The organism is Dyadobacter sp. 3J3 (assembly GCF_009801115.1).
Lineage (GTDB): Bacteria > Bacteroidota > Bacteroidia > Cytophagales > Spirosomataceae > Dyadobacter.
In genome coordinates this window covers 1-115343 of record NZ_VTOL01000014.1, presented here as the reverse complement: position 1 = coordinate 115343, position 115343 = coordinate 1, and the positions used below count along the sequence as shown (strand labels likewise).

The 115343-nt window shown below is 40.1% G+C and carries 103 protein-coding genes (1 of these 103 running past the window's edge); 67 read left to right on the top strand and 36 right to left on the bottom strand.

Annotation, left to right across the window (positions count from 1 at the left end; genetic code table 11):
- Nucleotides 1-499: the end of a type IX secretion system membrane protein PorP/SprF gene (locus FZF08_RS25530; RefSeq protein WP_159475494.1), read on the top strand. Its footprint begins 530 nt before the window's first position; the window shows 499 of its 1029 coding nt (coding positions 531-1029); its start codon lies off the left edge, out of view; it ends in the stop codon at nucleotides 497-499.
- A gap of 130 nt (nucleotides 500-629) precedes the next feature.
- Nucleotides 630-1418, top strand: a complete 789-nt coding sequence (locus tag FZF08_RS25525) for an NIPSNAP family protein (protein ID WP_159475491.1) — start codon at nucleotides 630-632, stop codon at nucleotides 1416-1418.
- 185 nt (nucleotides 1419-1603) lie between these two features.
- Here the strand turns inward: FZF08_RS25525 and murQ are convergent, their stop codons facing one another.
- Nucleotides 1604-2407, bottom strand: coding sequence for an N-acetylmuramic acid 6-phosphate etherase (murQ, locus tag FZF08_RS25520; protein ID WP_159475488.1), 804 nt, complete (start codon nucleotides 2405-2407; stop codon nucleotides 1604-1606).
- A gap of 335 nt (nucleotides 2408-2742) precedes the next feature.
- Here murQ and ilvD point away from each other — a divergent pair, with 335 nt between their 5' ends.
- The 6 genes from ilvD to ilvN are packed head-to-tail and all read left to right on the top strand — an operon-like array spanning nucleotide 2743 to nucleotide 7639.
- On the top strand, nucleotides 2743-4428 hold the full coding sequence (gene ilvD / locus FZF08_RS25515) for a dihydroxy-acid dehydratase (protein WP_159475485.1): 1686 nt from the start codon (nucleotides 2743-2745) through the stop codon (nucleotides 4426-4428).
- Nucleotides 4429-4462: 34 nt separating this feature from the next.
- The gene (locus FZF08_RS25510) at nucleotides 4463-4699 is read left to right on the top strand and encodes a CopG family transcriptional regulator (RefSeq protein WP_159475482.1); all 237 of its coding nucleotides are present in this window, start codon (nucleotides 4463-4465) and stop codon (nucleotides 4697-4699) included.
- The gene (locus FZF08_RS25505; protein WP_159475479.1) at nucleotides 4696-5028 is read left to right on the top strand and encodes a type II toxin-antitoxin system PemK/MazF family toxin; all 333 of its coding nucleotides are present in this window, start codon (nucleotides 4696-4698) and stop codon (nucleotides 5026-5028) included. Before FZF08_RS25510 ends, FZF08_RS25505 begins: the two co-directional genes overlap by 4 nt.
- A gap of 6 nt (nucleotides 5029-5034) precedes the next feature.
- On the top strand, nucleotides 5035-5247 hold the full coding sequence (locus FZF08_RS25500) for a hypothetical protein (protein WP_159475476.1): 213 nt from the start codon (nucleotides 5035-5037) through the stop codon (nucleotides 5245-5247).
- A 43-nt stretch (nucleotides 5248-5290) separates the two neighbouring features.
- Nucleotides 5291-7051, top strand: coding sequence for a biosynthetic-type acetolactate synthase large subunit (gene ilvB / locus FZF08_RS25495; protein WP_159475473.1), 1761 nt, complete (start codon nucleotides 5291-5293; stop codon nucleotides 7049-7051).
- 54 nt (nucleotides 7052-7105) lie between these two features.
- Complete coding sequence (gene ilvN / locus FZF08_RS25490) at nucleotides 7106-7639, top strand: acetolactate synthase small subunit (RefSeq protein ID WP_159475470.1); 534 nt, start codon at nucleotides 7106-7108, stop codon at nucleotides 7637-7639.
- Nucleotides 7640-7745: 106 nt separating this feature from the next.
- On the opposite strand, the gene FZF08_RS32115 is transcribed toward ilvN, so the two are convergent.
- On the bottom strand, nucleotides 7746-7877 hold the full coding sequence (locus tag FZF08_RS32115) for a hypothetical protein (RefSeq protein ID WP_255463704.1): 132 nt from the start codon (nucleotides 7875-7877) through the stop codon (nucleotides 7746-7748).
- An 88-nt stretch (nucleotides 7878-7965) separates the two neighbouring features.
- Between FZF08_RS32115 and ilvC the strand changes: the two genes are divergently transcribed.
- From ilvC to FZF08_RS25420, 14 genes are all read left to right on the top strand, one after another.
- On the top strand, nucleotides 7966-9012 hold the full coding sequence (ilvC, locus tag FZF08_RS25485; RefSeq protein ID WP_159475467.1) for a ketol-acid reductoisomerase: 1047 nt from the start codon (nucleotides 7966-7968) through the stop codon (nucleotides 9010-9012).
- Nucleotides 9013-9236: 224 nt separating this feature from the next.
- Nucleotides 9237-9407, top strand: coding sequence for a 2-oxoisovalerate dehydrogenase (locus FZF08_RS25480; RefSeq protein ID WP_159475464.1), 171 nt, complete (start codon nucleotides 9237-9239; stop codon nucleotides 9405-9407).
- Nucleotides 9408-9544: 137 nt separating this feature from the next.
- On the top strand, nucleotides 9545-10804 hold the full coding sequence (gene ilvA, locus FZF08_RS25475; protein WP_159475461.1) for a threonine ammonia-lyase IlvA: 1260 nt from the start codon (nucleotides 9545-9547) through the stop codon (nucleotides 10802-10804).
- A gap of 62 nt (nucleotides 10805-10866) precedes the next feature.
- Complete coding sequence (locus FZF08_RS25470) at nucleotides 10867-11175, top strand: nucleotidyltransferase family protein (RefSeq protein WP_159475458.1); 309 nt, start codon at nucleotides 10867-10869, stop codon at nucleotides 11173-11175.
- Nucleotides 11156-11497, top strand: coding sequence for a DUF86 domain-containing protein (locus tag FZF08_RS25465; RefSeq protein ID WP_159475455.1), 342 nt, complete (start codon nucleotides 11156-11158; stop codon nucleotides 11495-11497). Before FZF08_RS25470 ends, FZF08_RS25465 begins: the two co-directional genes overlap by 20 nt.
- Nucleotides 11498-11507: 10 nt before the next feature.
- Nucleotides 11508-12356, top strand: a complete 849-nt coding sequence (locus FZF08_RS25460; RefSeq protein WP_159475452.1) for a helix-turn-helix transcriptional regulator — start codon at nucleotides 11508-11510, stop codon at nucleotides 12354-12356.
- 73 nt (nucleotides 12357-12429) lie between these two features.
- Nucleotides 12430-12636: a DUF2683 family protein gene (locus FZF08_RS25455; protein WP_159475449.1), complete on the top strand. Its 207-nt coding sequence runs from the start codon at nucleotides 12430-12432 to the stop codon at nucleotides 12634-12636.
- Nucleotides 12633-12923 (top strand): type II toxin-antitoxin system RelE/ParE family toxin, encoded by a 291-nt coding sequence (locus FZF08_RS25450; protein WP_159475446.1) that lies wholly within the window; start codon nucleotides 12633-12635, stop codon nucleotides 12921-12923. Before FZF08_RS25455 ends, FZF08_RS25450 begins: the two co-directional genes overlap by 4 nt.
- Nucleotides 12924-13175: 252 nt before the next feature.
- Nucleotides 13176-14579 carry a 3-isopropylmalate dehydratase large subunit gene (gene leuC, locus FZF08_RS25445; protein WP_159475443.1) on the top strand — a complete coding sequence of 468 codons (1404 nt, stop codon included), beginning with the start codon at nucleotides 13176-13178 and terminating at the stop codon, nucleotides 14577-14579.
- A 143-nt stretch (nucleotides 14580-14722) separates the two neighbouring features.
- Nucleotides 14723-15025: a GxxExxY protein gene (locus FZF08_RS25440; RefSeq protein ID WP_310590615.1), complete on the top strand. Its 303-nt coding sequence runs from the start codon at nucleotides 14723-14725 to the stop codon at nucleotides 15023-15025.
- Nucleotides 15026-15219: 194 nt separating this feature from the next.
- Nucleotides 15220-15816 (top strand): 3-isopropylmalate dehydratase small subunit, encoded by a 597-nt coding sequence (leuD, locus tag FZF08_RS25435; protein ID WP_159475440.1) that lies wholly within the window; start codon nucleotides 15220-15222, stop codon nucleotides 15814-15816.
- Nucleotides 15817-15896: 80 nt separating this feature from the next.
- The gene (locus FZF08_RS25430) at nucleotides 15897-17471 is read left to right on the top strand and encodes an alpha-isopropylmalate synthase regulatory domain-containing protein (RefSeq protein WP_159475437.1); all 1575 of its coding nucleotides are present in this window, start codon (nucleotides 15897-15899) and stop codon (nucleotides 17469-17471) included.
- A gap of 368 nt (nucleotides 17472-17839) precedes the next feature.
- A complete protein-coding gene (gene leuB, locus FZF08_RS25425) occupies nucleotides 17840-18910 on the top strand; it encodes a 3-isopropylmalate dehydrogenase (protein ID WP_159475434.1) in 1071 nt (356 codons plus the stop codon).
- Between the two features lie 301 nt (nucleotides 18911-19211).
- Nucleotides 19212-20366 (top strand): 2-isopropylmalate synthase, encoded by a 1155-nt coding sequence (locus FZF08_RS25420; protein WP_159475431.1) that lies wholly within the window; start codon nucleotides 19212-19214, stop codon nucleotides 20364-20366.
- 139 nt (nucleotides 20367-20505) lie between these two features.
- Here the strand turns inward: FZF08_RS25420 and purU are convergent, their stop codons facing one another.
- The gene (gene purU, locus FZF08_RS25415; RefSeq protein ID WP_159475428.1) at nucleotides 20506-21339 is read right to left on the bottom strand and encodes a formyltetrahydrofolate deformylase; all 834 of its coding nucleotides are present in this window, start codon (nucleotides 21337-21339) and stop codon (nucleotides 20506-20508) included.
- Nucleotides 21340-21473: 134 nt separating this feature from the next.
- On the opposite strand from purU, the gene FZF08_RS25410 reads away from it, so the two are divergent.
- Nucleotides 21474-21959 (top strand): GAF domain-containing protein, encoded by a 486-nt coding sequence (locus FZF08_RS25410; RefSeq protein ID WP_159475425.1) that lies wholly within the window; start codon nucleotides 21474-21476, stop codon nucleotides 21957-21959.
- Here FZF08_RS25410 and FZF08_RS25405 read toward each other — a convergent pair whose 3' ends face one another.
- From FZF08_RS25405 to FZF08_RS25375, 7 genes are all read right to left on the bottom strand, one after another.
- Nucleotides 21960-22883, bottom strand: coding sequence for a sugar phosphate isomerase/epimerase (locus tag FZF08_RS25405; RefSeq protein ID WP_159475422.1), 924 nt, complete (start codon nucleotides 22881-22883; stop codon nucleotides 21960-21962).
- 162 nt (nucleotides 22884-23045) lie between these two features.
- A complete protein-coding gene (locus FZF08_RS25400) occupies nucleotides 23046-24527 on the bottom strand; it encodes a c-type cytochrome domain-containing protein (RefSeq protein ID WP_159475419.1) in 1482 nt (493 codons plus the stop codon).
- Between the two features lie 25 nt (nucleotides 24528-24552).
- A complete protein-coding gene (locus FZF08_RS25395; protein WP_159475416.1) occupies nucleotides 24553-24873 on the bottom strand; it encodes an L-rhamnose mutarotase in 321 nt (106 codons plus the stop codon).
- A 53-nt stretch (nucleotides 24874-24926) separates the two neighbouring features.
- Complete coding sequence (locus tag FZF08_RS25390) at nucleotides 24927-26402, bottom strand: DUF1501 domain-containing protein (RefSeq protein ID WP_159475413.1); 1476 nt, start codon at nucleotides 26400-26402, stop codon at nucleotides 24927-24929.
- A 38-nt stretch (nucleotides 26403-26440) separates the two neighbouring features.
- Nucleotides 26441-29194 (bottom strand): DUF1553 domain-containing protein, encoded by a 2754-nt coding sequence (locus tag FZF08_RS25385; protein WP_159475410.1) that lies wholly within the window; start codon nucleotides 29192-29194, stop codon nucleotides 26441-26443.
- A gap of 154 nt (nucleotides 29195-29348) precedes the next feature.
- Entirely contained in the window at nucleotides 29349-31637 is a 2289-nt protein-coding gene (locus tag FZF08_RS25380; protein ID WP_159475407.1) for a glycosyl hydrolase family 95 catalytic domain-containing protein, read from the bottom strand.
- A gap of 330 nt (nucleotides 31638-31967) precedes the next feature.
- Complete coding sequence (locus FZF08_RS25375) at nucleotides 31968-32324, bottom strand: YraN family protein (protein WP_159475404.1); 357 nt, start codon at nucleotides 32322-32324, stop codon at nucleotides 31968-31970.
- Nucleotides 32325-32516: 192 nt separating this feature from the next.
- Here FZF08_RS25375 and lipB point away from each other — a divergent pair, with 192 nt between their 5' ends.
- From lipB to FZF08_RS25325, 10 genes are all read left to right on the top strand, one after another.
- Nucleotides 32517-33269: a lipoyl(octanoyl) transferase LipB gene (lipB, locus tag FZF08_RS25370; protein WP_159475401.1), complete on the top strand. Its 753-nt coding sequence runs from the start codon at nucleotides 32517-32519 to the stop codon at nucleotides 33267-33269.
- 15 nt (nucleotides 33270-33284) lie between these two features.
- Nucleotides 33285-33698 (top strand): hypothetical protein, encoded by a 414-nt coding sequence (locus FZF08_RS25365; protein ID WP_159475398.1) that lies wholly within the window; start codon nucleotides 33285-33287, stop codon nucleotides 33696-33698.
- A 21-nt stretch (nucleotides 33699-33719) separates the two neighbouring features.
- Entirely contained in the window at nucleotides 33720-34454 is a 735-nt protein-coding gene (locus FZF08_RS25360) for a 3'-5' exonuclease (RefSeq protein WP_159475395.1), read from the top strand.
- Between the two features lie 63 nt (nucleotides 34455-34517).
- Nucleotides 34518-36905 (top strand): ribonuclease R, encoded by a 2388-nt coding sequence (gene rnr / locus FZF08_RS25355; protein WP_159475392.1) that lies wholly within the window; start codon nucleotides 34518-34520, stop codon nucleotides 36903-36905.
- Between the two features lie 60 nt (nucleotides 36906-36965).
- Nucleotides 36966-37337 (top strand): GxxExxY protein, encoded by a 372-nt coding sequence (locus tag FZF08_RS25350; RefSeq protein WP_159475389.1) that lies wholly within the window; start codon nucleotides 36966-36968, stop codon nucleotides 37335-37337.
- Nucleotides 37338-39196: 1859 nt separating this feature from the next.
- Nucleotides 39197-40090 (top strand): DUF1080 domain-containing protein, encoded by an 894-nt coding sequence (locus FZF08_RS25345; RefSeq protein ID WP_159475386.1) that lies wholly within the window; start codon nucleotides 39197-39199, stop codon nucleotides 40088-40090.
- A gap of 64 nt (nucleotides 40091-40154) precedes the next feature.
- Nucleotides 40155-41807 (top strand): gliding motility-associated ABC transporter substrate-binding protein GldG, encoded by a 1653-nt coding sequence (gene gldG, locus FZF08_RS25340; protein ID WP_159475383.1) that lies wholly within the window; start codon nucleotides 40155-40157, stop codon nucleotides 41805-41807.
- A gap of 110 nt (nucleotides 41808-41917) precedes the next feature.
- The gene (gene dnaN, locus FZF08_RS25335) at nucleotides 41918-43042 is read left to right on the top strand and encodes a DNA polymerase III subunit beta (protein ID WP_137341177.1); all 1125 of its coding nucleotides are present in this window, start codon (nucleotides 41918-41920) and stop codon (nucleotides 43040-43042) included.
- A 272-nt stretch (nucleotides 43043-43314) separates the two neighbouring features.
- Nucleotides 43315-43689 carry a BlaI/MecI/CopY family transcriptional regulator gene (locus FZF08_RS25330; RefSeq protein ID WP_159475380.1) on the top strand — a complete coding sequence of 125 codons (375 nt, stop codon included), beginning with the start codon at nucleotides 43315-43317 and terminating at the stop codon, nucleotides 43687-43689.
- Nucleotides 43690-43691: 2 nt separating this feature from the next.
- The gene (locus FZF08_RS25325; RefSeq protein WP_159475377.1) at nucleotides 43692-45521 is read left to right on the top strand and encodes a M56 family metallopeptidase; all 1830 of its coding nucleotides are present in this window, start codon (nucleotides 43692-43694) and stop codon (nucleotides 45519-45521) included.
- Between the two features lie 70 nt (nucleotides 45522-45591).
- On the opposite strand, the gene FZF08_RS25320 is transcribed toward FZF08_RS25325, so the two are convergent.
- The 6 genes from FZF08_RS25320 to FZF08_RS25295 all read right to left on the bottom strand — a co-directional run bounded on the left by FZF08_RS25320 (nucleotide 45592) and on the right by FZF08_RS25295 (nucleotide 52887).
- Nucleotides 45592-46614 carry an LLM class flavin-dependent oxidoreductase gene (locus FZF08_RS25320; RefSeq protein ID WP_159475374.1) on the bottom strand — a complete coding sequence of 341 codons (1023 nt, stop codon included), beginning with the start codon at nucleotides 46612-46614 and terminating at the stop codon, nucleotides 45592-45594.
- Between the two features lie 135 nt (nucleotides 46615-46749).
- Nucleotides 46750-47817, bottom strand: coding sequence for a ferredoxin--NADP reductase (locus FZF08_RS25315; protein WP_159475371.1), 1068 nt, complete (start codon nucleotides 47815-47817; stop codon nucleotides 46750-46752).
- A 169-nt stretch (nucleotides 47818-47986) separates the two neighbouring features.
- Entirely contained in the window at nucleotides 47987-49204 is a 1218-nt protein-coding gene (locus FZF08_RS25310) for a pyridoxal phosphate-dependent aminotransferase (RefSeq protein ID WP_159475368.1), read from the bottom strand.
- A gap of 210 nt (nucleotides 49205-49414) precedes the next feature.
- Nucleotides 49415-50200 (bottom strand): ATP/GTP-binding protein, encoded by a 786-nt coding sequence (locus FZF08_RS25305; protein ID WP_159475365.1) that lies wholly within the window; start codon nucleotides 50198-50200, stop codon nucleotides 49415-49417.
- 47 nt (nucleotides 50201-50247) lie between these two features.
- A complete protein-coding gene (locus FZF08_RS25300) occupies nucleotides 50248-51498 on the bottom strand; it encodes a hypothetical protein (protein WP_159475362.1) in 1251 nt (416 codons plus the stop codon).
- 177 nt (nucleotides 51499-51675) lie between these two features.
- On the bottom strand, nucleotides 51676-52887 hold the full coding sequence (locus FZF08_RS25295; protein WP_159475359.1) for an NADP-dependent isocitrate dehydrogenase: 1212 nt from the start codon (nucleotides 52885-52887) through the stop codon (nucleotides 51676-51678).
- 271 nt (nucleotides 52888-53158) lie between these two features.
- On the opposite strand from FZF08_RS25295, the gene FZF08_RS25290 reads away from it, so the two are divergent.
- Nucleotides 53159-53734, top strand: coding sequence for a 5-formyltetrahydrofolate cyclo-ligase (locus tag FZF08_RS25290; RefSeq protein WP_159475356.1), 576 nt, complete (start codon nucleotides 53159-53161; stop codon nucleotides 53732-53734).
- A 524-nt stretch (nucleotides 53735-54258) separates the two neighbouring features.
- Nucleotides 54259-55269: an aspartate-semialdehyde dehydrogenase gene (locus tag FZF08_RS25285; RefSeq protein ID WP_159475353.1), complete on the top strand. Its 1011-nt coding sequence runs from the start codon at nucleotides 54259-54261 to the stop codon at nucleotides 55267-55269.
- A gap of 287 nt (nucleotides 55270-55556) precedes the next feature.
- On the opposite strand, the gene FZF08_RS25280 is transcribed toward FZF08_RS25285, so the two are convergent.
- Nucleotides 55557-56774 carry an NADH-quinone oxidoreductase subunit D gene (locus tag FZF08_RS25280; RefSeq protein ID WP_159475350.1) on the bottom strand — a complete coding sequence of 406 codons (1218 nt, stop codon included), beginning with the start codon at nucleotides 56772-56774 and terminating at the stop codon, nucleotides 55557-55559.
- A gap of 87 nt (nucleotides 56775-56861) precedes the next feature.
- Entirely contained in the window at nucleotides 56862-58430 is a 1569-nt protein-coding gene (locus FZF08_RS25275) for a glycoside hydrolase family 10 protein (protein ID WP_229216694.1), read from the bottom strand.
- 227 nt (nucleotides 58431-58657) lie between these two features.
- Between FZF08_RS25275 and FZF08_RS25270 the strand changes: the two genes are divergently transcribed.
- The 7 genes from FZF08_RS25270 (at nucleotide 58658) to FZF08_RS25240 (ending at nucleotide 69251) form a co-directional block, all read left to right on the top strand.
- Nucleotides 58658-60472, top strand: a complete 1815-nt coding sequence (locus FZF08_RS25270; protein WP_159475619.1) for a glycosyltransferase — start codon at nucleotides 58658-58660, stop codon at nucleotides 60470-60472.
- Between the two features lie 130 nt (nucleotides 60473-60602).
- Nucleotides 60603-60899, top strand: a complete 297-nt coding sequence (locus FZF08_RS25265; RefSeq protein ID WP_159475347.1) for a nucleotidyltransferase family protein — start codon at nucleotides 60603-60605, stop codon at nucleotides 60897-60899.
- Nucleotides 60889-61239, top strand: a complete 351-nt coding sequence (locus tag FZF08_RS25260) for a DUF86 domain-containing protein (protein WP_159475344.1) — start codon at nucleotides 60889-60891, stop codon at nucleotides 61237-61239. The genes FZF08_RS25265 and FZF08_RS25260 overlap by 11 nt, the downstream gene beginning before the upstream one ends.
- Nucleotides 61240-61346: 107 nt before the next feature.
- A complete protein-coding gene (prmA, locus tag FZF08_RS25255; RefSeq protein ID WP_159475341.1) occupies nucleotides 61347-62183 on the top strand; it encodes a 50S ribosomal protein L11 methyltransferase in 837 nt (278 codons plus the stop codon).
- An 88-nt stretch (nucleotides 62184-62271) separates the two neighbouring features.
- Complete coding sequence (locus FZF08_RS25250; RefSeq protein WP_159475338.1) at nucleotides 62272-66939, top strand: hypothetical protein; 4668 nt, start codon at nucleotides 62272-62274, stop codon at nucleotides 66937-66939.
- A gap of 153 nt (nucleotides 66940-67092) precedes the next feature.
- Nucleotides 67093-67749, top strand: a complete 657-nt coding sequence (gene plsY, locus FZF08_RS25245) for a glycerol-3-phosphate 1-O-acyltransferase PlsY (RefSeq protein WP_159475335.1) — start codon at nucleotides 67093-67095, stop codon at nucleotides 67747-67749.
- A 134-nt stretch (nucleotides 67750-67883) separates the two neighbouring features.
- On the top strand, nucleotides 67884-69251 hold the full coding sequence (locus FZF08_RS25240; RefSeq protein WP_159475332.1) for a dipeptidase: 1368 nt from the start codon (nucleotides 67884-67886) through the stop codon (nucleotides 69249-69251).
- An 80-nt stretch (nucleotides 69252-69331) separates the two neighbouring features.
- On the opposite strand, the gene FZF08_RS25235 is transcribed toward FZF08_RS25240, so the two are convergent.
- A complete protein-coding gene (locus FZF08_RS25235; protein ID WP_159475328.1) occupies nucleotides 69332-70564 on the bottom strand; it encodes a tol-pal system YbgF family protein in 1233 nt (410 codons plus the stop codon).
- Between the two features lie 109 nt (nucleotides 70565-70673).
- On the opposite strand from FZF08_RS25235, the gene hpt reads away from it, so the two are divergent.
- Nucleotides 70674-71204, top strand: a complete 531-nt coding sequence (gene hpt / locus FZF08_RS25230) for a hypoxanthine phosphoribosyltransferase (RefSeq protein WP_159475325.1) — start codon at nucleotides 70674-70676, stop codon at nucleotides 71202-71204.
- A gap of 115 nt (nucleotides 71205-71319) precedes the next feature.
- Nucleotides 71320-72717 (top strand): MBL fold metallo-hydrolase RNA specificity domain-containing protein, encoded by a 1398-nt coding sequence (locus FZF08_RS25225; RefSeq protein WP_159475322.1) that lies wholly within the window; start codon nucleotides 71320-71322, stop codon nucleotides 72715-72717.
- Nucleotides 72718-72786: 69 nt separating this feature from the next.
- Here FZF08_RS25225 and FZF08_RS25220 read toward each other — a convergent pair whose 3' ends face one another.
- Both FZF08_RS25220 and FZF08_RS25215 read right to left on the bottom strand, forming a co-directional pair.
- Nucleotides 72787-72981: a hypothetical protein gene (locus FZF08_RS25220; protein ID WP_159475319.1), complete on the bottom strand. Its 195-nt coding sequence runs from the start codon at nucleotides 72979-72981 to the stop codon at nucleotides 72787-72789.
- Nucleotides 72982-73110: 129 nt separating this feature from the next.
- Complete coding sequence (locus FZF08_RS25215; RefSeq protein ID WP_159475316.1) at nucleotides 73111-73656, bottom strand: CopD family protein; 546 nt, start codon at nucleotides 73654-73656, stop codon at nucleotides 73111-73113.
- A gap of 277 nt (nucleotides 73657-73933) precedes the next feature.
- Between FZF08_RS25215 and msrA the strand changes: the two genes are divergently transcribed.
- Nucleotides 73934-74608 carry a peptide-methionine (S)-S-oxide reductase MsrA gene (gene msrA, locus FZF08_RS25210; protein WP_159475313.1) on the top strand — a complete coding sequence of 225 codons (675 nt, stop codon included), beginning with the start codon at nucleotides 73934-73936 and terminating at the stop codon, nucleotides 74606-74608.
- 140 nt (nucleotides 74609-74748) lie between these two features.
- Nucleotides 74749-75279: a hypothetical protein gene (locus FZF08_RS25205; RefSeq protein ID WP_159475310.1), complete on the top strand. Its 531-nt coding sequence runs from the start codon at nucleotides 74749-74751 to the stop codon at nucleotides 75277-75279.
- 72 nt (nucleotides 75280-75351) lie between these two features.
- On the opposite strand, the gene FZF08_RS25200 is transcribed toward FZF08_RS25205, so the two are convergent.
- The 7 genes from FZF08_RS25200 to FZF08_RS25175 all read right to left on the bottom strand — a co-directional run bounded on the left by FZF08_RS25200 (nucleotide 75352) and on the right by FZF08_RS25175 (nucleotide 81515).
- Nucleotides 75352-76005, bottom strand: coding sequence for a hypothetical protein (locus FZF08_RS25200; RefSeq protein WP_159475307.1), 654 nt, complete (start codon nucleotides 76003-76005; stop codon nucleotides 75352-75354).
- A gap of 195 nt (nucleotides 76006-76200) precedes the next feature.
- Nucleotides 76201-76923, bottom strand: coding sequence for an RluA family pseudouridine synthase (locus tag FZF08_RS25195; RefSeq protein WP_159475304.1), 723 nt, complete (start codon nucleotides 76921-76923; stop codon nucleotides 76201-76203).
- A 116-nt stretch (nucleotides 76924-77039) separates the two neighbouring features.
- A complete protein-coding gene (locus tag FZF08_RS32110; protein WP_255463701.1) occupies nucleotides 77040-77168 on the bottom strand; it encodes a hypothetical protein in 129 nt (42 codons plus the stop codon).
- Nucleotides 77169-77226: 58 nt separating this feature from the next.
- Nucleotides 77227-77937 (bottom strand): ABC transporter ATP-binding protein, encoded by a 711-nt coding sequence (locus tag FZF08_RS25190; protein ID WP_159475301.1) that lies wholly within the window; start codon nucleotides 77935-77937, stop codon nucleotides 77227-77229.
- Between the two features lie 36 nt (nucleotides 77938-77973).
- Entirely contained in the window at nucleotides 77974-78426 is a 453-nt protein-coding gene (locus FZF08_RS25185) for a hypothetical protein (RefSeq protein ID WP_159475298.1), read from the bottom strand.
- 64 nt (nucleotides 78427-78490) lie between these two features.
- A complete protein-coding gene (locus FZF08_RS25180) occupies nucleotides 78491-81154 on the bottom strand; it encodes a hypothetical protein (protein ID WP_159475295.1) in 2664 nt (887 codons plus the stop codon).
- Between the two features lie 151 nt (nucleotides 81155-81305).
- Nucleotides 81306-81515 (bottom strand): DUF433 domain-containing protein, encoded by a 210-nt coding sequence (locus FZF08_RS25175; protein ID WP_159475292.1) that lies wholly within the window; start codon nucleotides 81513-81515, stop codon nucleotides 81306-81308.
- Nucleotides 81516-81828: 313 nt separating this feature from the next.
- Here FZF08_RS25175 and atpD point away from each other — a divergent pair, with 313 nt between their 5' ends.
- From atpD to FZF08_RS25110, 13 genes are all read left to right on the top strand, one after another.
- Nucleotides 81829-83349 (top strand): F0F1 ATP synthase subunit beta, encoded by a 1521-nt coding sequence (atpD, locus tag FZF08_RS25170; protein ID WP_159475289.1) that lies wholly within the window; start codon nucleotides 81829-81831, stop codon nucleotides 83347-83349.
- 39 nt (nucleotides 83350-83388) lie between these two features.
- Nucleotides 83389-83631 (top strand): ATP synthase F1 subunit epsilon, encoded by a 243-nt coding sequence (gene atpC, locus FZF08_RS25165; protein WP_090340768.1) that lies wholly within the window; start codon nucleotides 83389-83391, stop codon nucleotides 83629-83631.
- Nucleotides 83632-83794: 163 nt separating this feature from the next.
- The gene (locus FZF08_RS25160; RefSeq protein WP_159475617.1) at nucleotides 83795-85135 is read left to right on the top strand and encodes an APC family permease; all 1341 of its coding nucleotides are present in this window, start codon (nucleotides 83795-83797) and stop codon (nucleotides 85133-85135) included.
- 57 nt (nucleotides 85136-85192) lie between these two features.
- Nucleotides 85193-85456 carry a transposase gene (locus FZF08_RS25155; protein WP_159475286.1) on the top strand — a complete coding sequence of 88 codons (264 nt, stop codon included), beginning with the start codon at nucleotides 85193-85195 and terminating at the stop codon, nucleotides 85454-85456.
- Between the two features lie 685 nt (nucleotides 85457-86141).
- Nucleotides 86142-88574, top strand: a complete 2433-nt coding sequence (locus FZF08_RS25150; protein WP_159475283.1) for a TonB-dependent receptor — start codon at nucleotides 86142-86144, stop codon at nucleotides 88572-88574.
- A 153-nt stretch (nucleotides 88575-88727) separates the two neighbouring features.
- Nucleotides 88728-90473 carry a tetratricopeptide repeat protein gene (locus FZF08_RS25145; RefSeq protein WP_159475280.1) on the top strand — a complete coding sequence of 582 codons (1746 nt, stop codon included), beginning with the start codon at nucleotides 88728-88730 and terminating at the stop codon, nucleotides 90471-90473.
- Nucleotides 90463-91293: a DUF4292 domain-containing protein gene (locus tag FZF08_RS25140; protein WP_159475277.1), complete on the top strand. Its 831-nt coding sequence runs from the start codon at nucleotides 90463-90465 to the stop codon at nucleotides 91291-91293. The genes FZF08_RS25145 and FZF08_RS25140 overlap by 11 nt, the downstream gene beginning before the upstream one ends.
- Before the next feature lie 95 nt (nucleotides 91294-91388).
- A complete protein-coding gene (locus FZF08_RS25135) occupies nucleotides 91389-92729 on the top strand; it encodes a murein hydrolase activator EnvC (RefSeq protein WP_159475275.1) in 1341 nt (446 codons plus the stop codon).
- Nucleotides 92730-92820: 91 nt separating this feature from the next.
- Nucleotides 92821-93639, top strand: a complete 819-nt coding sequence (gene panB / locus FZF08_RS25130; RefSeq protein WP_159475272.1) for a 3-methyl-2-oxobutanoate hydroxymethyltransferase — start codon at nucleotides 92821-92823, stop codon at nucleotides 93637-93639.
- A gap of 54 nt (nucleotides 93640-93693) precedes the next feature.
- On the top strand, nucleotides 93694-94425 hold the full coding sequence (locus FZF08_RS25125) for an RluA family pseudouridine synthase (RefSeq protein ID WP_137341215.1): 732 nt from the start codon (nucleotides 93694-93696) through the stop codon (nucleotides 94423-94425).
- A gap of 6 nt (nucleotides 94426-94431) precedes the next feature.
- Nucleotides 94432-94740 (top strand): DUF6787 family protein, encoded by a 309-nt coding sequence (locus tag FZF08_RS25120; RefSeq protein ID WP_159475269.1) that lies wholly within the window; start codon nucleotides 94432-94434, stop codon nucleotides 94738-94740.
- An 86-nt stretch (nucleotides 94741-94826) separates the two neighbouring features.
- The gene (locus FZF08_RS25115) at nucleotides 94827-95033 is read left to right on the top strand and encodes a DUF2683 family protein (protein ID WP_159475266.1); all 207 of its coding nucleotides are present in this window, start codon (nucleotides 94827-94829) and stop codon (nucleotides 95031-95033) included.
- Nucleotides 95024-95281, top strand: coding sequence for a Txe/YoeB family addiction module toxin (locus FZF08_RS25110; RefSeq protein ID WP_159475263.1), 258 nt, complete (start codon nucleotides 95024-95026; stop codon nucleotides 95279-95281). The genes FZF08_RS25115 and FZF08_RS25110 overlap by 10 nt, the downstream gene beginning before the upstream one ends.
- Nucleotides 95282-95283: 2 nt before the next feature.
- On the opposite strand, the gene FZF08_RS25105 is transcribed toward FZF08_RS25110, so the two are convergent.
- Nucleotides 95284-96708: a DUF5723 family protein gene (locus tag FZF08_RS25105; protein ID WP_229216692.1), complete on the bottom strand. Its 1425-nt coding sequence runs from the start codon at nucleotides 96706-96708 to the stop codon at nucleotides 95284-95286.
- On the bottom strand, nucleotides 96705-98630 hold the full coding sequence (locus FZF08_RS25100; RefSeq protein ID WP_159475261.1) for an ATP-dependent DNA helicase RecQ: 1926 nt from the start codon (nucleotides 98628-98630) through the stop codon (nucleotides 96705-96707). The genes FZF08_RS25105 and FZF08_RS25100 overlap by 4 nt, the downstream gene beginning before the upstream one ends.
- A gap of 161 nt (nucleotides 98631-98791) precedes the next feature.
- On the opposite strand from FZF08_RS25100, the gene FZF08_RS25095 reads away from it, so the two are divergent.
- Entirely contained in the window at nucleotides 98792-100066 is a 1275-nt protein-coding gene (locus FZF08_RS25095; RefSeq protein ID WP_159475259.1) for a D-alanyl-D-alanine carboxypeptidase/D-alanyl-D-alanine-endopeptidase, read from the top strand.
- 7 nt (nucleotides 100067-100073) lie between these two features.
- Here FZF08_RS25095 and FZF08_RS25090 read toward each other — a convergent pair whose 3' ends face one another.
- The gene (locus tag FZF08_RS25090) at nucleotides 100074-101771 is read right to left on the bottom strand and encodes a hypothetical protein (RefSeq protein ID WP_159475258.1); all 1698 of its coding nucleotides are present in this window, start codon (nucleotides 101769-101771) and stop codon (nucleotides 100074-100076) included.
- 160 nt (nucleotides 101772-101931) lie between these two features.
- A complete protein-coding gene (locus FZF08_RS25085; protein ID WP_159475256.1) occupies nucleotides 101932-102951 on the bottom strand; it encodes a toxin-antitoxin system YwqK family antitoxin in 1020 nt (339 codons plus the stop codon).
- Nucleotides 102952-103047: 96 nt separating this feature from the next.
- On the opposite strand from FZF08_RS25085, the gene FZF08_RS25080 reads away from it, so the two are divergent.
- A complete protein-coding gene (locus FZF08_RS25080; protein WP_159475254.1) occupies nucleotides 103048-103989 on the top strand; it encodes a GDP-L-fucose synthase in 942 nt (313 codons plus the stop codon).
- A gap of 185 nt (nucleotides 103990-104174) precedes the next feature.
- The gene (locus FZF08_RS25075) at nucleotides 104175-104648 is read left to right on the top strand and encodes an Lrp/AsnC family transcriptional regulator (protein WP_090340796.1); all 474 of its coding nucleotides are present in this window, start codon (nucleotides 104175-104177) and stop codon (nucleotides 104646-104648) included.
- 104 nt (nucleotides 104649-104752) lie between these two features.
- On the opposite strand, the gene FZF08_RS25070 is transcribed toward FZF08_RS25075, so the two are convergent.
- Complete coding sequence (locus FZF08_RS25070) at nucleotides 104753-106249, bottom strand: DUF4301 family protein (protein ID WP_159475252.1); 1497 nt, start codon at nucleotides 106247-106249, stop codon at nucleotides 104753-104755.
- A 133-nt stretch (nucleotides 106250-106382) separates the two neighbouring features.
- The gene (locus tag FZF08_RS25065; RefSeq protein ID WP_159475613.1) at nucleotides 106383-108698 is read right to left on the bottom strand and encodes an ATP-dependent helicase; all 2316 of its coding nucleotides are present in this window, start codon (nucleotides 108696-108698) and stop codon (nucleotides 106383-106385) included.
- Between the two features lie 294 nt (nucleotides 108699-108992).
- Here FZF08_RS25065 and FZF08_RS25060 point away from each other — a divergent pair, with 294 nt between their 5' ends.
- From FZF08_RS25060 to FZF08_RS25050, 3 genes are all read left to right on the top strand, one after another.
- Nucleotides 108993-109346: a hypothetical protein gene (locus tag FZF08_RS25060; protein WP_159475250.1), complete on the top strand. Its 354-nt coding sequence runs from the start codon at nucleotides 108993-108995 to the stop codon at nucleotides 109344-109346.
- A 320-nt stretch (nucleotides 109347-109666) separates the two neighbouring features.
- Entirely contained in the window at nucleotides 109667-109963 is a 297-nt protein-coding gene (locus tag FZF08_RS25055; RefSeq protein WP_159475248.1) for a helix-turn-helix transcriptional regulator, read from the top strand.
- A gap of 137 nt (nucleotides 109964-110100) precedes the next feature.
- Nucleotides 110101-111315 carry a hypothetical protein gene (locus FZF08_RS25050; protein ID WP_159475245.1) on the top strand — a complete coding sequence of 405 codons (1215 nt, stop codon included), beginning with the start codon at nucleotides 110101-110103 and terminating at the stop codon, nucleotides 111313-111315.
- Nucleotides 111316-111682: 367 nt separating this feature from the next.
- On the opposite strand, the gene FZF08_RS25045 is transcribed toward FZF08_RS25050, so the two are convergent.
- Nucleotides 111683-111877 carry a hypothetical protein gene (locus tag FZF08_RS25045; protein WP_159475242.1) on the bottom strand — a complete coding sequence of 65 codons (195 nt, stop codon included), beginning with the start codon at nucleotides 111875-111877 and terminating at the stop codon, nucleotides 111683-111685.
- A 267-nt stretch (nucleotides 111878-112144) separates the two neighbouring features.
- Here FZF08_RS25045 and FZF08_RS25040 point away from each other — a divergent pair, with 267 nt between their 5' ends.
- Nucleotides 112145-112744, top strand: a complete 600-nt coding sequence (locus FZF08_RS25040; RefSeq protein WP_159475240.1) for a hypothetical protein — start codon at nucleotides 112145-112147, stop codon at nucleotides 112742-112744.
- Between the two features lie 612 nt (nucleotides 112745-113356).
- On the opposite strand, the gene FZF08_RS25035 is transcribed toward FZF08_RS25040, so the two are convergent.
- On the bottom strand, nucleotides 113357-113551 hold the full coding sequence (locus FZF08_RS25035; RefSeq protein ID WP_159475238.1) for a hypothetical protein: 195 nt from the start codon (nucleotides 113549-113551) through the stop codon (nucleotides 113357-113359).
- A gap of 244 nt (nucleotides 113552-113795) precedes the next feature.
- On the opposite strand from FZF08_RS25035, the gene FZF08_RS25030 reads away from it, so the two are divergent.
- Nucleotides 113796-115061 (top strand): hypothetical protein, encoded by a 1266-nt coding sequence (locus tag FZF08_RS25030; protein ID WP_229216691.1) that lies wholly within the window; start codon nucleotides 113796-113798, stop codon nucleotides 115059-115061.
- Nucleotides 115062-115343 lie beyond the last annotated feature (282 nt).

Sequence of the window (115343 nt, the reverse complement as noted above, 5' to 3'; positions counted from 1 at the left end):
TTGGGCGGGTTTATCGGCGCATCATATTAACCGGCCGAATCAGGCATTTAGTGGTACTGAAGCAAGGCTTCCGGTAAAAGCAAGTTTGCAGGCCGGTTTGAGAATTCCTTTTGCAGGTTATACATATTTGGGAGACGAGATTGATAAGGAAAAAACAATTTCGCCCGCTATCCTTTACAAAAAACAGGGAAAATACGATCAGCTGGATGTCGGCATGTATGTAACTATCGAACCTTTGGTATTGGGTATGTGGTACCGCGGAATTCCTTTTAAAAAATACGAGCCCACTATTAATAATCATGAATCACTGGTATTTTTGGCTGGTTTTCGTCAGGATAAATTTTCGATCGGTTATAGTTATGACTTAACGATTTCAACTTTGGGCGCTGGAAGTGGCGGAGCTCATGAAATCTCACTATCCTATATTTTTGAACCGCTCACACCTAAGCCGAAACGTTCAAGAAGTAATAAACACCAGCTTTCATGTCCTAAATTCTAGGATTTGGAAAACATATCTTTATAAAAAATGCAGACGCTCCGGTTTCTGCATTTTTTGTTACAGTATAAATCTGAATCTCATCTCTTTTCGATTAAAAACTTATCCCGTATCCAAAAGCATTATTTATTTTATGAACAATCCCCAAAAACGAAGTTTTCTTTTTAGCTTTTTCATGCTGGCTCTAACCGTTGGCGCAATGGCAAGTGCTCCGAAAAGAGAATATTATGAGATAAAAATATACCACGTAAAAGACAAAACTCAGGAAACAACCGTTGAAAACTACTTAAAAGATGCCTATATCCCCGCAGCACACCGCGCAGGCATTAAAGACGTGGGAGTTTTCAAACCCGTACCGACGGATTCCATGAGTGGAAAACTGATCTATGTTTTTACGCCAATTGCTTCTCTGGATCAATTAGTCGCGCTTCCAAAAACAATGGAAAAAGATGCTAAATATCTGGCAGCGGGAAAAGAGTATATTGATGCTCCTTTTAAAAATCCACCTTACACCCGAATTGAAACAACAATTTTACAGGCGTTTACGACAATGCCGACGCATTCAAAACCCAATTTAAAGAGTGCAAAAAATGAGCGCGTGTATGAAATGCGTAGCTACGAAGGACATACGGAAAAAATTTATCAGAATAAATTGAAGATGTTTAATGACGGAGGTGAAGTTCCACTTTTTGTAAGGTTAAACTTCAATGCCGTTTTTTATGGTGAAGTAATTGCAGGCAGCCACCAGCCTAACCTGATGTACATGACTACTTTTGAAAACAAGGCAGATCGTGACGCACATTGGAAGTCTTTCAGTGATGATGCAGAGTGGAATAAATTGAAAGTGAATCCGGATTACCAGAATAATGTTTCAAAAAATACAAGCTTTTACATGTATCCTACTGAATATTCGGATATCTAAGATTGTTTAAATAATTTCAAAAAGAAGGTCAGGATTGTAGAGATTTCTCTAGTTTTCCTGACCTTCTTCTTTTATTGAAATACAAATTCCGATCTGCGACGACACGGAAAATATAACTGTATAATAGAAAATATTTTAAGTTAATCAAACATTTCATATGGTATGAAAAATTTGATTAGGAACCATTATTTTCTCACAGCCTCAATCGCCCCACGAACACTTCCATATTGATCCAGCAACGACTCAGCCTCGTCTGGAGAAACACCTAATTCATCTATAATCATGTGGATAGCACGGTTTACCAGCTTTTCATTGGTCATCTGCATATCCACCATTTTGTTTCCCTTTACTTTTCCTAAACGGATCATCACAGACGTTGAGATCATATTCAGAACCAGTTTTTGAGCAGTTCCGGATTTCATTCTTGTACTTCCTGTCAGGAATTCAGGACCAACAATCACCTCAACCGGAAATTCACATGCTTCTGCCACTGGTGAATTATTATTACAAACGACACAACCTGTTAACAAACCCGCTTTTCTGGCTTCATTTAAACCACCAATGACGTATGGCGTACGACCAGAAGCTGCAAGTCCAATTAAGGTATCATCTTCGGTCAAATGATATGCATCCAAATCAATCCAGGCCTGGTTCCAGTCGTCCTCAGCATTTTCAACTGCTTTTCTGATTGCAATATCACCGCCGGCAATAATGCCAACAACCAGATCAAAAGGAACACCAAATGTGGGCGGGCATTCTGAAGCATCCACGACACCAAGGCGGCCGCTTGTTCCGGCACCGATATAAAATAAACGTCCGCCTTTTTTCATACGCGGAACAATCTGCTCGATGAGCGCTTCTATCTGAGGAATTACCTTTTGAACAGCATTCGGAACGGTTTGATCTTCGCGATTAATGGAGTTCAAAATTTCATTGACACTCATCTGATCAAGATCATTATATAAAGACGACGATTCGGTTGTAAGCATGGAATGTTGCATTGATTGAAATCCAAAATTAATTATTTTCTGTGAACGATCCTTTACCAAATAAATAATATGGGATTTATCTAAGTATATCGGCAAATATTTGGCCTAAAATTTGGAAAATAAAAAGATAGGCTCCTAATTTGTAACACCAAGTTAAAGTTAGCGAAATTTCGCTAAAAGTAATATTTACGTTTTCCTATTGATTTATGTTAATCGTACGTTCCATCTTCCTCCTGATTGTAGTCACGTCCCCGACGTGAGTGAGATGTTAACGGCATATATCCGCACCTCACTCACCCGCTGAGTGAGGTGTTTTTTTATTATATCAATTCACCATGGCGACAGAACTAAACAGATTTTCGAAAACCCTAACCCAGGAAGTTACTAATCCGGCAGCTCAGGCGATGCTTTACGGCATTGGATTAAAAGAAGAGGATATGGCAAAACCACAAATTGGAATTGCCAGTACAGGTTACGAAGGAAACCCTTGTAATATGCACTTAAACGGTCTTTCTGTTTATGTAAAACAAGGAATTACGGCTAATAACATGGTCGGCCTGATCTTCAATACCATTGGCGTTTCCGATGGTATGACAAACGGAAACGACGGAATGCGTTATTCACTTCCGAGCCGTGATATTATTGCAGATTCAATTGAAACAGTTGTTGCTGCGCAATGGTATGATGGTGTGATCGCTGTTGTGGGTTGTGATAAAAATATGCCCGGCGCCGTTATGGCCATGGCGCGTCTGGATCGTCCTGCGATAATGGTCTATGGCGGAACAATACGTTCCGGACATTGGAAAGGACAAAAACTGGATATTGTTTCTGCTTTTGAAGCACTTGGTAAAAAATTCGCTAACAATATTTCTGACGAAGATTTTAAAGGCGTAATACAAAATTCAATTCCTGGCCAGGGTGCTTGTGGCGGTATGTATACTGCAAATACAATGGCAGCTTCGATTGAAGCAATGGGATTAAGTTTGCCATTCAGCAGCTCTTATCCAGCGACGCATACCGGCAAACAGGAAGAATGTAAAAAAATCGGTGCGGCAATGAAAAACTTGCTTGAACTGAACATTACACCAAGAGACATTATCACAAAAAAATCGCTTGAAAATGCTTTGACACTGGTTATGGCATTGGGTGGTTCTACGAACGCAGCATTGCACTTTCTTGCGATTGCCCGCGCAGCAGATCTTCCTTTGACACTGGATGATATTCAGGCAATTTCGAACAAAGTTCCTTTTATCGCCGATCTTAAACCAAGTGGAAAATATTTCATGGAAGACATCCTTGAAATTGGTGGAGTTCCTGCGGTAATGAAATATTTGTATTCAAAAGGAATGATTCATGGTGAATGTTTGACTGTGACAGGTAAAACATTGGCAGAAGATTTAGCCGAAGCACCGGATCTTGATTTTGATACACAAAAAATTATTTTCCCTCTGGAATCTCCGATCAAAGCTTCGGGACACATTCAGATTTTATATGGCAATTTGGCTCCAACGGGTTCTGTTGCGAAAATTACTGGAAAGGAAGGTTTGACTTTCGACGGCGAAGCAAAAATCTGCGAGCATGAAACAGAAATTATTACCATGCTTTCCAAAGGCGAAATTAAAGCAGGTCACGTGGTTGTAATCCGTAACGCAGGACCAAAAGGCGGACCAGGTATGTCAGAAATGTTGAAACCAACTTCTGCGGTGATGGGAGCCGGGCTGGGTGATAAAATTGCATTGATTACAGATGGGCGTTTCTCAGGAGGAACACACGGATTTGTGGTAGGACATATTACTCCGGAAGCTTTTGATGGCGGACCAATCGCGCTTGTAAAAGATGGCGACAGAATTACCATTGACGCAAATACGCGCCAGCTTACGGTTCATATTTCTGACGAGGAAATGGCGACACGTAAAGCAGCATGGGTACAACCAGAGCCAAAATTCACAAAAGGTATGCTGGGAAGATATATCCGAACGGTAAAATCTGCCAGTGAGGGATGTGTTACTGACGAAGCATAAATATTGTTTATATTTACAAAAAGTATTTACAACTATGCAAGTCACATACACCAGCAAATTACCGGACACACTACTCAAGGAATTAGAGTCCGTAGCAACCAAGTTGAAGACAAGCAAAAAAGATGTTATTGAAACGGCGCTTAATCATTATTTCGAAGAAATAAAAAAAGCAGAATACATAGCCTCTTTTAAAAAAGCAAAGGGAGAGCCGGAGATAATTGAACTTGCCGAGGATGGCTTGGAAGATTATCTAAAAATGATTGAAGAATGAAACAAAGAGAAATCTGGTGGGCTGACTTAAATCCGGTGCAAGGCAGCGAACAGCGTGGCAAAAGACCAGTTGTAATCATCAGTGGCAACACAATGAATGATCATTTGGATATCGGAATTGTTTGCCCTTTGTCATCAAAAATCAAAAATTTTGCTGGTTGTGTGATTTTGAAAAAAGACCATGTAAACCGGTTGGAGCAGGATTCTGAAATAATTTCATTTCAGGTAAGGACTATTAGCAAAAGTCGCTTGATTAATAAAATCGGCCAAATAACTGATGATGAATTGCGTCAGGTTAAAATTGGCCTGAACGAAATTTTGACATACTAAAACGGAGTGGACGAACAAACATTCAAATTGGACAGAACAGCTTTTCATGCCGGAACACATGAAGAAACTGAAAAATACTATGCGAGAAATCAGCCAAAAACGTCAGTTGAAAGATTGATGGCGGCTAACTATCTCAATAGTAATGCTTTCCAATTCGACCTGGACAATCCTCCGAAAATGGATAGAACTGTTTTCTCAATGCGAAAACACGAATTATAAAATTGAGATTGAAAAAATTCATCCGACTAAATAAGTAGAGGTCATGGAATTTAATGAAAACCAAACACAAAAAACCGGAATCGCTGAGCGGCCTGTTTCGGTAGCAGCACCAGAACTGATCAACGGTTCTCATGCACTGATCCAGTCATTGATTATCGAAGGCGTCAAAACGATCTTTGGATATCCGGGCGGTGCGATCATGCCGGTTTACGATGCAATTTATGATTATCAGGAACAAATTAATCATATTCTAGTACGTCATGAGCAAGGTGCCGCACACGCAGCCGAAGGTTTTGCCCGCATCACCGGCGAGGTTGGGATATGTTTGGCAACATCAGGCCCGGGCGCTACAAATCTGGTAACCGGAATTGCAGATGCAATTATTGATTCAACACCGATGGTTTGCATCGTTGGTCAGGTTGGATCTCATTTGCTGGGAACGGATGCTTTTCAGGAAACGGATATTATGGGTGTTACCATTCCAATTACAAAATGGAATTACCAGATCACCAATCCGGATGAAATTCCTGAGATTATTGCCAAAGCATTTTATATAGCAAAATCTGGCCGTCCTGGTCCTGTATTGATTGACATCACAAAAGACGCGCAGCTGAAATTGATGTCAAAACCATTTGACTATAAAAAATGCGAAAAACTGCTTAGCTATCGTCCACGCTTGTCGCCAAAAGAAGAGCAGGTGGAAGCGGCTGCTAAGCTTATTAACGAATCTAAACGTCCGTTTTTATTTTTCGGCCATGGCGTACAAATCGCTCATGCAGAAAAGGAATTATTGCAATTCATTGAAAAAACAGACGTGCCTGCGGCTTCAACCTTGTTAGGACTTTCCTCGGTTTCTGTTGACCACCCGAATTATGTGGGCTGGTTAGGCATGCACGGAAACTACGGTACGAACGTATTGACTAACCAATGTGATTTAATTATTGCCATTGGTATGCGTTTCGATGACCGTGTGACGGGTGATTTGAGCCGTTATGCGAAACAAGCCAAAGTTATTCATATCGAAATTGATCCGGCAGAAATTGATAAAATTAAAAAAGCAGACGCACCGGTAGTAGGTGATGCAAAACGCGCTCTTGAAATGCTTTTACCACTCGTGAAAGAAAATAATCACGAAGCGTGGAGAGCAGAATTCAAAAAATTCGATGCGATTGAGGACGAAAAAATCACGCAGCCAGAACTTGCTCCGACTACGGAAAAAATAAAAATGGCGGAAGTTATCCGTACGCTTTCCAATAAAACAAAAGGTGAGGCGGTAGTTGTAGCCGATGTTGGTCAGCACCAGATGATGACGGCGCGTTATTATCAGTTCAAAAAAGCGAATTCATTCATCACTTCGGGTGGATTAGGAACGATGGGTTATGCGCTTCCGGCAGCTTTTGGAGCAAAAGTAGGCGCACCTGAACGTGAGGTTGTTGCAATTATTGGTGACGGTTGTTTCCAGATGACGATTCAGGAATTAGGAACGATTGCACAAAGTGGCTTGCCTGTGAAAATCATCATTTTGAATAACAATTTCCTGGGCATGGTTCGTCAATGGCAACAGCTTTTTCATGCAAAACGCTATTCATTTGTTGAGCTTCAAAACCCTGATTTTATCACGATTGCAAAAGGTTTTGGTATAGACGGACATACCTGCGGTGCGAGAGAAGATCTTAACGATTCGCTTGATAAAATGCTTGCTTCCGACAAACCATATTTACTGGAAGTAATGGTTGAAAAAGAAGAAAACGTATTCCCGATGGTTCCAACCGGAGCTTGTGTAGCGGATATCAGACTGGAATAATGTAAATGAATTTTCAGAAATCACTTGCATTTTTTCACTAGACATTAAAGAATCATGACAACTTACACCATTTGCGTATTTACGGAAAATACGATTGGGATATTAAATAAGATTACAACCATTTTCACCCGTCGCCGGATTAATATTGAAAGTCTGACGGTTTCGGAAACGGAACGTAAGGGAATATCCCGCTTCACCATCGTCATTCGTCATGAATCACGCGAAGCTGTGGAAAAACTTGTTCGTCAGATCCGTAAGATCATCGAAGTGCTTGCCGTTTTCGGTTATCTGAACGACGATATCGCTTACAATGAAATCGCGATGTTTAAAATTTCAACGCCAATCGGTGCAAAACCGCTTGATATTGAAACGATTAATAAAACGTACAAAGCCTGGGTTGTATACTGGCACCTGACTTATGTGATCATTCAGAAAACAGGTACAGAAGAAGAAATTTTCGAATTCTTCAACTATATCAAACCGCACGAAATCCTTGAATTTGTACGCTCGGGGCGAGTTGCGGTAAGCAAATCTCCTCAGACACTGGTGGATTACCTGCCGGAAGCGGAGTGGGAATATTATATGTAGGAATTGCGCTCATGCCTTATTCTAAATCAGGAGGCACTTCCAGAGCCCATTTTTAGAATAATAAGCAATGATTGCTATAAACAGAATGCTTCTCCGAAGCGCTTGATTAAGCAATTTGAACAGGCAAACGCCAGGAAAGAGCAACCTGTTTATGAAATAAAGCGATTAGCCCTGGAAGGGCTGCCTGTTTGTAGAACCAAATAATTCCAGCTTTGGCAAAACTCCTTAGGAGTTGCATGTCTGGCAAATGTTAACAAAGAAATATCAAATCCATTTTTAGTAATATTGTCCTTTAATTAAGTAATCAATAATTCAATTAATAATCAATGGCAAAATTAAATTTCGGCGGGGTCGAAGAAGAAGTAGTTACCCGCGAAGAGTTCCCACTAGAAAAAGCTCGCGAAGTACTATCTACTGAAACCATTGCCGTGATCGGATACGGTGTTCAAGGTCCTGGTCAAAGCTTAAACATGCGTGACAACGGATTTAACGTAATCGTTGGACAACGTAAAGGTGGAAAATCATGGGACAAAGCGATTGCTGACGGATGGGTTCCTGGCGAAACACTTTTCGAACTTGAAGAAGCTTTGGCAAAAGGAACAATCATTTGCTACCTTCTTTCTGACGCCGCTCAAATCGAATTATGGCCAACTGTTAAGGCTAATTTGACTGCCGGAAAATCATTGTATTTCTCACATGGTTTCGGTGTAACTTATAAAGACCAAACTGGAATTATTCCTCCTGCCGACGTAGATGTATATCTTGTCGCACCAAAAGGATCAGGAACTTCTCTTCGTCGTTTGTTCGTAGAAGGAAAAGGTTTGAACTCATCTTTCGCTGTGTTCCAGGATGCAACCGGTAAAGCACGTGAAAAATGTATCGCTATGGGTATCGGTGTTGGTTCAGGATATTTGTTCGAAACTGATTTCTACCGTGAAGTAACATCTGACCTTACAGGTGAGCGTGGAACTTTGATGGGTGCTATCCAGGGAATTTTTGCTGCTCAGTATGAAGTGCTTCGTTCAAACGGACACACGCCATCAGAAGCTTTCAATGAAACAGTTGAAGAATTGACTCAATCATTGATGCCTCTTGTTGCTGAAAACGGTATGGACTGGATGTACGCAAACTGCTCTACAACAGCGCAACGTGGTGCGTTGGACTGGTGGAAACCATTCCGTGATGCTACTAAGCCTGTTTTCGAACAGCTTTACAACTCTGTAAAATCAGGCGAACAAGCTACTATTTCCATCACACGTAACTCACAACCTGACTACCGTGTGAAATTGGAAGAAGAATTGGCTGAACTTCGTGAATCAGAAATCTGGCAGGCAGGTGCTACTGTACGTAGCCTTCGTCCGGAGCGCGGATAATTCATTGATTTTAAGTCAGATTTCTTTTAGAAATTTGAGAAATATATACCCCTGATTTCGTTAAGAGTCAGGGGTGTTTTTTTAGCTTCTAAATCTTTTTTTCTCCATATTTTATCAATTTAGATTTTGTGATTGAGTATCATTTGCTCAAACTGTTAATATGGCAGTTCAAATTGCTGTCTGATTCAAAAAATGTATATTTGGTAAGCAACTAAGACAATATCATGAAGGAAATAGTTTTTTTAATAAATCAAGCCGAAGAAGGTGGATATACGGCCAGAGCGTTAGGGGAATCCATTTTTACAGAGGCAGAAACTATGGAAGCACTTAAAATTAATATTCTGGAAGCTCTTGAATGTCATTTTGATATCGCTAATCCTTCAACATTATACTAATATCCCCAATCACAAACCCATAAAAATAAATACTTTACGTGGTATCGTTAAAGATATTGCTGAACACCTTAATAAAGATCCAAAAGTAATTTTTGAATTGTTTTTTGGTCAATAAATAGTCATTGCACTCCGAAATAATGAATTCTTCATCTCAAACATCACCAACACTCGACAACATTTTTCTCGCTGCCGAACGGCTTCGCGGAATCATCAATCATACTCCATTACTTTACAATGCTCATCTTTCGGAGCAGTATGAAGCTAATATCTATTTAAAAAGAGAAGACCTTCAAACGGTTCGTTCGTATAAAATCAGAGGCGCTTATAATAAAATGGCGAGTCTGAGTGCCGAGGCATTAGCCGGAGGTGTAGTTTGCGCAAGTGCAGGAAATCATGCACAGGGCGTTGCTTATGCATGTCGGAAAATGGAAGTGAAAGGCGCCATTTTTATGCCAACAACAACACCGGCACAAAAGGTAAAACAGGTTCGTTTATTTGGTAAAGAATGGGTCGATGTGCACTTGGTAGGTGATACTTACGACGACGCCTACCATGCTTCAGTTGAATATCAAAAAGAAAACAATGCCACTTTTGTCCATCCTTTTGATGATTTGCAGGTTATTGAAGGACAAGGAACTGTGGGATTGGAAATATTTAAAGATGCCAATTTCAGGATTGATTATCTGTTGATGGCGATTGGAGGAGGCGGATTAGCCTCAGGCATTTCAACGGTTTTCAAACAACTTTCACCAAAAACACAGTTAATTGGCGTGGAACCGCTTGGTTCTCCAACGATGCAGAAATCCATTGAAGAAGGCCATGTTGTAACGCTCGACCATATTGACAAATTTGTGGACGGCGCCGCTGTTCGTCGGGCGGGAGATATCACGTTTGAGATTTGCAGTAAAAGTCTGGATAAAGTTCTACTGGTGCCGGAAGGTAAAGTTTGCTCGACAATTCTTCAATTATATAACGAAGAAGCGATTGTAGCCGAACCGGCTGGTGCATTAACCGTTGCTGCGCTGGATATGGTGAAAGACGAAATTAAAGGAAAAAATGTTGTCGCTTTAATCAGTGGCGGAAATAATGATATCACACGCACAGAAGAAATTAAGGAGCGCTCGCTGCTTTACGAAGGATTAAAACATTATTTCATCATCCGTTTCCCACAACGCTCAGGCGCGTTCCGTGAATTTTTGAATGTGCTTGGACCTAATGATGACATCGCACGATTTGAATATGTCAAGAAAACGAACCGTGAACAAGGGCCTGCATTGGTAGGTATCGAACTAAAAAATCGTGAAGACTTTGAGCCGTTGATCGAGCGAATGAATGAGAATCGGATAGTGTATGAATATTTGAATGATCAGCCTGATTTGTTTCAGTTTATGGTTTAGATTATTAAGTATCAGATATGGCTATTAATTGTTAACTTTAAGTTTAGTAATCCAAATCTCAGATGGTACAAAACAAGCAAGAGGTGTTTCGGTTGATTCAAAATCACAAGCCAGCTATTCAACAATTGGGTGCAGAAAGAATTGGCCTTTTTGGATCATTTGTTCGTGAAGAACAAAAAGAGGGAAGTGACGTTGATCTTATTGTTGAATTTAAGGAAGGAAAAAAAACCTATCGAAATTTCATGAACCTTGCAGATTATCTGGAAACTTTACTAAATAGAAAAGTTGAACTTATGACTTGGGAGTCGTTAGCTTCATTTGTAAAAAGAAACGTTCAAGAAGAAATAGAATATGTCACCTTCACTGATTGAGTTTTTGCAGCATATTGAGGGTGAGCTTATTTTTATTGAAAAAAATACATCTAAGCTGGACTTTGAGGAGTTTATAAATAATGATTTGCTAACAAAAGCAATTGTTAGAAGTTTTGAAATAATTGGCGAAGCTTGCAAAAGAGTACCCGATGAGGTCAGAATTAGATACCCTTTATTTGACTGGCGTGGATTTGCAGGATTGCGAGATCGTATGATTCACCATTATTGGGGAATTGATTATGCTCTTCTCTGGGACGCCATTTTAACAGAAGTTCCTTTCAATCTACTTTGGATAAAGTTAATTATTGAAAGAGAACAATAATTGAAAACCTTTGTTACGCGTCCCAACCCACATAAGCTCCCAGGAATTTGAGTCTTTAAAGATTCAGGATATGACTTTCGTTGCCTATCGCAATGAGGTATATCCTTCCCGTTACGAGGTTTTTTTTGAGGAACATGCAGTGATTGTGGTTCTGGAAGGAGAGAAAAAGTTCAGTAGCCCGACGCAGGAAGTTTATGTTGAAAAGGGAGATATTCTGTTCATTCAGCGCGGTTTTTATCTGATGTCGGAATCAATCAATGAATCTTACAAAAGCCTTGTTTTCTTTTTTGATGAAAAGTTGCTGAAAGAGTTTGTCAATCTTCACCCGGAACTTTTTAATGCTGACGAAGCGACAAATACTCTTGAAAATCCCATTCTGCCCCTAAAATCAGATGAGAACTTCGAAAAGTTCATTCAATCTGTCTTTCCCTATTTCAAGTCAAGAACAGAATTGAAAAACCATTTTCTCCGGCTCAAATTCCAGGAATTATTGCTACACCTGCTGGAATTGGACAAATCAAGACAACTGAGAGCAAATCTTTACAGTTTGTATATTGGAGAAAAAGTAGATCTGTCGTTTTTGATGAACAGTTATTATCTCAAACCGCTTACTCTGAACGAACTCGCCAGATTATCGGGCAGAAGTTTGTCTGCCTTCAAACGAGATTTTCAGGAAGAATTCAAAACCTCACCTGCCCTTTGGCTAAAAAATAAAAGGCTAGATTATGCCGACTTTTTATTACGAAATAATACGAAAAACGTTACGGAAATCAGCACGGAAATTGGCTATGAAAGTGTTTCACATTTTATAAAAATGTATAAGGAAAAGTTTGGGGTGACGCCTAAGAAGCATGGGTAATTCAGTATAATTTTATTCTGAATCAATTTGTTATCTTTGTCTATACTCCCTGTAATATAAAACTACACACAACTTGGAAACACTAATCATCCACCCGACAAAAGAGCAAGAAAAAGCAATTATTGCTTTTCTTGAAGCAATGCATGTCACGTTTGAAAAAAGAAGCGACTTCCTTCCAAATCATGTAATCGCAGGCATCGAAAAAGGCCTGAAAGATGTGACCGAGGGAAAAACAATGTCGCTTAACGAATTTAAGCAAAGACGTTCCTCTTTGAGATGAGGTATGAAATTATTCTGACACAAACTGCGATTGAAACTTACGAAGCAATTTTTGAACAGATTCAAACCGGCTGGGGTGATAAAGTCGCGGGTAAGTTTGAAGTAAAGATGTTTGAAGTATTGCATCAGATTTCACAAACACCATTAATTTTTAAGTCTATTGTAGAAAAGGCGACTGTGCGAAAAGGACTAATAAATAAAAACTGCTCCTTTTTCTATGAGGTTAACGGAAATGAAATTCTGATTTTATTTTTCTGGGATAATAGACAAGATCCGTTATTCACATAGGTAGTCTTCGACTGGACAATTCCTATCTATTTTTAAAAATTTCCCAGAAATCAATAAAGATTTCCGCCCAACCTACCTTTTCAAACCAAAAACACTATTTTTTGAACGTTTCCCGTTATACTTAATTGAAGTATTCTGATGAAATTTGTTCTCCTGATTATTTTACCGGTCAAGTTCCGGTTTAAGCAGCGCCTTTTTGGCTGTCTGTCAGTAAATTATAATATTAGTTACCTATTTCACCATAAATTGAGAATGAGTAATCAAGCGAATACCCTTTTTGACAAAGTGTGGGATTCACACGTTGTTCGTAAAATTGAAGATGGCCCGGACGTGTTCTTCATCGACCGCCATTTTATCCATGAAGTAACCAGTCCGGTTGCTTTCCTGGGACTTGAAAGCAGAAATATTGGTGTAATCTATCCGAACCGTACTTTCGCAACGGCTGACCACAACACACCAACTATCAACCAACACCTACCTGTGCAAGATCCACTTTCAGCAAAACAGCTGGATGCATTGGAGTCAAACTCAGCAAAATACGGTATTTCACACTGGGGTTTGGGTAATGTGAAAAATGGTATCGTTCACGTTGTAGGACCTGAAAATGGTATTACTTTGCCCGGGATGACGATTGTTTGCGGTGATTCGCATACATCAACGCACGGTGCATTTGGCGCGATTGCTTTCGGTATCGGTACTTCTGAGGTTGAAATGGTGCTTTCTTCTCAGTGTATCATGCAGCCAAAACCAAAGAAAATGCGTGTAAACGTAAATGGTAAATTGGGTAAAGCAGTTACTCCGAAAGACGTAACATTATATGTCATTTCAAAATTGACAACGGCTGGTGCTACGGGTTATTTCGTAGAGTATGCCGGTGATGTTTTTGAAAACATGAGCATGGAAGGCCGTATGACGGTTTGTAACATGAGTATCGAAATGGGTGCCCGTGGTGGTATGATCGCTCCAGACCAGACTACTTTCGATTATATTGAAGGTCGCGAGCAAGCTCCAAAAGGCGAGAAATGGGACAAGGCACTAGCTTACTGGAAAACATTGAAAACAGACGCAGATGCTGTTTTTGACAAAGAATATACTTTCAACGCAGAAGATATCGAACCGATGATCACATACGGAACAAATCCGGGTATGGGTCAGGGAATTTCACGTAATATTCCTACATCAGAGCAAGTTGAAGGGGGAAAAGCAACATACGATAAGTCATTGAATTACATGGGTTTCCATGAAAACGAATCGATGTTGGGCAAAAAGATTGACTACGTTTTCATCGGTAGCTGTACAAACGGCCGTATCGAAGATTTCCGTGCATTTGCTTCCATCGTAAAAGGACGTAAAAAAGCGGATAATGTTACGGCTTGGGTTGTTCCAGGTTCACATATCGTCGAAGCGCAGATCAAAGAAGAAGGAATTCTTGATATCTTAACCGAAGCAGGTTTCGAACTTCGTCAGCCAGGGTGCTCTGCATGTCTAGCGATGAATGATGACAAAATTCCTGCCGGTAAATATGCGGTAAGTACGTCAAACCGTAACTTCGAAGGTCGTCAGGGCCCGGGTGCACGTACGCTTTTGGCTAGTCCATTGGTAGCAGCTGCGGCGGCGGTAACGGGAGTTGTTACGGATCCTCGGGATTTGCTGTAATTGGCATTAGGTTACACAGAGGTTCTCAGAGCGGCCGCCGCGCGGTTAAAAGGAGGGCCACAGAGGTTATTTTTTAACCATCCCTGTGTGACGCTAGTATCAATTTGTGGTATATGGTATTACATCATAACCACAAATTAATAATGGAAATCAATGAAATTACCGGAGATATTATTGGATGTTGTATCGAAATTCATAAGGAATTAGGTCCCGGATTGCTTGAATCTGCTTATGAAGAATGTCTCGCATACGAATTAAATAATTCGGGTTTATATTTTGAAAGACAAAAGGCTCTACCTATTCGATATAAAGAAATTCAAATCGAATATGGTTACCGGATGGATTTCATCGTTGAAAATCAAGTAGTAGTAGAATTGAAAAGTGTTGAAATTATTAATAACGTTCATACAGCTCAAATTCTCACATATATGAGATTTCCGAAATGAACGCAGGCTTATTAATCAATTTCAATGTTTCAGTATTGAAAAACGCTATAAAAAGATTTATAAATTGACCGTGATCCAGAGAACCATAGAGTTCAAAAAGAGAGCCACGGAGATTGGGTCTGATAAAAAACAAAATCTCTGCGTCCCTCTTTCAACCTCAGTGAACCTCTGTGTAACCTAAAAACATTAAAAAAATGGCTTACGATAAATTCACCATATTAAAAAGTACGGCAGTTCCTTTGCCGATTGAAAACGTTGATACGGATCAGATCATCCCGGCACGTTTCCTTAAAGCGACTAAACGCGAAGGATTTGGAGACAACCTTTTCCGTGACTGGCGCTACAACGGCGACGACACGCCTAAGGAAGATTTTGTTTTGAACAATCCGATTTATTCAGGCAAAATTCTTGTAGGCGGACGCAACTTCGGAAGCGGATCAAGCCGCGAGCATGCTGCCTGGGCGATCTACGATTACGGTTTCCGTTGTGTAGTTTCGAGTTTCTTTGCAGATATATTCAAAGGTAACTCCCTAAATATCGGAATCTTACCAGTTCAGGTTAGCGAGGAATTTCTTGATAAAATATTTTTGGCAATCGAAGCAGATCCGAACGCAGAGCTTGAAGTGAATCTTCCGGAACAAACAATTACAATTGTTGCTTCCGGTGAAAACGAAAAGTTTGATATCAATGGCTACAAGAAACACAATATGATCAACGGTTTCGATGATATTGATTATTTGCAAGCTATGAAAAACGAAATCACGGAATTTCAAGCACAAAGACTATATTAAATAGCTTTCGGTAATCGGCTTTCGGCGATCGGCTTCCCGCTGTATTGTCCGACAGCCGATCGCCGACAGCCGACTGCCCCATGAATAAACGCTATATAGAAATAATGGACACGACACTCCGGGATGGAGAACAAACATCCGGTGTGTCGTTTTCGGCATCTGAAAAGCTGACGATCGCTCAGCTTTTGTTGCAAGAAGTAAAAGTAGACCGTATCGAAATCGCTTCGGCGCGTGTTTCCGAAGGCGAATTTGAAGCAGTCAAAAAAATTACAAACTGGGCAAATCAAAACGGTTTTATTGATAAAATCGAAGTTCTAACTTTTGTGGACGGTGATGCATCTATCAACTGGATGCTAAATTCAGGCGCAAAAGTGATGAATCTGCTCACCAAAGGTTCATTGAACCACCTCACTTTTCAGTTAAAAAAGACTCCACAGCAGCATTTTGAAGATATTGAACAGGTCATTGAACTTGCACAATCCAACGGGATAAGCTGTAATGTTTATCTTGAAGATTGGAGTAATGGCATGCGTACTTCCCGTGAATACGTTTTTGCAGCGCTCGACTTTTTGACAAAACAACCCGTAAAACGCATTCTTTTACCCGATACGCTGGGTATCCTTACACCTTCTGAATCGTACGAATTTGTAAAATCAATCGTCGACCGTTATCCTGATAATCATTTTGAATTTCATGCGCATAATGATTATGATCTGAGCATTGCTAACGTGATGGAAGCAATTCGCGCGGGTGCACATGGACTTCATTTGACTGTAAATGGTATGGGTGAAAGAGCTGGAAATGCTTCTTTGGCCAGTACCATCGCAGTTATAAAAGATTTTATGCCGGAAGTTGAAACTTCGGTTGTTGAGCGATCATTATATAAAATCAGCAAGATTGTTGAAACATTTTCAGGTATAAGAATTCCTTCCAACCGGCCGATTGTTGGCGAAAGCGTTTTTACACAAACTGCTGGTATTCATGCAGATGGAGATAAGAAAAACAATCTCTATTTCAGTAATCTGATGCCGGAACGTTTTGGAAGATTACGTTCTTATGCATTGGGTAAAACTTCAGGAAAAGCGAATATTGAAAATAACCTCAAAGATCTCGGGATTACATTAACAGATGCCGACCTCAAAAAAGTAACCCAGCGGATCATCGAGCTTGGCGACAGGAAAGAGGTTGTAACGCCAGAAGATCTTCCTTACATCATCTCTGACGTGTTGGATAGCAATGCAATTGAAGAGAAGGTTGTCATCCTGAATTATGTGTTAACGCATTCGAAAAATCTGAAACCATCTGCAACTTTGCAGATTAATTTTGGCGATGAGATTTTTGAGGAAAACGCGCAGGGTGATGGTCAATATGATGCGTTCATGAATGCATTGAAAAAGATCTATGCGAAAAAGGGAATTTTATTGCCAATGTTAACGGATTATACCGTGCGAATCCCGCCAGGAGGAAAAACAGATGCGCTTTGCGAAACGATCATTACCTGGGAAATAAATGGTAAAGATGTAAAGACCAGGGGCTTGGATTCCGACCAGACGGTTTCTGCGATTCAGGCAACGCAGAAAATGTTGAATTTGTTGGGTGTTCCGAATACAGTAAAGCTGACGCCGGAAATCGCTGCCGAATTGCAAAAAGTTTAATTCTTTGTCTTTCGAGTGAGGTTACTGTGCATGTAGAGTGCCACCCTTTCAGGGCTAAATTTTCGCAGTAGAATATATTTGCTATAATACTGACATCCCTTCGGGATTGTGGACGATACCAGGAAATGTTCCCCTGCGAATAAATTTTGGGGGAATTCGTTAAAAATGTAATGTCGCCAAAAACAAAAACAAGGGTTTGCCTGCTATTACAATCCCGTAAGGGATGACATTATAATAGCAAACCAATTGAACATAATGAAATATAACCCCGAAGGGGTGACATAGGAATTTTTAAAATCTAAATCAAAACCATAATAAACCGTCACGCCATTTTACCGGCCAACGTATTATAAATTTTAACGATAATAATGAAGAAGAACATCTTAATAGTACCAGGTGATGGTATCGGACAGGAAGTAACAGAAGTAGGGAAAAAAGTTTTACAGAAAATTGCTGAGAAATTCGGACATGAATTTAGCTACGACGAAGCACTGATGGGCCATGTTGCGATTGAAGCAACCGGAAATCCGCTTCCTGATGAAACCTTGGCAAAAATGCGTGCTTCGGATGCTATTTTATTCGGAGCCGTAGGTCACCCAAAATACGATAACGATCCGACTGCGAAAGTTCGTCCTGAGCAAGGGTTACTTAAAATGCGTAAAGAACTTGGTTTATACGCCAATTTGCGTCCTATTAAGTTATTTGATGAGCTTCTTGGTGCTTCTTCGATCAAGCCAGAAATCCTTAAAGGCTCTGATATTCTTTTCTTCCGCGAACTGACCGGAGATATTTATTTTGGAGAAAAAGGTCGTAAAAACGACGGAGATACAGCGTATGATATTGCTGAATATAGCCGCTATGAGGTAGAACGCATTGCCCGCAGAGCTTTTGAAGCGGCACGGACACGTGGCAAAAAATTATGTTCTGTTGACAAAGCAAACGTTTTGGAAACAAGCAGACTATGGCGTGAAGTTGTTCAGGCTCTTGCTCCTGAATATCCGGATATCACAGTAGAACACCAATTCGTTGATTCCGCTGCGATGATGCTTATTAAAGATCCTCGTCGTTTTGATGTGGTTGTAACAGCAAATTTATTCGGTGATATTTTGACCGACGAAGCAAGTCAGATTGCAGGATCTATGGGCATGTTAGCGTCTGCCTCGGTAGGTGACAGCACAGGTGTTTACGAGCCGATCCACGGTTCCGGACATGATATCACAGGAATGGGCGTTGCTAATCCAATGGCTTCGGTTCTTTCTGCTGCTTTGCTTCTTGATATTTCTTTTGGTTTGAAAGCTGAGTCTGACGCCATTATCTCGGCTATTGATCAGGTTTTGAAAGCTGGTTTCCGTACGCGTGATATCGCTGATTCAACCACTGCACCAGAATTTATTCTAGGAACAGACGCAATTGGTGAGGAAATTTTGAAACGTATTTAATATAAAAAATAGGATTCCTTATAAAATACATCTTTTTTTGAATTTTCATTAAGAATGATTTGTGCAACCAAAATCTTCTTAGTACTTTGCAGAAGAAAATCGCAGTCAGCGAATTTTCGCAAATAAAATAAAGATGAAACTTATTGACAATTGCATTTTTCTGCTCAATCAGAGTAACCTATAAACAGGAGAAAGGCATTGTCTTGAATAGATCAAAAACCCTTTCTCTAACACGGAAAGGGTTTTATATTGTCCTAAAATTAGTAAATTCGTAATTCAATCTTTAATCAAAGTACCCACAATGAGTCAACGAGTTCAAATCTTCGACACAACATTACGCGACGGCGAACAAGTCCCGGGAAGCCAATTGACAACAGAAGAAAAGATAATTGTAGCTACACAACTCGAAAAACTTGGGGTAGATGTTATTGAAGCTGGGTTTCCTGTATCAAGTCCGGGAGATTTCAGATCGGTTGTAGAAATATCAAAAGCAGTTCGTGAGCCTATTATTTGTGCGCTTTCACGTGCTGTAACAGGTGATATTGATGCTGCCGGCGATGCACTTAAATTTGCTAAACGAGGCCGTATCCACACGGGAATCGGTTCTTCTGATATTCATATTCAGCATAAATTCAATACGACAAGAGAAAAGATTCTTGAAAGAGCGATCGCTGCTACGAAATACGCCAAAGGCAAGGTAGAAGACGTAGAATTTTACTGTGAAGATGCGGGAAGAGCTGACCTTGTTTTTCTTGCACAATTGGTTGAGGCTGTGATTGCTGCGGGTGCAACGGTAGTAAACATACCTGATACAACAGGATATTGCTTACCCGAGGAATACGGTGCCAAAATCAAATATATTTTCGAAAACGTAAAAGGAATTCATAACGCAACAATTTCTATTCACTGTCATAATGATCTTGGCTTAGCGACTGCTAACTCATTGGCTGGTATCCGTGAAGGTGCTCGCCAGGTGGAGGTGACCATGAATGGAATTGGAGAGCGTGCCGGAAATACTTCGTTGGAAGAGGTAGTGATGGCTCTGAATGTTCATAAAGAATTGGGTTACGAAACAGGTGTAAATTCGCAATTAATTTACCCTACCAGCCAGTTGGTATCAAAAATGATGCGTATGCCGGTTCAGGCTAACAAAGCGATCGTTGGACGTAACGCATTTGCGCATTCCTCAGGAATTCATCAGGATGGTCACTTAAAAAATACGCTTAATTACGAAATCATGAATCCACAGGACGTGGGTGTTGATAAGTCGGATATCGTTTTGACGGCACGTAGTGGACGCCATGCTCTAAAACATCGTTTGGAGCTTTTGGGATACACTTTTGAAAAAGCGATCCTGGATGATCTTTACACAAAATTCCTCGATGTTGCCGATTTGAAGAAAGAAGTTAACGACAAAGATTTGGTGGATTTGGCACGAACGGTTGTCATCGCCTAATATTTTTCATACATCATTTTGGATAATTACCTGAATATGAATTTGATGTTACAATGCTTTTTTGTAACATTACATATCAATAACATCCATCAGATTACAAAAAGCCCTCGGTGAGTCTGACTAAGGGCTTTTTTCTTGTTTATAAAATGATGGTCCGGTTATTATGAATAAAAACGCGGTCGTTAAAAACCAGCTTTAAAGCCGACGTTAAAACCCGTTTTTCTGTATCTCTTCCCAAAGTTGACATATCACTAGCCGTTTGTCTGTGATCCACAGATTTGACGTCCTGCGCAATAATCGGGCCTTCATCGAGATCATTGTTTACGAAATGCGCCGTCGCCCCGATAATCTTCACACCACGTTCGTAAGCCTGTCGATAAGGATTTGCACCAATAAATGCCGGCAAAAATGAATGATGGATATTGACAATCCGGTCGGGAAAATGGTTGACAAATTCAGGCGTGATAATCCGCATATATTTTGCCAGAACCAGATATTCCGGTCTATAAACATCCAGAGTCCTCAGAATTGACTCTTCATGTTCTTCACGGGTTTTATTTTCGTGCGTGATAAAATGGAAGGGGATACCAAATTTACTGACCAGCGGTTGAAGTGTGTTATAATTACTAACCACAGCCAGAATATTGGCATCCAGCTCGTCAAACGCATAGCGAAGCAACAATTCGCCAAGGCAATGATGCTCTTTGGTGACCATCACAACGATATCTTTCTTCTTTTTTGGATTAAGACGAAGGTTAATCCCGGCTGGTAATTTCTCTTTAAGAATCTGCAATAATTCGGTTGCATCCGTTTCTCCCTCGAATTCCGTACGCATGAAAAAATAAGCAGATGGACTTACATATTCATCGTTACGGATGATGTTTTGATTATGCTCAAAAAGTATTCGGGTTACCTGATAAATAAGCCCTTTATGATCCGGGCCGTCCATCAGCAATATATGGCGGTGATTCATTGGTTCAATTGATACTGAAATATTAATGCACTAAATAACACATTAATAATGTCTGACTTGTAAAAAATACTCACTATTATCCAACTTTTTAAAAGAAATCACTGTTCAACTGATCAAATAGTACATCCTAAGAAATGGCTGAGGAATTAATAATACCCGTCGGAACGGATCGTAAAGAAATTTATGATGCCTTATTACCGCAAATCAACAGTTTGATCGAAACCGAAAGCGATCTGACTGCAAACCTTGCCAATATTTCCGCTGCCTTAAAAGAGGCTTTTGGATTTTTTTGGGTCGGTTTTTATCTAGCGAAAGAAGGTCAACTTGTTCTGGGACCTTTTCAGGGACCAATTGCCTGTACCCGTATTCCTTTCCACAAAGGCGTTTGCGGCGCAAGTTATTCCCAGCAAAAGACGATTATCGTACCGGACGTAGATCAGTTTCCTGGACACATCGCCTGTGCTTCTGCTTCTAAATCAGAAATCGTATTACCCGTTTTCCATAGAAACGGTACCGTGGCCATGGTTCTGGATGTTGATAGCGACCAGTTGAATGATTTTTCTGAAACAGATGCGGAAGGTCTTCAAAGCATTTTAACGCTTTTGGAAAGAAAATTATAGCTATTTGCTGTAACGCTTTCTCAGCAAATGCATCATAAAAACATTAATTTCCCATTGATTAGCTAGCGGCTGGTTTGTGAACGGAACCGTTGGCATATAATGCGGAGGACCAAATTCTGTCAAAAACGTAATTTGCTCTCCGCTTTTTATTTTTCTTTCCACAACAACATCCCACCACGCTAAATGTGCTTTTAGCGCAGATTCCCATTCCGGGGCACGGGGATCATTCACCTGTGGACCTTCCGAATGTCCTATACGTGTATGAATATGTCCTGTCCGGGAAAGTGCCAGTGCAACCGTTTCTTCCTGATCTTCCAATAAGGTTTCCGCCACATTACACCAGTGGGAAATGTCCAGAGTCAATCTTAATTTCGGATTTTTCTCGATAAAATTCCGGGCAATGTGTGCCGCGAAAAGCATTCTTGCACGGTGTGTTTCATGATAGATCGAAATCCCACTTTTCTCCGAAGCTTCGCTTGTATGATCAATAAATGCTTTATTCTGGTCATAACTGAAATGATCTCTTCCACTATGACAATTGATATAAAGTGGTTTGATTTCTGATTTTGTTGTAGCTGCATCAATTGATTTTTTGAAAAAATCCAGATGTGCAGCATAGTCTTTTAATCCTGAACCGCATAGAAATCCCACCTGCAAATCGTGCTTTTTCAATGCTGAAAATAACTCGTCGTGATCCTTCTGATTCTGCGGCCACCAAAACTCTGCGCCATCATATCCTTCTTTTTTTGCAGCTGCACAAAATGCCTCGACAGTTCCCTCGTAACCCCAATTGGTCGCCAGGATTTTCAGAGAATTGGCATTGGCTTTTTCAAATGAGGGCGAGTTCTCCTTTGCGATTGTTTCAATGGATGCAAAGGTGCCTAATCCGGCAATTGAGTTGTTAACAAATTGTCTACGATTCATTTCGTAATTGATTGTGAAAACAAATTAAATGTGTTAAACCGTTGACAGAATGTCAGCTAATAAATATTTCGGTGCGCTGCACCCTTACCAGTTAGGAGAATATTATGGTCTACAAATATTTCGCAGCTCTGCTGCTGTAAATGTCCAAATTTCTTAAATTGACTATTGAATCCTTGGCTTTTCTTCTTTCGTATTCGTATCTCCGGCCTTGAGAAACTCAGCAACTTTTGCCTCATTAAACCCATTTACAATATGCAGATCCGGATGTAATTTTTGCACTTCGGCAACACCATTTTCCGTCACCGCAGATTTCCATATATAAATATTTTTAAGACTTTTAGATGACGCGAGATTCTTCAAGCCGGCATCGGTAATTTTAGTACCAACCAAATTGATATATTCCAGATATTGCAAATCTTTCAGCGACGTTAAACCCTCATCCGTCACAGCCGTATATTCTAAATGGAGTTTATTCAGGTTTTTGAGTTTGCCGATTTCTTTGGTAGCTGCATCCGTCACCTTGGTACCGCCCAGTTTAAGCCAAATAATTTGCTCCGAAAGAGGAGAGAATAAATTGATTTGCCCATCTCCAAAACCGGACGCATTTACTGCACTTACTTCCAGCAGATTTTTATCGTGAGAAATTGGCATAACGATAAGTCCTGCCTTTTTAATAGCCGCAACCGATTTTTCATTTGGTACCGGAACCTGCAAACTTAAAACAGGAGAGTCAACTTGCTGTGCGTTTTTGCCTTCCGAACCCGAAGTCAACGAAGCAAGAGCAGGTTTAACCTGTTCGGAAATTTTCAGATCCGATACTTTTTTATCGGCTGATACTCCCTGTTCAATCCACCAGCTCAGTAAAGTAATTTGTGATTCTGAAAGCTGCGGTTTGCCTTTGGGGGGCATATGGTCATCGTCCGTTTCAGGAAGCAGACAACGCTTGATCATGGCACTTTCCAGTGCTTTGCCGGAAACGAAAACCGGGCCGTCTTCTCCACCTTTCAGCAGCATAGCCAAATTATCCATACGTAATCCACCCTTTTGCTTGTTGGCATTATGGCATTGCACGCACCGCATTTCTAAAATTGGCTGGACAATATCTTTGTAAACCACCGCCTGATTAATATCGGTAATTGGTTTCATTTCTGTTTTTTCCTCCGTACGTGGAGGAATTCCAGCGATAGATCGGAATGGTTCGGGCGTATATTGAGTCAAATAGCCATCTCCATGCGTAAGCGAACCCCCATCATGACCAGCTGTAAAGGTCAAAAGTGTAGAAAGACCCAGCGCAGGTAAATAAACCGCTGAACCGACCGAAATTTTACCCGACTTAAATAACCAGGCGATCCAGGCAAAAACGGCGACACCAATTCCCTTCCATTTATGATCACTCAATAATTCCTCATCATATCCTCCGCCGAGCGACAAAAGGTATCCGGCAATACAAGCCAATGTGGCGCCAACAGCAGACCAAAACAGAATAAAAGTAATTGTAGAATCGTTTACCGAAATTTTCCCTGTTCGCCTGCCAATTTCCAGGAGTCCGGCAATCAGCAAAAACCCAATCGGTAAATGCACCAGGACCGGATGAAAACGCCCAATAAAATAAGTCCAGTCTGAGGCCTGAAGGAGGATTAACATAGAAAAAACTATAACGATGAAATAACTATAACCGGAAAACTTCCGGGCAGGCGACAACTTTTGGTGAATTATCTGCATTAACTTCCATCAGATCAGCCATATGATCCCACCATTTTTTCATGATCGGAAGCGAGGATAATCCGGAAGTATCCGCATCTGGTGAAAGTTTTTGAAAAGCAAAAAGTGCCAGCGTAACCTCGTCCAGAAAAATATAATATTCCTGAATTCCAGCGTTTTTCAAAAGTTCAGCCAATTCCGGCCAGATTTCATCGTGTCTTTTTTTGTATTCTGCTTCGTTTCCCTTGTTCAATTGCATGCGAAAAGCAAGCACGGTATCATTTGGCATTGGATTAATGTTTGATTTCAGGATTAAGACGACGATTGACCAATCATATCCTGTTAAGCAATAATATTTTTTACCACTTTCCCTTCTGTATCAGTTAATCTAAAATTTCTTCCCTGGAATGGATAGGTGAATTTTTCATGGTCAAAGCCCATCAGATGCAAAATCGTAGCCTGTAAGTCATGCACATGAACACGATCTTTTACACCGTAATAGCCCAGTTCGTCCGTTTCACCATGTGTATATCCTTTTTTGACACCACCGCCAGCCATCCACATAGTGAAAGCTTCGAGGTGATGATCGCGACCCATATAAGGCATTACAACGCCGTTTCTGTTTTCCTGCATAGGCGTCCTGCCAAATTCTGCTCCCCAGATAATTAAAGTTTCATCCAGCAAACCACGCATTTTTAAATCCTGAATTAAGGCAGCAACAGGTTTGTCCGAAAGCCTGCATTTATTTCTTAATCCTCCTTCCACATTATCGCCTGCCGTAGTACCGTGGCCGTCCCAGCCCCAGTCAAAAAGTTGTACAAACCGTACATCATTTTCAACCAGTTTTCTTGCCAAAAGACAATTCATAGCAAAGGTTCCTTCACCCGGTTTCACACCATACATATCCAGAATAAACTGAGGTTCCCTGGAAACATCCATTACCTCAGGCACAGACATTTGCATCCGGAACGCCATTTCATACTGACTGATCCGGGTTAATATTTCCGGATCTTTTACATCATCGTAGGTTTGTTTATTAATCTCATTAATCGCTTCAATAGTCTGTTTCCGCATATTCCTGTTCATACCATTCGGATCCGTCACATATAAAACCGGATCTCCACCCGTTCTGCATTGTACGCCCTGATAGACTGATGGCAGAAAGCCGCTACCGTAAACACTTTTTCCCGCATCCGGCTGCCTTCCACCCGAAGCAAGCACGATAAATCCGGGCAAATTCTGATTTTCTGAACCTAAGCCATAAACCGACCAGGCACCCAAACTCGGGCGACCTAACCGTGCACTTCCCGTATGCAATAATAACTGCGCGGGAGCGTGGTTAAACTGATCTGTGTGCATGGATTTGATGAAAGTGATTTCATCGGCAACCGTTTGTAAATAAGGAATATAGTCAGACATCCAGGCACCGGATTGTCCATACTGGTTAAACTTTCCCTGCGGTCCCAACATTTTGGGAACACCCTGGATAAAGGCAAATTTCTTTCCTTCCAGAAATTCAGCCGGACAATCTTTTCCATGATATTTTTCCAGCTCAGGTTTGTAATCAAACAATTCCAGCTGCGAAGGTGCACCTGCCATGTGGATATAAATAACCCGCTTGGCTTTCGGAGCAAATTGCGGGATCTTCGCTCCCATTGCCTCAGCCGCTACGCCCGTTTCTGCATTCGAATTGCTACAAGATCCCAACAATGATCCAAGTCCCAAAGCACCAAGGCCAAATCCCGCAGATTGCAAAAAATGCCGCCTCGTTTGACCATGCAGATCAGCATGTTGTAATTCTTTCAATAACTTTTCCATATCTGTAATCAGTATTAGAATCAGAGAAATTTCTCCGGTTATTCTTTTGTCACCACATTATCCAGATTCAGCATTACGTTGGCAGAAATCGTCAAAGCAGCCAATTCCGGTGATTTTCTTTCTTTTCCGTAAACCAGAATGCTATCCACATCAGACGGTTTGGCCCGATAAGATTTCAACGCATCACCATATATTTTTACCAAAACCTTTAAACTTTTATCGTTGATAGGCTGGAAAGTTAAAAGTCTGTACCCTTCCCGAAGTTGCTCTTCCGGTGTTTTTCCACGTTTTTGCATGGTGGTTGCCAGTTTTTCTGCTGCTTCCAGATATACAGGATCATTTAAAGTTACCAAAGCCTGTAAAGGCGTATTCGTCAGGATTCTTCTCGACTGGCAAAATTCACGGCTTGGCGCATCGAATGTGGTCATGGAAGGATAGGGTGCTGTGCGTTTCCAATACGTATAAACTGCTCTCCGATGTTTATCTTCCCCTTCACTCACTTTCCAGCTTTCGCCACTGTAAGGTGACGACCAGATACCTTCCGGCTGTGGAGGCATTACGCTCGGACCGTACATCTTTGACGAAAGCAATCCGCTTGCTGCCATTGCTTGGTCACGAACCTGTTCCGCGCTCAGGCGTACTCTTGGACCTCTTGAAATAAACCGGTTATAGGGATCCTGTTCTTGTCTGCCTTTATCAGATTTTGAACTTTGCTGATACGTCGCGGACATAACCATCGTTTTCAACAGTTTTTTAACGCTCCAATGATCTTCCTCCATGAAATTCACAGCGAGCCAGTCGAGGAGTTCCGGATGCGAGGGTTCAGCGCCCTGAGAGCCAAAATCTTCTACCGTTTCTACAATTCCTCTACCAAATAACTGCTCCCAAAAACGGTTTACGATAACTCTTGAAGTTAAAGCATTCTCCCGACTAACAATCCACTTAGCCAATCCAATCCGATTTTTAGGATATTCCTTTGGCATCGGTGCAAGTAATTTTGGAACATCCGGTTTTACTTCTGCACCTTTTACCGACCAGTTTCCTCTTATAAAAACATTGGTTTTCCGGGCAAAATCGCCTGTTCCTTCCCAAACCACCGGCATACTTTCCGTTGACTTGGTCAAAATTGTTGAATAATCTTTCAGAATTTCCGGATATTCCGGTTCACCAGCTCCCGGCAAAGCTTCCTGAAAAGCAAGCCATGTAATCCTCACCCATTCAGTCGGATTTTTGGGACTTTTCAGTTTCAGAAAAATATCGTGTTTTCCGGAAATCTTGGGAATTGGTGTAACCAAAACAGTATCTCTGGTTGGAACATTTAGTTTGGAAATAACCGGTCCATCGATTTTGTCCAAATGGAAAGTCATCACCGCATTTTCCGCTTTGGTAGAAATATTCATCACCAAACTGCCTGCACCAGTCAAATCTACATTTGGGATTTTTGCATTTCCCTTATCCTTGACACCATAGTACGAAATCAACAAAACTGTTGATTCGTCGCCTTTTACTATACTATGCGCATTAATTTTCGGCTCCATTACACGCATAAACTGTGTAAATTTCTGCGTCTCCTTCGGATTATATTTATTAATCCACGATTTTACTTTTTCAACGCGTGCAGAATCTTCGCCTTTGTAAAAACGAAGTTTTGGCCATTCATCCCAAACATCTTCATCACGGGAATTGTTGAAAAACGCCATGTATTTGTAATAATCCTCATGCGGAATCGGGTCATATGGATGGCTATGGCATTGAATGCAGGCGAAGGTTGTGCCCTGCCAAACTTCCCAGGTTGTGTTAACACGATCAATCTGTGCGGCTACCCGAAATTCTTCATCGTCGGTTCCGCCTTCATTATTGATCATGGTGTTCCGGTGAAAAGCCGTGGCAATCATATTTTCATCAGACGGCATTCCGGTTTTCTTTTCCGGCATCAAATCCCCGGCCAACTGCTCAATCGTAAATTGATCGAAAGGTTTATCTGCATTGAAAGATTTCACCACATAATCCCGGTAACGCCAGATATTTCTGCCACCGTCACTCTCATAACCTTTGGTATCCGCATAACGCGCCAGATCCATCCACATGGAAGTCCAGCGTTCACCATAAGAAGGAGATTTCAATAACCGGTCGACAACTTTTTCGTAAGCATTAGGAGAAGTATCTTTTTCAAAATCAGCCACTTCTTGTTCCGTGGGAGGCAAACCGGTTAAATCCAGACTTAAACGGCGGATCAATGTCGCTTTATCAGCTTGGGGAGAAGGTGAAAGTTTTTCCTGTTTTAATTTTTGAAGAACAAATTCATCGACCTCATTTTTAGGCCAATTCACATTTCCGGTATTAATCAAACCAAAAAGATTCCAGAGATTTTTATTCGACGGGACTTCCGGTTTTTCAATTCTTTTATAGGCCCAATGCGTTTCCCATTTTGCACCTTGATTGATCCATTTTTTCAGGATTTTAATATCCTCTTCTTTCAAATGCGCACCACCTTTGGGCATTCTTTCATCGGGATCATCTGACAAAATCCGGCGTATCATTTCGCTTGCATCCGCATCACCGCGTAGCACAGGAATTTTACCGGATTTCCCGGGTTCCAGCATTTCATGTTCAAACAAAAAACTTACCTCGCCAGCCTGCTTCACGCCGCCATGACAGCCCATGCAGTTTTTATTCAATACTGGTTTTACCTCCTCATTATAATCCACCTGATGGTCGAAGAATCCCGACCATGAGAAAGATGATAACAAAACCACCGTCACACCCAAACCAATAAAATACCACTTTTTCATTGTCAGGAACTGAATTAATTTGAATCACCGATTTTTTTAAAAGACCCGGTACTAATAAAAATACTTCATTTGTCCCAAATTCCGCCAAATCATATCCGACTGATCAATGCATTACACTTTAAACATTTTGACAAAACAAAGTTTTGCATTTTTCTTAAAGTTCCGCTTTTAATATAACGCTTCCACCGGCTTTACATTTTAGTTCCACAAAACCATCTTCCACTACATTTGTCACAACCTTTTTAGCAGACAACACCTGATATTTTTTAAAGGGTAATCTCAAAGTAGCAACCCCATCTTTTTCCGCATCTATTTTGACTTCCGTGACCTGGCCATTTTCCTTTTTAGCACTAATCAAAAACGCACCTTCTGCTCTAAGTTTCTCAAAAGCAATGTCTTTCCAGGACGCCGGAACAGCCGGCATGATCTCTATAAATCCGGCATAACTTTGAAGCATCATTTCCTGCAAGCCAGCTGCAAAAGCAAAATTCCCTTCCAATGTAAAAGGTCGATAGGTAAATTTGGACAAACCGGATTTACTTTGATCGCCGTTGACATGAAAACTATTTGGCAATACAAAAGCCTTTGCGAAAATGGATAGATCTTTCGCGGCTCCTTCACCGTCTTTTGCCCTTGCTTTCATGTTGGCCAGCCACGCATAGGAATATCCGCACCAATAATCAGGGCCAACTTTATCCAGTAACGCAATCGTGTTTTTGATAATCTTTTGTGATTTCTCTCCGTCTTCCCATTTGATCAAACCTAAAGGATGAATCGCCATCATGTGTGAGAAATGCCGGTGCGATTCTTCATAAGGCAAACCTGGCGCAAACATGAGTTCGTTGTTTTCAGTAAAGGCATAATCGCCAAACTCCGAAAGTATCGATTTCCAATGATCCGATTCGGCTACTAAACCCAGCTCCAAGGCAAGTTCGGCACCGGTGCTGAAAGAGAATTTCATCAATGCCAGATCATAGTTTGTATTTTGTGGAAACCAGGCTTCCAGGCTGTTATCTTTTATTTCAGGGCTTGAACTGATCGGTAGTTTCCGTTGACCAGTTGAATCTTTAACCGTTATATTTTCAAGAAATGTACAAACTTCCTTAACCCAGGGATAAGCCCGGTTTTTCAGGAAATCGGTATCCATACTATACCGCCATTGCAGATAATAGTGATGCGCCAGCCAGGACGAAACAGTCGGTGAAAGGGAATATTGAATCCAGCCGCCCATTTCCGTTCCATCCAAAGTGGTTACTCCCGGAACTGCCAGTCCATCAACGCCGAAATACATTTTGGTATAACGCTTGTAATTGGCCAGGTTTTCATCCAGATGATCAAAATAACCTAGCCCTTCTTCCAGATGGTTTCCGCTGTAACTTGGCCAGTAACTAAGCTGCGTATTCAAATCGTGATGAAAATCGCCTTTCCATGGCGGAATTCGGCCGTTATCTGCGGTCCAAACAGCCTGTAAAGAAATGGGAGGAGCACCACGACGGGCAGCAGATCCGAATTTATATTGTTCAAGATACCATTGTTTTTCAATGACAGGGTCGGGGACATGGATAGCAGATTGACCCCAGAATTTTTTCCACCAGTTTACATGACTCAGGAAACCCTTTTCAAATCCATGCAACATAGTTGTCTTGACAAATGAAGAGGAGACAGGATTAAGCTTTTTCTCTGGGTATTGAGAAGAGATACTCCATACACCTTCAATGGTTCCCGGAGTGACTTTTCTCCATTGAACCGTTATTTCATAGGTAAATCCACCCCAGCCTTCCTGTTTGTAAACAATTGTATTTCCCCGTTGATTTACTTTTCCTTGTTTATAACCCAATCTGGCCAGATCATCTCCTACCAAGGAATTAACTTCACCGCCCGACAATTTACCGTGATATTTGGGCGCTATTAGTTGGGTAATAATATCTGTTCTTACATTTTCAAATTTAAACCATCCAACGGGCTCTGTTGCATGAACAAAAGTTTTCAACGTCATACCACCTTCCCATTTTACTTCACACAAAGCTTTTTCCAGAGAGAGATGAACAGATTTCACCTTGCTTTTGCCTGTAAAACCAAATTCCAATGCTCCCGCCGGAATTTTCGAGGGAGCGGGTTCTTTATCATAAGGCGCATCAAAATACTGTTGAACGGGTTTGTATTCTTTCTTTTCAACTTGTTCCTGCACCCATTTGTAGCTGAATTCTTTGCGGTGCAATCCAGCCATTGGACGCATATCCCAGATGTCGGCGCGGTCAAGTGAAAAGCGTAATTTGTCGCCGTTTTTCCATATCAACGCACCGACGGTTCCATTTCCCAGTGGAATTGCCTCGTCCCATACAGTTGCCAGAGAATCAAATTGGAGATCGTGTTTTGTTGTTGGCTGTGCATGAAGGTTTATCGCCACCAGCATTATAAATATTGAACAGATAATTTTATTCATGTGTTTTTTCAAATATTTAGCAAGATCAGGAGGCTCCTACGGAGCCAAAATTTGTCGTGGGTAGCAGCGTTTTCTATAAACAGGAAGCCACTTCGTGGCTTCGAAATATTTGAAAAGCACTTTGAATCAAACGTCTTATTATCAGTCATTTACAATTATCCCGCTCCGTTAGGAGCATCCTGTTTATAGCCAATATTTACCCCAGCTGGATTCCCGACTCCATAGGAGTCTCCTGGAAATTCCATAAACTCCTACCAATTATTGGATACCATAATTAAAATAAGAGTCCAGACAAATCTTATTACTCAAAAACACCAAAACCATACTATCTCACGAAAAAGCATCTTCAATATGCTTCATATTAATCCCGCCACTCGAAAGAATTAAAATGGAAATAATGTCAAACCGTATATCAAAATGCCAGTCTTTGGTATAAATGTAATTTTCTGCTGCTTTCATGATAAGTTTTGCCTTGGTATAATTTACAAATTCCTCTGGCATTCCGAAACCCGTTCCGCTACGGGTTTTCACTTCCACAAAAATCAGCGTTTTGTTTTTCTTGACGATCAGGTCAATTTCCGCATGTTTGTGGCGGTAATTTTTTTCAATGATTTCATAACCTTTTCCTTCCAAAAAGGTCGTTGCCTGAGTTTCACCCCAGCTTCCGGTTGTATTGTGTATAGCCATTCGAACATTTTTAGTACAAAATAGTGTTATTGCATAGTAAGTAAAAGAAAACCCTCATCGATTATACGTTTTAATCGATCTTTGATTAGGGCAACATTTTTAAGTAATTGATTTTCCACAGCCGAAAAGGCCAAATTTGTTTCAAACCATTTGATTTGATATTTTCCGTTATTAAATCGATTTCCTTCAGACATGAATACCCTCATTAATAAACAAGTTGAATTCCGGAATTTAGGTCTGGTCGATTATCAGGAAGCTTGGGATTACCAGGAAAAACTGTTTGCAGAAACGCTTGCGATCAAAACACAAAACCGTAAGCTTCCGGCTGATGAACAATTATTGACACCAAACCGTGTAATTTTCTGTGAACATCCGCATGTTTACACGTTGGGAAAAAGCGGGAAACTGGATCATTTATTACTGAGTGAAGACGATCTGAGTCAGAAACAGGCGAAATTTTATAAGATAAACCGGGGAGGTGATATTACGTATCACGGTCCCGAACAACTGGTCGGTTACCCGATTCTTGATCTTGACAATTTTTTCACGGATATTCATAAATATATGCGGACGCTGGAAGAGGCAATCATTCTTACGCTGGCCGATTATGATATCAGTGCAGGGAGGATCAGCGGATTAACTGGTGTATGGCTGGATTTTGTTGAACAAAAAAACCCAAGAAAAATTTGCGCCATGGGTGTGAAAGCCAGTCGCTGGGTAACCATGCACGGTTTCGCCTTAAATGTAAATACAGATCTGGCTTACTTTGGAAACATTGTCCCTTGCGGGATTGAAGACAAAGCGGTTACCTCGATTTCTCAGGAACTTGGTCATGAAGTCGATTTAGATGAAGTTTCGTCAAGGTTAAAAAATCATTTAGGTAGTCTTTTTGAAATGGACTGGACAAATCCATATTATTCAAAAACAGATATTTTAGAAAATTAAGCATAAAGGAAAAGAATGAAGAAGGATATTATATTTCATCCCGTAGAAGGCGTTAAGGTGGCAATTGTCCGCACAATTGACGAATTGAATGAGGCGCAATGGAATGTCATTGTAATTAATAGAAACGATCAGCCGATCACCGGAGTTTTTGTTACTTCAAAAGGATATGGAAATACAGAATCGGGTGAAAATGCTGGGATAAAAACGTCAACATTGCGTCACTTTTTCCCGGAAATTAAAGCGCAGGATCATGTGGTTGTAGAACCGATTATGCCGGAAGTTTTTCACCTGAATAATGAGTTCTGGATCAGTTATTTTCTTGGAAATCAGATTTACGATAAAAAATTTATATTCGTGCCGGACAGTATTGTGGAAGACAATATCATCGAAATTGAGCCACTGGGACTGGACGGAGTCCTGCACGATTAAAGCATAAATTAACCACACACTATGACAGATGAATTTCGCCGCAAATCAAAAAACTTTCTCCTTCTGGACATCGAAACCGTAGCGGGTCATGCTTCTTATGAGGAGCTCCCTGAACGAATGCAAAAGCTATGGGACAAGAAAGCAATAACGCTCAGAAAAGGAGACGACACGCTTACGAACGCAGAAATTTTCTATGATCGGGGCGCCATTTACGCAGAATTTGGTAAGATCATTTGCATCGCTTTTGGTGCTTTTTATTGGGATGAAAACAATGAAATGGCCTTCAAAGTCCGCAGCTTCTCTGGCGACGATGAGGTTAAACTTCTCCTTGAATTTAAAGCACTTATAGAAAAATATCCGGCAGAACAGCTTGTTCTTTGTGCCCATAATGGCAGGGAATTTGATTTTCCGTTTCTTTGTCGACGCATGCTGATCCTGGGTATTGAAATTCCTAAGGCGTTACAGATCACGGGTAAAAAGCCCTGGGAAATTCTGCATCAGGATACGATGGATCTTTGGAAATTCGGCGATTACAAGAGTTATACTTCTCTGGATTTGCTGGCAGCAGTTTTTGATATACCGGGTAGCAAAAATGAAATGAGCGGAGATCAGGTTACGCGCGTTTATTACGAGGCGAACGATCTCGAAAAAATTTGCCGATATTGCAGAGAAGACGTGGTCGTATTGGCGCAATTATATTTGAAAATGCATAGTTTTCAGCCCGTACGAGCCGATAATATTACAAGAGTGGGATAAATTGATTAGCTTAACAAGACGATTATCCCACCTTTCTTAATCAACAATTACTCATAAAATTTCATGAGAGACAAAAAACCAAATAAAGAATTTAAAGAGAACAAAACAGTTAATGCGCCGCATAATATTGTGTCCTATATTGACAATCTGAAAGCAGATATTGCGGCTTTTTTCGACCTGAATAGTGAACATTCGTTTCGTCCTTTTGACGTACACGCACATTTTGGTGTGGAAGACAGGAAAGTACGCGCACTTTTCAATGAAATCCTTCACGAACTTCAGGAATCCGGCCAGATTCGTTCGAATGTCGACGGAACATTTTCCGCCGCTCCAAACAAACCACAAGTGGATCCTGGTCTTATCGGCCGCGTCGATCGTGTGAACAAAGGTTTTGCTTTTGTGATCATTGAAGGTCGCGAGGATGATATATATGTTGAAACTGAATTGCTCAATGGTGCCTGGGATGGTGATATCGTGAAGGTTCAGATTCTTTCCAAATCAGGAAGAAGACAACAATCGAGCCGTGGAGATTCCGGGAAAACCAGAGTGGAAGGCCGTGTTGTTGAAATCGTAGAAAGATCACAAAAAGAAATAGTCGGGATTATTGAAGTATGGCCGAAATATGCTGTGGTTCAACCTGATCATAAAAAATTATTTGATCCGATTTTCATCGAACCGGAACAACTTCATGGTGCTTCAAATCATGATAAAGTTATATTGAAAATGACTACCTGGCCGACAAGAACACGTCAGCCCGAAGGTGAAGTTTTACATGTTTTGGGACAAGCAGGTGAGAATGATGTAGAAATGCACGCGATCCTGGCTGAATTTGGCCTGCCATACGAATTCCCGGAAGCCGTCGAAAAAGAAGCGCAGAGAATTCCGGATGTTATTCCAAAAGAAGAAATTTTGAAACGCCGCGACATGCGTGCGACGTTAACTTTTACAATTGACCCGGCTGATGCAAAAGATTTTGATGATGCACTTTCGGTGCGTTATCTGGATGAAGGAAATGTGGAAGTTGGTGTACATATCGCCGACGTATCGCATTATGTACGTCCGGGCACGGAGCTTGAAAAAGAAGCAAACCGTCGTGCGACTTCGGTATATCTGGTAGATCGTACCGTTCCAATGCTTCCTGAAAAATTATCCAATAATCTTTGTTCACTTCGTCCAAATGAGGATAGACTAGCCTTTTCTGCCATTTTCGAATTGAGCCCGAAAGGTAAAATTTTGAAGGAATGGTTTGGAAGAACGGTTATTCACTCGGAACGCCGCTATTCATATGAAGAAGCGCAGACTGTTTTGGATACCAAAGAAGGAGATTATCCAAATGAATTGACGATGCTAAACAGCATCGCGAAAATACTTCGGAAAGAGCGTTTTAAAAATGGAGCAATCAATTTCGAAACTGCCGAAGTTCGTTTTCGTCTGGATGAAAATGGAAAACCATTAGGTGTTTATCAAAAAGAACGCCACGATTCACATAAGCTGATTGAAGAATTTATGCTTTTGGCGAATAAACGTGTGGCAGAATTTGTCTATTCACTTTCCAAAGGACCAGTGAAAAATACGATGGTCTATCGTGTCCACGAAGCACCGGATCCCGATCGTTTGAAGACATTTGCTTCGTTTGTTGCCAAATTGGGCCATAAACTGGAAGTGGACGACGAGAAGAAAATTGCGAAATCCATGAACAGTATGCTTCATGAAGTCGAAGGCAAACCGGAGCAAAACCTGATTGAATCTTTGGCTGTGAGAACTATGGCGAAAGCAAGATACAGTATTGAAGATTTGGGGCACTTTGGATTAGCTTTTAAGCGGTACACGCATTTTACGTCTCCTATCCGTAGATATCCGGATGTGATGTCGCATCGTTTGTTGCAGCATTACCTGAATGGCGGAGAATCTGTGAACGGTGATTTGTACGAAAACGCTTGTAAACATTCTTCGGAACGTGAAAAGATGGCTTCTGATGCTGAACGTGCTTCGATAAAGTATAAGCAAGTGGAATTCATGAGCACGATGGATAAGGATCGTGTTTTTGATGGTATCATCACCGGTGTCACAGAATTCGGGATTTTTGTCGAAATAACAGAAACTGCTTCGGAAGGCCTGGTCAGGATGAACGACTTAGGAGACGATTATTACGAACATGATAAAGACAATTACCGTTTGATCGGCCAGCGTACCAAAAAGATTTACACGTTTGGAGATGCAGTAAAAGTGCAGGTAAAAGACACCAATCTGGCGCGTAGGAGTATGGATTTGTATTTGGCAGGCAATACAACGTCTTCGATCCGGTCGAGGAATAGTGGTGGGTTTGATGAAAAAAGTGGGAGAAGTTCTCGTGGATCTTCCTCACGTGATTCTGGAAGAGAAAGAAAATCTTCGGATGGCAAAAAGAAACCTGCTTCATCAGAACCAAAACCGAAACGTCAGAGGAGGTAAAACCTAGAATCTTTTTACCTGGCCAGGAGTTAAATTTCCTGGCTAATATAACACACACTAATGAACATTATTTATAAAGAAGAATCCTATGAAATCATAGGTAGATGCATGGAAGTTCACAATGAGCTTGGACATGGATTTTCAGAGATTGTATATAAGGATGCTCTGGAAATTTTATTTAAACGGTATAGAATTCCATATTTGCGTGAAAAAGAATATCCTGTATATTTTCAAGGAATCATGCTAGCCCATAAATTTTGGGCTGATCTGGTTGTATTTGAAAAAATAATTCTGGAAGTTAAATGTGTCTCTGTGCTTACAGATGAACATACCGCCCAAACCATTAATTATTTGAAAGTTTCAGGTAATAAACTTGGTCTTCTGGTCAACTTTGGCCGGGGAAAACTTGAATATAAAAGATTGGTTTTTTGAATCGCCTCTTATTTGTGCTTGCCACGAATGCACGAATTTTCACTAATATTGAAGGATGAAACATCTCAGAACAATCCTATTATCCGAATTGCATTAAACTAGTCAAAATTAAAAAAATAAACCCTGTCGAAAATAATATTCGTGCCCAATTAGTGAAAATTCGTGTATTCGTGGCCGGAAAAATTGATAATGTTACCATAATAAATGTCGATATTTTATTAAAATACGGTCATTGGAAAATGTCTCTTTTTTCCTAAATGTTAAAGATTGGTTTTGAATACCACTGCTTTTCTCTTGCCACGAATGCACGAATTTTCACTAATGTTGCCGGATGATACATTTCTGGCTAATCTGGCTTTTCGCATTAATTCTATTCGAAATCAAATTAAATAAAACCTGTCAAAAATAATATTCGCGCTCAATCAGTGAAAATTCGTGTATTCGCGGCAGAAAAATTGATAATTTTACCATAATAAATGTCGATATTTTATTAAAATACGGTCATTGGAAAATGTCTCTTTTTTCCTAAATGTTAAAGATTGGTCTTGAATACCACTGCTTTTCTCTTGCCACGAATGCACGAATTTTCACTAATGTTGACGGATGATGCATTTCTGGTTAATCTGGCTTTTCACATTAATTCTATTCAAAATCAAATTAAATAAAACCTGTCAAAAATAATATTCGTGCCCAATTAGTGAAAATTCGTGTCTTCGTGGCTAGAAAAATTGATAATGTTACCACAATAAATGTCGATATTTTATTAAAATACGGTCATTGGAAAATGTCTCTTTTTTCCTAAATGTTAAAGATTGGTCTTGAATACCACTGCTTTTCTCTTGCCACGAATTTTCACTAATGTTGACGGATGATACATTTCTGGCTAATCTGGCCTTTCGCATTAATTCTATTCAAAATCAAATTAAATAAAACCTCTCAAAAATAATATTCGTGCCCAATTAGTGAAAATTCGTGTATTCGTGGCTAGAAAAATTGATAATGTTACCACAATAAATGTCGATATTTTATTAAAATACGGTCATTGGAAAATGTCTCTTTTTTCCTAAATATTAAAGAATGATTTTGAACACCACTGCTTTTCTCTTGCCACGAATGCACGAATTTTTACTAATGTTGACGGATAATACATTTCTGGTTAATCTGGCTTTTCGCATTAATTCTATTCAAAATCAAATTAAATAAAACCTGTCAAAAATAACATTCGCGCTCAATCAGTGAAAATTCGTGTATTCGCGGCAGAAAAATTGATAATGTTACCATAATAAATGTCGATATTTTATTAAAATACGGTCATCGGAAAATGTCTCTTTTTTCCTAAATATTAAAGATTGGTTTTGAATACAACTGCTTTTCTCTTGCCACGAATGCACGAATTTTCACTAATGTTGACGGATAATACATTTCTGGCTAATCTGGCTTTTCGCATTAATTCTATTCAAAATCAAATTAAATAAAACCTCTCAAAAATAATATTCGTGCCCAATTAGTGAAAATTCGTGTATTCGTGGCTAGAAAAATTGATAATGTTACCCTAATAAATGTCGATATTTTATTAAAATACGGTCATTGGAAAATGTCTCTTTTTTCCTAAATGTTAAAGATTGGTTTTGAATACCACTGCTTTTCTCTTGCCACGAATGCACGAATTTTCACTAATGTTGACGGATAATACATTTCTGGCTAATCTGGCTTTTCGCATTAATTCTATTCAAAATCAAATTAAATAAAACCTGTCAAAAATAATATTCGTGCCCAATTAGTGAAAATTCGTGTATTCGTGGCTAGAAAATAAGTATTAAAGTTCTCACCACCCCTTTTCTCTAAAAATCAATTTGGACATGACTTTTCGCGATAAACTCATTGCAATACTTTTATTACTTTCCTACACCACCTTCGCCCAAAATAACTCTGATAAAGAAGAATGGCAGGCATTATTCAACGGGAAAGATCTGAAAAACTGGGATATTAAAATTGCAGGACATAAGGTCAATGACAATTATAAAAACACCTTCATCGTCGAAGACGGCATGATCCGGGTTAATTATAAAGAATACAAAACTTTCAGCACAGAATATGGGCACATCTACTATAACATGCCATATTCTCACTACCGCCTACGTTTAAAATATCGTTTCACCGGAAATCAGGTTCCGGGCGGTGCGTCCTGGAATGTCCGTAACAGTGGAATTATGTTGCATTCCCAATCTGCCGCTAGTTTAGGACTTGACCAGGATTTCCCTGTTTCTCTGGAAATGCAATATTTAGGAGGATTAAATGCTGGAGAACGCACAACAGGAAATCTTTGCACGCCAGGAACCATTGTGGAGGTTAATGGAAAAATCGATCAGGCCCATTGTATCAATTCAACTTCCAAAACTTATGATGGCGATCAGTGGGTTTCTGCTGAAGCAATTGTTCTTGGAGATTCAATTGTTCACCATATTATTAACGGAGACGTTGTTTTTACATTTACCAAACCTAAAATCGGTGGTGGTTATGTAGGCAAAGACCATGATTTTAAAGCCGGACATTTCAGTAATGCCGAAGAATGGATCAAAAAAGATGGTACGCCGTTATCGAGCGGTTATATCGCTTTGCAGGCCGAAAGTCACCCGATTGATTTTAAAGATATTGAAATACTGAACCTGCAAGGCTGTATGGATCCGAAGGCTTCCAACTACAAATCATACTATCAATCCGCTGATAACAAAAGCTGTAAATACAAGAAATAACCGCCTGCCGCAATAACTCCGTATAGTTTTTATATTTTTGCTGAAAAACGGGCGTTACTGCTTCATGAAAAAAACAATTTTCAGGTTATTATTTGTATTGATTATCCTGGCCGGAATTAACTGGCTGGCCTCCCTGTTCTTTTTCCGCTGGGATTTGACAGAAGATAAACGGTATACCATTTCCGACGCTACCAAACAGCTACTTAGCAATTTAGACAAAGACGTGGCAGTCAACGTTTATCTTTCCGGCGAATTTCCTCCTGGTTTTGAGCGCCTGGAAAGTGCTACCCGCGAAACACTTGAAGAATTTAAAACTTATTCCAACGGACATTTATCATTTCAATTTTCAGATCCTTCTGACGCACCGAGTGAAGACGACCGAAAAAAACAATATCAAAACCTGGTCGATCGCGGCTTAACGCCGACGAATCTTTTCGCTAACGAAGATGGAAAACGCACAGAAAAACTAATTTTCCCTGGCGCCATCGTTCAGGCTGATACGCTTGCCATTCCGGTTCAGCTTTTGAAAGGAAATAAAAGCAGTTCTCCGGAAGAGCAGTTGAATCAATCTTACGAAAATGTTGAATTTCAGCTTGCGTCTGCGATTCGTGTGCTTGATAATCCTGCCAAAAAGAAAGTTGGCTTACTTGTAAATCATACACAAAAACTTCCGCCGGCACGGCTTAGCGATCTGATTGCGACGATGCAGCAAAGTTATGACGTATTTATGGTCGTAAACGATCCTGAAACGTATGAAGGACTGGATGCGTTAATGATTTTAAAGCCTGATGTTCCGTTTTCCGAGGAAGAAAAATACAAACTGGATCAATATGTCATCGGAGGAGGGAAAGCACTTTTTTTTGTTGATGGTGCCAAAGTGGATAGTGTAAGTCTGGAAGGAAATTATGTACAACCGCTTGATTTAAATCTTAATGATCTCTTTTTTCGTTGGGGAGTAAGGATCAACAATAATCTCGTAAAGGATTTAAACAGCGCAACGATTCCAATGAACGTTGGAAATATGGGAGATAAACCTGAGATCAAAGCGGTTCCATGGCGGTTTTTTCCCTTATTGAATAATTTTGGACCAAGCCCGATTACCAGAAATACGGATGCCGTTTATTCCCGGTTTCTAAGTTCTCTGGATACCGTAGGAGGTGCGCCGGGCATTCAGAAAACTCCGCTTCTGATGACTTCGCCTTATACAAATCTGGTTAATACCCCCGCTTTGGTAGGCTATAATGAAGCACGTCAGCAGCCGGATCCTTCTGAATACAAAGGTGGCGTTAAACTCGCAGCAGTCCTTTTGGAAGGTTCGTTTAACTCGCTTTTTGAAAACAGGATTTTGCCAAACGATCCGCGTTCCAAAACTTTTAAATCAACAGGGCAGGGGAAAATTATTATTTGCGCTGATGGAGACGTTGTAGTGAATGATTTTGATTACCGCAGAAATACGCCGCTTCCATTAGGTTATGACCGTGCTTCCACCAATATTTTTGGAAATAAAGATTTCGTTATGCACGCGCTGGATTATATGACAGACGAAAACGGAATCATTAACTCACGAAACAAACAGATCAGTATCCGGGCTTTGGATAAGATTGCGGTGCATAAAGACAAGAAATTCTGGCAGGCACTGAACTTGCTTTTGCCATTGGTTCTACTTGGTATTTTTGGAGCAATCCGCTACTATATCCGCAAGCGTAAATTCGCATAATAATAAAGCGGCGGAGTACATTTTTTTTCTTACTTTTGTTCCCTACCAGACAGATTTCCAGATCTGCCTGGTTTTTTATATTTTTTATTTAAACACTTCCGTCACGAATTATGAAGTTTGTCGTTTCGTCATCGGTACTGCTCAAGCAACTGTCTGCAATTAATGGTGTCGTTTCAACGAACCCTATCGTACCTATATTAGAAAATTTTTTACTTTCTCTTGAAGGTAATCGCCTAACCGTTACTGCATCTGATTTACAGACGGTTATGATTACTGAAATCGAAGTAGAATCTACCGAAAAAGGCGCCATCGCCGTTCCTGCAAAACTTTTGCTGGACACATTGCGCGGACTTCCTGAGCAGCCTATCACGCTTCAGGTTAACAGCGAAACTTTTGGAACAGAGATTATCTCGGACAATGGTCGTTACAAATTGTCTGGTGAAAACCCGATTGATTTCCCAAAAACGCCATCTGTAAACCGTGGACAATCAGTTGATCTGTCTTCTTCCGCTTTGGGAGCCGCCATTGCCAATACCTTGTTTGCAACCAGTACAGATGATCTTAGACCCGCTATGACAGGGGTTTTTGTTCAAATGGGTGTTGAAAATGCAACATTTGTAGCAACTGACGGTCACCGTCTAGTGCGTTACCGTCGTTCTGATATCAAATCGGATGTTGATACATCGATGATCATTCAGCGCAAGGCTTTGAACTTGCTTAAATCTTGTCTGCCTTCCGACGATGTTCCGGTAAAAGCTGAATTTACTGCGTCAAACGCATTTTTCAGTTTTGGAAATATCCGCATGATCTGTCGTTTGATCGATGAACGCTTCCCGGATTACGAAAACGCAATTCCAACAAACAATCCGAATACTTTGACAATTGGCCGGATGGAAATTCTGAGCTCATTGCGTCGTATATCTATTTATTCAAACCGTACAACACACCAGGTTCGCTTGAAAATGTCCTTGAATGATCTTGTAATTTCTGCGGAAGATCTGGATTATTCAAACGAAGCAAACGAACGTTTGATGTGCGAATACAATGGAGACGATATGGAAATAGGATTCAACGCGAAATTCCTCATTGAAGTACTTGGAAATTTATCCAGCAAAACGATCACATTTGAACTTTCTGCACCGAATCGTGCCGGTCTGATCATTCCGGTTGATCAGGAAGCAAATGAAGATATATTGATGCTTGTGATGCCTGTTATGTTGAATACATACGTTTAGGATCAAAATCATTCAAATTTAGATATTCGTTTATCTTATTTTTTGTTAAAATACTAAAAAATGCCAGTAGAAAATTTCTACTGGCATTTTTATTTATCTGTAAATCAGGTTATTGCAAATAGAAATGGATCTTTTTCAAGGTAAGTACGAAAATAATCGTAATAGAGTATTGCAAATACGAATCTTTTCGTAGACATTTGTTACGAACTTATTCGTAGGCAAAACAATTCGTCTTACGTATTAGAAATCAATTTAATAAAATTTTATTAGCCATGATTATAAAACCAACAGAATCTGAACTCGAAATTTTGAATTACCTATGGAAAGAAGGCCCTTCTACTGTGAGGCAAGTTCATGATTTCCTTTCCGCATCCAAAGACACAGGTTACACAACAACGCTTAAACTGATGCAGATCATGCATGACAAAGGTGTTTTGTACCGAACTGAAAGCGGGCGCTCGCACATTTACGTAGCGTTATTGGACGAAGAAGAAACACAACAGAATTTATTAGGACGTTTTGTTGAATCAACTTTTCGTGGCTCCGCTGCCCGTTTAGTGATGCAGGCTTTGGGCAATCATTCCACGTCCAAAGAAGAATTAGATGAAATTCGTGAATTGTTAAACAACCTCGAAAACAAAAAATAGCCATGAAATCGTTTTTCAACTTATTCTCTGACACGCTTATTTCCTCGTTTGGATGGATGCTCGTTCATTCCTTATGGCAAGGATCTCTTCTGGTACTGGTTGCCGGTATTGGTCTTTATTTATTCAGAAAAAGTCCAGCTGCAACACGTTACAATGTAGGAATTCTGGCTCTTTCTTCTCAGGTCATTTCTTCAATTGTTACATTTCTTTATTATTACTTTAATACAACTCCCAAAGTTTTAAGTACCGCATTTAAAAACACTGCCCACAACGTAGCAGACTGGAAAACATTAACTTATGATCTTTCAATGACTTCAAAAGTTCAGCTTTGGCTCTCTACACATATCCAGGAACTTGTTATTTGCTGGCTTATCGGAGCAGCCGTTTTAGTGGTGAGATTTCTGGGCGGATGGATTTACACGGAATATCTTCGTCACAATTCACGCCTGGTCATGAATAAAGAATGGAGAGCAAGGTTCGGTGTTTTGACAGCGAAACTGAAAGTATATCAATCGATAGAACTGAAAGAATCTTCGAAGATTCTCACACCGATGGTGATCGGAACTTTACAGCCTGTGGTATTAATTCCAATCGGGTTATTATTAGGTTTTCCAACAGCACAAATCGAAGCCATTTTGGCGCATGAACTGGCACATATCCGTCGTCATGATTATTTAGTCAATATACTCCAATCGTTTGTTGAAGTGGTTTTCTTTTTCCATCCGGCACTTTGGTGGCTATCGGAGCGTGTTCGTACCGAGCGTGAACATTGCTGTGATGATCTTGCGATTGAAGCGTGTGGCGATCGCCTTTCGTTAGCGCACGCCCTGGTTGGCATTGCAGAATTTAAAACTAATCATTCCCTTGCTATGGCTTTTGCATCTAAAAAACCTTTGTTATTACAACGTGTAAAACGCGTTTTGGGCGTTGCTCCCAAGTCGGCCAGGATATTTGGGGGCTTGCCGGTTACGATGTTTTTTATTGCTGCATTGATCGGCGTTTCTCTTTATGCTGTTGGACAGGATACTTTAAAAAAGAAAAAGGTGAAAGCAAAAACGCATCAGTTTGCAGCAAAACCCTCCAAAGTATTTTCTGCCAGAGGTGAAAACGGTGATTTTGTAGCTATTGAATCTGAAATGGAAGTAGAGGTTCCGGAAATAGATGAAAACATCGATATTAATGAATATTTTGATGAATCGGAGTTGCCGTTTTTGAGCGATTCAGCAAGAAATAAAATGAATGAAATCCACCTGAAAGTTGAGGCTATGCAAAAAGAAATGGAGCCTTTGCATAGAAGGATAGAAGAGCTACAACTGGAAATAGAAAAGTCTCAGTTTGAAGTTGACCATTTCCAGAGAGATCAGGAAAAGCTGGAATGGAAAAAGGAACACGCTAATGAAATTCGGCAGGAGCTGATGGAAAAGCGTTCAGCGATATTTCACCCGGAAACCAAAAATGCTAAAACTAAATTAAGCGAGTCGGAAATTGAAAAACAATTATCTGATTTTGAACAGCAAATTAAAGTTCAAGAGGAGACAATTACTAAGCTTAATGCAGAAATAAGCAGCTCCCGCAAAGAAGCATTAAAAGCAGAGGAACCGTACAGAAAGGTTGAAAACGAGATGGAGGAAATAAAACGGAAAACGGACGAATACAAGGAAAAGATGGAGATAGAATCAAGGGAGATAGAAAAATTAATTCCTGCCCCTACAAGACCACCACATCCTCCAAAAGCACCAAAAATGAAATCAAAACCTGCCATAGCAGCGCCTCCGGCCCCGGCCGCTCCTGCGAAAGCACCGTCTGCTCCACCAGCACCAGCAAGAAAATAGCTGATCTAAAATATAAAGCCGTTTAATGAAAATGAATCCATTAAACGGCTTTAAATGTATTTCAGTCCTACTATTTATTGATAATCGGAGAAACTTTTTGACCTATTAATTCAATTGATTTCAAAAGTTTTTCATGCGTTAATCCGGCATTGTCCATTTGAAATGTAAGCCGTGAAATACCACCAAGTGCTTCACTATGACGAAGTATTTTGGCCGCAACTTCTTCTGGTCCGCCTACCAGTAAAGCTCCTTCGGGCCCCATTTGAGATTCAAAACGAGCTCTTGTCATCGGGGGCCATCCGCGCTCTTTTCCTATTTTGGTAAAGGATTCCGAATATCCTGGAAAGAATTCTTCTATCGCCTCTTCCGTTGTGTTTCCTACATACCCAAGAGAATGCAAACCAACTTGTAATTCTTCCGGCTTGAAACCAGCTCTTTTTCCTGCTTCTCTATACAAATCAACCAAGGGACGGAAACGATGCGTTTCTCCACCGATAACGGCTACCATTAACGGCAAACCCAATACACCGGCACGGACAAAAGATTCAGGAGTACCACCTACACCTAACCAGATCGGTATTTTTTCTTGTAATGGTCTTGGGTAAACAGGCTGATTTTGTAACGCTGGACGGAATTTCCCAGACCAGGTAATAAATTCATTATCCCGGATTTTGAGTAACAAATCCAGTTTTTCAGAAAACAACTTATCATAATCTTGGAGGTTCAACCCAAACAATGGAAATGCATCTGTAAAGGAACCGCGCCCCACAACCATTTCCGCTCTTCCCTGAGAAATCAGATCCAGTGTCGCAAAATTCTGAAACACCCGAACCGGATCCGCAGCGCTTAACACAGTTACGGCACTTGTCAATCGAATTTTCTTGGTCCGCGAAGCAGCCGCGGCCAGTATCATCGAAGGCGCAGAATCAAGAAATCCTTTGCGATGATGTTCGCCGATTCCAAATATATCAAGGCCAAAACGATCGGCATGTTCTATTCTTTCCAGTAACTGAGCCATTGCATCCACATCATCAATGGCAGTTACTGAATCGCCACTGAACATGGCCGCGAAACTATCAATTCCTATTTCCATCGTATCGTTTTGATAATGTTTGTTTAGTTAAATAAAACGCAAAGTTACCTTGATTTGCCTGCAAAAAAGCAGCGCTATACGCAAGGAGCGTCAATATCCTTTTGTATAGCACTGCTTTGAAACTTTTTTTAGAAATTATTCTACCTCAATCACCACATCATCGCTCATTGGATGTGCCACACAGGTTAAAATAAAACCTTCTTTTAATTCTGCTTCTGATAACGCATCTTCCTCATCCAACGCCACTTTTCCGGAAACGCATCTACCCATGCAAGCCGTACACATTCCTGCCTGACAAGAATACGGAAGATCAATATCCATATTCATCGCAGCTTCTAAAATCGTTTCATAGGGTTTTACCGGAACCTTATATTCTGCGCCTTCATAGAAAAGTGTGATCTCATGCGTTTTAGGCGAATCGTCGGTTTCTTCCAAAGTTACCTCTCCGGGTTTAGCCGCGGTGGCAGTTAAGAAACTTTCCTGTCTTATTTTATTCAAAGCAACACCTCTGATAGCCAAGGCGCGGTTTGCCTCTTCCATCATATCTTCCGGTCCGCATAGGAAAAATTCTGCTTCATTGATCTTTAAATCCGGCAAACCTTCCATGATTTTCAAGATATGACTTTTGTTCAAACGACCTCTTTCACCTTCCCAGCTTTCTTCCGGCTGGCTTAGCGTATAAATCACCTTAAACCGCTCCTTATATTTCTCCTGAAGAAAGCTGATTTTTTCCTTGAAAATGATACTTGATTCTGTCCGACTTCCGTAGATTAGTACAACTTCACTTTCCTGCTCAACCATCAGAATGGATTTGGCAATCGAGAATAATGGTGTTATACCGCTTCCCGCACCGATAAAGACCACCTGACGCGTCTGGTCATCTTCCTGTTTTGGAAAAAATATTCCCATGGGTTCCATGGCTTCCAGCACGTCATCAACTTTTATGGTGTCCAGTAAATAATTGGAAGCAAACCCACCAGGAACACGTTTGATCGTGATTGCCAGCGAAACATCTGTATATGGCGAGCTCGACATAGAATAAGATCGGCGTACTTTCTTGTCTCCATCGGGTAATAACAGCGTAATAAATTGTCCCGGACGGTAAGCGACTACTTCATTCAGCGGATGCCAAAAATGGATTGTTGATGCATCTTCCGTTTCTTTTTCTATTTCTTTAACCTTTAAAAAATAATATTTGCTCATGATGAATTGGCGGTCAGCTTTCGGCTATCAGCAGTCGGCTTTTGTTATTTCAGAATTTATGGTATTGTTATACTTTCAACAAGAAATTGATAAATGTAATTCGCTTTTCAAAAGAAAAAGCCTCATGGTGTTGAAAGTCCATGAGGCCCGGCAATAAATTTATTCTATATTATTTCAAGGTTGCAACTGCATCTTTAATTCTTTGTACAGCTTCTGCCAATGATTCATCAGCCGCCGCTGTTGAAATCCTGATACAATTTGGTGCACCAAAACCAGAACCGGCTACCGTAGAAACGTAAGAATTGTTCAATAACCAGTTTGCAAAATCGTCAGAATCCTTGATAAGATTCGTTCCATCCGATTTTCCGAAGTAATAACTTACATCCGGGAAAGCGTAGAAGGCTCCGTCAGGAACATTTACTTTGAAACCAGGAATTTCTTTTAACAAACCAACAACAAGATCACGACGACGGGCGTATGCTTTTGTCATTTCTATTGTTGCATCCAAAGGACCGTTAAATGCAGCCACAGCCGCTTTCTGAGCGATTGAATTGGTTCCGGAAGTAACTTGACCCTGTAATTTTTCAACACCGTCAGCGATCCATTTTGCAGCGCCTATAAACCCGATTCTCCATCCTGTCATAGCGAATCCTTTTGCTACTCCATTCACGGTAATCACGCGGTCTTTCAAAGCGGGAATTGACCCCATGCTGAAATGTCCTTCTTCTGTGAAGTTGATATATTCGTAGATTTCGTCAGCCAAAACATAAACTCCTTCATGTTTTTCCAAAACTGCACCAATTTCTCTCAACTCAGCTTCTGAATAAACAGCACCGGTTGGGTTATTTGGAGATGCATACATTACCACTTTCGTACGAGGCGTGATAGCAGCTTCCAATTGGGCAGCAGTAACTTTGAAACCATTGTCAAAAGCACCTTCCACGATCACTGATTTTCCTTCCGCCAGTTTCACCATTTCAGAGTAACTAACCCAGTAAGGAGCGAAGATAAGTACCTCATCACCTGGATTAACCAATACCTGGATCACGTTGGCCAGAGAATGTTTAGCTCCCGTAGAAACCACGATATTTTCAGGTTTCCAATCTATATTATTGTCGCGCTTAAGCTTATCAGCAATCGCCTTACGTAGATCAGGGTAACCTGCTACCGGCGAATATCCATGAAATCCATCGTCAATTGCCTTCTTGGCAGCCTCACAAATGAATGCGGGCGTTTTGAAATCTGGCTCTCCCACGCTCAGACTAATCACTTTGTGGCCTTGGGCAGCCAATTCACGGGCCATTTTGGTCATCGCCAGCGTCGAAGATTCTTCGAGGGCGTTGATACGGTCGGCCAGCACCTGGGTTTGCTCTGCTACTGCGGACATTGCAACAAAAATTAAGTTAAATGAAAATATTCCATTTGAGATTTGAACCTGTCGCAGGTCAATATCAACAAATTGCCCGCAAAGTTACGGGTTTTTTGGAAGAGTTGAAGAAATAGGAGGTCTTAAAGAAAAAAAAGAATTAATGCCTGACTTATTTAAGTATGTCAAATACGATTTTCGGAACTAAAACAATAGCTATTAACCAATTGGCTATCTCCGAACTTCAATCGAATTTTGAGTAATGACTTTTAACTCTTCTGAATCAAAAGATAACGATTCAATAGTATTATCAATATTTTCAAGTTTGATAAGTATGCCGTTCAAGGGCATATTTTCATTTTGATTAACAATTTCTCCAAAAGCCCGGATGGTATCCATACTTTGTGTCGTTGCAAAAACCTGAACGTTTAAGCGTTCTGAAATTTCAAAAATCATGCCCCACAACGCTTCATGCACCGAATAATGTAATCCATTTTCAATTTCATCAATCAGCACAATTCCATTTTCACTGGTACTTAATGCCAGTAAAATAGTCAGAATACGGTGTACGCCGTTTCCCATGCGTAGGAGCGCAACATTTCTACCGCTTTTAAAAGTAGCAATCGGATTTTTTAAATTATCAGCCACAAAATCAATTTCCATGATCCGGTCGTCCATTATTTTAAGACATCTTAGTGCTCTTTCCCGAATAAAATCCGAAAAAATATCAAAGGTATTTTGTCTTAAAAAACTCTGAATACTGGAATGTGTTCCAATGAATTTAACATTTGGAGAAAATAAAATTTCATCTTCTGTCAAAAGATTTGGAGCAAGATCATCAACAACAAGTTTTTCTTCGGGAAGAAATTCGTTCTGAGAAGAATAGAAATTTATCGATTCAAGGAAATTAGTTTTGCCGGTATTATTTTTTCCAATAATTAAATTAACACGGCTTAACGAATCAATAGTAAGATTTCTAAGATTACGAAAATTCTGTATTTCAATGGAAGCAATCATTCTTTTCTAATTTCGTGGTTATCAAAATAAATTGATAACACATCATTTTAAAAAACCTCTCCCAAATTTACAAATAATCCCCGCGAACCATTTACTCCAAATCCATAATCTATGGCGATATTGGTCCTGGAAGTTTTATTAACTTTTACACGAATACCAAAACCTGCACCGGGCGCTATTTTATCAAACTTTTTACCCGGCCAATTGGAAAAGCTTTGTGCATTTCCAAATACTACGCCACCTAAAAGCCCGTTTTGAGTCAATGCAAAGCGATATTCGGATTCAAAATAAACCATATTCGGACTGCGGAACCGTCCCTGAATATATCCACGTCCGGTATTGTTTGATGGGTCCCAGCTCGTACTTGGTAAATCAAGATAAGGAGGTTTTCCAGCAAGGGTAAGCCAGTTAAAATCCCAAAGTGCCAGTGTATTCTTGCTGCCTTTTGGAAAGTTAATATACTTCCGGAATTCCAGTACCAGCGATTGCCAATTGGTATTACTTCCCAAAAATGTCATATTATTCCGGTAACGTGCATTGGCGTAAAGTCCGTTTTTCGGATTAATAGAATTCTTTCTGCTATCGTATAAAATATTTCCAACCAGACCGGACGATACAGAACGGTTCGTGAGCCCATAAGCTGATACATCTTCGTTGGTCCCAAGTTCTTTAATTTTCCAGCGATAATCCAGCATATACCCGACTCCCGCATAAAAAGCTCCGGTAATATTTTTAAGGATCGTTTGATGCAGGCGGACGTGGGAATAATCAATTCTGTCGGCATTGGCCACAATACTATTTCCACCCAGTCCGTAAGTGTCTTGCGGATATTTGAAATAGCGCCAATCGGCAATAAAATTATAGCCATTGTCCTTCGTCCAGATATTCAGCTGAACGGGGATGGTAATCTGATTATACTGGGAATAAATAAAGGCTGTACTGACCGTAGAAATGTTGGTTGTAGCCGTATCACTCAAATAAAATGCTGCATTAGCGCTTAGCAATCCTACGACGCCTGTCGACAAGGTATACCCAATGGCTGGCACCATGGAATAAAGTATCTTACCTGCTTTGATTTCCTTTTTTCCAGGTATGGTTCTCTTGCTTTTTCTCCTCAATTGCCCCAGAACATCAATGATATCCTTTTCCTCAACTTCGGTTGCTTTTGCCGTATCGGGAATAATACTGGTTTCTACCCGCAACGAATTTTGTGCCGGAACCACTACCTGTGCGTGGACACTACAACACAAAATGCCGCAAAAAGGAAAGAAAAAAATTAGTATTAAGGCTTTGAACAAGTTGAAAATTCGGTTAAATAAGGATCAAATTTAGCTCAAAATATAAAATCCGTGCCCGGAATGAAAAGATCTAAGTATTTTCTAACTATATCCTAAAGTAACATTTTCAATAAGTATCTACAAAAAAAGCTGCCAGCTCTGTAACGAACCGGCAGCTTTTTTAATATTCAAAAACAATTAGGCTAATGCAGCTTGCAAATTGTCGTTAATTGCTTCAAGGAATTCCTCAGTATAAAGGTAATGCTCTCCGTGATTCACTTTATTTCCGTGAATACAAACAGCCAAATCCTTTGTCATTTTTCCACTTTCAACCGTTTCAACACAAACTTTTTCAAGCGTCTGGCAGAAATCGATCAATGGCTGGTTTCCGTCAAGTTTACCACGGAATTCCAATCCACGTGTCCATGCAAAGATGGAAGCAATTGGATTTGTTGAAGTTGGTCTTCCTTTTTGGTACTCACGGTAGTGACGCGTCACCGTTCCATGTGCAGCCTCCGCTTCCAAAGTATTTCCATCTGGAGTCAACAATACAGAAGTCATCAAACCAAGAGATCCAAATCCTTGTGCAACGGTATCCGACTGAACGTCTCCGTCATAATTTTTACAAGCCCAAACAAAGTTACCTTCCCATTTAAGCGCAGAAGCAACCATGTCATCAATCAGACGGTGCTCGTAATGTACTTTTCCTGCAAATTCAGTGTCGTAAATTTCCTGGAAAATATCTTTGAAACGGCCATCGTATTTTTTCAAAATGGTGTTTTTAGTAGAAAGGTACAAAGGCCATCCTTTGCCCATTGCTACATTGAAACAAGAACGTGCAAAACCACGGATCGACTCGTCCACGTTGTACATCGCCATGGCAACACCCGGCCCCTGGAATTGGTACACTTCGTGCTCAATTACCTGTCCGTCTTCACCTTCAAACTTAACAGTAAGTTTTCCTTTTCCTGGCACAACGAAATCCGTTGCTTTGTATTGATCGCCAAAAGCGTGACGTCCAACGATGATAGGAGCAGTCCAGTTTGTTACCAAACGAGGTACATTGCTCATCACGATAGGCTCACGGAAAACAGTTCCATCCAAAATATTACGGATTGTTCCGTTTGGAGATTTCCACATTTGTTTCAGGTTGAATTCCTTAACGCGGTCTTCGTCAGGTGTAATGGTAGCACATTTGATACCTACACCGAATTCTTTAATCGCATTAGCAGAATCGATCGTAACCTGATCGTTGGTTTCATCACGATATTCAATACCTAAATCGTAGTACTTAATATCTACGTCCAAATATGGTAAAATAAGTTTTTCTTTAATAAACTTCCAGATGATTCTAGTCATCTCATCTCCGTCCAACTCTACTACGGGATTTGCAACTTTAATTTTGCTCATGATTATTATTTACTATTCGAAAGTTAAAGATATTGAAATGCGACTGTGAAAGTACAATTATAGACTGAAAAGGCGAAACAGAACGCTAAGTTAGTTTGAATTTATAATTCATTCTTTCAAAATTTGTAATGCCTAAACTGTATTATTGTCCTATAAAAGCGGCTGAAAACCCCATCTACCCGGTTTCTTGTAAAATGTGTAAGATCGCTCAATAAATTTTCTAATATTGACGCTTAATAATAACCCGCACAATTAATTTCAGCCCTGCGTTATGAACAAATCCTTTTTGCGTACTGCGTTTTTAAAAAAGAGAAAGGAGCTTTCTGAAAACGAAATTGAAGAAAAAAATGAAGCTATTTTGACGAATTTCACATTTTTTTTCAAAAGCAGTACAGCAAAAACAATACACATATTTCTACCACAAATAGGTAAAAATGAAATTGATACATGGCGGATTATTTCTTTCCTTAGCCACTTCGATCAGATAAAAATCATTGTTCCAAGAATCATCCCGGGTACGAAGGAAATGGAACATTATCTGTTAACACCCGAAACGATACTAATTAATAATCAATGGCATATTCCTGAGCCAGATGCCGAAACTTCACTCAAAGTTTTACCAATTGAAATTGACGCTGTGCTTATACCCTTGTTGGCTTTTGACAAAAAAGGTTTCCGGGTTGGGTATGGGGGTGGATATTATGATCGGTTTCTGATCCAATGTAATCCTGATGTTATTAAAATTGGGCTGTCATTTTTTGAGGCAGAAGAAGAAATTACTGATCTTGATGCGTTTGATGTGGCTATGAATTATTGCGTTACGCCTTTCGGAATTGTGCAATTTTAGTATGCTATAATGAATGTTAAGTGAGCTTGTTTTGAAGTAAAAACAGATTTTGCAAAGGTTATGTCACCCGTTCCGGGTTAGGGCAATCATGAAACATTCGTTTCTATAATAATGTCATCCCTTCGGGATTGTGAATTGGAGAAACATTTTTGGCAGGTACGTTATATTTGGTAAATGCCGGTGATTTTTTGATATAACTTTAATTCGAAATTCAGTTGCCTGATACAATTTTAGTATTCGTCAATTCGTGTATCCATAATCCCGAAGGGATGACATTATTATAGAAAATTGAGACCCCGAATATCACAAAACCCCAACGGGGTGACATATAATTTGCCGGATAAACGAATTCATTTCTCAAAAATCAAAATTCAATATTTTAGCTTCAAAGCATTTGTACAATAAAAACGCAATTTGTTATTAAAATCCTCGTAAATTTGCACCACTTTTCAAATACGGCAATTTTTATCGGAATTTGTTGAGTTACAGACAATTTTACAAATCACATTAATCCTGGTTTTAGAATGAAAATCGCAGTAGTAGGCGCTACCGGTTTGGTAGGCGGCGAAATCCTCAAAGTGCTCGAAGAGCGTAACTTCCCGGTGACGGAATTATTGGCCGTTGCATCAGAAAGATCTGTTGGTAAGGAAATTACATTCAAGGGTAAACAGATTAAGATAATCGGATTTGAGGATGCCATTGCAGCCAAGCCTGAAATCGCGATATTTTCGGCAGGAGGTGGTACTTCTTTGGAGCTTGCGCCAAAATTTGCTGCGGCTGGAATTACCGTTATCGACAACTCTTCTGCGTGGAGAATGGACCCTACGAAAAAACTCGTAGTGCCAGAAATCAATGCGATTACGTTGACGAAAGAAGATAAAATTATAGCGAATCCTAACTGTTCAACCATTCAGATGGTAGTGGTTTTGCATCCGTTGCATCAAAAATATAAAATCAAACGTGTTGTTGTTTCAACATACCAATCGGTGACTGGTACCGGAAAGGCAGCCGTTGATCAGCTTTTTGCTGAACGTGCAGGTGATCACAGCGTTTCAAAAGTGTATCCGCACCCGATTGATTTAAATGTTTTGCCACACATCGACGTGTTCCTTGACAATGGTTATACCAAAGAGGAAATGAAGATGACAAACGAGACAAAGAAAATCATGGGAGACGATAGCATTGCTGTAACAGCAACAACGGTTCGTATTCCAACAATCGGCGGTCACTCCGAAGCTGTTAATATTGAATTCGAAAATGAATTTGATTTGGATGAAGTTCGTAAGATTTTGAGCGAAGCAGAAGGGGTTATCATTCAGGACGATCCAAAAAATTCCCTATACCCTATGCCGTTAACAGCACATGGAAAAGACGAAACTTTTGTAGGACGTATCCGTCGTGATGAGTCTCAGCCAAAAACTTTGAACTTGTGGATCGTTGCGGATAACCTTCGTAAAGGAGCTGCTACGAATACAGTTCAAATAGCTGAATTTCTTGCTAAACATGATTTAGTTGGTGTTGAACAGGAAGCGTAAGGTTTTCCAAATACGTTATTAAACGATAAAAGAGCGGCCGGAAGGTTGCTCTTTTATCGTTTAAAGGAAAGTGATAATGTTCAACCGGCTTTCATTAGGTAAATCGGAGCGCCCTGTTTATAGCATTGGAATCTTGAATTAGTAATTTCACTCCGTAGGAGTTTCCTGGAAATTCCAGGAAGCTCAGATGGAGCCAGGAAATATATTAGTTCAAGGCATTTCTATAAACAAAAGGCTCCAAAGGAGCCATTTCTAATCAATGATTTTGACATTAGGAAATAATATTATTACCGATCAACCTCACCCATCACCACATCAATCGAACCAATAATCGCAACTAAGTCTGCCAACAATGCACCTTTTGACAATTCTCCAATCACAGAAAGATTATTAAAAGAACAAGCTCTGGCTTTGCAGCGCACCGGAATATCCGAGCGCCCATCGGTACGGAAGAAAAATCCTAATTCTCCCTTTGGGTTTTCTGCTCGAACGTAGAAATCCATGGCTTTCGGGCGAATTTTTTTAGGGACCATCGCTTGCGGATCGAAAGATGGTGTTCTTTTATGATCGCCAAGTAGTTGCGCAAGACTCTGTTCAATTATTTTAACAGATTCCCGGCACTCAACAACACGTACCCAGGTTCTGTCCCAGCAATCACCAACGGCACCCATTTTTCCTTCACCAATTGGGATATCAAAATCAAGTTCAGGATATACCGAATAACCATCTACACGGCGCAAATCATAGCGCAATCCGGAACCGCGAAGCATGGGACCTGTACAACCATAATTGATAGCAACCGGTAAAGGAAGCACGCCGACGTTTGCAGTACGCTGAATAAAAATTTTATTGTCAACAACCAGTTGCTGTAATTCAACCAGTTTTGGTTTCAGGTAATTAACAAATTCCAAACAACGTTCTTCGAAACCAACCGGCAAATCATAAAAAAGTCCGCCGATCCAGACATAATTGTAAAGCATTCTTGCCCCACAGGTCCATTCCAGCAGCCGGAGAATCTGTTCACGATCACGCATCATCCACAAAAACGGCGTGTAAGCACCAATATCCATAGCGTAAGTTCCCAAGGCCACGAAATGAGACGCCAGGCGATTTAATTCCGCCACCACCACGCGGATATATTCAATTCTTTTTGGAATATCATTTTCTATCCCCAGCATCCTTTCCACGCCCATCACATAAGCATGTTCGGAATTCATGGCGGCTACATAGTCCAGCCGGTCAACGTAGGGAATGATCTGATTGAATGGAAGAGATTCTGCATGCTTTTCAAAACAACGGTGCAGATATCCAATATGAGGAACAACGTCCACCACTACTTCACCATCCGTCACAACTTCAAGGCGCAAAACTCCGTGTGTTGAAGGATGTTGCGGCCCCATATTAAGCACCATTTCCTCCGTACGAAGCGTTTCGGAGTTATATTTATTTGGAGCAGATATGGAAAGATATTCCGGACGGTATTCGTATTGAATGGCTTGGCTCATTTCTTGTTATATTTTCTCCTCCTGAAATTATTCAAATTTATGAACATAAACAGGATCAAATTAGTCACTATATGATCTGAATATTTATTAAAACCGTTGCAGTTTCTGATCAAGAACTTCCACTTTTAGCGGGCCGATTGGACGTCCTTCGTTATGTAAACGATCGACTGCTGTGATATAATAAACATATTTATTTCCTGACAGAACGGTCGTATCCACAAATTTTTCACCTTCATATGCCATGCCCAGAATTTTCCTTGGGTCATATGCCGAAGGCTTTTCATCCGGTTTGAAACGATAAATTACATAATAAGTAGCCGTTTCTCCATCCGTTGCGGGATCTGGTTTTTCCCAGAACAATTCCAGACCATTTGTCAATAAGGTAGCCTTTAGACTTTTTGGCGTAAGAGGTGGAATTGCATCTTTCCAGCTCATTGTCGGTACAAGTGCAGGATATCTGAACAAATCATTTCTTAGAGAATCAACAAAACCTAAATTATTATTTTTGAGTGAACGAGAGCTAAAAAAGATAGTTCCCTCCGCCTCGTTTTCGCGGGAATAACGAACTTGTCCCGGCAATTCTGTCGGATTCTGCCATTGTGTATCCCTTTCCTTGCCCCCAACACGATAGGCACCCAGGCCAACATAAAAATGGCGTCCATAACAATTTTCTGTCCACCAGTCCACAAGATTTTTATATGGAACTCTGCCGAATCTTGAAGAAAAATAAACCTGTGGCGCAATGTAATCCACCCAGCCTTCACGAACCCACTTACGGCTATCAGCAAAAAGATCGTCATAGGAAGCCAAGGCTCCATATGTTTGCGAACCTTCCGAATCAGTACCTTTATTTCGCCAGACTCCGCATGGACTTATGCCGAATTTGATACGGGGATTGACCGCCATCAAGGCATCGTGAATCTGTTTTACCAGCAAATCCACATTATTTCTCCGCCAGTCATTTTTATTAGAAAATCCCTGTCCGTATTGTCTGAAAGTGGCTTCATCGTTTATAACCTGTCCTGCAACTGCATAAGGATAAAAGTAATCATCAAAGTGTATACCATCCACGTCATAATTTTTTGCTACGTTTATGGCTATCTCGGTAATAAACTGACGAACGGCAGGAATTCCGAAGTTGAATAATTTGTACCCGTCATAACTTAAAATCCAGTCAGGATGCGTACGGCTGATATTCTCGGAAGAAACGCTGGTCGACGATTTGTGAACGAGACGATTTAAATTCAGCCAAGCATGAAATTCCAGTCCACGCCGGTGTGATTCCTTGATCATATATTCCATAGGATCCCACATTGGATCCGGACGACGGCCCTGCTGACCTGTCAGCCATTCCGACCAGGGTTCATTACTTTTTGCATAAAAAGCATCACCAGCAGCCCGAACCTGTACAAAAACAGCGTTCATTCCGGCTCTTTTATGAAAATCAAGAAGATTTGAAAACTCTTTGCGCTGTTCATCGGGCACAAGATTTTTACTGCTAGGCCAGTCGATGTTATCCACCGTCGCGATCCAAACTGCCCTGAATTCCCGTTTTGGAGGATAAATGTCGTCAAATTCTGTGCTTTGAGCCTTACAGCCTTCCAGTAAAAAAATGGTCAGCAGCAAGGTAAACGCAATAATTGGAATTTTTTTCACTATATAACGAATGCAAAATGTTAATCCGATCAAAGTAACGTATTTTAGACCAAAGTTAGCCGAGAAGTTGTTTAATTTGTCTTAGCAGCAAATAAACATCACAGTATTATTGCTATTGTGAATAATTTTTCTGGATATTTATTGTGTAATTACAAGGATTTTTTGTGACGAAGTCCCAAAAAATCACCAAAACATACCGCTATAACGCTTTAAACCTGTCTCCCATATTGGAACCATTTGTAAAAACAACTAAAAAAAACGTCCTTTTTGAAATAGCCTGGGAGGTTTGCAATCAGGTCGGTGGGATTTATACCGTTATCAGAACCAAGGTGCCGGCTATGGTCGAGAAGTGGGATGATAATTATTATTTACTCGGGCCTTATTTTGAAAAGAAAGCATCGTCCGAGTTTGAAGAAATTACAGATCTTGATGATACCAATGTAGGTAAAACAGTGCGCAGGCTTCGTGAAATGGGTTATACAGTTCATTACGGATTCTGGCTGGTAACGGGCAAGCCGCGGGTCGTGCTTTTTGATCTGGAGAGTATCAATCCTGAGCTGGACACTATTAAGTATAATCTCTGGGAAAAAAATCGCATTTCGACCATCAATACCGAACCCTTGGTAAACCAGACTTTATGTTTTGGTGAATTGGTGCGTATTTATCTAAAAGAATATGCAGAAGAAAATGCGCGAAGAGAGGATATTTCTGCACAATTCCACGAGTGGATGGCCAGCAGCGGACTTCCTGATCTGAAAAGAGAAAATGTAAAAATCGCTACAACTTTTACAACGCATGCTACCATGCTGGGCCGTTATCTGGCACAAAATGTGGAAGGTTTTTACAGTAAACTTCCGTTTTTCGACTGGGAGCAGGAAGCCAGAAATTACAACATCGTTACCCAGGCTTCTATTGAAAGATTTGCGGCATTAAGTGCACACGTTTTGACAACGGTTAGTGATGTAACAGCACGCGAATGCGAAGTATTTTTAGGAAGAATGCCGGATCTGGTTACGCCAAATGGATTAAACGTGGTTCGTTTTCAGGCAGTCCACGAATTCCAGAATCTTCACTTGAAATACAAGGAGCGAATTCACGAGTTTGTTTTGGGTCATTTCTTTCCAAGTTATTCTTTTGATCTTGACAAAACGCTTTACTTTTTCACATCCGGCCGTTACGAATTTAGTAACAAAGGTTATGATTTGACTTTGGAAGCATTAGCTCGGCTAAATTACAAAATGGTACAGGCCAATATGGACATGACGGTTGTGATGTTTATAGTGACTAAACAGCCTTATTATTCTGTAAACCCGGATGTTTTGCAGTCGAGGGCGGTACTTAACGAATTGCAGGAAACCTGTACAGCGATTGAAAAGGAAGTTGGAGAAAAACTTTTCCTGGCAGCCGCTTCGGGCGTTGATCATAAAATGCCTGATCTGAACAATTTCGTGGATGAGTACTGGCGTCTGCGTTTGCGTCGCACAATCCAAACCTGGAAAACAGATAAATTACCTGCCTTCGTTACGCATGATTTGAAAGAAGAAGATGGAATTACTGATTTCTGCAGAAAGGCAAATCTGGTAAACAATGAACGCGACCGCGTGAAAATCGTTTATCACCCGGATTTCATTTCTTCAACAAATCCTCTATTCGGACTTGATTACGGACAATTTGTACGTGGATGCCACTTGGGCGTTTTCCCAAGTTATTACGAGCCTTGGGGTTATACTCCGCTGGAATGTGTTGTTCGAGGTGTTCCTACAGTAACAAGTGATTTGTCAGGATTCGGTGATTATATCATGCAGATTATGCGGGATTATGAAAACCGCGGAATTTATGTGATTAATCGTAAATCCCAGACTTACGCCCAGGCCGCCGATCAAATGGCTGACATTTTGTTCAAATTCGTAAAAATGCAGCGCCGCGACCGTATTATGCAGCGTAACCGCGTTGAGAATATTTCTGATGTTTTTGACTGGATGAATTTGAGATCTTATTATGATACTGCGCATGATTTGGCAGCTAAGAGAAAGAAACCTTAAAGACGCTATTTCGGTAACACGACATAGATAATAATTTGTTTTGAGCCTGATTAAATTTATATTGTTAAAGATTTGTTTCTTTTGACGTATAGTTTTATTCAGGCTCTTATCTTGTAAAACCAATCCTCCAATGACTAATCTTCAAAATTTACAAAATAAACTTTCTGGATTCTGGAGTGATAAGCCTATCAAAAAAGCATATCTGTTTGGCTCTGCTGCAAGACAGGAGATGCTTCCGGACAGTGATATTGATATTTTGGTAGAACTTGATCAAAGCAAACTCATCGGTATGATTGAGTATATCAAAATTATTGAGGCCCTGGAAAATCTTCTGGAAAGAAAGGTTGATCTTGTTACAACGGATGGGCTTTCTCCTTACATCAAACCTACAATTGACAGAGAAAAGTTACTTATTTATGAGGAGTAATTTAGGAGATCCTGAGCGTCTTGCTCACATTTTGGAAGCAATTGAAAATATAGAAGTATTTCTTCTAGATATGGATTTTGCGCAATTTGAGATAAGTAAGTTGCACCTTTCCGCAACGGAGAGACAATTAGAAATTATTGGAGAAGCAACTGCCACTATATCTCCTGAAACAAAATTGCGATTTCCCCAGATTGAGTGGCAACCTATAAAACAATTTAGAAATATTATCGCCCATGAATATTTTGGTGTGAGTACGCAGATACTATGGGGTGTTGTAAGAAAAGAATTACCCATTCTTAAAATTCAAATCCAAATGGTCATTGATCAATTGGGAAAATAACTTCCAAAACTCATTTAGAACGATTATAACCCGCCCTTCCGCTTTTCTTCTCTTGAATTTATAAAAAAATTCAAGACCTTCACCATAGAATATTATACCAACAAAGCATGAATTACGTAGAAGTGCAACTCGAACTTGAATCTGACTTTACAGAAATATTAATTGCCGAACTGGCTGAGGCTGGTTTCGAATCATTTGTGGAAACCGACGAAGGTTTGCAGGCCTATATCATTGAAGAAGATTTCAGTGAAACCGTTTTACAGGAGCTAATTGCCAAATACAGTGAGATTACCGCAATTTCGAGTTCCTGGAAATCGTTAGAAAGAAAGAACTGGAATGAGGAATGGGAAAGAAGTTATGAGCCTATTGAAGTAGGAAAAGACATCCGTATCAGGGCAACTTTTCATGAGCCGGATCCGACTTTTACCTACGATTTACTCATTCAACCTAAAATGTCATTTGGCACCGGCCACCATGAAACGACCTGGCTTGTAATGAGCGAGCAACTAAATTTACCTCATGCGGGTCTTTCGATTATGGACGTCGGCTGCGGAACAGGAATTCTGGCGATTTTGGCATCAAAACTGGGAGCAACGAGTTTGTTAGGTTTTGATATCGACGAATGGGCCGTTGAGAATACCGCTGAGAATTTCGCGATGAATGGCTTAGGCGAGGAGGCAGAAGTATTTAAGGGAACCATCAATGAGGTTCCGGCGGAAAAACAGTTTGGCGGGATTCTCGCCAATATTAACCGGAATATTTTACTGGAAGAAATTCCAAAATATGTAAAACATTTATTGCCGGGCGGCTGGCTTATTGTTAGCGGATTCTATGAAATGGATCAGTCTGATATCGAAAAATGTGCCGCTGAAACCGGATTAACAAAATTAAGATCCAATACAAGAAATCAATGGGCGACTGTTGTTTTTGAAAAACAAAAATAGATCCTGGAAATTAAGCTATTGAAGTCAATAATTCGTTAGATTTCAATAGCTTACTTTAAAACTATAAGGCCACTTTTTGACATACTAGATGAAGATCATTCGTTACTTCCTGTTAATCTGTATTATACTGCTCATCGGGGGAAATATATCTGCCCAAAATATTAAAGCCTCAGACGATCCGGCCCAGTTTATGGTACAAGTCCGAAAGCTTATGGACGGCAGCAAAAACCCGGTTTATATGCGATCTACCGCGCAGCTCGATAGTATCTGGATGAGTACGGTTACGCCTGCTCAGCAAACCAAATTTATGAGCATAGTCAAAACGCAGTTTTCCAAAGGGCAAAAAGCGGGTCCTGTACTTCATTTGCTGATCAAAAATACCCAAACGCTAGCTAAATCAGGAAATGATGTAAATGGATTTCTCGACCTTGCCGCAAAATCGGGCGATAAATATGACGCAAAAACTTTCCAACGTGTTCTGGAAACAATAAAAAATACGATTGAAACAAACAGACTGTACACATCAAATTTCAATTCTCTTTATCTTTTAAGTGGTACTTATAAATTCCGTTTTGATACTACAAAAGCAGAAGTTGTAGAAGCACAAAAAATTGCTGCCGCAGATAACTGGGACACGCCGGTGGATTCCAATGAAGTTATTTCTCCAAAATCTGCTCCCGTAATGCCGGTTTCCGGCGCAATTATAGATCTGCAAAACGTCATTTTTGGTATGACTGGTTCAGGTGATACCATTTCTTTCGGTCCTGCAACAGGAAGCGTTTCACTAAAAGATGGAATTTTTGCCGGGAAAGGTGGAAAATTTAACTGGCAGGCAGCGGGCGATTCTTCCGTTTATGTTGATCTGGATACTTATTCTTTCAATATTACCCAGCCCAAACTTGTTGCACAAAATGTTACTTTACACGCTGAAAATCAGCTTGCAAATCCCATAAAAGGAACTCTGGAATACCGGAGCGTAAAAAAATCCAGAAGTCAACCTGCGCCTTATCCGCGTTTTGTTTCCAATACAAATGATGCCAAATTAAAGGCTTCCCGTAAAAATATCGCTTACAAAGGCGGTTTTACGCTGATTGGAAATGTAATGTACAGCACTTCGCTTAGTGATGAACCTTCAAAAATTACGGTTTCATATAAAGACAAACCTGCTTTTACGGCTGTCAGTAAACGGTTTTCATTAAGAGATTCTATTATTTCTGCTCCCCTAGCTTCTTTTTCCATGCCGCTCGGAAAAGACTCAGTGACGCATCCGGGAGTTACTTTTATTTACAATGATACCGAAGGACAGGTGAAACTTGGTCGTGCTGAAAAAACAGATTTTGGCCCGCTTCCTTATCTTGATTCTTACCACAAAATGAGCATCTGGTCGCAGGCGATGCGCTGGACTTTCCCTAATAATAAAGTTGAGTTTTTCCGTATTGACGGAAAATCAGTGGTACCCGTTAAACTGGAATCTTTTGATTTTTTCAAAAAAGAACGTTTCCGGGGAATCAGCCAGGAATTTGGTTTTCAGCCACTTTTAATGGCCACCAATTATGTTCAAACTGAAAAAAAACTAACTTTTCTGGCAGAAGATCTGGCAAAAAAATTCAAACAGGATCCGGTAATTATCCGTCGTGCTTTACAACGACTCGCACTTGACGGCTATTTTATTTATGATAAAAAAACGGATGAATTTGCCGTCAGCAAAAAAGGAATTTTATTCGTTCTGGGTAGTCTGGATAAGACGGATTATGACAATTTTCAGGTTACGTCGCAGTTCTCTGCCAGTGACGAAGTTGCTAATGCCACAATTAATCTGCCGGATACATTACTGACTGTAATGGGCGTTGGCAGATTCATCGTCAGTGATTCGCTGAAAATTTTTGCTATCCCGTCAGATAAAAAACTTGTTATTGGTCGCAATCGTGATTTTACAATGAATGGACAACTGGTAGCTAATAACTATCAATTCAGAGGACAGAATCTTAAATTTAACTACGGCCAGTTTTTTGTTAATGTCAATCCAAGTGACTCGATCACTTTTACGCCGAAGGAAAAATTTGCAAAAGGGCAATCCGGAGAAGTTGGGGGACATGTAAAATATGAAAAAGGCGGTACCTTTTATCTAAGTGATCCAGCGAATAAATCTGGAATTCAGAAAGGAAAAAAATCACCGAGACTTGTCGTTCCGGATGGTATGATCGTTTATTTTGATCAGCCCGAACGTGGAACCGTTCTCTATCCACGCGAAGTATTTTTCAAAATCCCGAAAATCGATATGGATGGACTCGATCAGCGCGATGTGATTTTTGAAGGAACATTTAATTCCAACGGTATCATTCCTCCCATCCAGACAATCCTGAAAAGTATGCCGGATAATTCCCTTGGATTTGAATACAAACCGCCGTTAACGGAAATGAAAATCTATGGCGGAAAAGCCATGGCCAGGTTTACGGACACACTGGTAATGGATAATGCAGGTTTAAAATCAAAGGCAGTTTTACGCTATTTGTCAGCTTCTATGACGGCAAAAAACATTCTGCTAGCCTCCGATTCCTTGTACGCCATCGGAGAATTGGCGAGTATTAAAGAAGCAACCATCGGTAAGGGATATTTCCCGGCAGTTGAGCTGAAAGATTATACTTTGCGCTGGACGCCAAGTACTGATAGTATGTTTATCAATACAACAGGAAAATCCTTCTCTTTTTACAAAGGAACTACAAGTTTGGAAGGTGGTCTGCTTTTGCGTTCAATGGGATTATATGGAAACGGAAAGCTGAAACGACAGGATTCTGAACTCACATCGCAGGATATTAAATTTAACAAAGACGGATTTCTGGCAAACCGCTCCCGTTTTACGGTCAATAGCGGACAATTAAAAGACGCGAAGAATATCCTGACCGGTAAAAACGTCAACATTGATTTCAACATCAAAACTTCCGTAGTAAACTTTGTTACCGATTCAACTGGTTTCGATAGCGATTCTTCCGGTATGGAAATTCCGGTTGCGGCTTATAAAACATTGATTGCAACGGCGAAATGGGATATTTTGAAAAAGACCATTTTGATGAAAGGTTTTGGCGAAACTTCATCCTACACTTCCATTGCACCAGAACAGGAAGGTTTGACTTTTGAAGGTTCCGAAGGTATTTACGACGTTGAAAAAGTAACGTTGAATGTCCGTGGCGTTCCATTTATTCGTACGGCTGACGTGAAAATTATTCCGGATAAAGGAATGGTAAGTATTGGAAGTAACGGACGGATTGTTCCATTGAAAAAAGCCAGAATAGAAATTGATACCTTAAACGCTTCTCACCATTTACGCGATGCTGATATCAAAATCGATTCAAGAAACCGCTTTGAAGGTTCTGCAACGTACCAATACATCACAGCCCGGAAAGATACCTTCAACATCAAAATGCAGAATTTTGAGCTGGTAGAAATTGGAGCCGCCGCAGAAGGAAAAAAATCAAAAGGAAATAAAGACTCCGGCCCAATCCGGTATTATACCACGGCCAGGGCCGAAATTAAAGAAACTGAAAACCTGATCCTTTCTCCAAGAATTCAATACAAAGGCGGGATCAATCTTATTGCTTACCAGCCTTCCTTACAATTGGACGGATTTGTAAAACCGATGCTCAAATTCCGCAAGGATTTCCAGAGTTCATGGATCGTATACAAAGAAGCGCCGGGAGAATCCGTTTCGATCAAAATTGATAAGAACCTGAAAAACGAACACGAACTGCCCCTTTCGGTTGGTCTGCATTTCAATGAAACGCGCGGTATGTACATGACATTTTTGTCTCCCAAAGAGTCCGATGGCGACGAGGATATTTATCTGGCACAAGGTTCAATGGCTTATGATGAAGATAAAAAAGCTTTCAAAGTAGCGCCGCCTGTTGGAAAAGATAGTCTTGTAGATGAAGCAAATACTTTGACTTTTGATGACAAAACCGGAATAGCATCGTTTTCCGGGCCAATGAAGCTAGCGTCTGCAGACTGGCTGCAATCGACTGCGATTGCAGATGTTCAGGTGGATAGTTCGCGGTTTTCCTTTAACGCGATGCTGTTAATGAAGCTTTCCGCACTCGTGCCCGTTTTACCTCAGCTTTCTGCAAAAATCATTGAAACAAATCTGGAAGAACAAAATAGCACGGCGGCTGATGATGATGCGGAACAATTAAACAGAAAACTGGCTGCGCTTATTGGCTCCAAAGCAACAGATGCATATGTGAAACTTTCGGCTGCCGGATATAAACCATTGTTTGATGCATCTCCAATGCTGGATGTGCCATTAGTACTTTCGAGTGTTGATCTTCATTGGTCGCCGGTTCATAATGCTTATTTTTCACAAGGGCCAATCGGCGTTTCGAATTTTGGCAGAAACAATATCAACGCCCAAATGGATGGCGTTCTGGAAATCCGGCGCTCAGAAGCAGGTGATGAATTTAGTTTGTATATCCAGGCTTCACCTGATATCTGGTATTATTTTGATTACAAAGAAAAGGAACTTGGTGTGATTTCATCTCAGGTTGATTTTAATGACCTGGTTACGGCAAAAGGAAGCAATGCAAAGTCTAAGGATATGTCGATGGTATCTTTGGGCGTTGAAGAAAAGGACATGTTTGTTAGTCGCTTTGACGACTTTTACCAGCCTGCCTTGAAAAAAGCCAAACTTGCTGCAAAAACGGTGAAGAAAAAAGCTGCGGTTGCGGAAGAAAAAAAGAAAAAAGAAGAAAAGACAGAAGGCTTCTGATTATCATATAGTTATGATCCAGATTTGAATTTTTCAATAGTTAAACCTATTTTTGCACTTTATTGTTTTAATCCTGTTTGCTTGCTATAGAAACAAAAGTGTCGTATTTTTAAGAAACTTTTAAAGTTCAAATAAACCTACTAATAATACAAAATGAACGTAACGTTGTTGATCATTACGATAATAGCCGCCTATTTGTTAGGTTCCATTCCGAGTTCTGTATGGTACGGAATTGGTTATTTCGGTATTGATGTGCGGAAACATGGAAGTGGGAATGCGGGAGCCACCAATACTTTCAGAGTGCTGGGAAAACGTGCTGGTACAATAGTAATGCTTATTGATGTAATGAAAGGCTGGACGGCTACTTGCCTCGCTTCCATGCTATTTTATATGGGTGCAATTGCTGAAACGGACATTTTGATGTACAAGATTATTTTCGGTGTCATCGCTATTGTCGGTCATATTTTTCCAATTTTTGTTGGATTTAAAGGTGGAAAAGGAATTGCAACTTTATTAGGAATGGTGCTTGCCATTCATCCTGAGCTTGCCGCTATGAGTATTACCATATTTTTACTGACACTAATCGCCTCTCAATTTGTTTCTTTAAGTTCCATACTAGCAACATTGGCTTTCCCGGTATTATCCTTATTGGGAGTCTTCGGTCAACCTGAAACATTGCTTGTAATTTTTGGATTTGTCATGTTTGTTTTGGTGGTGATAACACACCAGAAAAACATTGTCAGATTACTTAATGGAAATGAAAGCCGCGTCAATATTTTTGCGAAATCAAAATCAAAAGGACATTCCTGAAAATTAAAAAATTGAAATACCAACCCCTAAGGCTCCAACCTTAGGGGTTATTTTTTTATATTGGGCTTCCAAAAAATCTAACACGGCAACAAACCGGATTAAAGATTTATTTTAAAATAATAATGCTTGAAACAATGAATGACTACATCGAAAAAAACCGGGATAAATTCTTAAATGAACTGCTGGATCTTATCAGAATTCCTTCGGTAAGTGCCGATTCGAAATTCAAAGGAGATATGATCCGTGCAGCAGAATTTGTACGCGACCGTATTTCAGAAGCAGGAGCGGACAAGGTTGAAATTTATCAGACACCGGGACATCCGATCGTTTATGGTGAAAAAATAATAGACCCGGCTTTACCGACTGTGCTTGTTTATGGCCATTACGATGTGCAGCCAGCTGATCCGTATGAACTTTGGAATTCTCCGCCTTTTGAGCCGGTTATTAAAAATGAGCGTATCTATGCCCGTGGTGCCTGCGACGACAAAGGTCAGTTTTATATGCATGTGAAAGCACTGGAAACCATGTTGGCAACAGATTCTTTGACTTGTAATATCAAAATCATGATTGAAGGCGAGGAAGAAGTTGGTTCTTCACATCTTGAAACATTTGTAAAGGCAAATCGGGAATTGCTTAAATGTGATACCATTCTGATTTCGGACACAAGTATGATCGCCAACGATGTGCCCTCTATTGAAATCGGCTTACGCGGATTGACTTATCTTGAAGTGGAAGTTGTTGGAGCCAACAGAGACCTTCATTCCGGAGTTTATGGTGGTGGTGTTCCAAATCCCATCAATATTTTGTGTGAAATGATCGCATCATTGAAGGATGAAAACGGGCATATTACCATTCCCGGATTTTATGATAATGTGGAAGAATTGACTCCTTCGGAAAGAGCTGCTTTAAACGCTGCGCCTTTTGATCTTAATGAATACAAGAAAGATCTTTCGATTGACGAAGTTGCCGGAGAGCGCGGTTATACGACCATTGAGCGGACTTCTGTTCGCCCAACGCTGGATGTAAACGGTATTTGGGGAGGTTACACTGGTGAAGGAGCAAAAACAGTTTTGCCATCAAAAGCAAATGCGAAGATTTCCATGCGTTTGGTACCAAATCAGACGGATCAGGAAATTTGTGATCTGTTCACTGCACATTTCAAATCGATTGCGCCGTCTTCTGTGAAAGTTTCTGTTGTTCCTCATCATGGCGGTCTGCCCTATGTTACGCCAACAGACTCGCTTGAATATCACGCGGCAGAATTAGCAATGGAAGAATCATTTGGTAAAAAACCAATCCCGACACGCGGCGGTGGAAGTATCCCGATCGTGGCTCTATTTGAGCAGGAACTGGGAAGAAAAAGTATATTAATGGGTTTTGGACTAGATATTGACGGCCTGCATGGACCTAATGAAAGTTATGGTCTTTTCAACTATTACAAAGGGATTGAAACAATTCCTCTGTTTTTCAAACATTATGCGAAATTGAAAAAGGGGGAATAAGGCGATTTTAGAATTGGTTTCTTATTCTTAGATTTCTTACCCGTCGGACGGCAAAAAAAGCCGTCCGACGGAATAGTTCGTTATTTCCTTCTGTTTCTGCGCTCTTCACGTTTCAGCTTTTTCAAAGATTCTATATGCTTGCGGGCCTCTTTTTCCTGACTTGATTTTTTATCGGCTTTGTCATCAGCAAGTTTATAATAACTTAACGCTTCATCATAGTTTTTCTGCATTTCTGCGATTTTACCCAAACCTAAAAGAGACGAAACATAATAACCCGCATTCATAGAATTTGTCTGAGTTGCAAAATCTACTGCCTGTTTGAAATATTTTGCTGCCAGGTCATAATTCCGGTAATACTGCAAATTGTAAAAACCTAAAACGTAGGCTGCATTCCGGCCGCTTACGCCTTCATAACCCTGCACGCCCTGACTGATTTTATCCAGAATATTCTGGGCCGCTTTTTCGGCTTCAGCCGTTTTTCCGGTCACAAATGCTGTACGGCAAAAGTAGCGCTCGAAATAAGGATTATTTGGATACGTCTGCCACATGTACTTCGCCATTTCATAGGCTTTGCCATACTCATTTTCCATGCTATAAATCTGAAGCAGGAAATATCGGGCTTCCACGCGTGTGTAAAAAGCATTGTTCGCCACCGTTTCCAGCTGTTGTTCCCCAAGCTTTTTATTCCCTTTTGGGAAAAATGCCAGAATAGGTTTCAATAACGGATATTCGCTTGGAACCCATTGCGCATAGTAATTGTAAATCCCGTCACCAAACAAAAGCTCCGGTGTCAGATCTCCGTTTCCTTTACAGATATCCAGATATTTCAGCGCATTTTTGCCTGCAAAAGTCGCTTTTGTCCATTGTTTTCGTTCGGAATAAAGTCGGCCTTTGAAAGCGTAAGCGGCAGCCAGGAAAAATGCCGGTTCGATTTTATTCTTTTCATTATCATAAAGTTCCTCAGCCAAATTGATTGTGGAATCCATTTGGGCCAAAAATCTTTTGTCATATGTTTCAATTTCAGTATTCGGTACAATTTTCCACCATTCAGCTAGTCCCATTAAAAAGTGAGGCATAGGGTGTTTGGGATACCGGTATTTCAGCCAGCGAAATTCAACATCAGCTTCGGCAAATTTGAAGTTATACAACATGTTAATTGCCTCTGTTGCTTCGATCTGTACGCTTGGATTTTTGATAACCATGTCATAATTCTTATCCAGTTCCGCCGAAGAATAAAGCTGAGCGAAAGCCGATGAAATGGATAGTAAAATAACAAGACTGAAAGCAATAGGTTTAATCAGCACTATTTTCATATTTAAGCTTAAAAATCTGTCAATATTAACGTTGGATTCATATTTTACGTTTGTGTGCTGTCGTGTTTTTGAAAAAAGAGTTAATATTACTGTCCAAGAAAATTCTGACATGATTACGATTCACGATAAAACTTTTTCTCCGTTCATTTCCCGGGACGACATTGAAAACCGGATTGCTGAACTGGCAGCCCAAATTAATTCAGATTATGAAGGACGAAATCCTTTGTTCATAGTTGTGTTAAACGGTGCATTTTTGTTTGCTTCCGAGCTGGTTAAAAATATTCCTCTTTCCTGTGAAATCACTTTTGTGAGGCTTTCGTCTTACACTGCAACGGAATCTACCGGAAAGGTACGTCAAATCATTGGTTTGGAAGAAAAGCTTACGAACCGCGACGTCATCATAATCGAGGATATTGTTGATACCGGACTTACTATGCACCAGTTATTACTGCAAATCCACGCTTTAGAACCATTGTCTGTTGAAATTGCTACGCTTCTTCACAAACCCGAGGCGATTAAAAAACCCGTAGACCTGCGTTATGTTGGGTTCGAAATACCCAATCGTTTTGTTGTAGGTTATGGTCTGGATTATGACGGCGTTGGCCGGAATTTGAATGCACTGTATGTATTGCCTGAATAGTTGTAAAGTTACGGATTGTATCTTTTGATGAAAAATTTAAATCAATTTGCTTTTATCTGATTGAAATTCTTCAAATTTAATTTTTAAATTTCAACAAACGATAAGTCGATATAACATGCGAATTCAGTTTTTTGGTGCCGCACGCACCGTTACAGGCAGCAAACATTTAATTACAACCGAAAAAGGCACAAAAATATTACTGGATTGCGGATTATTTCAGGGAATTCAAACAGATGATTTTAATCAGAAATTTGGGTTTGAACCTGCGGAAGTAGATTATCTCGTACTTTCCCACGCCCATATTGATCACTCCGGCTTAATTCCCAGATTGGTAAAACAAGGCTTTTCCGGACCAATTTATTGCACAACGGCAACGGCTGATCTCTGCAAAATTATGCTGCTGGATAGTTCTCACATTCAGGAAAAAGATTTGGAACGGGTCAATAAACGCCGGGAAAAACAGGGTAGGCCGTTAATCGAAGAATTATATAATTCCGAAGATGCTGAAAAAGCGCTGACATTGTTTAATGGCGTTCAATACGAAGAAAAATTTGAATTAGGAGAAGATAAAGTTTCGGTTTTCTTTACCGATGCAGGACATATTTTAGGAAGTGCCGCCGTTCATTTGAGTATTCCGGATAAAGGGAGTATCAAAAAACTGACTTTTACCGGAGATATAGGCAGACAGGAAGATAATATTCTGAGAAAACCACAGGTTTTTCCACAGGCCGATTTTATCATCAGCGAGTCTACTTACGGCGACAGACTGCATCCAAAAGAAAATGATATGCAGGCACACTTGCTGCGGGTTATCAGCGAAACTTGTGTAGAAAAAAAGGGCAAAGTTATTATTCCCGCTTTTGCTATTGACCGTACGCAGGAATTGATTTACACGCTGGATAAATTATCAAGTGAAGGAAAGCTGCCCCTTATTGATGTTTACATTGATAGTCCGCTGGCTGTTCGTGCGACTACCATCATGAAAGACCATGAAGAATGTTTTAACCCTGATATTCTGGATTATATTGAAAAAGACGGCGATGCTTTTGCCTTTCCAAATCTTCATTATATTTCAGAAACCAGTGAATCCATTGCTCTAAATGATCTAAAAAAACCCTGCATTATCATTTCTGCATCCGGAATGGCGGAGGCCGGCCGTATCAAACATCATATTAAAAACAATATCGGTGATCCGGATTCAACGATTTTACTTGTTGGTTATGCTTCTTCCAATACGTTGGCCGGAGCTTTGAAAAGAGGCGATAAGGAGGTTAATATCTTCGGTGAAATGTTTGAAGTGAAAACGAAAATTGAAGTCATGGATTCGTTTTCTGCTCATGGAGATTATAGCGAAATGCTTCAATTTCTATCCTGTCAGAATGCTGATCACGTTCAAAAGGTCTTTCTCGTCCATGGAGAATATGACACGCAGCAGATTTATAAAACCAAATTGGAAAACGCAGGATTTAAAAATGTTGTAATTCCGGAATTATATGAAAGCGTAGAAATTTAGTCATTACGACAAAAAAACGAGGGATTTTCCAATGGAAAATCCCTCGTTTTTTTTTAACTATAAAATTCCTCAACCAGAGGTTTTATTTAAATGAATCAGCTTGCTTTTCAAAACAAGATTATCTGTTTTAGCTGGTGATTTGTCAATCCATTCCAGAATGAAAAAAGGAAAGGAAAGTATCGCTGTCAATACCAAAGCCAGCAGCATTACAAATGCAAACCAGATCTTTGCGATGAAATATATTACCTTATTTATATAAACCATGACCGTTGAGATTTTGTATATAAGAAATAAACAATTTGATATTTAAAAGAATCATACCAAATAATTTAACGTATAGCAAATACATTAAGTTGCCTATCTCTTCCATAAATATCATAATTCTTCAGATATCTATTCACTAACCTTTCTTTCACGGATCTTTTTCACAATTCTGACTGCCGACATAATAATTACAGCAAAAGCGATCAGGCCTAAAACACCCCAGATCCAGTCAACAGAATTTTTCAGTACGACCAGAAAAACGATGGAAAACAGAAAGATAGTGGCTACTTCATTCCACAACCGAAGTTGAATGGATGAAAACCGGAAACGCCCCTTTTGTAATTCAAGGATCAATTTTCGTGTAAAAAAATGATATCCCACTAGTCCAAGCACAAAGGTTAGTTTCATGTGCATCCAGCCCTGGCTTAGCCAGCCGGGCGTAATGTAAATCATAATACTTCCGGTAATTAAAGTCATCCACATGGCCGGAACCATTATCGCATTCCATAACAGTTTTTCCATTTTGATGAATTGTTCATTCAAAACGTCTCTGGCAGCGGCAATTTTATCCTGTGCTTCTGTGTGATAAACAAGCAGTCGCGGCATGTAAAAAAGCCCGGCAAACCAGCTTACGACGAAAATGATATGCAATGCTTTAAAATGTAAATAGGTCATTTGAAAAATAATCAAAATTTCATGTGATTCGCTGTAAGGAAAACGGGCAACTTGCGTCTAAACAAATGACAGCTTATTTATACAATAATGATACAGAATCCCGGTTGTACTATTCGCTCTGTGATCGTCATATTCGTTTTAATCGTATATCTGACTAAACCGGATTATAAGGTTACAGACATTCCAATTCCGTGTTATCTGTAAAATTGCAGTATAAACTTTCTGCTATTTTTAGTTGTTTACCTAACATAAGTTCAAAATTAACCATATCATTTCAATGAAACCAAACATCCCGTTTTTCACATTTATATTAATGTGCTGTATGGTCGTGGTATCGTGTGCACAATCCGATAAAAAACAAAAGAAAAAAATGGATAAGGAGTCCTCGGCGTCGACCGTAATTGATACTGCCAATACGCAAATTGCCACCTTTGGAACCGGATGTTTCTGGTGTTCAGAAGCTTTGTTCGAGACCCTGGACGGTGTAAAAGATGTAGTATCCGGTTATTCCGGCGGTCATGTTAAAAATCCCAGTTATAGAGAAGTTTGTGACGGAACGACCGGCCATGCAGAATGTATCCAGGTTAAATACGATCCGAAAAAAATCACTTACACAGCTTTGCTTGAAGCATTTTTCCGCGGACATGATCCAACTTCATTAAACCGTCAAGGAAATGATGTTGGAACTCAGTATCGTTCCGTCATTTTTTACCAAAACGATGAGCAGAAAATAGAGGCCGAAAAAGCAAAAGATGAGTTAAACAAATCCGGTGCTTATGCGAAACCCATCGTGACGGAAATAACAAAGGCGGACAAGTTTTACCCTGCCGAAGATTACCATCAGGATTACTTTGCCAAGAATCCAGACCAGGGATATTGCGCTTATGTAATTGCTCCAAAACTTGACAAATTCCGTAAGGTTTTTCATGACAAATTGAAAAAAGATAGTTGATTTTCATTGGGAATATTACCAAAAACGACCGTTAATCAAGTATAATGCCCCGAATAATAATTAGTAATGGCACAAGTTTTGAAGGGATGAAATAATCACTTTAATTTGTGCCATTATTATACTTCTAACAATTATTCAACATGAAAAAGATTCTATCAACGCTAATCGTTATTGCCATTTTGGGCGTGACCTCACACTCGGCTTTTGCACAATATGAAAAAGGGGATAAGTTATTGAACGTCGGACTTAACCTAGGTGGTACCTATGGTGGTGGCGGAGTTGGGGTAGGCGCGTCTTACGAAGTAGGAATTCATGAGTTTATCAGTGTCGGTGCGCAAGCCGATTTTACGACATGGAATTACGGTTTTAGTGGATATAAATGGAGATACAACTTTTTCACTATTGCTGCTCGTGGTTCTTATCATTACGGAAAACATTTCTTAAAAACAGACAAATTGGATCTTTACGCAGGTCCTTCGTTAGGATACCGTGTATCTTCATTTAGTGACCCGGACGGCTATTCAGGATTTTATAATGATGGATATGGCAGCGGTGTTTTTGTAGGTATTTTTGCCGGCGCAAAATATTACTTTAAACCAACAACGGCCGTATTTGCTGAAGTTGGTTACAATGCAGCACCTCTTAAAATTGGTATAAGCTTCAAATTTTAATACAGCAGATATTATCAAAAAAGCGGTTTGGAGATCCCAAACCGCTTTTTTGATGCCTGTTATATAATATTTTCAGAAATTCATTTTCAAAGAAAGATACCCAGATTGTGTTGCCGGATTAAATCCAGGTTTAACACTGAATGAAATTGGCTCATTTCTTCTAATAAGCTCCCTGCGGATCCTGGTTGCTTTTGATCCGTTTTTCCCTGCTTTTACAAAACCTATTGTTCCGAAAGTTGCACCGCCTACTAATCCACCGATTAAAAGTAATGCACCGGTTCCTTCATTATTATTGTAGCTGTAATTGCCGTACCCGTTGTTATAACCACTGTCTGTGATTAACGCAGCACCAACAACCATGGAAACTGATCCAAGCACAGTCCAGACAATTCCTGAAACCAATCCTTTCTTTGACCTTGATTTATAATATTGATACGACTGTCTGAGCTGATTAGACTTTTGCGCAAAGATCGTTTCATCAAACTTGTTTCCAGCAATTGGTTGTGGATTCCGCTCTATTGGCTTTGTGCTGCTTTCTTCCTTAAAAAACGTATCACTTGCAGTATCTGAAAAAGTCGCTACATCACCATTCCCGTATAGCACTGATGCAATTTCAGTTTTTTTGACCGAGAAAAGCGGACCATTGGGATCCGTGAGCTTTTTGTATTTTATTACATTCTCTTCTACCTCCTGAATGGAAACTTCGAGCTTTGTATCATTTTTCAATATGATAATATCAGGTTTACGGCCATTTTGTGCATGACAAAAGCTGGTTAAACCGACTATGAAAAAAAATAAGATAAAATTGCTTCTAACAAAAAATAGAATTGATTTCATGTAATTAAGAGGGCGATTGATTAATTGGAGATAACTGTAAGTCAGTTAGTATTGTAAAAGCAATTTACTTTTACAATTACTTACCTACACTCCAAACTTATTCAATTGTTTTACCAAAACTTCAAAATCTTTTGGATAAGGTGCTTCAATTTTAACCGGTTCTCCGTTCATCAATGCGAAAGAAAGAGAAAACGCGTGAAGTGCAACCCGTTGAATAAGCGGCTGTTCTTCTGTTTCTTTTTTCAAATTGAATTTCCGTTTCAAAGTAGAAAGAAAGATCGGGTCTCCGCCATATTGGGGATCACAAACAATAGGCGCTTTCAGACAGGAAAGGTGAATACGGATCTGGTGCATACGGCCGGTAATGGGGATACATTCCACAAGTGTGTAACCGCGATACACTTTGAGTGTATTAAAAATAGTTTCCGCTATCTTTCCTTCGGCGCGGTCAATTTTTACAGCTGTGCCATTTTTTAAAGCTAAAATCGGTAAGTATACAGAAATACTCTCCAGATTATGGATTCCATTTGCTACGGCATGATAACGTTTGGTAACCTGGCGATGCTCAAATTGCATGGCCAAATGGCGATACGCGGCCGGATTTTTTGCAAAAGCCAAAACACCCGAAGTTTCCTTATCCAAACGGTGCGCTGCCTGCAATTCAGAATTATATTCTTTGGCAAGGCGTAAAACACTTCCGCCCCGGTCGGCAGTACGTTCATCCAGCGTCGCTAAATGAGGTGGTTTATTAACGAGAAGAAAGTCCTCGTTTTCAAATAAAATTAAGTCTGCGAAATTGATTTTCATAAAGGTATTAACTAAAAATAATCCGAATAAATTACATCGATTCAGTAATTCATTCGGATTTTACTTTGATTTTTGTATTTTACTAACGAGAAAGTGCTTGAATGTTTTCTGTGTTTCTACTCTTTTGTCATTAATTCTTCCCTGACATCATCCCATTTAAAAAGCTCTTCCTCTTTTCTCAAATAAATTGCTATTACGTCTTCGATATCCTCTAAAATTTCGACTAAATAGCTGATTCCTTCCATCTTACTACTCGTTTTTTTCCGAAAGTTACTAAAATTATGTCAAATGACATTTATATCATCAAACCAGATGTCCAACCTTTGTCGGATTTGGATTAATAGAATCAGACTCAACCAGACCGTCACGCAAACGTATGATCCTGTGCGCATAATGCGCGATATCCTCCTCGTGCGTAACCATGACAATTGTATTTCCTTTGCTGTATAGTTGGTCAAAAAGATCCATGATTTCGTAGGATGTCTTCGAATCCAAGTTTCCTGTTGGCTCATCAGCAAGTAAAATACTTGGGTCATTTACCAAAGCACGCGCAATGGCTACACGCTGGCGCTGGCCTCCGGAAAGTTCATTGGGTCTGTGTCCGGCGCGATTTTCCAGGCCAACATTTTTCAGAGAAAGCATCGCTTTTTCGGTTCTGTCAGACTTATTTAAACCGGCATAAATCAGCGGAAGCGCAACATTATCAAGCGATGACATCCTCGGCAAAAGATTGAAAGTCTGAAAAACAAAACCAATTTCTTTATTACGGATTTCCGCCAGCTCGCTTTCCGTCATATCGCTGACGTCCTTATTATTCAGAATATATTTGCCGGTACTGGGTGTATCCAGACAACCAATAATATTCATCAAGGTCGATTTTCCGGAACCTGACGGCCCCATAAACGCAACGTATTCTCCTTTACTCACGGAAATAGTTACCGATTTTAGTGCCTGGATTATCTCGCTGCCCATCACATAACGTTTTGAGATATCGGTCGTTTCAATGATTTTCATAAGGACAATATTTTTTGATAGGAAAGTTTATATTAATCAGGATGCTGCCGCTATTTTCCAGAAATAACCATAAATGAAAAGTCCCGTCAGGATCATTGCCGGCGAGATATCTTCTGTTTCAATTTCTCCTTCACTTTTCCAGAGACTCGTTTTTGAAAATACAGCGCTGTTGGCTCCATTACTTATCTGCCACTTTTTTCTCACCCACGAATCAAATTTCCATTCATAGGATTCACTTTCAAACGTAACAACGGCAGTGCTTTTCCAGGTTTTATATTCGATTTTGCCAAGTTCCACTTTCCCCTCAATATCCAAAATTCTGGTCGTACGGTGTAGAAAACCTTTTGTTTCGAACCTCAGCATATGGCCATTCAGTTCTCCGTAACCATCATCCTTCCAGATACTTTTTTTAAGCAGTCCGGCAATGACTTTACCACGAAAAATCCGTGTTTCTTTTCCGCTTAAAGAAGATTTCCATTGTAAAATCATAGGGTATCTGTATTTCAAACTTAAAACCGGCAGGAAAACAAGATTCAAATGCTAAAATAAAAAATCACTTAAACTCTGCTCTTTGTTTTTCGATAAGAGCGCGCATAGGTTGATAGCGAGCCGAAAAAGCCTGATAACCGGCAGGAGAGGAAATTTCCTTTACCATAGCTTGTCCTTCATCCGCCTGACCGATAAGACCTTGCTTCAAACTCAAAATTGAATATTCTTCCCAAAGTGCAGGTGCGCGATCGTTAAATTTCAATGCATTCAAAACGATACCGTAGGCTTTGGAAACCTGCTTTTTCTGCATGTAGAAATTCGCGCTTGCGGCTACTATTTTCACATCAAAAGGATTCGCGTGAACAGCCGCATCAAAATTCTTTTCAGAAGGTGATTTTTGAGCAATCACAAACAGGGAATCCGCTTTTGTTTTAGGAGGTTTGATCGTGGCCAACGTAGTTTGCAGATTTTCCAAAGCCGGATTTTTCTCCTTTTCCTGCAATTTTTCCAGTAAAATTCCTCCAATAGCCTGCTGACCTAACAATGCATAACCCACCGCTTGTCCAAGTGTTCCTTCAACACCGTCTACGTTGCTAAGATGTTTGATCGCCAGATCATATAACCCGACCTGCAATAACCAGTGACCCAAAATTTTGTGATAGGTTTTTGCCTTTTCCCCGCCTTGTTCCGCCCAGGTTGAAAGTGTTTCGATAGCCTTCAACTTATCTCCGCTGTAAAATTCAGGATAAAGCGCCGCTAACGATAAATCCTCAGCAAGCAGCTGATTCTTATTTGCAAGTTTTGGTAAAAAACCAGCCGGAAGACTGTCTTGTCTTGCTTGGTTTTTTGAATAATTCACCAGATAAGCCAATCCCGAAACACTTAGCGAAGAATCCGGTTTGATCACATCTTTATTAAAATCCTGTTTGGAAAAATCCTGACGCAGATTTTGAACCGCAAGCCAGTTGGCCTGCCAGGAAAGATATTTATGTGACTTAGTATGATTCGCTAACGAATCCAGCAGTCCCGAATCCGTGCTTCTGGCCCAAATTGCTAATAAATTGGTGGCCGGAACCTCAGGTTTTTTGCTAGTTTTTTCTGCCTTATCCAAATAATAATGCGCTGAATCGGCAACATTTGTTTTGGCATAAAGCATACCAAGATTATTGAGTAATTCACCACTTTCAGGAAATGCTCTCAGTCCTTCCTGCAAACTGAAAATCGCATCGAAAAATAAGCTTTCCTGCATCAACACTCCCGTTAATCCGGCATAGGCCTGAGGTGATGGATTTTTCAATAAAGCCTGACGGAAATAATAAGCACCGGCAACTTTGTCCCCCTGCGTAAGCGCCAGAGAAGCTAGCGCGTAATTAGATTTATGATTTTGAAATTCCTGCTGCAATGCCATTTTGTAATATTGTTCGGCCAGGGGATATTCTGCTGTATTGGAATATAGATCGCCCAATCCATTGAAATATCCGGCAATTCCTTGGTGTACGGGGAGCAATCTTTGAATTGAAAATAATAATACAACGCCTGCAAAACCAAATAATCTTGTTTGGGTTAAACCAAAGCGCATCGGTTTGTACAATACTTTATGAACAGCCAGATTTTGCAGGAAAATCTCATAAAAGTTGATAACGATATAAAACAGAAAAACGATTCCCATCGCTAATTGTCCATTCACGACTACATCTTCCATTACTTCCAGTAAAGGATCATTTGCTGTACCCGCTGCATAACCAGCAAATGCGCCTGTAACAATAAACATTCCCGTATATAACCAAAAACCCGTTGAGCGGAAGGAAAGTAGCCCATTGGTGGAATCAATTCGTTTTTTGAAGCCCCATATGCCAAGAATTCCGGCTGCGATGGCCAGGAAGACCGGACTTAATAAGGTAAGATCCCAATCAATTTGTCTCGTATTTTTCAAATAAAGCAATACCAGAGAAAGTAGGTAAAGAATTGTTATCACCAAAAAATTGGTAAAACCGGATTTCCCTGCCTTCATCTGACCGCTCGTACTTAACCATACCAGGCCTGCGATAATTTCCGTAGCGGAAATCAGCAGGAATAAAATGGAAATCAAAAGCCAGATAGGCATAGAATAAGAAGCCGCAGTAAGAGCAGGAAATGCTACCGGCGACAGAAATGTGACGAGCAATAAAAGGAAAATGGAAATTCCGGAAAGTCCCAGAATCCTGATCCCAATACCAAGATCCGGACGAAAAGCATGGAAATAATAGCTCAGTCCGGCATATGAAGCAACGGTAAGAACAAATAATACACGACTTCCCTCTCCAAATACACCGAGCATTTCCAAACGGGCTGAGGCCACCAAAACAATAAAAGCCACCATTCCGGCCAGATACCAGAAACGGGGCATGGTGGTTAACGAAGCAAGGATAAAGGAAAGTCCGACAATGATGAACCCCCAGAATATTTTGATCGTCAGGAAATCCGTTTGCATCGTTGACGCAACAAATTGCTCCGTGACGAGGTTGGATGGGCCGGAAATCCCGTATTGCCATTGATCAAATTTAAGAATATCGACAACCGTAGAGATATCGGATAATTCGCTCAAAACATCCCAGCGGATAACGTTGGCAAGCGGATCAATGCCTTTAACAATAAAGAAAACAAGAGCCAATAAAATGGTAAAAAATGCCGCGATACTGATACGGCGTTCAGAGGACGACCACACTCTCCAGAAAAAAAGTTCTTTCATAAATATTTTTAGCCCGATAAGGAAAGATTACCAACGCCGGTTCATGCAATTTTGATATAACGGGCTAAAACTAACATTAACGTCCGGTAATTTCTATTAAGTCGGTTGATTGAAGAGGTTGGCAGCTCAATTAATAAGATGAATCCTATTTTTACAATTTAATAGAAGCATATAAAAGGCATGCTTTAATATCTTCCATTTCAAGATAAGGAAATTCACCTTCAACTATTTCATTAGCTGTTAAACCATTTGCTAACAGTTCCAATACATCTTTGACTCTGATACGCATATTTCTAATGCAGGGTTTGCCACCACATTGATTGGTATTGAAGGTGATACGTTTCAAAAGTTCTGCATTCATTTTAACAATTATATAATGTGTGCATTCATTTTCCACTTAAATATTACCTCGAATTTAATTCATAAATATCTCTCGTCAAATCCAAAATATAACTTAAAGCTTAATAAAATTTGTCTTAACAAGAAATAAAAAGTTCCTTCCTAAACCTATTTTCGTGCCGATTCTGATAATTTCTATACACTTTTCACCTAATTTGGGTGATTTTCTAAAAAATATCCTATAAATCAAGTGTGACACTATTGGTACTGACCAAATTATCTCCTACTTTTGCGGTTCGAAATAACCTCTCATAGACTATACTAAAATTCTTATAATGGCAAACGCAACAAACTTAGGAAAAATTACGCAGGTAATTGGACCCGTTGTAGACGTATCATTTGAAGACAGCGAACGCATCCCGGCTATTCTTGATGCATTAGAGGTCATCAAATCAAACGGACAAAAAGTAATCCTTGAATGTCAGCAGCATTTGGGAGAAGACAGAGTTCGTACTATCGCGATGGATAGTACTGAGGGTATGTTCCGCGGGATGGTAGTAACTCCGCTTGGTTCACCAATCACAATCCCGACTGGCGAATCAATTAAAGGACGTTTGTTTAACGTAATTGGAGAGCCAATTGACGGTCTTAAACCAGTTGACTCAACTGACAAACGTATTTCTATTCACCGCGCTGCTCCAAAATATGAAGATTTGGCAACAGCTACTGAGGTACTTTTCACAGGTATTAAAGTAATCGATTTGCTTGCTCCTTATGTAAAAGGTGGTAAAATCGGTTTGTTCGGTGGTGCAGGTGTTGGTAAAACAGTATTGATTCAGGAATTGATCAACAACATCGCAAAAGCATATGCTGGTCTTTCAGTATTTGCAGGTGTTGGAGAGCGTACCCGTGAAGGAAATGACTTGATGCGTGAGATGATCGAAGCGGGTATTATTAAATACGGTGACGATTTCAAACACAGCATGGAAGAAGGTGGATGGGATATTTCAAAAGTGGATTACGAAACTTTGAAAGATTCACAGGCTACTTTCGTGTTCGGTCAGATGAACGAGCCTCCTGGAGCACGTGCACGTGTTGCCTTGACAGGTCTTACAGTTGCTGAATATTTCCGTGACGGAGATGGCGAAGGACAAGGACGTGATATCCTTTTCTTTATCGATAATATCTTCCGTTTTACACAAGCAGGTTCTGAAGTATCCGCTCTTCTGGGTCGTATGCCTTCTGCGGTAGGTTACCAACCAACTTTGGCTACTGAAATGGGCCAGATGCAGGAACGTATTACTTCGACAAAACGTGGTTCTATCACTTCTGTACAGGCTGTTTACGTACCTGCGGATGACTTGACGGATCCGGCACCGGCAACGACATTTACTCACTTGGACGCAACAACGACACTTTCTCGTAAAGTTGCAGAAAAAGGTATTTATCCAGCTGTGGATCCACTAGATTCAGTTTCTCGTATTTTGAACGCTGAAACATTGGGTGACGCACATTACGACTGTGCTCAACGCGTGAAAAACATTTTGCAACGCTACAAAGAATTGCAGGACATCATCGCGATTTTGGGTATGGAAGAATTATCTGATGAAGATAAATTAGTCGTATCACGCGCTCGTCGTGTTGAACGTTTCTTGTCACAACCTTTCTTTGTGGCTGAACAGTTTACAGGTCTTAAAGGTGTGTTGGTAGATATCAACGATACAATCAAAGGTTTCAACCAGATCATGGATGGCGGTTACGATCACCTTCCTGAAATGGCTTTCAACCTTGTTGGAACGATCGAAGATGCGCAGATCAAAGGTGAAAAAATGATGGCAGAAGCTGCTAACAGATAATCACAATATTGATCGCTAACAGCCAAAAGCCAATTAAATATGCATTTAGATATCATTACCCCAGATAAAAAAGTATTTGCCGGAGAGGCAAATGCTGTTACTTTACCGGGTACCGACGGACAGTTCCAGGTTTTGAACAATCACGCACCGCTTGTAAGCTCGCTTAAACGTGGCGATGTGGTTGTTGATATCAGTGGCGCCAAAACAACTTATACCATCGATGGTGGTGTGGTTGAGGTACTGAACAATAAAGTTTTGGTTTTGGCTGAGGCGGTTTTGTAGGGTAAATAGTATAAAATTTTAATAGGGTACAGGCTTTCGAGCTTGTACCCTATTTTTTTTGCATTATTTTATCAATCTACATTTTGACAAAACGGTGGTACGGTAGCGCTAACTTTACGAAACTTTGACTATTTTCGAAAAAGTACTTTTCCTGATCACTCCTATGACACAACCTTCTCCCAAAAAAGAACTTCTCAAAATACTCGGTGTCGGATTTGGTATAGCCGTAACCATCGGCGGTACCATCGGAACCGGCATTCTCAGAAAACCCGGACCCATCGCTGCTCAACTGGGAGAACCATGGCTTATCATGGGCGTTTGGATTGCAGTCAGTTTATACGCCTTTCTTGGAACACTTTGTACGATTGAACTCGGGACCTCTGTACCCAAAGCAGGAGCCTGGTATGTGTATGCCCGTCGTGCTTTCGGCGATTATGCAGGATTTGTAGTTGGAATAAACAGCTGGCTTGGAACCTGTGCTGCGCTTGGTTTCGGAGTTTATACGATGAGCGAATATCTTGCACTCCTTATCCCATCACTTTTGGGTTACGAGCCTTATGTTGCTGCTTCTATATTACTTATTTTAACCGGAATACATTTAATTGGACTTGCATTAGCGAGTACATTTCAAAATGTAATGAGTTTTTTGAAAGCTCTTGGATTATTCACTTTTGTTGCCGTTTGTTACATCTATGGAAAAGAAATTTCCTCAGCAGATGCCACTTTAACGACCAGTAAGATTATTCAAACGGGAAGTTTCATTGGCCCCATCATATTTTCACTTCAAGCGATTTTCTATACTTATGACGGCTGGCATACTGCTGCCTATTTTACCGAAGAGGATGAAAACCCAACGAAAAATCTTCCAAAATCGATGATTGGCGGTGTTTTGCTGATCATCATTATTTATCTGCTCTGCAATCTGGCAATACTTTACATTTTGCCAATGAACGCATTAGCTAATTCTAAGCTCGCTGCGGCGGATGCAATCACGCTTATTTTTGGAGAGGGCTCCGGAAAAATTGTAACGATATTTCTGATGGTTTCCATCCTTGGAATTGTAAATGCGCAAATGTTATTTAATCCCAGAGTTTTGTACTCCATGAGTCGTGATGGCCTGTTTATCAATGCTGCAACGTATGTAAATAAAGGGGGAACACCGGCCCTGGCTATGCCGATAACGGCGGGTGTTGCTATCATTCTTATTTTGGCAGGAAAAGAAGCCTGTGAAAAGCTTTCAGATATCGCAACGTTCTTTTTTGTGCTGGGTTACACGTCTGGTTTTGCTTCACTATTAATGTTGAGAAAAAAAGAACCGCTTTTAGCCCGTCCGTGGAAAGTGCCTGCATATCCTGTTTTGCCCATTTTGATGCTGATTATTTCAATTGCCTTTTTGATTTCTGCGGTTGTTCAGGATATTTCAAGCAGTAAGTATTCGTTATTGTTTTTAGTATTGAGTTATCCGATTTTTCTGGCAGTTCAACGGTTGAATAGAAGGAATTGAATTTTATTAAGTAACACACACTAAACATACTATCAGGATGCCGGGTACTTTTCACAATTGTATGTTCTGGTTGGAGATATCAAGAACAATTCTTCAAATTTTATTAATTCAAAAAAATTTGTGAAAGGAAAGTTTTCATGGCAGGAAGGTTTTGGAGCTTTCACCTATGGGCAGTCACAAGTTGATGCAGTTTTTAAGTATATTAGTAACCAGGAAGCACATCATCAAAAGAAAACATTTAAAGAAGAATATATGGATATGCTCGCGAAATTTCAGGTTCAGTATGACGAGAAATATTTGTTTGAATGGATTGAGTACTAAGAATTTCGTTTTTCGAATTATTTAGGAGTAAAAAAATAGTTAAGCAGGTTATGCCACCCATTCTGGGTTAAGTCCTAAGATTAATCGAACTTTCTATCATAATATCATCCCTTCGGGATTATGGATTGAAGAAGTTTATTGAATAAAATAAACCCTATAGACTGGAAATTTGACAGCATTTCAAAATCAAAATATTGCCAAAATTTGGGTTTTAATTTAGAAAATCCCGAGCAGCAACAATCCCAAAGGGATGATATTATTGTAGAAAAAGTGATTACTTGCTATTTGTAAAACCTTGGGCGGGTTGCCCGCATAGGGAGACCCGCCCAGGCTAGCATAAGAAACCAAAATCAAGAAGGCTTGACCTAAAAATCCGAGTATCAACAATCCCGAAGGCATGATATTATTGTAGAAAAAGTGATTACATATTTTTTTAACCCTGAAAGAGCAGCCCGCATAGGGCGGCCCGCGTAGGGTAGCATAAGAAACCAAAATCAAGAAGGCTTGACCTAAAAATCCGAGTATCAAGAATCCTGAAGGGATGATATTATTATAGAAAAAGTGAGTACATACAATTATTTCAACCCTGAAAGGGTGATATAATAGGCCATAACAAATTAATTATTATTCAAAATAAAACCATACTTATAACCTCACCATTAAAACTAAAAAATCATCATTAGCCATGCCTTTTAAACTTACCTTCCTAAAAACAACCACTCTGATTTTTGCCATTTTCCTGCTCGCTTCATACAAATGGGCGGAGGATGATTTTTCCAAAATAATTCTATCCCGGTTACAGGAATACCGCCGCATTTTCCCTCAGGAAAAAGCGTATCTCCATTTGGACAAACCCTATTATGTCGCTGGTGATACCCTTTGGTTCAAAGCCTATTTAGTTGAAGGTTCCGTCCATTTTGCAGATAGTGCCAGTCAGGTACTTTATGTTGATCTTGTTGATAAACGAAGTGGGAAAAATATAGCATTGCGAAGAGTAAAACTCGTCGGAGGTTTGGGAAATGGCGATATTGTCCTGAATGATGACTTGCCTAAGGGTGCTTACACCATCCGGGCCTACACCAGCTGGATGCGTAATTTCCAGGAAGACTTCTTCTTTCACAAAGACATTTATCTTTTCAATGACAATATAGAAAAACCCGCAAGTCCTGTTTCTGCGCTGGATGTCCAGTTTTTCCCGGAAGGCGGACAACTTGTTGCGGGTCTGAGCAGCCGCATAGGTTTTAAGGCTATTGATGAATCTGGTTTGGGTCCGGATGTCAATGGTTTTATTCTTAATCAGAACAACGATACCATTGCAGCACTGAAAAGTGAGCATTTGGGTATGGGGAAATTCCCCTTTGAACCAGCAGCCAATCAAAAATATACGGCTTATCTGAGAAAAAACTCGGAACCTTTTAAGGCATTTAATTTTCCGGAAGTAAAATCGGAAGGATATATTATGATGGTTAATAATCTGACCACGACTGATAAAATGCGCGTCCTGATTTATGCAAACTTTGCTGATAATACCGAAAAAGAAATAAATATCGTTGCACACTCCAGAGGTTTGGTTGCTTTTGCGGCAAAAGGAAAAGTAACAAAAAAAGGGTTGCAGTTAAATGTTCCAACATCGGCATTTCCTGATGGCATCACACAGCTTACACTTTTTGATCATTTAAATCAACCTGTTTGTGAAAGAGTTATTTTTATCGATCATGGTGATCGTCTGAATGTTAAAATCAAAACTGAAAAAAACAGCTATAAATTAAGAGAGAAAACGGAGGTCGAATTGACAGTTACAGACAGTTCTGGCGCGCCGGTAGAAACCAATTTGTCGGTGGCCGTTACCGATGCAGGTCAAATAGCGCAACAGCCTTTTGATCAGAATATCCTTTCATACCTAATGCTTTCTTCCGATCTGAAAGGTACTATTGAGCAGCCTTCTTATTATTTTGATCCAACAAAAGAAGACCGCAAAATCAAAGTTGACATTCTTATGATGACTCAGGGATGGCGCCGGTTCGACTGGAAAGACGTTTTACAAGAAACTCATACGGCGCCTTCGCGTTTTGTAGAACAAGGTTTTTCAATTCAGGGAGAAGTGAAGCGTAACAGTAAAAAACCGGCTGAAAATGTCATGCTCTCTGTTTATCTTACGAGCGATAGTATTAATACTTTTCTCACCACGGAATCAGGATCAACCGGTTTATTTTCCCTTGACAACCTGGTTTTTAAAGATTCCTTAAATGCTCGCTTGCAGGGAATGAATCCTAAGAACAGGGATATGCTTAACATTCTTGTAAAACCGTTCGACCCGCCAAAATTCACCATTTCACGTATACCGTTTTATCCAATTACCGTGGACGCATTACAAATGGCGGCCTACTTAAAAAGGACAGAAGAGTATCTGGCGATTGAAAAGAAAATTCGTGATAGCAGGGAAAAACTTTTAAAAGAAGTCACAATCCGCGGACAAAAGGAAGCTCAGCGGGATTCCAGAAAATTATACAACCACGCCGATGCAACGATAAAAGTTTCGTCCATGACAACCGGAGGCGCCATGACAGTACTTGATATGCTCCAGGGCCGTGTAGCGGGTGTGGTCGTTTCGGGCACTGGCTCCAATGCCACAGTACGCATCCGAAACAGCAATACTGAACCCACTTTTTTATTGGATGGCGTACCTACTGATAAAGATTTAATCACCTCTCTTAATATATTTGACGTTGAATCAATAGATGTATTAAAAGGAGCTTCCGCAGCAATATTTGGCAGCAGGGGTGGTGGAGGTGTTATCTCCGTTTTGACAAAACGTGCCAATGTAAATTACGATTATTCCAAAGATATTGTACTGGGCGTAACCGTTTCCAAAATCGCAGGTTTTAATACGTCCAGAGAATTTTATGTACCTCGCTATGATTTAGATCTTCCCAATAACAATGTACCCGACTTTCGCTCAACCATTTTCTGGGCTCCTTTGCTTAAAACCGACAAAAATGGTAAAGTAAAGTTTAGTTATTTCAACACGGATGCCAATACAAACGTAACAATCCGCGCTGAGGCATTAACAGCCTGGGGAATACCCGGTTCGGCTGAGGGAAGTTATTCTATACGATAAGTGATTTTCTTACACGAATATTTTGTAATATCCGTTACTATTGAAAACGAGACCGGGATTTCTGCAAATCAAGCCGAAAAAAAAATGGTACCTTTGCTGATTATATTGAAACAGTCAATCCGTCTTAATTTCTGATTGGCAACAAGATAAAATATGAGGATAGAATTATTCAGGATATTCTTGCTGACAAGCCTTTTGATGGCTTGCGGGATCGTGCGCGTTGATGCGCAACGTAAGAGTAAAACGCGTGAAAAGGAAAAATCCGCAGTGGTTTCAGGATTTCGGCTGGAAGAGGAAACACTTACCTCGGAAGGAATGAAGTTTATGATGACGGACCAGCCTGCCCGCGCGCTTCCGGTTTTTGAACAGATTATTAAAAAAAGTCCATCCGATGGCGCTGGATATTATTTGCTGGCAACTGCTCTTTTGAAACTGGACAGACAGGATGAAGCGGTCATTCCTGCAAAAAAGGCTTTTGAGCTTGATAAAACCAATGCGTTTTATGCAAAGCAGTTAGCAGAACTTTATGCTAAAAAAAGAAAATATGCCGAGGCAGCTCAAATTTATGAACCGCTGGTTGCCAAAAATCCGGAAAATCTGGAATATGGAATTGAGCTGGCTGCAATTTATGTTTTCAACGAGCAATTTGACAAAGCAATCCAGACTTACGATCTTCTTGAAAAATCAATTGGTGTAACAGAAGAAATAACCCATCAGAAAGAACAGCTTTATTTGAGAGAAAATAAACTGGATAAAGCGTTGTCCGAAGCGAAAAAACTGATCGACAGCGAACCGGGAGAAGCAAGTTATCGTGTGGAAATCGCTGAAATGCTGATTGCTAATGATAAAATTTCGGATGCTATTGCCCCTTTGCAGGATGCATTAAAAATTAACCCTGATGAAGCTCAGGCACATGTGCTGCTGGCGGATATTTATCGCCGAAATGGTGATGTTGAAAAATGTAATCAGGAATTAAAACTGGTTTTTGCTAATCCAAATCTGGATGCGGATCCTAAAATTCGCGTACTTTCAGGATATCTTAAAATGCTGAAAACCGATGCAGAAATGGATGAAGCGCTGGTTCTTGCCAAGCAATTGGCAGAAACACACCCAAATGAAGCTCGTACGCATGTTATTTATGCCGACTTATTGATGCGCCGAGGACAAAAAGCAGAGGCGAGAGATATGTATGCAAAAGCAGCCAGACTGGATGGTTCTGTTTACGAAGTCTGGGGTGCAATAATTCAGTTGGACGGGGAATTAAATCAGGTTGACAGTCTGTTGGTTCATTCAGAAAAAGCACTGGAAATATTCCCGAATCAAGGCCTGTTATGGTACTCCAACGGAACAGCGCTTTTGATGAAAAAGAATTACAAACAAGCCATTTCATCCTTTGAAGAAAGTCTTAAACTGATCACGGACAAGCCGGATATGATTCCTTATATCCATGCGCAGCTTGGTGACGCATACAATGGCCTTGGTGATAATGTGAAGTCAGATGCGGCTTACGACCTTGCTTTAAAGGAAAATCCGGACAACGACCACGTTTTGAATAATTACAGTTATTTCCTTTCTCTTCGTAAAGAAAAACTGGATCTGGCGTTAAAAATGTCGGAACATCTGGTGCAGCAACACCAGGATAATGCAACCTATCTGGATACTTATGCCTGGGTATTGTACATTCGGAAAGATTACAAAAAAGCAAAGGAATCGTTAGAAAAGGCGATTCAGGATACATCCAATATCAGTGGCACGATTGTTGAACATTATGGAGATGTACTTTTTAAACTTGGAGAGCGCGATAACGCCGTTCTTCAATGGAAAAAAGCAAAAAAAATGGGAGAAACAACTGAACTACTGGATAAAAAAATAGCAACCGGGACATTACATGAACAATAAGATTACAGTATGGTTCCTGGCTTTGAGTTGCATTTGGTTTACTTCATGCCACAAAAAACATCTTTCAAAAGGAACTACAAGACCAACGATTGATTCTTCTTTTGTCGTTAAAGATTCTTCAAAAACAGATTCAATGGTTGCCAATTCCATAGCACCTGTTACGGTGAAAGAAGTCGCATTTGATTATCTTTTGACAAAATCCAAATTTTCCTTTCGCAGCAGCACACAGGATTTTGATAACACGAACGTTAATATCAGAATAAAAAAAGACAGCCTGATCTGGTTGTCTGTAACCGGGGTTGGATTTGAAGTAGCACGTGGTTTGATCACTCCGGATTCCATTGTGTTTGTAGATAAATTTCATAAAGAATATTTTGTTTTTACTTACGCACAGCTTAGTAAGCAATATAATTTCGATCTGAATTTTAAACTTTTGCAATCAATTATTATTGGAAATCTTCCGTTTGCACCCGCAGCTGAATCTAAATATTATAAGGAAAACGAGTTTGTGGTACTGCATCAGGAGAATACACGAATCGTTTTGGATAATTATATTGATGAGAAAAATCTGAAACTTCAAAAGCTTAAAGCGGTTGAAGTTCCTACTAAAAATACCTTTGTACTTAATTATGAAGATTTTAGAGATGTAAGTGGCTCTCTCTTTCCTTTCGGCAGTCTTATTAACCTGGATGTGCAGTCTCAAAAAGACAAGCAGTTTTACCAGACAATGATGCGTATCAAACATAACAAGGTAGAATTGACAGGTAAAAATCCAGGATTCCCTTTTAGTATACCATCCAGCTACACCCGGAAAAGGTAAAAATCAGATTCTCTACTCATTTATAGGCACAAAAACGTGAAGTCTGCTTAACTTTACGCGCCGTTTAAGGTATTTTGGCAGCAAGAAAAATAAATATGCCCTTTCATCAACCGAATTATCGTCGTTTATTTCTGGTACTCACAGTTTTGTGCTGTACGTCTTTTAGCGTATTTGCTCAAAAAACCCGCGAACAGCTGGAACGGGAAAAAGGCGAAAACCAGAGCAAGATGAATGAAATTCAGAGTATTCTGAAACAGACTTCGTCTCAAAAAAACGTCAACCTAGGTCAGTTACGTGCCCTGAATCAGCAAATCAATAACTTAAAGAAAAAGATTGATCTGTTATCGGATGATATGGCCATTCTGGATAAGGAACTCAAAACGCTTGAAAAAAAGCGTTCGGTACTTGCCAATGATCTGGGTAAATTGAAGGAAGAATATGGTGATATGATTTATGAGGCGTCCAAGAGAAACGTTTATCTGAATCAGTTGGTTTTCCTGTTTTCATCCGGGACTTTCAACCAGTTTGTTTTACGTTACAAATATCTGAAACAATATACGGACGCCAGACAGGGGCAGGTAAAACAAATGGAAGTTCTTGAAAAAGAACTGATGGCCGAACGCCAGCGTATCACTTCCAAAAAACAACAACAGCAAACAGTACTCGTTACCCAGGTTTCGGAAAATACAAAACTTGAAGGCCTGAAAACCAAGCAGGATGAAGTTGTAAAAGAATTATCTCAAAAAGAAGTTGAGCTGAGAAATCAGTTAGCTGAAAACCGGAAAGCGACAAATTTACTGGAAGCAAACATTCGTCGTATTGCAGAAAGGGAGAAAAAGGAGAGAGAAAGAAGAGAGAGAGAAGAGCGGGCTGAGCGCGAAGCTAAAAGAAAAGCGGAACGCGAACGCGTAGCACGTGAAAACGCGGAAAGAGAGAAAAAAGGCGAAGCGAAAGTTGTTGTAGAAGAACCAAAAGATGAGCCTGTTGTTTCATCCAGTGGGATGAGTGATGAAGAAGTTACGCTTGCATCGTCCTTTGCAGCTTCGCAGTCACGGCTATCCTGGCCGACGAGAGGATTTATTTCCGGCCATTTTGGACAACGTCCACATGCTGTTTTAAAAGGTGTGATGGTTGATAACCTGGGTGTTGATATACAAACGAATGCAGGAGAAACGGTGCGAACTGTTTACGATGGTGTTGTGCTGGATGTGACACAAATGCCGGGAATGGGCAATGTGGTCGCTATTCAGCATGGAAATTACATGACGGTTTATGCAAAAATGTCGGGAGTAACCGTTCAGGCCGGACAAAAAGTAAAAGCCAGAGAAACAATCGGACGCGTTGCAACGGATGGAGACGGAACTTCTGAACTTCAATTCCAGATATGGAAAAGTACATCCCGCCTCAACCCCGAAAACTGGCTGATAAGAAGATAGTTTTTTTAATGATTAATTGTTAATGGTGAATTGTTAATGTTTTACCAGACACCATTAGTAATTAACCCTTAACCATTTACAATTAAAAAAGATGTCTATACATAGTTCTGATATAAAACGCGTTACGACCCATATCATTCAGGAAATGAAAACGCGGGGCGAAAAAATATCCTGTTTGACCGCTTATGATTATTCAATGGCCGGGATCGTGGATGCTGCCGGGGTTGAGCTGATCCTTGTAGGAGATTCGGCTTCCAATGTAATGGCTGGCCACGAAACTACATTACCGATCACGATTGACCAGATGATTTATCACGCATCATCGGTTGTACGTGCTGTGAAACGTGCGTTGGTAGTCGTTGATCTTCCTTTCGGATCGTATCAGGGAAATTCGGGAGAAGCGTTGCGTTCCGCTATTCGTATCATGAAAGAATCCGGCGCACATGCTGTGAAGCTGGAAGGCGGACTGGAAATTAAGGAATCGGTTGTGCGGATATTAAGTGCCGGCGTTCCTGTAATGGGGCATTTGGGACTTACACCGCAGTCTATTTACAAATTTGGTACCTACACCGTTCGTGCCAAGGAAGAAGTTGAAGCTAAAAAGCTTTTGGAAGATGCCAAAATGCTGGATGAGATTGGTTGTTTTTCCGTAGTTCTGGAAAAAATTCCTTCTACACTTACAAAACTGGTTTCTGAAAGTATCGCCATTCCAACCGTAGGAATAGGAGCAGGGCCACATGCCGACGGACAGATTCTTGTTTTGCATGATGTTTTGGGTATCAACAAAGGTTTTAAACCACGTTTTCTTCGTCAATATGCCAATTTAAATGACATCATGAACGAGGCAATTACCAATTATATTAAAGACGTTAAAGGCAAATCTTTTCCAAACGAAAAAGAGTCTTATTGATCACCTCACTTTTGTTTTTTACTAGGAAATAACAAAAGATTAAAATAGAAAATTATGGCAAAGCGCCCATTTCAGATTATATATGAAGACAATCACTTACTGATTGTCAACAAAGAACCAGGTATTCTTGTACAAGGCGATTCAACGCGTGACAAGCCTTTACTTGAAATGTTGAAGGAATATATCAAAGAAGAATACGATAAGCCCGGAGCCGTGTTTTTAGGAACCGTGCACCGTCTGGACCGCCCCGTTAGCGGTTTGGTTGTATTTGCAAAAACGTCAAAAGCGTTGGAAAGAATGAATGAAATCTTCCGTAAACGCGATGTTCAAAAAACATACTGGGCTGTTGTAAAAAACCGTCCGCCAGAAAAAAAGGGAAAACTGGTACATTGGCTGATCAAAGATGAGCAGAGAAATGTAACAACCGCTTACGATTACGAAGTACCGGGATCGCAGCGCGCTGAACTTAGTTACCGACTTTTGGGGGATGTCAATAAATTCAATTTGCTTGAAGTAACACCAGTTACCGGCCGTCCGCATCAGATCCGCGTTCAGCTGGCTTCTATGGGCTGTCCGATTCGTGGTGATTTGAAATATGGCTATCCAAAACCAAATCCGGATGCAAGTATTAACTTACATGCCCGTCGTCTTTTCTTTGAACATCCTGTAAAAAAGGAGCCGATTATATGCAAAGCAGGCCTTCCGAATGATCCGTTCTGGGAAGAATTCCTTCCTTTGGATACCGAAATAATCAAAGCAGATCACCTGGGATTTTTATACGAATAGATCAGTATGATTGAAAAGTTAAAGCAGCGCTGGAATGTTAAAAATGGATGGGATGTCTTAATCATTTTACTGGTTTTTGCCTGTACCGGATTTTCCATTTTATACATCAAGCGCGCACTTTTTGATCTGGTTGGTTTATCCAAGGAAACTTCACCGTCATGGCTTCTCTGGACGGTGAATATTCTGATTATTTTACCTCTTTACCAAGCCGCTTTACTGGCCTGGGGCTGGATCTGGGGCAGATTTTCTTTTTTCTGGGAATTTGAAAAGAGAATGTTCCGGAGGATTGGGAGCTGGTTTGGGCGGAAAGGGTAGATTTAATATTTTGTAATTGAAGATCATTAACAAAATTAAGATTTAGAAGAAATGGTTAACTTTATAATTACAAAATCAATAAAGTCATGGAAACCTTAATATTTCGATCTAATAGCCCCAAAAAACTGGAAGCCTTAAAAGCTGTCGCCAAGGCTTTGGAAATTTCTTTTGAATCAGAAGAAAAGCCATATCACCCCAAATTCGTTACTAAAATTGAAAAAAGCAAAGAAGATAAAAAGGCAGGAAAAGGCAGAGTCTCTTCCATCGATGAGATTGATAGTTTATGGAAATAATATTCCTGCCTGATGCTGATGATGATCTTAAGTACTGGGTTAAAAGTGGGAACAAGGTCGTACTCAAAAAAATATCAAGTCTCATCAAGTCCATTCAGGATACTCCATTCGAGGGACTGGGAAAACCAGAAGGACTAAAACATAATCTTTCGGGTCTTTGGTCAAGGAGAATAAACCAGGAGCATCGATTGATTTATGAAATAGAAGAAGAGAAAATCTTCATTCATTCTTTAAAAGGACATTATTAAAATCACTTTTTCCTCCACCCCTTCAACTTCCAAGCACTCACCCCGACATAAGCCATACTCCCTCTTGCGCCTCCGCTTTTCATCAAACCATTAATATTACTAAATCCAATGAAAATCGGCCCGAAATGCGCCAGTGCTCCTATCGCTACTCTTTTATTTCCCTGAATGAAAGAGATTGGAAAAGCAAAATCTGAATCTTCATCTTCAAAACGTGGCGTGACGGTAAATACGTTTGGTTGTGCTACACTCAATACATTATCCGTCAGAGATTTAAAACGTTTCGTTTGTGATAATGTAACAAAAAAGCCTTTTACCAATTGCACATCAGCTTCCCAATGTACTGCTTGCGGTAATTTTACTTTACTGTTAAAAGTTGTATCAGAACTCGCCGGATATAAATTCATTAATCCGTCAGCTCCTTCATTTCCTATTATTTCCAGTTCCTTTTGACCGATAATCGTTTGTTCCTGCTGTCCGGCAATTACACGGCTTCCTGTTGTTTTGTATTTAATCGATCCAATATCGGTTAAAGAGGCTGCAAGACGCAAAAGATACTTTGGATTCTGGTCGAATGCCTCATCTGTATTTTGCCAATAATTACCCAATTCATACGTCACTCCCAGATCGTAAGCCCAGCCAGCAGCGTACTTATCTGAATTAAACAAATCACCTAACTTCATTTTTTGGTTTTGCTGGCTATATCCTGTTTCGTATGAAAAATTATTCAAAACCAGTTCGCTTTCATCCTGTGCTCCGGTTAGTTTTCTAACCTGGAAATTATCTACTGAACCTTTCAAGTACCCGATTCTGGCTCCAAAAATCCTTTTACCCGTTGCCCCAACACGTAATTTATGCGCATCCAGATCCAGTAACTGTACACCATAAGAGAAACTCATTTCAGAAAAGCTCTGCTGTACCAGGTTGAATTTCCCCCAATCCGTGCGCGCCACGTCATCCATTCCGGTGTCAAGCCGTTTGAAATAAAGATTTCGGATATCGTCCGGAACATTATTTCCCGTTACAAAACCTCTTGTACGGAATTGAATGGCTACACCCTGATATTTTCCAATAGAAAACATCGCGGAAGGCCAGCGGATTTCACTTGTAAGATAAATTGGATCTTTATCCGTGAGCGAGCCCATGGTACGCGAACGACCGTACAATTCATCTTTGGAATGAGCCGCCAAAAGTGGATAGAATAGTGAATTTTTACCCAGAAAAACAAAATAGCGGTGGTTAATACTGCTTCCTATGGTTCCGATATTGACCTGCCATTTAAATTTAGAACCGCCAATTGCCGATGGATTTTCAGTGGCCCGGTAAAGTCCTCCATAATTACTGGCGGCTAGTCCGGGAATTTGTTGTGCAGAAGCCGTTTTTGCCAGGAACCCTAATACCAGTGTGAGGTTGTAGATATGCTTTTTCAAGAATGATATTTGCTGTTTAAGGTCAGTTTCCCAACCTGGTCATAGTTTATAATTTCTTCATCAATTAAGTATCTTAACGTTTGCAGGAAAGGTTTTTCAGCAACATTTTCAAATATCTGGCTTAACGCACGCGGCGTTACCGCCCCGAAACTTTTTAAATAATGCAGAATTTGATTACCTAATTCTTCGTCAATTTCCGGGCGCGGTTCATTCTTTTTATTTTTCAGACAAACATCACAAACACCACAATCTGTCCCATCCATTTCATTGAAATATTCCAGTAAAAGGATTGTCCGGCAACGGTTTGTATTGGATGCATATTGAATAACAGATCTTGCTTTTTGTCTGTCACGCTCACGTCTTCTTTCAATTTCAAAAACATTCAGCGGTAATAATGCCGCATCATATCGCGGCGTCAAAAAAGTAAGCTGCGGTTTATCTCTTCTTGGTTCGTAATCCACGATGCCACGTTCTTTAAGGAACGACAATTTCTTTAGAATTTCTACTTCCGGTACAAAGTAAATCTGAGCCAGTTCGCTTTCCGAAATCTTTTTATATTCAGTAAAAAGTTCTCCGCCATAAATCCGGAGCAACAATTTTACAAACGAATCATACTCCGGATTACGTATTTGAAAATCATATAATTGCCGGTTGTCCACTTCAAAATGCAGCTTGGCGGGATTGTTAAAATTCTCACTTAATTGGATAAAACCTTCCTCTTCAAGCAGTTTTAAAGCGTAGTGCGTTTCATTAACAATGAGTCCAAATATTCCTGTAAAGTTTTGTATATCAAAATCATAAGCCGAAAACTCTCCTCCGCCTACGTGAATTTTATAATAGTTTGCCAAAGACTGATAAACCCTTCTTAAAACATCCATCGGTGGATATTTTTTCTCGACATTTTCAGCCAGTTCCTCCAGATCAATTTTATTGAAAAGTGCCACGGCAAACGCCTTTTTTTCATCACGACCGGCCCGGCCAGCTTCCTGATAATAAGCTTCCAGATTATCCGGCAAGTCAAAATGAACCACAGCCCGTACATCCGGTTTATCGATTCCCATACCAAAAGCATTGGTTGCAACCACAACCCGAACCTGGTTTTTCAGCCAGGCGGTTTGTCTGTCCGATCTTTCTTTAAAAGGCAGACCTGCATTATATCCCGCAGCACGAAGGCCTTGTTTAGTGAGCCAATCTGCCAGTTCTTTGGTACGTTTTCTCGTTCTTACATACACTATTGCGGTGCCCGGAACATTTTTAAGAATCTGCAATAATTTCCTTTCCTTATTTTCTTCTAAAAAAGTGGAATAAGACAAATTTGCCCGTGCAAAAGACTGCCTGAAAACCCGGACAGGTTTCATTTCCAGTTTGTCAATAATATCAATCTGAACCCGTTCCGTGGCTGTGGCAGTCAAAGCCATAACCGGAACTTTTGGAATTAATAAGCGGAATTCGGAAATTAAAAGGTACGATGGACGAAAATCATAACCCCAGGCAGATATACAATGTGCCTCATCAACTGCCAACAAACAAACTTTCATCTGTTTAGTCCGTTCGATCATAATTTCAGTACGAAGGCGCTCTGGCGAAACATATAGAAACTTCGTTTGTCCATGAATACAATTGTCCAGCGTAATATCAATTTCATGGCGATTCATGCCCGAATGAATTGCCGCAGCTGAAATATCACGCCGTTTCAATTGTTCAACCTGATCTTTCATCAAAGCAATAAGTGGCGTTACCACAATGCAAACGCCTTCCATAGTCATTACCGGAACCTGAAAACAGATCGATTTCCCGCCACCGGTTGGCAGCAGCAAAAGTGTATCATTTCCTTCCAGCACAGACCGGATCGCCTCTTCCTGCACAGGCCGAAACTGATCATAGCCCCAGTATTGTTTCAGGACAGCTTGAAGGTTACTCATAGTATGCGTTTACAAATGACTTATGCTAAGAACGTGCAAATTACTAAATTCAATGGAGTGATTGTTTCGAAAAAATTCGAGCCCGTTAAAAACTAAGGCTGCCCTTTGATCGTTTTTTAGCTGAAACTACTAACTTTACAGTCTATTTTTAACAGATTTCTATGCGCACGCTCCTCTTCCTGATTACTTTACTCTCATTATCTGGCTGCTCGGTTTCCCATTATTTAAAACATGAAATAAAAAATTCTCCGGTTTTAAGCCAGCAGCATACGGGCGTTTCAATCAAAAATCTTACTGGAGACAAGGCCCTGGCTTCTTATCAATCCGACAAATATTTCAATCCTGCTTCCAACACAAAATTGTTCAGTTTCTATGCCGGTTTATGCGCATTGGGCGATTCAATACCCGGAATTGAATATCTTGAATGGGGAGAATTATTGATTATTCGCGGTACAGGTGATCCATCTTTGCTTCATCCGGACCTTCCGAAAAGTGCCGTGATCGATTTTTTGAAAAGCAGAAAAGAGCAAATATTTTTCTCTCCGGTAAATTTTAAAGACGAAAGATATGGACCAGGCTGGGCGTGGAGCGACTATAATGATTCCTATCAACCTGAGCTTTCTTCGATGCCGGTTTATGGAAATATTGTACGCTTTACAGGCATAACAGATAAAATTTTCAAAGTAAGACCTACTTTCTGGAGCAAATCCATGTTAGCCGATACATCCATAAAAGGCATTAAAAGAGAAGAATTTCAAAATTCATTCCATTATTCTGAAAAAGCGATTATATCAGGAAAATCGGTTGATATTCCTGTCCGCATGTCGGATGAGATTACCGTTCAACTTTTGAGCGAGGCTTTGAAAAAGGAAATCAAACTGATTCATATTCCGCTTAGTATTGAGCTAAAAACGATTTATAGCATTCCGTCTGATTCCTTATACAGACGCATGATGTATGTGAGTGACAACATGCTGGCGGATCAGCTGATGTTGTTATATGCCTCTGCAAAAGGTTTGCCCTTGAACAGCGAACAGGCTATTCAGCATATGACAAAAAATTATTTGAGTGATTTACCAGATAGTCTGGTTTGGAAAGATGGCTCAGGATTGAGCCGTTATAACCTTTTCACGCCAAGAACGATTACCGCTTTGTTACAGAAAATCTATGCAAAAGTACCGCAGGAACGTTTGTACAAAATTTTGCCAAATGGAGGAAGTACCGGAAATCTCCGGAATTCATTTAAAGGTGAGGCGCCTTTTGTTTTTGCCAAAAGCGGAAGTTTCAGTAACAATTATAATTTGAGCGGATATCTGGTTACCAAAAAAGGAAAAACCATGACATTCAGCTTCATGAACAACAATTTCACGCGTCCCTCGTCAGAAGTCCGGAAGGAAGTTGAACGGATTTTAACTGAAATTCACCGTAAATTTTAGGGATAAATTATTCCTCTTTCCAGGTTTTTCCAGTAAAATAAATCGTGTTCACACCAGCTTTTCTTACCAAAAGATAAATCCTGTAAAATCCCGGCTCAACGGTTGCGGTGTGAAAAGATGCATAAGCACCTTTATTAAAATACATCAATCTCCTGAGCATTGTTTTGATTGGTACTACTGACTGAGTCTGAGCAGCAGCATAGGTATGATTTACCGATTTCAGTATTACATAAGCTCCGTCAGAATAATCTTTCTCTGTTTTAAAAAAGTCATTTTCAAAGTTTACATTCAGATAATTACCTTCTTTTTTGACAACATCAGGCTGATAACTTTTCGCACACGTTATAGAATCAGAAAGATTTTTGGGATTCCATCCTTCTGCCAGTGGATCGTCTGAATGATAGTAGGCTCGTATTTTTTCAAAATGTGCCTGATCCATGGAAAACATTCTAATACCAAGCCAATCTGCATTGTAACGGGCGTTGAATTCTTGAACAATGGCCATACGGCGATTATTCACAGCCAATACAAAATTACTGTCAAGAATAATCAGGTTTAAAAAGATTGTTAATGGCACAAATGCGGTTACTGCAACACGAAGCCGTGGACGGGAAGTAAGGGACAGGATACCAAAATATAAAGCAATACACCAAAGCGTCGAATACATTCTGTAACGGCCTTTAAACATGCCCTCAAAAGTGTCTGTCGGGATACGTTTGTAGACCAGCGCCAAAGTTGTGATAGCCACAAAAGCCAGAATTCCCATTGCGAATAATGCGCTGGAATTGGTATAATCTGTTTTTCGCCAGGCAGCCTTCCAAAGTGAGACGTATTGTTTTCTAAATAAAAACAATACGGAAAATATCAGGATAAACCCGAAAACCACGGCTGTCGCCAAAACCGAAGGAGTTCCGTCATAAGCTGAAATTGTTGCGATTGAGCCGATAAAACCAAAGTATCCAAGGAAACCTTCTTTAACCTGTTCCGGGTTTGAAAAATCAAGATTTTGGGTAATTGGAGTGAAATCAATAAAATAAATTATTGCAATAACAGCCGTGATAAAAACGGTTATAAAAAAATCTTTTTTTCGTCCCATCAACCAGGCAATCAGACCAATTACCGGAAAAACCATAAGTCCGTTACCATACGTAAACGTGGCGATAACTGCGAAAATAATTGCGATATAATGTTGTTGGGGATGATGTGTTGCGAAATAAATGGAGCTTAACACAAACAATAAAACGCCATAATTACAAAGTGAGCTTACGCCCCAGAAAATATTTTCAAAAGACTGAATATTAAACCAAAGCCACAGCACCGGCACAAAATACCATAAGGATAAACGCAGCTTTTTAAAAACATTATAAAAAACATACGCACAACCCGCCCAGCAAATATTGGCCACAATCATAGGCCAAACCATATTGATTTTTCCAAAAAGTGAATGGAATAAAAGAATTACGGAGCGGGAAAAAACAAGGCGGTGTTCAGGAAAAAGTTCGGTGAGGCGGCGCCAGCGATCTGGCCAGGAAGCATCTTCAAATCCTGGAATAACGCCCAAAATTAAAATATCATCAAATGCTACATAATTGATATTCAGAGCGATGACTTTGAAAACAAAAATGTAGATTACGATCGGAATCAGGCAAAAGATTACTGCCAGCCAGGTTTTACTCCTGGCAAAATTCAGGAAAGTTTTGAACATAAATGAAGTGACTTGTGTTAATAAATGCTGAAAATAATTAATGCTATATTTTCAACTTTTATCTTGTTGATTTTAAGCCATAGCCAAAAGCTAATTGCCACGAGTTTTTTACAAGGCACGAATAAAGCAGAAAGAGGGGAATTTCCCCTCATGATCCTTATTAATTTTCAGTTTCTTCCTCGGCAGACGCACGCGGATCTTTGGTATAATCGTAAAGAAGTTTCCCTTTCTCGTCCCATTCTCTCAAAACAAAAGGGTCGAATTCTTCATCCCAGCTTGATTTTGGGTGTTGAATTTCTTTTTTCCGTTGACGACGGTATTGATAATATTCGACCCAGCGGCCCACTTTTTTGCCATGATCATATTTTCCGCTGACCTTCAATTGCCCTTCGTCATAAAACGATGCATATTCTCCGCTGGTTTCACCAAACGCTACCGGAATCACTTCCTTCATTTTGGTATGCGTAGAATCGTAATACGTGATCCTGGACTCAGCCGGAAACCCTTTATTCCAGATTGCTTTATCAACCAGATTGAACTTTGAATCGTATTTTACCCAGCGGCCATCTTTCACGCCCATGTAATAAAATCCTTCCTCAATCAGATTATCGCCGTTATACTTTTTATATGAACCGTGAAGCAACCTTGATTTTTCCTTATCCTTGATCAGGGCAGAACTTAATTTTTTCGTTTTTGTATCATACCAGCGTGTTTCTGTTGCCCGGGCGTAAATATCAAGCGGTTTGTATTCTTTCAAAACATGAAATAATTCCAGATTGGCCCGGTCTCCGCTACCATACCGAATCGACATTACTTCCATAGGAATGCCTTTGTACATGACTTTGGCAAGTCTTGTTTTTTCTTTCTTTAATTTTCTATCGGCTTTGTGACTCTTGTATTCCTTCACTTTTAATCCTAAATCAGGAATTGTTTCACCAAAAAGTGTAGACAGCGTTGTTGATTTGCTATTCCCGCCAGGCAAAGAAGCATTTACAGCAGGATCCAGCCCTGATATAAATGATTTAATATCTTTCGAGCCTTTTTTTGCATTGACCGAATCCGTATTAGCAGCTTTGGGAAGCCAAGACGGCGGTGAATCTTCTTTTTTGTCAGTCTGCGCCAATGCACCTTTTACAAGGAAAACAGTGACAAAACACCAGACTATTATAACTCTTTGCATGTGTATTGAATTTTTCTTCAGGGTAAGATTGTTACTTTTGTAACGAATTGGGTATTAAAGATATTGATTTTTCAACATACAAATTTACATAAGACATTGGAAAAAAGCGCTAAAATTTATATTGCCGGGCATCGGGGTATGGTAGGTTCTGCAATTCACCGCAGATTGCTTGCAGACGGCTTCAATAATTTTGTATTCCGGACATCTTCGGAACTTGATTTGCGCGAACAGGCTGATGTACGTGATTTCTTTCAAACCGAGCGCCCTGAATATGTTTTCCTGGCCGCTGCGAAAGTAGGGGGGATTATGGCCAACAATATTTATCGTGCTGAATTTTTGTTTGAAAACCTGCAAATCCAGAACAATGTTATTGATAGCGCTTATCGCGCCAATGTAAAAAAATTACTTTTCCTGGGTTCTTCCTGTATTTATCCAAAACTGGCGCCGCAGCCTTTACATGAAGATTCTTTGCTAACAGGTACTTTGGAATCTACGAATGAGCCTTATGCGATTGCCAAAATCGCCGGAATAAAAATGTGCGAAGCTTACCGCAGTCAGTATGGGTGCGACTTTATTTCGGTTATGCCAACAAATCTTTACGGTCCGAATGATAATTACGATCTGAACAAATCACACGTTCTTCCTGCTATGATCCGCAAATTTCATGAAGCAAAAGAGGAAAATAAGCCCTCGGTTGAGCTTTGGGGAACCGGTTCGCCTTTGCGTGAATTTCTGCACGCCGATGATTTGGCAGACGCCTGTTGCTTCCTGATGGAAACATACAGCGAACCGGGATTCCTGAATATTGGCGTTGGAACGGATGTAACCATTAAAGAACTTGCTGAACTTATCAAGGAAACCGTTGGCTATGAAGGGGAGGTGCATTGGAATACGGATAAGCCTGATGGAACGCCCCGAAAATTGATGGATGTCAGCAAACTTCATGCTTTGGGATGGAAACATAAGACCGATTTGACGGAAGGAATTAAAATAACATATCAGGATTTTTTACAGAAAATAGAGGCTTATTCCGTTTAAGCAAATTAATATTAAAGGGCACTTTAAAAATAATACCCAACAATTCAGCACTAAAAAGCCGTTTTACCTATTAAAATTCTTTTTTTTGACAAATTTTCAGTAGAAAGTTATAATTATCTTCGGGAAACTAATTAGTTTTGCAGCGTCCTAAAAAATGGGGCTAACTATAAACCATGTTATAAGCAATGTCTGCTATCATTAAATTAGACCAGATAGACCGTAAAGTACTGGAGATTTTACAAACCAATGCCAAAATAACGAACGCTCAGCTTTCAAAAGAAATCGGGCTTTCTCCGGCTCCAACATTGGAACGTGTTAAAAAACTTGAGCAATCAGGAATTATCAAAAGCTATCACGCACAGCTTGAACCTGAAAGAGTTGGCTTGGGCGTAAGTACTTTTGTACAAATTTCCCTGGTTGGCCATAGAAAAGCTGTTACTGAATCATTTGTTGAAAAAATACATGCAATACCAGAAGTGATCGAATGCCACCACATTACAGGTACAGGCGATTTCTTGTTAAGAGTAATTTCAAAGGATATCAGTACATATCAAAAACTGATGCTGGAAAAAATCAATGAAATTGAAGAAGTAGCAAGTACCCAGACTATGGTTATTTTGTCAACTTTCAAAGAAAGTAAGGTTTTACCAATTCCTTGAAAAAGTACCCCTGACAATCATGATATTCTGGAATTTATTCCAAACAAAAACGTCGAACCCGTAATGGATTCGACGTTTTTGTTTTTACAAATGTTATTTTGACACTACTGATGCTGTTCGCGTAGCAAATCATTTACAGTTTTTACCGGGTTGAAGGTAATCAATGGAACTTCAACAAAAAGAGTATTCCAGTTTGCCATAGAGCCATTCCATAATCCTGGTAATTCCTGTGCTTTAAGCTCTTTTCCGTCTTTAGATTTGTAGGTGACAAATCCTGTCAAAGGATCACGGAATTTCTTTAAATCATAAAGTTGTCCGTCTTTGTTTTTAATCGCACATACCAGATCAACCGGATTAAAGTGTGTTGAATTTTTGAAAATGCCGTTTTGTTGTTCGCTGTCAACATCAACCTGCGCCGATTCAACAATTTGTAATGAAGAAGATCCGTCTGCATTTTCTGCCCAGAATGGTCCGCCACCAGGTTCTCCCTGATTTTTTACCATACCGCAGGCACGCAAAGGGCGATCCAGTTTACCAATAAAATATTCTGTTTTCCTGTCATCTGACCAACTTTCATACGTTGCCGGAGGAACTACACACAATTCATTTCTGAAAAACGAATCCAGCTCAGCCAGTAACGATGCGTCTGCTCCATTCCCCAGTTTCGCCAGATAGCTGAATATTCTTTTTTGGAAATCCAGAACAATTCCGGCCAGTGCCTTTTTATACGTTACTGTATCTCCCTTAATTCTGTCAGGAACTACGTTATCAATGTTTTTGATAAAAATAATATCAGCATCCAACTGGCTTAGATTTTCCAGCAAAGCGCCATGACCAGCCGGACGAAATAACAAACCGCCATCTTTTTCACGGAAAGGCGAGTTATCCATGTTTACAGCGATGGTATCTGTAGCGCTTTTTTGCTCTGAAAACGATACCATATAAGTCACACCAAATTCGCTTTGATAGGTTGGAAGAACTTCCACAACCAGTTTTTCAAATTTATCGCGGTGTTCAGGAGATACTGTAAAATGGATCTGAACATTACTTCCGGCGTTTGCATAATGCGCACCTTCTACCAAATGTTCTTCCAAAGGTGTACGTGAGCTGCTTTCGTAATTATGGAATTTCAACAATCCTTTTGGCAATTCTCCGTATCCTAATCCTTTGTTATTCAAGAAATAAGCTACGATTGTGTTTTCGTCAGCCGTTGTGATATCGATTCCATCAGATGCCAGAGAAGTTTTTAAATCTTCATAAAAAGCAAATTCTGTCAATCTCGCGAAAAACTCGTCAACCGATTTATCTTTCTTGTTTTCCTGTAAAAAACTGAATAACGACTTAAACATACGTGTCGCAGCACCTGATGCCGGCACAAATTTCAACAACGCAATTTCTCCGTCCGCCGAACTTTTATCGAATTCTTTTACCACTTTTTCAATTTGCTCGTCGGTTAGGCGGATAATTCCGTCGCCAACGGTTGCAGCTTTTGAAAGATGTAGAAATGGAAATCCATTTACAAAATAATGCACTTGCTCTTCCACTGTCGTGGCATCACTTCCGCGTTCCTGAATCTGTTGAAGGTCTTTCTCGATGAACATAATTTAATTGGTTAAAAAATCAAATAATTAGAACATCGCCACAAGAGTATTAACGGATTAATAAAGTCTTGTGGCGGTGTATGGTTTATTAGGTAAAGTCTTCGTTGATCGTACTATAACTATCGAATACGATTTATTTCACTATTCTTAATTTGGCGAAACTTAGCAATAAAGTTTTGTCACCGACTTTATCAAATTTAACAGTGGCTTTCCGATCCGTTCCGTTTACATCCATCTTAACAACCGTGCCAAATCCAAATTTGGAATGTTCCACCTTATCGCCTTCTACAAGCCCGTGCGTATCACTAGGTACAAAATCCGAAGATGGTGTGTGAGATGATGTGGCAGTAGCCGGTCTTGGTTCCGTCGGTCTCCTCGGACTTAGATTTTTGACAAAAGACATCGGTGAGGAAGAGGACCCTTCACGACCAATTTCTCTTTGGAAAGACTGAGAAATATTCAAATATTTTGCATCAACTTCAAGCAAAAACCGGCTTGGTTCGCACATTTTCAGTCGTCCCCACTGGTAACGGCTTTCCGCATAAGAGAAAGTAAGTTTCTGTTCGGCCCGGGTAATCGCTACATAGAACAAACGACGTTCTTCTTCCAGATCCTGGCGACTTTCGAGCATCATCTGACTTGGAAAAAGGTCTTCTTCCAAACCTACAATGAACACATTTCTGAATTCCAGACCTTTCGCCGAGTGAATTGTCATCATCGTAACGCGATCATTATCTTCGTTTTCATCCGGCTCGTCGGCATTTGTCAAAAGCGAAACGGATTGAAGAAAAGCACTTAATGTTTTGTCTTCATTCTCTTCACTATCAACAAATTCCTTGATCGCATTCAGCAATTCCTGAACGTTTTCGTAACGCGAAAGTCCTTCTACCGTTTTATCTTCATAAAGATCTTTCAGTATTCCGGAAACTTTTGCAATATGTGCTGCAACTTCAAAAGCATCTTTTCCAGCCTCAATCATCAGCTTAAAACTTTTGATTAAAGTACCAAACTGTTCAATTGGTGTTATCGTCCGGCCGGTTGCATAGTTTCCAATATTACTTACAACTTCCCAGATCGGAACATTATTTTCCGCCGCTGTTACCGTAATTCTGGCAACAGTTGTATCTCCAATCCCACGTTTTGGAAGATTAATAATCCTTTTGAAAGCTTCTTCATCACGTTGATTAACCGTAAAACGCAGGTATCCTAAAATATCTTTAATCTCTTTTCTTTGATAAAAAGACTGACCTCCGATAATCCGGTACTTAATTCCCAGCTTCCGAAGCGCTTCTTCAAAAGAACGCGACTGTGCATTGGTACGATATAGAATAGCAAAATTCTCGTTTTTAAGCGATTTCTGCATTTTTTCTTCAAAAATCGCTCCTGCAACCAAACGTCCTTCTTCATTATCCGAACCTGCTTTAATCACATCAATCATTGAACCTTCCTCATTTACAGTGAAGGTTTCTTTTTTCAACTGGGATTTATTTCGGGCAATGACTGAATTTGCAGCATTAACAATCGTACTTGTTGAACGGTAATTCTGTTCCAGTTTTATGGTTTGAACATCCGGGAAATCCTTTTCAAAATTCAGGATGTTCTCAATATTGGCTCCACGGAAAGCATAAATACTTTGCGCGTCATCACCCACAACCACTATGTTTCGGTTGACCGCCGATAATTTTCTTGTAATAAGGTACTGCGAAACGTTGGTATCCTGAAACTCATCCACCATCACGTGCTGGAATTTGTGCTGATATTTATACAACACATCAGGAAAATCGCGGAACAAAACATTGGTATTGAAAAGCAGATCATCAAAATCCATCGCATTCGCCTGAAAACAGCGCGTTACGTAGGTTTTGTAAATCCGCCCGATCTCTTTCATTTTTGCAGCTTCATCATCCGCCTGGATTACAGCGTTATTGATATAATCATCCGCAGAAACCAGTCTGTTTTTGGCTCCCGAGATCCGGTTATAAACCACATTGGCTTTATAAACTTTGTCATCCAGATTATATTCCTTTATAATACTGCGTAATAATGACTTGGAATCATCGGTATCATAAATCGAAAAATCACTGGTATAACCCAGATATCTCGCCTCTATCCGCAGAATTTTTGCAAAAACAGAGTGAAAAGTACCCATCCAGATATTTCTCGCTTCCGTTCCGACAGCACCTTCGATACGTTTCCGCATTTCCCCGGATGCCTTATTTGTAAAAGTCAGGGATAAAATACGAAACGGGTCTACACCATTTTCAATCAAATGGGCAATCCGGTAAGTAAGTACTCGTGTTTTTCCTGAACCGGCACCGGCAATGATCATTAATGGTCCATTTCCATAAACCACAGCCTGACGTTGCGGTTCATTCAGTGTATCTAAATATTCTGGCTTGCTCAATCTATCTTCCTCCTTATATATATTGTTCGTATCCGTATGCCACATTTTCATCCGGCAAAACCCAAAGTTAGGAAAAACCATCAAATGCACTCTTTTCTATTCTTTATATGACAAAGAGTTTACAATCATTTTACAAGAAAATTAAAACATCCTGACAAATAGAACGTCTGCGTTCCGTTATTGGTTTTGATTAAACAAAAACAAACCGGAGATTTGATTACCAGTCCATAATTCGCTGTGATTTTCTTTCCTATATATATAGATGTAAAGTATTCTACGGATATAATAGGTCATCGGGTTAAGTTTTGACTGATACATGTTAACAGACCAAGAACTTATATGAGCACATTAAATATAGAGGACCAGCCTCTCGAAGCACAATGGGAACACATGCTTCAAACTTTGGAAGAATTATTAGGCAAACGCCCGGCTGATTTGAATGGCGTCTTGTTTCTAATAGGTGTACAAGAATTGGGGCAGGGTGCAAAAAGATTTACAAAGGAGCAAAAACAGGATCTTATGCATATAGGAATATGTAAGGTGTTAAGCTTGTCTTCATATTATCTGTTTGAAAAAAGGGATAAAGACGGCTGGCCGCATTATATATTGAACAGGGCATTACCACAAGGTGGTATTGACAAGCAGGAAGCGCTTTTAAAAATGCATGTAATTGAGTATTTTAAAGGTATATAGTTGTTCCTACAAATATTGCTTGCTATTGTAGAATACTTTTAGTTTTTTTGATAAAGTTGTCGCATTACCTGGATAAGTATTCGACTAAATTTGCTTCGACGTTGTGAAAAACAGATTGGATAATCATTCATTTTGTTTTACACATTTATGAAAAATACTTTTCCCGAAAACAACTTATCATTCTACAATCAGGACGATTGTTTCTACGCTCTTAACCAAAGAGTTTGGGAAGTGTTGGTATTAACCAATGCTCTTCCGAATCAAATGTATCGCAACAGAATGGGCCAGAATATGTCCACATACTTTAACTATGGGGTCATATGAGCGATAAACAGGACGAGACAGGACAATTGTCAATATCATCCCTTTACAGCCTTACCCACACGGAATGGAAGGTTTTGATGTTCATAGCGCGTGACTTGCCCAACGCGGATATAGCTCAAATCTTGTCGATTGAAATAAAAAGCGTTCACAACTATCGTAGCCGGATTGGTGATAAGTTGAATGTAAAGGGATATTCCAAACTGGGTTGTCTTGCCCGCCGCAATTGCAACGAATTGCAGAAGTTGTATAATGACTGGCACGGCAATGCCCCTTCCTTCCATAAATTTGATTAATCGTATTATTTATTGTTTTTATCTAAAAAACTGAGGTATTTTTGCTCTTTTTTGCCGGAGAGGATAGTTTTAGGTTTGTAAAGTCATGACACAGGTATCTTGTTTTACATTATCCAACAATCTAAATCAAATCAAACATGAAAACGCTATTTACCGTTTTGTTAAAAACAAGTGTGTTCAGTTTAATCATTGTTGCAGCCTTTCTGCTCTGTTTAACCATTGGCTGTGAAACAACCCCGACAACGGAGAATTTACCCCAGTCCAGCCTTTTCAAAGTAGGCAATATTGAGCTTGATGTAGTGAACATGACAAAATCAGAAGCTAATATAGGTGAATACGATCCGGAAAAGCCAAATTTTTCACAGGTCCGCCTCGATCTTAACTCGGAAATGGCAGAGGTACTCACCAAAAAGCTGGAATCGCATTTCAATCAATCATTTAGTTACAAAGGTCAGCAGCCAAAATTTATTACCTTATTCACAACCAAATCAACCACAGATATCGGGTTATCTGATATACAGGGTATTAGCGTGATGACCATTCAAAATTCCGGATTATACCACAACCTTTATACCGTTAGTGGAAATTCATTGAAGAAGGATGATCGGTTTAGCGTATATACGGAACATGTGCGCCTTGCGGAAATGAATTGGTTAGGAGCGGTCGTATTTAAAAACCCTTCTATCAAATGGACAATGATCAATATGTCAGATCTGAGAACTTCCGCTTTGAACGCCGCCAGAACTACGGAAGAAACATACCCAGCGTATAATCTTGGTACCGCCATCACAAATGCATCTGATGTTAATTTCGTGACAATGTCCGATTGTACATCGTGTGGCGACCCAACCGCCGCCGTTTGCGAGTGGGTTAGTAGTATTAATGATTTTAAATGTAATGTTATGAATTGGGGCGGGCCATGTGAAGAAAGCGAAATAAACGCGCAGATCGGTGCAACTAACGCCCGTACGGCATCCTTAAACAATGAAGAGGCATATAATTTTCGGGATCATTTTTTAAGTAAAACAGAAAAGGGCAGAAGTTATATCAATTTTTATTATGCCATTTCCAAGGCTGCCATACAGAGTAAAGCAATAAACAAAAAAAGCGTAGGGCAGCATTTCGATTTTGCTGTTAAAGTTCACGGTATAGCACAAAAGCTCCAATCTGGCTCTGATGCAGAGATTGTGTATAAGGAAGATTTCAAAAAAGAGGCGCAGTCTTTTATTAACAACTACCGTACGCTGTCAAAAGATAAAGCGTATTTAACTGCGCTGGCAACGATTGAGAAAGACCTGCACCGGTTTAATGGTAAGTCGCGCAAGGAGATCCTTCTTTCGATTGGCAAATGAATTCTATACCATTGTTTCTACAAAAGTATTTTAGCCGGGCAGCGTTGTCCGGCTATCTGCTTGCCTTTATCCTATGGGTGCTTTATACCAATGTTCTTCGTATTTTGCTAGGTTCTCTGCTCTATCCCTCCTATAAGCGGCAGTTTTTGCTCAGAGCATTTGTTTGTAATAAAGGGGGAGGAAATATCACTGCAATTACTTATCTTTTTCTTGGCTTTATATTGCTAAAGCTGCTTGTAGTAGTAATCCTTTTTTTTCTATTGAAGACCAAGTATCTCAAAGTATTGCATGGGTTCTTGACATACCTTCTTACCATAGAATTCACTGTCTGTGTGCTCTATTTTATTTTACAGATAGTTTCTCTGGTCTACCCCTTTCGTCCGAGCTCCTTTTTTTTCGCCGCGGAGCCATTCCACTTCTTTTTTTCGATCTGGAAAATGGATCCCTGGCCGGCTTTTGCATTGATTGGCTTGGTTTCAGGTTTACTACTTAACCGGCTTGGCTTGTTTTCAAAAAAGGATATGACCATAAAGATCACGCTGACGATACTGTCATTTGCCATCCATGTTATCTTGCTTCGACTCGCGTTTGGGCATTTGTAAGGACTTAATATATCGCCATTAAGGTTCTTGTATTTCTCAAAAATATCTATCTGACTTTAAGGAAAAAATGGGGTTCTGGGAAGATTAAAAAAACACACAATCTTTTATTTAACAACTATTATGCTGTCAAAAGATAAAACGTATTTAACTGCGCTGGCCACGATTGAGAAAGACCTGAACCGGTTTACCGGCAAGTCGCGCAAGGAGATTCTTCTTAACATGGGCAGATGAATCGTATAGCTCTGCTTGTACAAAAGTATTTTAGCCGGGCAGCGTTGGCCGGCTATCTGCTTGCCTTTATCGTATGGGTGCTTTACAATAACGCACTTAGCATTCTGGTAAGCTTCCTGTTTTATCCATCCTACAAGCTTCGGATTGAAATCAGAGGGTTTATTTGTAGACTTATGGATACCTCGGAAGCTATTTCTTTTTTTCTTTGGTTTACTTTGCTAAAACTGTCGGTGCTCATAATCCTGTTCCTTCTATTAAAAACCAGCTATCTCAAAGTATTTCATGGACTATTGAGATATCTTCTTACAATAGAATTCACAGTCTGCGTCCTCTATTTTATTTTACAGATAGCGTCACTGGTTTATCCTTTCCATGTGAGCTCCTTTTTTTTCGCTGTCAGCCCATTAACAATCCCTTTTGTGATCTGGAAAATGGATCCCTGGCCAGCTTTTGCATTGATTGGTTTTGTTTCCGCTTTTTTACTTAACCGGCTTGGCTTGTTTTCAAAAAAAGATATAATTATAAGGATTGCGCTAACGGTATTATCATTTTTGATCTATGTTATACTGCTTCGACTTGCGTTTGGCCATTGGTAAAGGGATGGAGAACCAGCATTTTGATTTGGCCGCTGAGGTTCTCTTTGTATGTCTCAAAAATTCGATCTGTCTCTAATTAGAAAATTGAGTACTGGGAAGATTTCAGAAAAAAACACAAACCTTTATTTAACAACTACCGTATGCTGTCAAAAGATAAAACGTATATAACTGCGCTGGCAACAATAGAGAAAAACCTACACCAGTTTGATGGTAAGTCGCGCAAGGAGATCCTTCTTTCGATTGGCAAATGAATCCTGTATCGTTGTTTCTACAAAAGTATTTTAGCCGGGCAGCTTTGTCCGGCTATCTGCTTGCCTTTACCGTATGGGTTTTTTATACCAATTTCCTGCGCATTGTGGTAGGCACCCTGCGCCACCCTTCCTATAAACGGCAGCTTTTACTAAGAGCTTTTGTCTGCAAGATCTTGGATCCGGCGCCAACCATTTCTTTTTTTATATGGTTCATTTTGATGAAGCTGGTTATACTTATGACCTTATATTTTTTATTAAAAACTAGATATCTCAAAGTTGTTCATGAGCCCTTGAAATATCTTCTTACCATAGAATTCACTGTATGTGTGCTCTATTTTATTTTACAGATAGTTTCTCTGGTCTACCCCTTTCGTCCGAGCTCCTTTTTTTTCGCCGCGGAGCCATTCCACTTCTTTTTTTCGATCTGGAAAATGGATCCCTGGCCGGCTTTTGCATTGATTGGCTTGGTTTCAGGCCTTCTACTTAACCGGCTTGGCTTGTTTTCAAAAAAGGATATGACCATAAAGATCGCGCTGACGATACTGTCATTTGTCATCCATGTTCTTTTGCTACGGTTCGCGTTTGGGCATTGGTAAGGGATGGAGAACCAGCATTTTGATTTGATCTATATATTTTCAAAACCGGGTAAAGTGTTCATAAAGAATGATATGAAACCCTGAATTATCTTTGTACAATCAGAATATTATTAGAATATTGCATCTTATTTTTCACACACAATATCTTGCAATATTTATATCATGAACAACTCGTCTTTATTATCTTTAATATGCCTTTCAATAGTGTCTGCCTTATTGGAAGGTTGCTCTCTCAGAAAGGACGAGGTAAAGCAACCACAGTTCAGGCTGACGTCTTCTGAAAAAATAGTATTCAATTCCTTTGTGGATTGTAATATGGCAGAAGCCTGGATTGGTGATACCTTCAGAATCTTCCCAGGAAAATACGGTGAAGACCCTCTTTGGGGTGATGCGAAGGATCTCAAATTTGCCAATGGGCGCAATGCCGATGAAGCATTTAAAAGTAATCCCAGCCAATTTTCAGATCCTGTGCTGCCAAAAAATGCTTCGGTTGGCAAACAGGGTTTGCATGGAGCAGTATGGTTTGAAACCGTTTATCAGGAACCGCACGATAAATCAGGCAACACCCTTTACGCCGTTTATCATAATGAAAATTATCCATCGACACTCCCCTACGATTCATTAACCAAGGAAGGATATAAAAATGAAAAGTGGCCTCAGGGGTTGAGAGGGTCCGAAAGCCCCGCAGCGGTGTGCAGGATCGGGATTATGAAATCAACAAATGGGGGAAAAAGCTGGGACAACAGAGGTATTTTCATTGAAGATCTTAATCCCAGAATGATTTCAAAACCTAACAATATCTCCAACACATTTGCAGGTGGCGTTGGTGACCCATCCGCCGTGGCAAGCGGAGAATACCTTTACCTATTCTATGGAGAGTATGGCTACCCCGGTATTTACGATAAAAGTACCTATAAGATGGAAACTGAATGGAGTGGTCAGTGCATAAGCGTAGCACGTATTGCGCTAAAAGATCTGGAAAACCCGCAGGGGAAAGCAAAAAGATGGGATGGAACCGGTTTTGGTGCAGCTTATAACAGTTTTGGAAAACCTATAAGTAAATTGCAAATACCATTAAAGGCCGGAGGAGGCCCCGCATCGTCTGCAACAGGTGGGTTTTATTGGGGGCCATCTGTCAGCTGGAACACCTATCTGAATTGCTGGGTAATGTTAATGGCCAAGGTAGTCGGAAAATCATGGCAGGGTAGCCAGGTTTATATTTCCTTCAATAAAAACCGTGATCTGGGAATTGATGCAAACAGCCAAAACTGGTCAGAGCCACAACTTCTGTTTGACAAGCCAGGTTATATCCTTTGGTATCCGTCTTTACAGCCTCTTGGTACACAAGAGCATGTTGTGGCAAGATACACAAGCCTCAGGCTCGGGAAAAAGGCTCGTTTCTTCGTTAAAAGAATAAAGCCAGGTGATGACCAATACGCATCGGAACATACGGTAGAGTTTTTTAGGTAGACCCAACCGTATGAACCCTCACTTTCCGAAAATACTATTAAGCAATAAAAAAAATCACAACTAAACTTATGACGATTAGGGAGTTATAAAAAAAGATAAAATTATTTTCATTTTTTTTCTTCCGGCACTTGCATCTTAAAAATAAATGTAGGACTTTTGCACTCCCAATCGGGTAGTACGGCGCTGAGAACGATCATCGCCACGAGTTTCGGAAGACGCGAAGCAAAGTTCTTTGACATGATGAAGAGAGTAACAAGATAGTACGTTTAAGAAGATAACGTG

Coding starts and splice junctions, on each gene's coding strand:
- FZF08_RS25060 (WP_159475250.1), top strand. CDS start 108,993: ATGAGCACATTAAATATAGAGGACCAGCCTCTCGAAGCACAATGGGAA.
- FZF08_RS25390 (WP_159475413.1), bottom strand. CDS start 26,402: ATGGAAAAGTTATTGAAAGAATTACAACATGCTGATCTGCATGGTCAA.
- FZF08_RS25110 (WP_159475263.1), top strand. CDS start 95,024: ATGGAAATAATATTCCTGCCTGATGCTGATGATGATCTTAAGTACTGG.
- FZF08_RS25195 (WP_159475304.1), bottom strand. CDS start 76,923: ATGAAAATCAATTTCGCAGACTTAATTTTATTTGAAAACGAGGACTTT.
- FZF08_RS25050 (WP_159475245.1), top strand. CDS start 110,101: ATGAAAACGCTATTTACCGTTTTGTTAAAAACAAGTGTGTTCAGTTTA.
- FZF08_RS25290 (WP_159475356.1), top strand. CDS start 53,159: ATGAACAAATCCTTTTTGCGTACTGCGTTTTTAAAAAAGAGAAAGGAG.
- FZF08_RS25235 (WP_159475328.1), bottom strand. CDS start 70,564: ATGAAAATAGTGCTGATTAAACCTATTGCTTTCAGTCTTGTTATTTTA.
- FZF08_RS32115 (WP_255463704.1), bottom strand. CDS start 7,877: ATGCAACTCCTAAGGAGTTTTGCCAAAGCTGGAATTATTTGGTTCTAC.
- FZF08_RS25040 (WP_159475240.1), top strand. CDS start 112,145: ATGAATCGTATAGCTCTGCTTGTACAAAAGTATTTTAGCCGGGCAGCG.
- FZF08_RS25375 (WP_159475404.1), bottom strand. CDS start 32,324: ATGGCTATACACAATACAACCGGAAGCTGGGGTGAAACTCAGGCAACG.
- FZF08_RS25360 (WP_159475395.1), top strand. CDS start 33,720: ATGACAGATGAATTTCGCCGCAAATCAAAAAACTTTCTCCTTCTGGAC.
- FZF08_RS25150 (WP_159475283.1), top strand. CDS start 86,142: ATGCCTTTTAAACTTACCTTCCTAAAAACAACCACTCTGATTTTTGCC.
- FZF08_RS25400 (WP_159475419.1), bottom strand. CDS start 24,527: ATGTTAATCCTCCTTCAGGCCTCAGACTGGACTTATTTTATTGGGCGT.
- FZF08_RS25450 (WP_159475446.1), top strand. CDS start 12,633: ATGAGGTATGAAATTATTCTGACACAAACTGCGATTGAAACTTACGAA.
- FZF08_RS25055 (WP_159475248.1), top strand. CDS start 109,667: ATGAGCGATAAACAGGACGAGACAGGACAATTGTCAATATCATCCCTT.
- ilvA (WP_159475461.1), top strand. CDS start 9,545: ATGAATTCTTCATCTCAAACATCACCAACACTCGACAACATTTTTCTC.
- FZF08_RS25075 (WP_090340796.1), top strand. CDS start 104,175: ATGTCTGCTATCATTAAATTAGACCAGATAGACCGTAAAGTACTGGAG.
- FZF08_RS25295 (WP_159475359.1), bottom strand. CDS start 52,887: ATGAGCAAAATTAAAGTTGCAAATCCCGTAGTAGAGTTGGACGGAGAT.
- lipB (WP_159475401.1), top strand. CDS start 32,517: ATGAATACCCTCATTAATAAACAAGTTGAATTCCGGAATTTAGGTCTG.
- FZF08_RS25065 (WP_159475613.1), bottom strand. CDS start 108,698: ATGTGGCATACGGATACGAACAATATATATAAGGAGGAAGATAGATTG.
- panB (WP_159475272.1), top strand. CDS start 92,821: ATGTCTATACATAGTTCTGATATAAAACGCGTTACGACCCATATCATT.
- dnaN (WP_137341177.1), top strand. CDS start 41,918: ATGAAGTTTGTCGTTTCGTCATCGGTACTGCTCAAGCAACTGTCTGCA.
- FZF08_RS25135 (WP_159475275.1), top strand. CDS start 91,389: ATGCCCTTTCATCAACCGAATTATCGTCGTTTATTTCTGGTACTCACA.
- FZF08_RS32110 (WP_255463701.1), bottom strand. CDS start 77,168: ATGGAAGGAATCAGCTATTTAGTCGAAATTTTAGAGGATATCGAAGAC.
- FZF08_RS25070 (WP_159475252.1), bottom strand. CDS start 106,249: ATGTTCATCGAGAAAGACCTTCAACAGATTCAGGAACGCGGAAGTGAT.
- FZF08_RS25190 (WP_159475301.1), bottom strand. CDS start 77,937: ATGAAAATCATTGAAACGACCGATATCTCAAAACGTTATGTGATGGGC.
- FZF08_RS25140 (WP_159475277.1), top strand. CDS start 90,463: ATGAACAATAAGATTACAGTATGGTTCCTGGCTTTGAGTTGCATTTGG.
- hpt (WP_159475325.1), top strand. CDS start 70,674: ATGATTACGATTCACGATAAAACTTTTTCTCCGTTCATTTCCCGGGAC.
- FZF08_RS25090 (WP_159475258.1), bottom strand. CDS start 101,771: ATGTTCAAAACTTTCCTGAATTTTGCCAGGAGTAAAACCTGGCTGGCA.
- FZF08_RS25480 (WP_159475464.1), top strand. CDS start 9,237: ATGAAGGAAATAGTTTTTTTAATAAATCAAGCCGAAGAAGGTGGATAT.
- FZF08_RS25525 (WP_159475491.1), top strand. CDS start 630: ATGAACAATCCCCAAAAACGAAGTTTTCTTTTTAGCTTTTTCATGCTG.
- leuD (WP_159475440.1), top strand. CDS start 15,220: ATGGCTTACGATAAATTCACCATATTAAAAAGTACGGCAGTTCCTTTG.
- FZF08_RS25145 (WP_159475280.1), top strand. CDS start 88,728: ATGAGGATAGAATTATTCAGGATATTCTTGCTGACAAGCCTTTTGATG.
- FZF08_RS25095 (WP_159475259.1), top strand. CDS start 98,792: ATGCGCACGCTCCTCTTCCTGATTACTTTACTCTCATTATCTGGCTGC.
- FZF08_RS25385 (WP_159475410.1), bottom strand. CDS start 29,194: ATGAAAAAGTGGTATTTTATTGGTTTGGGTGTGACGGTGGTTTTGTTA.
- FZF08_RS25305 (WP_159475365.1), bottom strand. CDS start 50,200: ATGATTGCTTCCATTGAAATACAGAATTTTCGTAATCTTAGAAATCTT.
- FZF08_RS25365 (WP_159475398.1), top strand. CDS start 33,285: ATGAAGAAGGATATTATATTTCATCCCGTAGAAGGCGTTAAGGTGGCA.
- FZF08_RS25085 (WP_159475256.1), bottom strand. CDS start 102,951: ATGCAAAGAGTTATAATAGTCTGGTGTTTTGTCACTGTTTTCCTTGTA.
- FZF08_RS25185 (WP_159475298.1), bottom strand. CDS start 78,426: ATGATTTTACAATGGAAATCTTCTTTAAGCGGAAAAGAAACACGGATT.
- FZF08_RS25045 (WP_159475242.1), bottom strand. CDS start 111,877: ATGGCAAATGACAGTATCGTCAGCGTGATCTTTATGGTCATATCCTTT.
- FZF08_RS25470 (WP_159475458.1), top strand. CDS start 10,867: ATGGTACAAAACAAGCAAGAGGTGTTTCGGTTGATTCAAAATCACAAG.
- murQ (WP_159475488.1), bottom strand. CDS start 2,407: ATGCTTACAACCGAATCGTCGTCTTTATATAATGATCTTGATCAGATG.
- gldG (WP_159475383.1), top strand. CDS start 40,155: ATGAAAAAAACAATTTTCAGGTTATTATTTGTATTGATTATCCTGGCC.
- FZF08_RS25410 (WP_159475425.1), top strand. CDS start 21,474: ATGGCTGAGGAATTAATAATACCCGTCGGAACGGATCGTAAAGAAATT.
- FZF08_RS25180 (WP_159475295.1), bottom strand. CDS start 81,154: ATGAAAGAACTTTTTTTCTGGAGAGTGTGGTCGTCCTCTGAACGCCGT.
- FZF08_RS25310 (WP_159475368.1), bottom strand. CDS start 49,204: ATGTCCGCAGTAGCAGAGCAAACCCAGGTGCTGGCCGACCGTATCAAC.
- FZF08_RS25380 (WP_159475407.1), bottom strand. CDS start 31,637: ATGAATAAAATTATCTGTTCAATATTTATAATGCTGGTGGCGATAAAC.
- atpC (WP_090340768.1), top strand. CDS start 83,389: ATGCATTTAGATATCATTACCCCAGATAAAAAAGTATTTGCCGGAGAG.
- FZF08_RS25260 (WP_159475344.1), top strand. CDS start 60,889: ATGAGGAGTAATTTAGGAGATCCTGAGCGTCTTGCTCACATTTTGGAA.
- FZF08_RS25325 (WP_159475377.1), top strand. CDS start 43,692: ATGAAATCGTTTTTCAACTTATTCTCTGACACGCTTATTTCCTCGTTT.
- ilvN (WP_159475470.1), top strand. CDS start 7,106: ATGACAACTTACACCATTTGCGTATTTACGGAAAATACGATTGGGATA.
- FZF08_RS25220 (WP_159475319.1), bottom strand. CDS start 72,981: ATGGTTTATATAAATAAGGTAATATATTTCATCGCAAAGATCTGGTTT.
- ilvD (WP_159475485.1), top strand. CDS start 2,743: ATGGCGACAGAACTAAACAGATTTTCGAAAACCCTAACCCAGGAAGTT.
- FZF08_RS25315 (WP_159475371.1), bottom strand. CDS start 47,817: ATGAGCAAATATTATTTTTTAAAGGTTAAAGAAATAGAAAAAGAAACG.
- leuB (WP_159475434.1), top strand. CDS start 17,840: ATGAAGAAGAACATCTTAATAGTACCAGGTGATGGTATCGGACAGGAA.
- FZF08_RS25120 (WP_159475269.1), top strand. CDS start 94,432: ATGATTGAAAAGTTAAAGCAGCGCTGGAATGTTAAAAATGGATGGGAT.
- FZF08_RS25175 (WP_159475292.1), bottom strand. CDS start 81,515: ATGAATGCAGAACTTTTGAAACGTATCACCTTCAATACCAATCAATGT.
- FZF08_RS25395 (WP_159475416.1), bottom strand. CDS start 24,873: ATGCCAAATGATACCGTGCTTGCTTTTCGCATGCAATTGAACAAGGGA.
- prmA (WP_159475341.1), top strand. CDS start 61,347: ATGAATTACGTAGAAGTGCAACTCGAACTTGAATCTGACTTTACAGAA.
- leuC (WP_159475443.1), top strand. CDS start 13,176: ATGAGTAATCAAGCGAATACCCTTTTTGACAAAGTGTGGGATTCACAC.
- msrA (WP_159475313.1), top strand. CDS start 73,934: ATGAAACCAAACATCCCGTTTTTCACATTTATATTAATGTGCTGTATG.
- FZF08_RS25100 (WP_159475261.1), bottom strand. CDS start 98,630: ATGAGTAACCTTCAAGCTGTCCTGAAACAATACTGGGGCTATGATCAG.
- atpD (WP_159475289.1), top strand. CDS start 81,829: ATGGCAAACGCAACAAACTTAGGAAAAATTACGCAGGTAATTGGACCC.
- FZF08_RS25430 (WP_159475437.1), top strand. CDS start 15,897: ATGAATAAACGCTATATAGAAATAATGGACACGACACTCCGGGATGGA.
- FZF08_RS25225 (WP_159475322.1), top strand. CDS start 71,320: ATGCGAATTCAGTTTTTTGGTGCCGCACGCACCGTTACAGGCAGCAAA.
- FZF08_RS25125 (WP_137341215.1), top strand. CDS start 93,694: ATGGCAAAGCGCCCATTTCAGATTATATATGAAGACAATCACTTACTG.
- FZF08_RS25240 (WP_159475332.1), top strand. CDS start 67,884: ATGAATGACTACATCGAAAAAAACCGGGATAAATTCTTAAATGAACTG.
- FZF08_RS25265 (WP_159475347.1), top strand. CDS start 60,603: ATGACTAATCTTCAAAATTTACAAAATAAACTTTCTGGATTCTGGAGT.
- FZF08_RS25345 (WP_159475386.1), top strand. CDS start 39,197: ATGACTTTTCGCGATAAACTCATTGCAATACTTTTATTACTTTCCTAC.
- FZF08_RS25440 (WP_310590615.1), top strand. CDS start 14,723: ATGGAAATCAATGAAATTACCGGAGATATTATTGGATGTTGTATCGAA.
- FZF08_RS25250 (WP_159475338.1), top strand. CDS start 62,272: ATGAAGATCATTCGTTACTTCCTGTTAATCTGTATTATACTGCTCATC.
- FZF08_RS25285 (WP_159475353.1), top strand. CDS start 54,259: ATGAAAATCGCAGTAGTAGGCGCTACCGGTTTGGTAGGCGGCGAAATC.
- FZF08_RS25405 (WP_159475422.1), bottom strand. CDS start 22,883: ATGAATCGTAGACAATTTGTTAACAACTCAATTGCCGGATTAGGCACC.
- rnr (WP_159475392.1), top strand. CDS start 34,518: ATGAGAGACAAAAAACCAAATAAAGAATTTAAAGAGAACAAAACAGTT.
- FZF08_RS25420 (WP_159475431.1), top strand. CDS start 19,212: ATGAGTCAACGAGTTCAAATCTTCGACACAACATTACGCGACGGCGAA.
- FZF08_RS25215 (WP_159475316.1), bottom strand. CDS start 73,656: ATGACCTATTTACATTTTAAAGCATTGCATATCATTTTCGTCGTAAGC.
- FZF08_RS25205 (WP_159475310.1), top strand. CDS start 74,749: ATGAAAAAGATTCTATCAACGCTAATCGTTATTGCCATTTTGGGCGTG.
- FZF08_RS25115 (WP_159475266.1), top strand. CDS start 94,827: ATGGAAACCTTAATATTTCGATCTAATAGCCCCAAAAAACTGGAAGCC.
- FZF08_RS25350 (WP_159475389.1), top strand. CDS start 36,966: ATGAACATTATTTATAAAGAAGAATCCTATGAAATCATAGGTAGATGC.
- ilvC (WP_159475467.1), top strand. CDS start 7,966: ATGGCAAAATTAAATTTCGGCGGGGTCGAAGAAGAAGTAGTTACCCGC.
- purU (WP_159475428.1), bottom strand. CDS start 21,339: ATGAATCACCGCCATATATTGCTGATGGACGGCCCGGATCATAAAGGG.
- plsY (WP_159475335.1), top strand. CDS start 67,093: ATGAACGTAACGTTGTTGATCATTACGATAATAGCCGCCTATTTGTTA.
- FZF08_RS25505 (WP_159475479.1), top strand. CDS start 4,696: ATGAAACAAAGAGAAATCTGGTGGGCTGACTTAAATCCGGTGCAAGGC.
- FZF08_RS25510 (WP_159475482.1), top strand. CDS start 4,463: ATGCAAGTCACATACACCAGCAAATTACCGGACACACTACTCAAGGAA.
- FZF08_RS25160 (WP_159475617.1), top strand. CDS start 83,795: ATGACACAACCTTCTCCCAAAAAAGAACTTCTCAAAATACTCGGTGTC.
- FZF08_RS25035 (WP_159475238.1), bottom strand. CDS start 113,551: ATGACAAATGACAGTATCGTCAGCGCGATCTTTATGGTCATATCCTTT.
- FZF08_RS25465 (WP_159475455.1), top strand. CDS start 11,156: ATGTCACCTTCACTGATTGAGTTTTTGCAGCATATTGAGGGTGAGCTT.
- FZF08_RS25330 (WP_159475380.1), top strand. CDS start 43,315: ATGATTATAAAACCAACAGAATCTGAACTCGAAATTTTGAATTACCTA.
- FZF08_RS25280 (WP_159475350.1), bottom strand. CDS start 56,774: ATGAGCCAAGCCATTCAATACGAATACCGTCCGGAATATCTTTCCATA.
- ilvB (WP_159475473.1), top strand. CDS start 5,291: ATGGAATTTAATGAAAACCAAACACAAAAAACCGGAATCGCTGAGCGG.
- FZF08_RS25320 (WP_159475374.1), bottom strand. CDS start 46,614: ATGGAAATAGGAATTGATAGTTTCGCGGCCATGTTCAGTGGCGATTCA.